The organism is Nitratidesulfovibrio termitidis HI1 (assembly GCF_000504305.1).
In the GTDB taxonomy this organism is placed as follows: domain Bacteria; phylum Desulfobacterota; class Desulfovibrionia; order Desulfovibrionales; family Desulfovibrionaceae; genus Cupidesulfovibrio; species Cupidesulfovibrio termitidis.
Map to the genome: position 1 here is coordinate 2336535 of NZ_KI632512.1, position 90585 is coordinate 2427119.

Genomic DNA, 90585 nt, shown 5'->3' on the forward strand with positions numbered 1-90585 from the left:
ACTTCCGGGCGCTGACGGAAAGGGGCGCGCTTGTGATCCGCCAGTTCCACAGCGAGCCGGGGCTGGTGGCGGGCCGCATGGGCATCACCCCCGCCGCGCTGCTGGCCCAGCCCATCCCTGCGCTGGTGGTGGGCCAGTTTCAGGAACGCTGCTACCCCCGCGCGCGGGTGGTGCCCAACCCCCTGCCCATCCACGACGCGGATCACCTGCCGCACGACCCGGCCCTGCACGGCCCATTGCGCCACGACGTGTTCCTGTCCCCCACCCGGCTGCACTCGGCCTGGGCCGACCGCTGGAACACCAAGGCCCGGCCAGAGGCCGAAGCCGCCGTGCGTGCCGCCTGCCTGCCGCGCGGAGCAAGCTGGCACCTGATGCACAAGACGCCGCTGGCCGCCACCCTTGCCGCCAAACGGCTGTCCCGCATCGTGGTGGATGACCTTGTCACGGGCAGTTGCCACCTGACCGGGCTGGAAGGTCTGGCGCAGGGCAAGCCGGTGCTGGCCCATCTGGATGGCCGTTGCCGCCGCGTGCTGACCCGCATGGCGGAAACCGATGCCTGCCCGTTCATCGACGTGCGGCTGGAGGATGCGTCCCACGTGCTGGGACACTTGCTTGACCATCCTGAAGACGCGCAAGAGGTGGGGCGCGCAGCGCGCGCGTGGATGGAGGCCCACTGGCAGCCGGAGCGCATTGCCGCCGCCTACGGCGCGGCCTACGCAGATATGGCGCGCGATCCCGTGGCCGCCGCCCGCGACTGGCGGCAGCCGGACCTTGCGCTGGACACCCCGGCGGAACGATTTTTTGCCGTGACCCTGCCGGATGTGGTGCATGCGGCACGGCGTCAGGCGGCGCGGGGTGACGGGGCTGCGCCCGTCGCTACTCCATCCGCCGCCGCGAAAGCTGCACCTGCTGCTGGGGGTCGGGCATGAGCGCGCGTCATCCCCTTGCGCCCGTGCAGCCCGATCTGGCGGACCTGGCCCCCCTGCCCGGTCTTGCCCACTTACCCGGTCTTGCCCATTTGCCAGATCCGGCCACCATGCCCGCCGAGCAGTGCGTGCTGGCCGTGACGGAATCGTGGCTGGGCCGCGCGGACAGCGCCGTACGCCGGGTGCTGGCCCACGGCCTGCCCTCATCCACCCTGTACGACTGGATCATGGGCTGCGGACAGGTGCGCCACCAGCGCCTGTGCGACCCGGCCCGGCGCGACGTGAACATCCCGCGCGCGGACTGGGACGTGGTGGCCGTCATTGCCGCGCGCGGCGGTTCGCGCGGGGTGCCCCGCAAGGCGCTGCGCACGGTGGGCGGCGTGCCGCTCATCGCGCGGGCCGTGACGGCCTGCCGGTCTGTGGCGTCCGTCACGCGGGTCATGGTCAACACCGACTGCCCGGACATCGCGGCAGCGGCCCGCGCCGCCGGGGCGGACGTGCCGTTCCTGCGTCCGGCGGAACTGGCCACGGACGAGGCATCGCCGCTGGACGCCTGGGTCTTCGCGCAGGTGTGGATGCTGCTGGTGGAGCGGCGCGTGCCCGACTTTCTGCTGTCCGTTTCCGCCACCCACCCCTGCCTGCATCCGGACGAAATGCAACGTGCCGTGGACAGGCTGGCGGCGGCCAACCGCCCCGCGCTCCAGACCGTGGCCCGGCTGCCCGCCGTATCGCTGGAATTCCTGACCCCGGATTTCCGCAACCTTCGGAATGTGGACGGCGGGCCGACCCCGGCGGAAGGTAGCGGGCCGGAAACCGATAGCCCGGACGGCGAACGGTTTCTGCAATGCGGGGCGTTTTCCATCACCTGCAACCGCCCGTACTACCATGTGCAGCCGTGGTTCCGGCAGCACATGACCGACATTCCCGCGCCCCCGGCGGACCCCATGGCCCACGTACTGTCCGCCCGACAGGGCGTGGACATCGACGAGCCGTGGGACCTCGCCACCTGCCGCCTGCTGCTGGACGGGGACGACCCGTTTCCGGCGTGCACCCCGGCGGACGTGGCCGCGCACGGCATCCCCGATGCGGGGAGCATGACGGCCCCTGCCGACCTTGCCTGCGTGGTGGTGCTGCCGCCCGAAGGGCCGGGCGGGCCAGATGAAACCGATCAATCGGATGAGATGAACACATCCGAAAGCGCCAAGGACACGGACGGCCCGTACCTGCACATCGCCGGTATTCCCGCGCCGTGCCGGGTGCTGGACGCGGTACGCACCGCGCTGCCCCATGCCCCGCTGGCCGTGTGCGGCGAAGGGGCCATGGCCCGCGCCGTGGCCCGCCGTTACGGGCTGGACCTGCTGCCCCTGCCGGAATCTCTCGCGCAACGTCGCGCCGCATGGCCGGTACCCCTGCTGGCCGCTGGCGACCTTGCAGTGGGCAGCGCGGTCTGGTCCCTTCTCTGGGCAGGCCGCACCACCGCCGCGCCCGAATGTTCCGGGCGGGACATCCTGTGCATCGACGGACGGGCCGCCCTGCTGGATGCGGACACTCTGCGCGACTTCGTCAGCTCGGCGCGGACCGCCCCTGCCCCCGCAAACGCCGGATGCGGCCTGCCCGCATGTTCCGTATCGCCCGCGCCCGTCCACCCCGCCCACCTCAAGCAGGTGGACGGCGCAGGCTCCGTGCTTTCCGCGCCGGGCGTTCCGGCCCGGCGGCAGGACCTGCCCGAAGTGCTGTGCCGCGACGGCGCGCTGACCCTGCTGCGCGCGGGGGGCAACGGTGCGGATGACGCCCCCGGCATGTCCGCCTCCACGGAATCCCCCGCTCTGGGCTATCAGCCCATCCCCATGGGCCGCGCCCAAGCCACCCTGGTGGCCTCGCACCTCGACGCCGCACGGGGCATGGCCCTGGCCACCCATGACGGGCACCCCGACATCACGCCCCAAGCCGCCACAGGAAACGCCTCGTGAACGCCGTATCCATCAACGCCGAACAGGGCGACCCGCGCCCCCGCTACCCCGACATCACCGACGCGCTGTTCTGGGACGCCTATTTCGCGTGGCGCGACGCCTCGCTGCTGTCGGTGGAACGCTTCCACGCCCTGTACCTGGCCCTGCGCCACATCACGGCCCCTGATGCGGTTGATGCGGCTGATGCGGTTGATGCGGCCAGTGTGCCCGGCGCCTTGCTGGAATGCGGCGTGTACCGGGGCGGCTCGGCCTGCTTCTGCGCCGCCGTGCTGGCCGCGCTGGGGCAAACGGACCGCGACCTTTTCTGGTGCGACACCTTCCGGGGATTCCCCGACGGGGTGGAAGAAGCCTCCATCACCGGCGAAACCCTGCAAGCCTTCCCCAAGGACGACGTGCTGCCCTTGGCCATGGCCAACTTTGCCCGCACCGGCTACCCGGCGCAGCGGCTGCACGTGCTGCGCGGCCCGGTGCAGACCACCATTCCCGGCGGCCCCCTGCCGGATGCCATCGCCCTGCTGCACCTGGATACCGACGACGCGGCCTCGGTACTCCACGAACTGACCCACCTCTACCCGCGCCTGTCGCCGGGCGGGGTGCTGTGCATCGACGACTACGGCCACTTTCCTGGCGTGGGCCGCGCCGTGGACGCCTATTTCGCGGACCTTGCCCGCGCCGGGGGCACCCCGCCGCTGCTGACCCGCACCGACTACACGGGCCGCATGGGCGTGAAGCCCCGCGCCTGAACGAGGCACCGGACTCGCCCCTGCCCCGACTGAACCAGACCTAATCAGACCGGACCAGACCGGCCCCTGACCCGCGCGCCGTCCGCTGCCGCACATAACCGCCCGCACCTGCAGGACACCACCCCGCATGACCAGCACGACAGACACCATCATGGCCGACACTTCCCATACCGCCGCCATACCAGACATGGCGGGCCTGTCCCGCTGCAATCCCCGGCTGGCCGCGTGGTTCGCCTGGTCGCACGACGATTGGCAGGGTGCGGACGCCGCCGGGGCTCACGTACATCTGGGCTGCGGCGGCGCGGTGCTGGACGGTTTCGTGAACCTGGACTTCCTGCCCCACGACGAACGGGTGCGCGAATGCCGCCTGCTGGACGTATGGCCCCGCCGCCTTGCCGGGCAGGTGGCCGCCTTCTATGCGGAAGACGTCATCGAACATTTCTATCTCACCGAGCAACTGTACATCCTGTGCTCCATGAACGTGCTGCTACGGCCCGGCGGCGTGGCCCGGCTGCTCACCCCGGACATCGGCCAGTTGTGGACCTACGGGCAGCGCTTCGACCCCGCCACACTGGTGGGCAGCGGCGACTATTTCGCCGACGTGATGCGCTGCCGCAACGGCATGGACGCCGTGAACACCGGCCTGCGCATGGGCGGCCACCGCTGGCTGCACGACTTCACCAGCCTGCGCCGGGCAGCGGCGGAATGCGGCTTTACCGCGCGGCGTACCCCCTGCGCCGCGTCGGACGACCCCAAGCTGAGCAACATCAACCTGCGCGACGAATCGGGCATTTCCTTCGCGGCGGAGATGCGCAAGACGCGCCCCCTGCGCCACCTGCTGGTGTGGCCGGAACACATCGCCAACGCCGTGCCCGTGGCGGGGGGCGATCCCGGCGCATCCCCGAATGTCGCGCTGCCCAGCTGCCTTGACGGCAGTGTGGACGCCATCCAGCCGGTGTTCCGCGCCGTCACAGGCGACCCCGGCATCACCTACCGCCTGCCCGACGTGGCCGTGCAACGCATCGCCATGGTCAACGTGCGTTCGGCCAACCTGTGCGAATTCCGCGAACACAACTTCGCCAAGGCCTACTTCCGGCTGGAGGAAAGCGGCGCCGTGTACGCCGACCGCACCCTGCATTCCGTGCCGCACATGAACGGCTTCACCCGCGCCGATGTGGAAACGGCCATGCGCGGCGAAGGGGTGCTGCGCTCCGTCCGCTTCGACCCTTCTGAGCGGGAGGGCGACCTGTTCACCGTGGGGCCGCTGGAGCTGTTCCTGTACGACGATGCACCGGAAGGTGGCGACGGCGGGGACGGTGGCAACGGGGACCGTGCGACGGGCGCGGGCGAGCGGCCCAAAGGCCGGAGCATGACGACGGTTGGAGCCAACGTGGCCGCCACGCAGGACGCCCCGACAAAGAGCGCCCCGTCCGGCAACATGACATCAGGCACCGCCGGTACCGGCACCCTGCCCCCGCACCTCGAAGACCACGTTATGGCCACCCCGTGCCGTCAGGGCGTCATCCATCATTTCGACTTCGACGGCCCGGTAGGCATGGCGTTGGCCATTTACGGCGAATGGGCGCAGGCGGAACTGGACGCGCTGGCCCCCTACGTGCCTGCGGGGGGCCGCGTGCTGGACGTGGGGTCCAACGTGGGCACCCACGCCGTGGCCTTTGCCCGCATGATCGGGGGGACCGGGCCAGTCGGGTCGGGCGGCCACGTCACCGCGCTGGAACCGCAGGCAGAGGTATTCGCCCTGCTGCAACGCACCGTGGCCGTGAACGGCCTTGCGGACGTGGTCACCCCGATACGGGCCGGGGCGGCGGGACGGGCGGGCTCGGCGCGGGTGCCGCGCATCGCCGCGCCGGAAGGGCAGAATCTGGGCGCAGTGCGCCTGCTGGATGCGGACACCGCACCGCAGGACACGACCCACCCCACGGACGAAGTTCCCCTGCTGACCATCGACGGGCTGGGCCTGCACCTGCCCGTGCCGGAAAGGCTGGGTACTGGCGGACGGCTGGACCTGATCAAAGTTGACGCCGAAGGGGACGAGGCCGCCATCCTGCGCGGCGCGGCAGACACCATCCGAACCTGCCGCCCGGTGCTGCATCTGGAATGCCCCGGCTTTTCGCGGGCCTGGCCCTGCGCACGGCAGGCGCTGGCCTGGGACTACGCGGTGTTCCACCTGCGCCTGCCCGCCTTCAACCCCGCCAATTTCCGAGGGGCCAGCCGCAACGTGTTCGGCGCGGCGGAAGAAGGCGCGCTGCTGTGCATCCCGCGCGAACGGCTGGAAGACGGCAGCCTGCCCGCGCCCTGCGGCACGGAAATCCGCGACCCTGCCCATCTTGCCCGCGCCCTGCTGGAAACCCGCGCCTACGGCCAGCCGGAAGAACGCGTCCCCGCCGCCGTGCGGCTGGACCTGGCCCTGTCCGATCTGCGCCGCAAGCGGGCGGAGGAACACTGCGTGGCGGCCAACGCCCGCTCCGGCCGCCAGCACGGGCGCATCACCACCCTGCGCACGGCAGCCAGCGCGGCGGAAGCCCTGCTGGCCGGGACGGCGGGGATGGAGGGCACAACGGCGACCGCCCCGGCAGCCCCGACAGTTTCGTCAGTCACGGAAGACGCCCGTGCCCGCCTGCTGGCCGCGCTGGACGCCACCGCTCCGGAACGCCCGGCCATCGACGAGCCGGACACCCGCGAGCCGTGGCCCGCCCCGCCCGACATTGCAGATGCAACCATCTGGACCGGACTGGCGGCGCGCCGGGCAACGCTTTCTGCGGTATCAGACAATACGCCGCAGCGCCCGGTCATCGACGTCATCGTGCCGGTGTACGCGGGAACGGACCAGACCCTGGCCTGTCTGCACTCCGTGCTTGCCGCCGACCCTGAACCGGCAGACGCCGCCGCGCCCCGCGCCCACGTGGTGGTCATCAACGACGCCAGCCCGGAACCGGGACTGGCGCAGGCCCTGCGCCGCCTTGCCGGGCTGGGGCTGGTGGAACTGGTGGAGCACCCGGCCAACCGGGGCTTCGTGGCCTCGGTCAACACGGGCATGGCCCTGCACCCGGAGCGCGACGTGGTGCTGCTGAATTCGGACACCGTGGTCTTTCCCGGCTGGTTGCCCCGCATGGCGGCACACCTGACCGCCCGGCCCGACGCGGGCAGCGTCACCCCGCTGTCCAACAACGCCACCATCTGCAGCTACCCGGTGACCGAGCGCGACAACCGCGCCGGGCTGGAACTGGACTCCGCCGCGCTGGACGCGCTGGCCGCCACGGTCAACGCCGGAGTAGCCGTGGACATTCCAACGGCGGTGGGCTTCTGCATGCTGATCCGCCGGTCCTGCCTGACGGAAACCGGTCCCTTTGACGAAGCCACCTTCGGCAGGGGCTACGGCGAGGAAAACGACTTCTGCATGCGCGCCGCCGCGCGGGGCTGGCAGCATCTGCTGGCCGCCGATGTCTTCGTGCGCCACGCGGGCGAGATGTCATTCGGAGATGATGCCGCACCGCTGAAGGAAGCAGCCTTTGCGACCATCCAGCGGATGTATCCCGACTATCTGCGCACCGTGGCCGCCCACTGCGCGGCGGACCCGGCCCGCCCGGCCCGCCGGGCGCTGGACCTTGCCCGGCTGCGCGGCGCGCTGGCGCGGCGCTTTCCCGCCACGGCGCACACGTCTGGCACAACTACGGCGCACACGCCTGGCACCGACACAGTCCGCCCGGTGCTGATGGTCACCCACAACTGGGGTGGCGGCACCGAACGCCACGTGCAGGACCTGTGCGACCGGCTGGCGGCGGAAGGCACGCCCGCGCTGGTGCTGCGCCCGCGCGGGAACGACGCGGGCTGCGTGTGGACCCTGAACCTGCCTGCCTCCGCGCATGGGTCTGCCCCTGCCTGCGGCGCTGGCCAGAACTGCGGCGCTGGCCCCCTGCACCTGCCCAATCTGGCCTTCGACCTGCCGCCCGACTTCGGCGCGCTGCTGGAAGTGCTGGCCGAACTGCGCGTGGCCCACATCCACGTGCACAACCTGGCCGGATATCCCCACGCCACGCCGGAACTGCTGCCGCTGATGGCCCGACTGCTGGAAATCCCCTGCGACGTCACCGCACACGACCTGTCCGCCCTGTGCCCGCGCATCACCTGCATCGGGCCGGACGGCTATCCCTGCCCCACGGCGCAGGGCGATGACGGCGGAAAGGCGCATGGCGCACCGTGGCGTTGCGGGGCCTGCATCGCTGCGGAAACGCCGCAACTGGGCAACACGGACATCGTGCGCTGGCACGCGGCATGGAGCACGCTGCTGGACGACGCGCGCGCCATCTTCACGCCCAGCGGCGACACGGCGCGGCGGCTGGCTGCCCATTTTCCCGCCTGTGCGGCGCGCATCACCGTGCGGCCCCATCCGGAAACATCGCCCCTGTCCCAAGCGGTCATGGCCCATACGGCCATGCCCCGACCCGAGATCACCGCCGCCCCTACCCCGCGCAAACCCGGCGAAGCGCTGCGGGTGGCGGTGATCGGAGCCATCGGCCCGCACAAGGGATCGCACGTGCTGGAAGCCTGCGCCCGCCACGCCCGCGAGGCCGGGCTGCCGCTGCACTTCACCGTGGTGGGCTACACCGACCGCGACGAGGTGCTGCACGATCTCGGGGTGACCATCACGGGCCGCTACGACGCGGACGAACTGCCGGGCCTGCTGGTCCCTGCAGGTGGGAACGGGACGGACGAAAACGGGGCGAGCGGCTACCACCAGGCCTTCCTGCCCGCCGTGTGGCCCGAAACATGGTCCTACACCCTGTCCGAGGCGGTGCTGGCCGGGCTGTATCCGGTAACCTTCGACCTGGGCGCGCCCGCCGAACGCATGGCCGCGTGGGACTACGGCCTGCGCCTGCCGGTGGATATGATGCGCGACCCGGCAGCCATCAACGCCGCCCTGCTGGCCTGCACGCCCGCAGCCCCGCCAGCAGGACTGGCGCACGCCATCCTGAGCGCCGGGGACTACCCCGTGCCGTTCCGGGCCAGTTACTACGGCCTTCCGGATGCGGAAAAATCCTGGGGGGATACCGTGGAGAGCGCGGCACCGCCCGCCCAGGAACGAACATGAGCCAGGAACAGGCATGAGCCAGACACAGGCATGAGCAAGGAGCAGCCATGAACCCGGACCAACACCTCCATGCCGCCACCCGCTCCGGCCATCCGCTGATCTCGGTGGTGGTGCCCAGCTACAACCATGGGCGGTACATCGGGGCCTGCCTCGATTCGCTGATGTTCCAGGACTACCCCAACTTGGAAGTCGTCATCACCGACGACGCCTCCACCGACGATTCCGTGGCGGTAATCCGGCGCTTTCTGCGTGACGTGGCCGGGGCCACCGCCTCGTACGCCTGCCATTACGACGCGAAGACGGACGCCATAGAGCGCACCGTGCACCCCCGCTACGCCCGCACGGGCCGCCGCATCGTGTTCCTGCGGGCCGAGGCCAACGGCGGCTCCACCGCCAACTACAACCGGGGCCTTGCCCAGTGCACGGGCGAGTACTGCACCTTTGTCCCGGCGGACGACATCTGCCACCCGCAGCTGTTCTCCACCCTGGCCCGCCCGCTGCGGGACGACGAGGCCGACTTTGCCTACGCCGACATGTTCGTGGTGGACGACGACCTGCGCATCCTGCGCGAATTCCGCCTGCCGGAGCATTCCTTCGACGCGTCGTTCCGCGACTGGTACCTGTGCGGCGTGGCCAAGCTGTACCGCCGCGCCCTGCACGACCGCTTCGGCCCCTTTGACGAAACCGCCGACGCCGACGACCACGAATGCTTCCTGCGCTTTGCCCTTGGCGGGGCACGCTTTGTCCATGTACCGCACACCCTGTATTCGGTGCGCAGCCACGAAGGGCGCGAAAACGGCCTGCACGCGCCGGGGCGCTTTGCCCGGCTGCTGGAGCATTCCAAACGGCTCACCCTGATGGCGCGCGAACGGGAACCCGCCGCGCCCGGCGCGTGGCGCGAGGAAATGGTGAGGGCGGGCGCCTCGGACGGCACACAGGTTGCCAGCGGTCCGCTCCCGGTGGCCGAGCGCGTGGTGCTTACCGTCGAGGAACGCAGCTTCTTCACGGAAGGAAACGGCGCGGCCACGCCGCCGCCCCTGTCAGACGACGAGGAGGCCCGCCGTGGGTGACCTGGCCCTGCCGCACATCCTGCCCCGCGTGCGCGATGCCCGGCGAGAGGCGCGCAAGTATGCAAACTTCCTGCTGGTCCTGCGCTCCCGCCGTGCCGGGGTCGCGCGCGTGGCGCACCACCCCTTCGACCTCACCGTGGACTGCGCAACCCTGTGCCAGTTGCACTGCCCGTACTGCGCCGTGGGCAACGCCACCATCCGCCGCAAACCCTCCCTGATGGACGCCGCCCTGCACGAACGGCTGGCCGCGGACGTGGCCCCGGACCTGTTCCTGGCCTGGTACTTCAGCGCCGGTGAACCGCTGCTGCACCCGCGCCTGCACGAACACCTGGCCCGCACCGCCGGGGAAGAAGCGTTCACCGTGGTTTCCACCAACCTCAGCGTCCCCCTGACCCCGGCCCGGCAGGAGGCCTTGCTGCGCTCCGGCCTCGGCATGCTCAGCGCATCCGTGGACGGGGCCAGCGCGGCGACCTATGCCCAATATCGGCGCGGGGGCGACTTTGGGCTGGTCATGGACAACCTGGCGGCACTGGCCCGGCGCAAACGGGAAATGGGGCTGCAATTTCCCCTGCTGGAATGGCGCTTTCTGCTGTTTGCCCACAACCAGCACGAGGTTGACGCGGCCCGCGCCATGGCCACGGACATGGGGCTGGATCTGCTGGAATTCTTTCCCGGTTATGCCCTGCCACCCGGCGACCCCGGCGAACAGGGGGTGCACCCCATGACCATCCCCATGCCGGGGCAGCCCATTTCCGGCCCGGCCTACGAGGCGGGCCTTGCCCGGCGGGAGACGCTGGTGCAGCGACTGGTGGCGGACGGCATGCCGCCCGCGCCCGCCCCTGTGGACACGGCGGTCGATACGGCGGAGGAGACTGCGGAAGGCAGTGGGGCAGAAGGACGCGGTGGAAAGGACAAGGCCCGCCGCCGTTGCGACTGGCTGTACTACAGCGGCATGATCTACCCGGACGGGGCGTTCGGTCCGTGCTGCGTGGCCACCGACGCCGACGACGACTTCACCCGGCTGGACGCGTACCCCGACTTTAGCGCGGCGTGGAACGCCCCGGCCTTTCTGCGCTCGCGCGCGGCCTTTGCGGCGGGCGATGCGGGAAATGGCGCGAAGGACCGCGCAGGCGAAAATCTTTCCGGCACCGGCGGCTCGGCAGGCACGGTGTGCGACCGCTGCCCCCTGCCGGTGGCGCAGGAACTGCAATTCGTGCAGAAGGTGCGCGGCATCCTGCGCAACGCCCCGGACTGGGTGGTGCGCATCCTGGCCGCAGCACCTGGCGAATTCTTCCTGCCCGCCGACCAGCGCAGGCTGCCCGTGGAACTGGCCGCCCTGCACCAGCCAGAGGCCCGCGCCCTGCCGCCCGACCCGGACGCGCTGGCCCGGCTGCGCGCGCTGGCGGCATCCCATCCCGACCCCGCACTGACCCGTTGCGCCGACATTCTGGAGCACGGTCATGCCTGACGCCCTGCGCTCCCCCGGCCTTCACCCCTTCCGCATGCCCCGCGCGCAGGAGATGCCCGCATGACACAGGATCGCAGCACCCGGAACGACAACACCGGAGACGCCCCCTGCTCCGCAGAACACCCCGGAGCAGCCCCGAGCGCATCACCGGGCGCAGCCCGACCCTTCCTTGCATGGCTGGCTGACCAGCGCACCCAGGACGGCATACTGCTGCTGGGCGATGCCCGCCCGTTCTTCCATGACGAGGCCGCCTACACCGCCCACCACGGCGAAGATCCCGCCCCGCTGGACGCGGGGCAGGGGCTGGCGGCCCTGCTGCGGGCCACGGGTGCGGACATGTCCGCCCCGGCGCTGGAGATAGGCTGCGGCTTCGGCTACCTGAGCCTTGGCCTTGCGGTGGACAATCCCTTTCCGCTGCTGCTGCTTACCGATACCTCACCGGGCTTCCTGCGCATTCTGGGTGATCGGCTGAACGCCCACGGCGTGGCGTGGCAGGCAGGCGACGACGCCCAGGCCACCCCCGGCATGCGCGCCCCCGGCATGTCTGCTCCTGACATGTCCGCTCCTGACATGTCCTGCACCCGCATACCGGTCCCCGACATGTCCGGCCCCGGCGCCGTCCGGCTGGGCATCCTTTCCGGCGACGCCATGCAGGAAATTCCCGACGCCAGTCTGTCGTGCATCGCCATGCGCGCCACCCTGCACCATGTGGCCGACGTGGACGCCTTTCTGGCCCAGGCGGCGCGGGTGCTGCGGCCCGGCGGTCACCTGGTGTTCGAGGAACCCTGCCGCGAGGCCCTGCTGCTGATGGGCGTGCTGGTGGCCCAGATGCCGGAGCTGGCCGCCGCGCGCGGGGTGGAAGTGACCCCGCGCCAGCTGGAACTGGTGGACCTGTTCCGGCGCATGGTGGAATTCTACTGCCGCCAGGACATCGACAAGAGCACGGCGGAAGACAAGCACCTGTTCCACCCCGTGGAAATCGCCGCGCGCTGCCGGGCGCACGGCTTCGACACCGCCGTCTACGCCAACACCACCCTGGCATCGCTGAAGTACCTGCACGGCGAATCGCCCCTGCCGCCCACCTTCTTCCACGACACCACCCGCGCCTACATCGGCGAGGTGTGCCGCATGCCGGAACTGGTCCCCCTGTTCGACGCCACCATCGCCGCATCGTGCGCCTACATCGACGCCTGCTCGCGCGGGGGGCGCGGCCCGCACTACATCAGCGTGTTCGACGCGCGGCGGGGGTAGGACCCTCCTTGCCCCCTCTCACTTGATGAACCGACATGGCATCGCGTTACGGGCCTCGCAAAAAACACTCGCCGGACGCGCCCGCACGGCATACGGCAAGCGTCTCCCACCAATGCCCACATCGCACAGCACGACATTTGCATATAAACGCTGCGTCATGTAACTTCTGTCAAACTCACAACGCCAAGAACCTGAAATATGACACTGCGTGATGTCTCCTCGACATTGCACAAGGGATAGGCAACACGCACCTGCGGCCAGGCCACGCCCTCAACGCCACGGAAACACCACAATTTCAGCATGTTAAATGGCGTCCCAACAAGCGCCGCGTTTCATCCGAACCATAAAGGGAAAACCATGGGAGATCTGATCCGCCATCTTGGGAAAGCACTTCTACAAGACAACAATAACAGCTTCTACAATATCGAACTCAACAAAGGAGACAAGGAGGATATCATACACATTCAAACACCATCGTTTCGTATGGAGCTCACCGAAGATGAGTTCAGGGAAATTGCCATATCCGTTATAGAAGCTGAAAGAAAATTACGCAGTTACAAAAATATATGAAAATAATCTTTCCGAATTTCCACTATGATCTACTCAAGCAGATGAGCTACATATTCGGCTCGCAACTTGGGTGGACTGTCGGGCTGATGGGAGCAAACGAGTTTGCTTTTTTCAACATTGAAAAAGCAATGTCCGACCCTGACGGCTTCGACAGAATATCGCAGCAGCACTGGATAGCAGATGCGTTGCATATGGAACTCTGTGACAGCAAAAAATCAGTTTCCGATGCGGACTTGATACTTGTCACTACGCCATTTCACTATAACGTCTGGACATCCTACGCAAAAAAGCACCACATAAACGCAAAGATCATATTTTATTGCGGGAACGGAGACACCGGAACACCTCCGCAGTATCACATGGATAATTTTTGGACTGCAAATTATCCGGCCTACTGTGCATCAAAATCACGCAATAAAATATACTGGCAGGGCATCTTCTGTGATGCATACCCAGACTACCAAACAATCCCTTCATCACCACATCACGAAGGATTTGCATCTTTTGTCAACAGAATACAAGAAATATACCCCGCATCGTATGATTTCATAAAGAAATCGCAATCCATATACAACGCGTGTGGCGGCGAAGAAAGCGTATTTTTCTACGGGCAACGCAATGCCCACGGCATGCTTAATATGGGCAAATACGGCAATGAAGATGAAGTCTACCAGAAAATGGCAAACTCCATCGCCGTCCTGCACATAAAGGACACGGACGCTCCGGGATTCACCATAATGCGAGCCCTCGCACTGGGAAAGCCGCTGATTGTAACACGAAAATTTATCGACAACACACAACTCTCCACTTTGCTCAACGAAAACACATGCATCATTGTCGACACACCGGAAGACATGTCCAAGGCAATGCTAAGCCTGGACAATGATATTTCCGCCCGCAATATCGGGGTACATGGAGCAGTTCACGTTCACAATCATTGCACCTGGAGCATATTCCAGAAACAATTCATTCCGTGGCTGAGCAACTTGAAATAGAAAACCGGACCACACCGTGAAAAACACCCTCGAGCATCTCCTTAAACGCATCGCAGACGCCCCTCCCTTCCGCGACAACACATTCCATACGTTCTCTCCCGTCATCACTACACTCCTTGACGCATTACCCGACGGAATCAACGTCCTGGAATGGGGACCCGGAAAGAATACCGAGCTGTTTCTTGCCTCTCCCAAAGTCCGGCAGGTTGCAAGCTACGAAAGCGACGGCGTATGGTTTGAAAAATACAAGGCGCAGTTCGCGCAACATGCAGACAGGCTCGACCTCAGCCTTGTGCCCTTCAACGTTCAGAAACCGGTCAGCCACGACATAGTGCACGACAATTACAACCCTCTTCACCCATACATGCTGGACCCCCTTGCCCGCTTTGGCGAAGGACACTTCGACATCGCCTTTGTTGACGGGGCCGGATACAGGACTGACTGCGCGGAAATAGCAAGACTTCTGGTCAAGAAAAACGGCTTCATCATCTGGCACGACATTCTTTCATGCCGGGAGAACAATCCAGAATTCCCCAGCGGCAGGACATATCAACAGGTTTTCTCAAGATTCCACAATTATCAGTACTATGACCGGCACAGAACCCTGCTGATCATAAACAACGACGACAAGGACGTACTCGCGCTGACAAGCGCCAAAAGACGTGCCCTCGAACAAACCTTCGCAGCTCTCATAGAGTCGGATATCAGGTACGTTGTACTGCGAAACTTTGGAGACATTCCCCTCCGCTGCTCCCTTGAAAACGACATAGACATACTCATCCATAAGGATGATTTCACGAGAGCGCATACCGCTTTTCTGCAACTTGGGTTCACGCACACCCAGGATGGAACATCTGGCACAGCCATGCTGTACGGCGCATCTCCTCACAATCACTATAAAATCGCCAGCCTTGATATACATATTGATGTGGTAAACGGCCTTTATTACACAAGCCCGAACAACAATGAGAAAGTGGCAATAAACCGCACCCTGCAAAACCTAATTTTTGAACGTAAAAGACTGACAAATGACATCTGGCACTATATTCCGCACCCAAACGACCTTTTTTTGCATATTTTTTGTCATGCAGTCTTTGACAAAGGTGAAATATCAGACGAATACGGCACCGCCCTCGAAGAACTTCTGGACATAGTGGACAGCTCAACGATTGCTCACGAATTGGAGTCTATCGTATTCAGCTTTTCCAAAGTAGCACTGGATACGATAAAGAAGAAAGCAACAAAAATGCTTCCTGAACTCTATTTACGCTTCAGCGAGTACTAAAATGCCAAGAAAGATAGTAATCAGTGGCAAGTATATCTCCGAGAAAGACTTTCAGCGCGTCTCCGGAGATACACCACTCTCGTTTGTAGTGCTCCCCAAGCTGGCAGAGATGTCGGAACATGACATCCAGAGGCTTCATACCGAAGCCCGCGACGCCGATCTTGTGATCATGGCCATGTTCGGCAGCAACCCTTCGCGCCTCGCCGAACTCAAACTTGACGCCATCAAGACTCCGAAGGCGTATTGGAGCTTCGACTCGCACCACCAGTGGCCAGCCGAGCGCAACATCCAGCATTTTTTTGACAAACTTTTCATCTCGCACTCGCCATATCGAAAATTCTTTCCGGCCCACATGACGGAGTGGCTGCCTTGCTGCTTTGTGCGGTTTGGAACTGACGAACTGATCCAGCTCATCCTTACCGCCAACAAAGCCAGGAATCTTGATATCGCATTTCCGCACAAGCCGTACAACATAGGCAACCGCAACGCCATTGCGCATGCCATCCACAGCACGCTCAAAAGCACGCGGTTGCGATACCATGTCGGGCCAGTAGATTCTGGTGATCCGTACATGAGACTTATCCAGAATGCCCATGTCGTGCTCAATGTCTCGCTGATAGACGACCTTAACATCAGAAACTTTGAAGCATGGGCACTCAACAGAATTCCCCTGGCAACCCCCACTCCCGACCATGGTCTTCTCGGAGAACTCGGAAACGCTGCGGTGTTTTTCCGTAGATCACTTGAAGACTTTGAAGAACGTCTTGGTGATGCATTGGATATCGCAAGGAGCCAAGACTTCAATACTGCTCCGCTCATTTTGAACGGGCATCTCCAGGTGCATCGCTATGTGCAAATGGTAAACACAGTACTCAACACAAACTATACCGTAAAACCCGTCACCATTCCTTCACTTGGCCCAGAAAAATTCCCTGAAATCACAGCGCCTGCCCCACGTCAAACTTCTTTCAATGCCCACGGAAGCAATATTGGCGTCATTGCACTTTCTCACGCTGAAATCTCGCCAACACCCTTCTTTTGCAATACACGCCTTCAGATAGAAGACAACATCGGCGAAGCAATACATATCCATTGGAGGAACATCAGGCTTGATTTCACCATGCGCGATTTCCTGAGCCTGAGCCAACAGTTCAAGACCGCCCTTGCGGCCCTTGGCCCCAAGCGCCCCCCCGCAACAGAAGGCCAGATCAGCCTTCCCGATGCCTATGCCCGCGAACTAGGCCCCCTTGCCCACGCCATTACCGGCGCCTCCATCGAGCATGTGCGCCTGAACGACCTGAAGGTCGTCGCCTGCACCCAAGACGGCCCCACACTTCGGTGGACAGCAAAGGACATTCCGCAATCCACGGCCTACGCCTACCTTGAAGGGGATACGCAAGCATACGTGGCGTATCACAACACGGCTAAAGATCTGCAGCATCACAACGCGCACAACTTCGAAACACTCTTTCATTCCATCCTGAAGAATGGCTACCCCTACAATGGAGAGTTCATCACGCTTCACGGGGATGAACCCTACATACGCGACGGGCAGCACCGCGCGTGCATCCTGCATCATGTTTATGGCAACATCCGTATCCCGATCTTGCGGTTGCACTTCAGGGATGGCGCCGCATGGCGCATGAAAATTTCCCCTGGCACTGCCATGCCGCAAGAAGACGCCGCCTCCGAAGCCAAGACTCTCGACGAACTGCTCTACGTACACGCGAAAACCGCCACCTCTCCCTGCTCCATTTTGATAGCCCAACCCGTGACTGACGAGATTCCCAAACTTGTGGGCGCACTGTTCAGAAAAAAAAGGGCAGCCATTCATGTGGCTACCACTGACAACACGCCCTTTCCCTTGCCCCGGCAAAACGCGCAAGTCCCTGTCGTTCACACTGTGACAGGTCAACTCGGCGATATCCTCGATCGGTGGAAAACACCACTCGACCTCCTGATCATTGAAGACACTTCCGGACTGACCGCGCCTGACATCAGGAAGTGCAAAACCCTGCTTACGCAAAACGGGATATGGGCCTTTGCGAATTCTGAAAACGACGCACTTTCTCCGTACAGAAAAAATGCCGTCACCCACAATGGCACGACCTTCTTTCACGGAACCAGTGACGCGCTCTGCCCTGAACCCCGGAAGGCCGCGCAACATGGCGCAGTCCCGGCAGATGCAGGCGCCGAAGCCCAATACCAACCCTGCGCCTCGAACCATGGCAAGATACTTATTGTCCGCGCCGATGCCATTGGCGACGGCATCATTTTCTCGTCAGCACTTTCCGCAATCCGCAACCGCTTTCCGGACTCGCAAATCGACCTGCTGTCAAAGAAGGGCTCTGCCGAACTATACGAGCACTGCCCTCATATCGACAGAGTCATCCCGTTTGAAGAAAAGGAAATCGCCAATAACCACACTGCGGCAAAGGCTCTCATTGAAAGGCTGCGGGCCACTCACTACGACCTCTCCATAAATTCCGTCTTTTCGCGCGACTACGTATCAGACCTGCTCGCAACGGAGTGCCTTGCAGGTTGCAGGATCGCGTTCCGTGGCGATATGTGCAATGTCCGCCACGAGTTCCACAATGCGTTCACCAGCGCCTACACGCATTTTATTGACACTACGGAAAGCGTCGAGCTTCACAGATACAACGACCTGCTGCGCGCACTGGGCGCAGATACCCGCGAGCCCCTGCATCCTCAGGTATGGCTGTCTCCGGATGATGAGGCAGCAGCAGAAAAACTGCTCCTGGCCGCCAAGAGCCGAAAGCTTATCGCCGTCTTTCCTGGAGCGCTCCACTATCACAAACGCTACCCCAGGCTCGGCGAGGCGCTTGAAGACTATGCGGACCATACTGCCGTCGTGCTTGGTGGTCCCGACGCCCTGCAGGGCCAGGACACCTTTTGTGCTGGCTTTCCCGGCCAAACCCTCAGGCTCGTTGGCAAGACCACCGTGCGCCAGATGATAGCGATCATCAGAAAATGCGCATTCTACGTAGGTTCGGACTCTTCTGGTGCGCATGCCGCCTGCGCAGCGAAAATTCCGAACATTGTGCTTCTCGGCGGCGGCCATTTTGGAAGATTTTTCCCTTACTCCAACCTTACATCTGTAGTTTCCGTTCCTCTTTCATGCTATCAATGCAACTGGAAGTGCCCTTACCCAAGCGCTTATTGCGTCTCTGGCATCTTGCCGGAAGTCTTGTCCTTCAGCATTGCGGAAACGCTTCGGACAAAAAGCGTGAAACCGCGCATTTTCATTCAAGGACATACGCTTTGGCCACAGGCCAAGGAGCAGCCTGCATGGCGAGGTGAGCAGGCGCAGATCAACTTTGCGGAAGTGATTCCCGTAACGAAGGCGCACCTGTCCACCCGTATGCGCCCGTGTACGCCCGTATGCGCAGATGACCCTTCCCGGTGACGCGTAACGGAGCAGCATCTGCACCCGCTGCCCCCGCTGCTCCCGCTGCTCCCACTGGTCCCACTGGTCCCGTTGTCGCCCTGCTTCCCTTCGGCAGTGCCCCGCAGCCGGCGTGACGCGGCGGCCCCGCAATGCGCGGGCAATCATTTCGGTGCTTGCGTGTGCAGCGCTCCTCCCCTGTACTGCGGCGGGAGAACTCTCATCCTGTGCGGATACAGTAACGATGCGCGTCAAATGCGCCCCGGGAACAGGGCTTGAAAGGAGAGATTCCGGGCACGTCGGCCTTTTGAGCCCGCGCCGCCAACAGAACGTCCACCCGTCAAACCCGGCAGTCGTCCTTCCACATGCTCGAACTTACTGGCGCGCCGTCCCCCTGCCGCACAGGCAGTCCGCAAAAAAGAAACCCGGGCACGACTGGTCGTACCCGGTTTTTTTCCGGCCATGCCGGACTGCCAGCGGCAGCGTGATACACGCGAGAACCCCGGCGCGCCGCCACGGATGCGCGCGGGGATCACCCCCTGTCGAACACCACCAGCGTTTCCTCGGTGTCGCGCAGCCAGTACAGGGGGTCAACCGGGGCCATGTACCCCTCCATGACCGACGAGGGGCAGAACAGCGGTTCCGCGCCCGCCTTGGGCGTGCGGTTCAACACCTGTGCAAGGGCCGAGGTAAGCGGTTTGAGGTAGCCGTGGCAACCGCCGTCGCCGGTCACGAGGCCCGCCAGTTCGGGCGCAAGCCACGACACGGCCATAAGCAGCAGGCGCGTATTGGTGGTGCGATTCCACTGCACCGGGTGCTCCACGTGCAGGGCCACGGGAGAATGGCAGAACGAACGGGGCACGCCGCACCGCGCCGCCCAGGCGGGCAGAAAGACGTCCCAGGCTGGCTGACCGATAACGAACCCGGTGCGCGGCACCCGCTCAAGGAACGACGCGGGGAAGAGATAGAAGTCAAAGCCCGGTTCCAGCAGAGTGCCAAGGGTGTCCTCTGCCCTGCGCACGTTGATGCGCGACCCGTAGACCAGTCGCTTCGCCGCCACGCCGCACAGGCGGTCCCAGTCCTGCGGCTCGCCGCGCAGCACGATGTCGGCGTTGATGATGCCGCACAGCGGTTCGCCGGTTTCGGCCAGCGCGTCCAGCAACGCATCAAGGTACTGGTAGTCCCTGCCGTATTCCGCGCGCGCCGTGTCTTCGCACAACCGGAATTCCACGCCCGGAAACAGCGGGGCCAACTGGTCGCGCTCTTGCGCGGTGTTCACCGAAAGCACCCGCAGCCCGCGCTGCAACCACGAATCCACTGCCATGCGGCTGGTTTCGACGCCTTTGGGGGGGATGCTGGTGGCCACTACCGGTCGGGGAGCGCCAGCCAGGCCGACTGCTCCTACTGGACCTGCCGGCCCGGTCTGGCCGGTCGGGCCGGTCTGGCTGGTCGGGCCGGTCGGGCCGCCTTCCCTGCCCGGCCGAAGCCTGCGGCGCAGCGCATGGTAATTGATCTGCGCGCAGCTGTCCGCCGGGGCACGGCGCACGGCCTGTCCGAACAACACGCAGGCGCGGGGCAGGTCGCCCTGCTGCATGTGGGCGAATGCCGACAGTTTCAGGGCTTCGGCGTGCTGGCCGTTTCGGCGCAGCACCTGTTCGAGCAGGGGCAGCGCCTTTTCGGGTGCGCCTTCCGCCAGCAGCAGGCGGGCAAGCTCCACCACCGGCAGCGCAAGGCCGGGCCGCTGCCTGCACAGCCGCTCCGCCGCGCGCAGGGCGGCAGACATGTCGCCCCGACGCAGCCTGTCCAGCACGGGCGCAAGCACCTCCTGCGCATGTTCGCGCAGAATCAGTTCGTCAGGGTCGCGGGCCACGTGGTCCGGGAAAATGAATCCCCGTCCCATCCCCCCGGCGGGGTCGAGCCCGGGCGCCATCCATGGGCGTTGTGGTATGGACATGTGCAGTTCCCGTGGCGCGTCAGGTTTGTGCGGAGCGCGCCAGAATGGCCTCGCAGGTACGGCGGCAGTTCTGCCCGTCGCGCAGGGTGAAGAAGGCGTCGGCACGGCGTTCATAAAGTTCTTGCCGCCGACCGCCATGCCGCATGGTGTCGTCCAGCCACGCCTCCAGTTCCCCGGTGGTGCGCACCACCGGACCCAGCCCGTGGGCCGCGCAGTCGAAATATCCCTTCTGCCAGACATGGGTGGCGTAGATATCGGGCTTCTCCGGAAACTGATAGTAGGCCACAGGCCTGCCCATATACCCGAATTCGAAGGCCAGGGACGAATAGTCGGTCACCGCCACCGCGCAACCGACCAGAAAGTCCTGCACCGACCCGAGCTCGGCCCAGTCCAGAAAGGTGAATGCGTCGGAGCGGGGGAACAGCGGCAGGAAGCGCACCAGTTCCGGGTGCGGCAGGAACAGCAACTTCCAGCCCCGGTCGCGGGCCATCCGGGCCAGCGACTGGCTGGACGTCACCGCGCTCCACGCCCGAAAGAAGTCGCTCTGCCGGAAATGCCGGGCCTCGCCGGGCCGCAGCCCGGAAGCGTGCGCCTCGTACACGTCGGGCCCGCCAAGGCGCAGGTGTTCCCGCCAGGTAGGGCAGAACAGCACGGTCCGGCCGGGCCTGCGCGTGGCGGCCTTGCGCAGCAGCGTATCGTGCCGGGGCAGGCCGGTAAGCGCCACCTCGCGCTCCGTGAGCTTGTACCTGCCCCCCAGCAGCGACGCATATTCCAGCCGGGCGCTGGCCACCATCAAATCCAGCCGGATCTGGTTCAGCCAGCGCGAAAGATCGTCCTTGATTACCCCGTGCTGCAGGAAGGCCAGCTTGTACGGGGGCAGGCCCGTCAGGTCACGCATGCCCATGGGGTCGGCCACGGGCGGATCCACATGCGAGGACACCAGCCATTCGGCGTTGGCCAGCGCGAGGAAATGCTCTCGGCTGTGATAGGGCAGCAGGGGAAACCCCTCGCGTTCCAGCCGGGTCCAGTCGGCGGACCGGCGGTCGAGCACGAAATGCACCGGCAGGTCCGGCCTGTGCTCCAGCACCCAGCGGCACAGGTGCTCGGCGTTGTCGTCCGCCTTGTGCACCCGGTCCATGAACACCCACCCGCCACGGTACCTGGCCGCGCCGGGTTCGGCTGCCATGGCCAGGATGGCCTGCTGCTGCCCACCCAATGCCGATATGGGCAGATAAAAACGTTCGCACACGGCGTCCCGGTCCAGGGTCTCCAGCAGGGCACCCCGGCAGAGTACACCGGGCCGCTCGCCGTCCACCTCGGGGCACACGGGCTGCCCTTGCGGCAGGTCCACCCAGAAGCGCTGCTCGCGCAGCAATGCACGCCCGCCCAGGTAGTGCACGCAGGTCCTGGCCCAGCGCATGTCCACCGGCTGGCCCTCGGCATTGTGCAGGGCATATGCGGGCGCGCCCTGCTCCATTGCCCCGTCGGCCTTCCCGGTATCCGCGTCATCGCCGTCACCGGGACCGCAGGTGGTCCAGTGCACGAGCTGGGCCTGCCCGCCGCCCGGAGCGAGGTCGGTCAGCACGAAAGGTGCGGAGGTGAATCCCGCCCCCTTGAACGCCCCCAGCATGGCAATGCGGGTGCGCAACTCCAGCGACGGCAGGCGTGAAAGCAGCACCTGCCGCGCATCCACGTTGCGGAACAGCAGGGCCATGAGGTCGAAGAAGGTCGTCCAGCCGTCCGCGTCCAGCACGCCCGCCACCCCGCCGTCCAGCAGGCGGACCATGTACCAGTGGCTTTCGTACAGCACCAAGTTCTGGACGAAGGCGGGCACCTCGCCAAGGACGCGCCGGTACTGCTGCACAATATCCAGGTAGCCGTACAGTATCTGCTCGCGATACTTGGCGGGAGATTGCCAGCCCCCCTCCACCAGCCCGCTGCCAGCGCCCCTCCTGCGATACAGGTAATGGGCCTCCTTCACGAAGGCCACGCGAAAATCGCGTGCGCGCAACAGCAGCAGGTTCAGGAAATGGGCGTCCTCGAAGGTGGGGCGGATGCGCTCGTCAAGGCTCAGGCCCGTGGCTCCCAGCACCTGACTACGGATGAAGCAGGAACTCAGCGAGAGTTGGATGCATTCCGGCTCCGCCATGAGATCGGCCACCCGCGTGGACTCGAACTTGTAAGCCAGCGGATGGGCATCGCCGATGCGGCCCGTGCCATCCTCGTACAGCCGGGTGTTGCACGCCACCACCGGGCCGTCGTAGCAGTTGGCCGTCAGGAAATTCCGCACCGTCTCGAAATAGTCGGGGGCGACCATGTCGTCGGCGTCAATGAACCCCACCCAGTCGCCGGTGGCGTGGGCAAGCCCGGCGTTGCGGGCGGACGCAGGACCGCCGTTCTCCTTGCGGACCACCACCACGCTGGAGGGATATCGCCGCGCCCAGCGCCCGGCCACAGCAGGTGTGTCGTCCGTGGAACCGTCGTCCACCAGCACGACCTGGATGTTAGCTGCGAAATCCAGCGTTTGCCGTTCAAGGCTGGTGAACATCTCGTCCAGCCACGGCGCCGCGTTGTACGCGGCGGTCACCACGCTGAACAGAAATCCCTTTTGCCCACTCTCGCGTGCTTCGGCCAGACGAAGTGCCGGGTCACCCCCGGCGGAGTCGGCAGCGCCCGCCGCACGCGCATCCGCACCGGGTGGCCTGACCGGAAAAATCGGGGACGCGGCGGAAGCAGGGGAAGTGGGAGGATCTGCCGGGGACGCGGCCTCGTCTCTTTCCCCGCGGCGCATGATCCGCACTATGTCCTGCGCGGCGCAGACCCCCACCGTATCGTGGTGCCAGCGCAAATAGAGGCATGCCGGATAGATGCCCCTCGCCGCCTGCTGCATGGAGCAACGCCCCTTGCGCAGCATGGCCAGGGTCTGGCGCACTTCGGCAATGCGCGCGTCGATGAGCGGCAGCAGCCTGTCCTCGCGCATGCGCCACAGGGACAGGCAATCGCGGTGCAGTTCCGGCAGGTCGCGCTCGCGCAGGCCATGCTCCGGAAACTCCGCTTCCGGCGAACCGGGCGCGGCCATGGGCGGCGCCATGCCCTCGGTGGCGCGCAACAGTTCCTGCAAATTTTCCACCCGACCGACCACCGCCGCAGGCAGGCCGCGCCAGTAGGACACATCGGCCCTGCGGATGTGGCGGTAGTGCACGACCATGTCGTCGTGGCGCGCGAACATGCGCACAGCGCCGCCGCCCCGCACCCGGAACATGCGCCCGAAGTCGGTCACCGAAAGATCGTGGCGGTGTTCTGCCGCGCATCCTTCGCGGAACAGCACGCCCACTGGCGGATCAAGCCGTGCCAGCCGGTGGCCGATCTCGATGTCCTCCGCGCCCCACAGTTCGCCCGTGAACGCCTCGTCGAACAGCCCCGCGTCGAACAGGGCCTGCCGGGGCGTGCTGACATTGCAGGTGTAATAGTGGCCGCCGCCATACAGGACGTCCTGCCGCAGGCTGCCATACTCGAACACGAGGTCGGAACGGGTAAGCGTGAACCCCCAGAGCCTGGAGCGAAACGCCCGGGGCAGCTCGAACCGGCCCAGGATGGAAATGCGCAGTTCGGGCAGTGCCAGATGGGTTTCCAGATGCCCGCGCAAGCCGTTTGGCTCCAGCATCGCATCGTCATTCAGAAAGAGGACATACTCCCCTCGCGCCGCCCGAATGCCCACATTGCGCGCACGGGCAGGCCCCCCCCGCGACGGCTGGCAGAATGTGCGCATGGAGAACGGTGCCACATGCGTCGCCAGAAATTCCGGGGTTCCGTCGGTGGAACCGTCGTCCACCACCAGCACCTCGAACCGGTCGCGCGGCAGGGTCTGCGCCGCCAGGCACTCCAGGCACTGACGCAGGATATCCAGCCTGTTGCAGGTGGGAATGACGACGGACAGCAGCGGGGCGAAATCCTTTCCCCCCTCCGCGCCCGGAAATGGGATGCGTGGTTCCGTGTCCATACTTCTCGCATCTGGCGGCGAGCAGGGCCGCCTCGGAAAACGGTTGCCGGGCTCCGCCCGCCCCCCCGTATGCCGTGTCTTCGCGCCGGGCCGCTTCCGCCCGCGCCCTTACGCCTGCAAACGCAACGGCCCGTTGCCGTTGCCGCCGTCCTTTTCCTCACGGCTGAACTGCACGGCGGTGCCGTAGCAGGAGAAGAACTTGGAGCCGTCGGGATGGAAGGCCACGTTCTCCTGGTAGCCCACGATGGCCTGGGCGCCCTTGTTCACGGCGCGGGCCGCCATGCCGAAGAACGTCTCGTCGGAATCGTAGCCACGGCAGGCCACCAAGCCCAGCACGCGGCCTATCCTGCGGTCCTCGACGCCATCGGTGGTGACCACGGGAAAGCGCCCGGAAAGGAACAGCTCACGCACCCGCTCGAGGTTTTCGGTTTGCGCGGCCTCGGCCTTGCGCGCCTTTTTGTCGTTGCCGCCAAGCAGAAACAGCATGGGGAAGCCTCCTTGCGTTGAATCCGGCGGAATGCCGCCACGCCGCCGGATGATGCAAGAGCCTTGCCGCGCGCGCATCATGCTGTATTTACATATAATAATCAAACAGAAAGCCGGGCGCGTCGAGAATACGACACCGCCCGGCACATTCCGCACCGCCATTGCGCGCCATCATTCCGGCGCACCGGCCCTGCGTGTCACGCGGCCCGCACACACCTGCCCGCGCCGCATCGCCCGCCATCCGCTGTCGGTTCCGCCCCGGCACCTTCCGAAAACCTTCCCGGCTGCGGCTACACCAGCGGCACCAGTCCCAGCGAGGCCCGGTACAGAAACCAGCCCAGCGCGGCCACGTACAGCACCAGCCCCACGATGACCAGCTTGAGCGACCACAGGAAATAGCGCGTCTTTCGGTTGCGCACGGCCAGCAGCCGCAGAAAGCTGGCCTCCACCGTGTCGCCGCGCAGGCTGGACATCCAGCGCACCCGCACCACGCCGTACAACGCCACGAACAGTCCGGCCAGGATGCACACCAGCCCGGCCATCAGGGTCAGCCCGCTGAACGGCCCGGCGGCCGCCAGCCGGTGCCCGGAGAACCCGGCCACGGAAATGGCCAGCGCCCCCACGCCAAAGACCATCTGGGTGCGCTGGGTGACGATGCCGAACTGCTGTTGCAGGCTTTTCCACACTTCTGCCTCGCTGCCCAGCACCTGAAGCAGAAAACGGTATTCCTCGCACAGGGCGCAGGTGTCGTCGCGCCAGGACGGTCCGACGCGTTCGTAGTCGTCGGGCTGGCTCACGCCCTGCCTGGCCTGTCCGGCCTCAGGGCCGCCCTCGCCGCCAGCGCGGTCCCCGGTCTCCGGCGGCAGGCCGCAGGTGGACCCATCCGCGGCGCCCCGCTTCCGTTCCGCAGCGCGCGGCGCAGGCTGTTCCGTCATTGTCGGCTCCTTCCGGATGGCTCCGTACCCGTTATCCGTATCTGTATCCGTATTCGTATTCGTATTCGTCAGAATATCTCCGGCGGGCCGCCTGCACAAGCGCGGCACGCCCGATACGCCGGGCATGCCGGACATGCCGGGTACACAGGCCCACCAGAGGCGCGAGACGAAACCGCGTGCAGCGCCGGGCAGCACGGTTGCAGTTCTTGACCTTGGCGGGGAAGTCCAGCATTAGTTGCACTCACGGTGGCGGCACTGCAAACCGTGCGGTCAAACAGCACCCCGTCCTCGCTGGCGGAGCGCCCGCGGACGTCGCTGCCCGGAATGCCGCACTGGTCCGTCTGCCCATTCCGGCCTGCCTGGCCAGTCTGAACAATCTGGGCAGTCTGGACAATCTGGTCTGGCTGGCCAGTCTGGACCGGCTGGCACGTGCGTCCCGTCCGTCCCGGTGTCCCGACCTTCCCCGCACCACAGCCTTTCGGCGGAACCTCCGCATGCATACCAACCCGTTCCCCCCGGCCCGGCCCCTGCGCCGCGTCGCCATTGTCCGGCTGCTCCGCCACGCGGCAAGCCGCGCCCCACTCCGCCGCCCGGCCCTTGCGTTGGTGACGCTGGGCCTTTTGCTGTTCCTGTCTCTGGGGCTGGCGCTGGACCTGTCGATGTCCCCCGCGACCGACGTCTTTCCGCCGCACGGCCCCGCGTCCGCCTGGGCCGCCCTGGCCCAGGCCCCCCAGCCCCCTCAGTCGCCGGACACCGCCACGTCCTCCACCGGCGCCGCCGGGTCGCTGGGCACGCAGGACGGCGCACGCAAGAACGTGCTGTACCTGAACTCGTATCACAACGGGTACGCCTGGTCCGACCACATCCAGGAGGGCATCCGCCAGACGCTGGCCGAAAGCCCGTACAGCATCGTGTTCCAGGTGGAATACATGGACTCCAAGAAGTTCCACTACCAGGACACGGTTTCCACCCTGTACGCCCTGTACCGCGACAAGTTCCGCAACAAGAAGTTCGACATCATCCTCGCCTCGGACAACGTGGCGGTGGATTTCCTGCTCCAGTTCGGCGAAGAACTGTTTCCCGGCGTGCCCATCGTGTTCTGCGGGCTCAACGACGTGCAGTCCGCCAACCTGCGCGCCACCGGACGCGAGATCACCGGGGTGCTGGAAAACTACGATGTGGTCTACAACATCGAACTGGCCCTGCGCCTCAACCCGCAGTTGCGGCGCATGGTGATCATCGGCGACGACTCGGTCACCGGCGCGGCCATCCGCAACCAGGTGCTGGCACAGCTGGGGCCGTTCAAGGACCGCCTGGTGGTCGAGGAATGGAGCGACTACAGCCTGGAGCAGATGCTGGACTGGGTGCGCGAGCAGGGGCCGGACACCTTCTTCTACTTCGTGCCCATCTACCGCGACATCGACGGCCAGTTCTACTCGGCGGAAGAACTGCTGGAAAAGGTACACGCCGCCTCGCGCGCGCCGCTGTACAGCAACTGGGCCTTCCTGCTGGGCCACGGCATCGTGGGCGGCAAGCTCATCTCCGGCGTGCGCCACGGCGAAATGGCCGCGCGCATGGCCCTGCAGGTGCTGAGCGGCATCCGCGCCTCGTCCATCCCCATCGTGGAGCAGGCCGACCAGGCCTTCATGTTCGACAACAACGAGTTGCAGCGGCTGTTCATCAGCCCCTCGCAACTGCCGCCCGACAGCGTCATCATCAACGAGCCCAGCCGGTTCTACGAACTGAACAAGCAGGTCTTCTGGACCATCATCATCAGCATGGTCATCCTGTCGGTGACCCTGGTGCTGCTGGTCATGAACATCCTGGAAAAGCGGCGGGTGGAAGGCAAGATCAAGGACCAGCTGTCGTTCCTGCGCTCGCTGATGGACACCATACCCATCCCCATCTACAGCAAGGACGCCGACGGCCGGGTGCGCGAGTGCAACGTGGCCTTCGAGCGGTTCTTCGGCGTGGACCGCGAGGCGCTGCTGGGTCGTTACGAATGGCAGGCCGGGCCGGAAGGCGTGGCCATGCTGCGTGACGCCTCCGACACCAACCTGATGCACGAGCCGGGCGTGGCCAGCTATGAAACCACCCTGCCCGGACCGGAAGGCTCGCCCCATTCCATCATCATGCACAAGGCCACCTACCGCAATTCCAGGGGAGCGGTGGCGGGGCTGGTGGGCGTTGTCTTCGACTACACCGACCGCAAGAAGGCCGAGGACCTGCTGCGCGCCGCCGAGGAAAAGTACCGCTCGCTGTTCGAAAGCTCGCCGCTCGGCATCTTCCGCGTCACCCCGGACGGCGACTACCTGGACGCCAACCCGGCCATGGCGCGCATGTCCGGGTACGCGTCACCGGCCCTGCTGCTGGCGTCGGGAGCGGGCACCTTTGTCCGGCTGCACGGCGCCCCGGACATGCCGGGGGCGGGCAGCGGACCGGGTTCCGGTCAGGACACGGTGATCTCGTTCGACTCCAGCGTGGACCGGCCCGGCGGGGGCACCGTGACCATGCACCTGACCATGCGCCCCCTGCGCGACGATGCGGGCAAGGTGCGCCACATCGAGGGCTACGCGGAAGACATCACCCAGCGCAAGGCCGCGGAACGGGCCCTTTCCGCCTCGCAGCGCATGCTGCAACTGGTGCTCGATAACATCCCCCAGTTCGTCTACTGGAAAGACCGCGACCTGAAATACATGGGCGCCAACAAGTCCTTCCTCGGCTTCGTGGGGCTGGACAACGCCGAGGCGCTGCTGGGCCGCACCGATGAAGAGGTGCTGCCTTCGGCCGAGGACGCCGCCCGCGTGCACGGCGACGACGAGGCCGTGGTGCGTTCCGGCCAGCCGCGCTACCAGACCAAGATCACCATCGCCTCGCCCGGCGGCGAGACGGTGTGGCTGGAAACCAACCGCGTGCCCCTGCTGAGCGACCGGGGGGGCCAGGCCGAAAACGACGGCGACGACGTGGTGGGCCTGCTGACCACCGCCGAGGACGTCACCCAGCGCATCCGGCTGGAACGCCAGCTGCTCCAGTCGCAGAAGATGGAGGCCATCGGCACGCTGGCGGGCGGCATCTCGCACGATTTCAACAACATCCTGACGTCGATCATCAATTCCATCGAGCTGGCCATCAGCGACATCGCGGCGGACTCGCTGACCTGCAACGACCTGATGCGCGCCCTGAAGGCCGCCCAGCGCGGCAGCCGCCTGGTCAAGCAGATCCTGACCTTCAGCCGCCCCTCGGTGGAAGGCTTCGTCATCACCGACATCAACGAGGTGCTCAACGAGGCGCTGGTGCTCATCAAGGCCTCGCTGCCCCGCAACATCGAGATCCGCAAGGCCATTCCGCCGCGCCCGTCCATTACCCGGGCGGACCCCACCCAGATCCACCAGGTGCTCATGAACCTGTGCACCAACTCGTTCCAGGCCCTGCGCGACACGGGCGGCGTGCTGGAGGTGAACCTGGAGCAGGAGATGCTGTCCGACGAGCGTGCCCTGGAACTGGGCATGGAACCGGGCTGCGCCCTGCGCCTGACCGTGGCCGACGACGGGCCCGGCATCCCGCCGGAAATCGTGGACAAGATCTTCGACCCGTTCTTCACCACCAAGGGCAAGACCGAAGGCACCGGCCTTGGCCTTGCCGTGGTGCACGGCATCATCAAGGGCCACCGGGGCGCGGTGCACGTTGCCAGCGTGCCGTGGCGGCGCACGGAATTCGAGATCCACCTGCCCATGCACGCGCAGGACGCCTGCCTCATCGACCCGGCCCTGCTGGCCCCGGAAACGGGCAGCGAGCGCATCCTGTTCGTGGAGGACGACGACGACCAGTTGCACACCATTCCCCGGGTGCTCGAAAGCCTGGGCTACACCGTGCGGCCCTTCAAGAACCCGCTGCTGGCGCTGGCCGCCGTGCGCGAACACCCCGCCGCGTTCGACCTGGTGATCACCGACTTCGACATGCCCGAGGCAAACGGCCTTGAGCTTGCCCGCAAAATGGGCGATATTGCGCCAAACATGCCGATAATCCTCGTTTCAGGCCGCGAGGTGGCGGCCGAAGGGGCGGCCGTCGCCGGAAACATCAAGGCCATGGTCCACAAGCCGTACAACCGGAACATCCTGGCCGACGCCATCCGCCGGGTGTTCGCCCGGCTGGGGAGCTAGCAAGCGTGCCCACCATCCTCGTCATCGACGACGACGTCCAGGTCTGCGAGACCATCGCCAGCCTGCTGGCCCGCCTGCACTACGCCTGCGAAACGGCCCACACCCTGGAGGAAGGGCTGCGCAAGCTGGAAACAGCAGACGTGGACGTGGTGTTCCTGGACGTGCGCCTGCCCGACGGCAACGGGCTGGACGCGCTGCCGCGCATCCGGCTTTCGCCGTCGCGGCCCGAGGTCATCATCCTGACCGGCGAGGGCGACCCCGACGGCGCGGAACTGGCCATCCAGGGCGGCGTATGGGACTACCTGGTCAAGCCATCGCCCATCAAGCAGACCACCCTCACCCTGCACCGCGCCCTGCAATACCGCGAGGAAAAGCTGTCGCGCGGCGATGCCGCCGCCGTGGCGCTGGACCTGGACGGCGTGGTGGGCACCAGCCCCTCCATGCGCCAGTGTTTCGACCTGGTGGCGCATGCCGCCTCGTCCGACGCCAACGTGCTGGTCACCGGCGAAACGGGCACCGGCAAGGAACTTTTCGCCCGCACCATCCACCGCAACAGCACCCGCCGCGCGGGCAGCTTCGTGGTGGTGGACTGCGCCGCGCTGACCGAAAGCCTGGTGGAATCCACCCTGTTCGGGCACCGCAAGGGGGCCTTCACCAGCGCCCTCACCGACCGCGACGGCCTGGTCAAGCTGGCCGACGGCGGCACCCTGTTTCTGGACGAAGTGGGCGAGATGCCCCTGTCCATCCAGCGTTCGTTCCTGCGCTTTCTGCAGGAACGCACCTTCCGCCCCGTGGGCGGCACCCAGGAAATCAAGAGCGACTTCCGGCTCATTTCCGCCACCAACCGCGACCTGGACGCCATGGTGGAGCGCGGCGACTTCCGCAAGGACCTGCTGTTCCGGCTGAAAACCGTGCATGTGGAACTGCCCCCGCTGCGCAGCCGCCCGGAAGACCTGAAGCCCCTGGCCATCTATCATGTGAACCGGCTGTGCGAGCAGTACGGGGTGCCCCACAAGGGCTTTTCCCCCGACTTCTTTCACCAGCTGGCCCAGTACGACTGGCCCGGCAACGTGCGCGAACTGTACAACGTGCTGGAGCGCTCGTTCGTCATTTCCGGGCTTGAAAGCGTGCTGTACGCGCTGCACCTGCCCCAGGACGTCCGCATCAAGATCACCCGCGCCGCCATCGCCCGCCCCGCCACGGGCGAAGGCGGCATAGGAAGCGAATCCGCCACCACACCCTCCGCCGCCGACGGCAACGGCGACGGTTCCGGCGGTGCTCAGGACATGGTGCCGCCGGCCAAACGCGCCGACGGCCTGCATGGACCGGATGCCGCCTTCACCAGCCCCTTGCCGCCGCTCAAGGGCTTCAAGCGTCTCATGGAGCGCAAGTACCTTGAAATCCTCATCGGGCAGGCCGGCGGAAACCTGCAGGAGATGCTGGACGTCTCCGGCCTGTCCCGCTCGCACTTCTATGCCCTGCTGAAAAAGAATAATATGTCACTGTAGACGGTGCGGGGTAACCTGCGGGAACATCCCCCCGGCAGGTGTCCTACCTTTCGGACGCGGCCCCCCTGCCATCTCCGCCATCCGTTTTTTCAGACACGGGACTTTATCCGCCCCAACGAACCGTTTGACCATTCAATCCGGCGGCGTTAGGCTTCAGCGCTGCCTTTCCACGGCCCCCGTCTTTCCAAGCGCCGCAACGCCTGCCGTCCGGATTTTCGGACCACATGCGGGCGTCAGTTTCATATGCTGAATCTATACCTCAACAATCCAAGGAGGATGCAGCCAACGCACCGACGTAACGGAACTGGCACACTTCTTGTTGTTGCGTAGGGGCCGCAGCCTGTCTGCCTGCCTTCACGGTGACGATGCCGGGTCCACAGGGTTCACGGGAACCCAGGGACCGGGCGCCACCCGGAAAGGCCACCCGAAAAGGCCACACGGACGGGCTTACGCCGCAACGCGACACCAACGGCCTGGCAACGGCAGCGATACCGCGCCACAAGGGCCGGCATGACGAGGCACGATACCGGGTTCATGCCCCTTACCGGGACATGCCCACCCCGCAGGTCATGCCAAGGACCGCGCCGCAAGGCACGGCTGACCTTTCACCCCCGCTTCAAGGTTAGCAATCCCAAGGAGAGATCAATGGCCAAGAAAATGAAGACCATGGACGGCAACACCGCTGCTGCGTACGTCGCCTACGCGCTCAGCGACACCGCCGCCATCTACCCCATCACCCCTTCGTCCAACATGGGTGAATCGGCGGACGAATGGGCCGCCCAGGGCAAGAAGAACCTTTTCGGGCAGACGGTGTCTGTCCGCCAGCTGCAGTCCGAAGCGGGCGCCGCGGGCGCCGTGCACGGCTCGCTGGCCGCCGGCGCGCTGACCGCCACCTTCACCGCCTCGCAGGGCCTCTTGCTGATGATCCCGAACATGTACAAGATCGCCGGTGAACTGCTTCCCGGCGTCTTTCATGTTTCGGCCCGCGCGCTTGCCTCGCACGCGCTGTCCATTTTCGGCGACCACCAGGACGTCATGGCCGCCCGCCAGACCGGTTTCGCCTTCCTGAACTCCAACTCGGTGCAGGAAGCCATGGACATGGCGCTCGTCGCCCACCTGGCCGCCATCGAGTCCAGCGTGCCGTTCTGTCACTTCTTCGACGGCTTCCGCACCTCGCACGAGTTGCAGAAGATCGAAGTCATCGACTACGACGACATGAAGAAGGCCGTGAACTGGGAGAAGGTGGAAGCCTTCCGCCAGAACGCCATGAACCCGGAACACCCGCACATCCGCGGCACCGCGCAGAACCCCGACATCTACTTCCAGGCGCGTGAAGCCTGCAACTCGTTCTACAACGCCGTGCCCGGCATCGTGTCGAACTACATGAAGAAGGTCGGCGAAATCACCGGCCGTTCCTACAAGCTGTTCGACTACGTGGGTCACCCCGAAGCCGAGCGCGTGATCATCGCCATGGGTTCCGCCTGTGAAACCATCGAAGAAGTGGTCAACTTCCTGAACGCCAAGGGCGAGCGCGTGGGCCTGATCAAGGTGCGCCTGTACCGTCCGTTCTCCATCGACCACATGCTGTCGGTGCTGCCCGCCACCGCCGACACCATCACCGTGCTCGACCGCACCAAGGAACCCGGCTCGCTGGGCGAACCGCTGTACCTTGACGTGTGTACCGCCTTCATGGAGCGCGGCGAAATGCCCAAGCTCCTCGCCGGTCGCTACGGCCTGGGTTCGAAGGAATTCACCCCGGCCATGGCCAAGGCCGTGTACGACAACATGAAGGTTGTCGGCCCCAAGAACCACTTCACCGTGGGCATCATCGACGACGTCACCGACACCTCGCTGGAAGTGATCGAAGGCGTTGACACCGTGCCCACCGGCACCGTGCAGTGCAAGTTCTTCGGCCTTGGCGCCGACGGCACCGTGGGCGCCAACAAGCAGGCCATCAAGATCATCGGCGACAACACCGGCATGTACGCCCAGGGCTACTTTGCCTACGACTCCAAGAAGTCGGGCGGCTTCACCGTGTCGCACCTGCGCTTCGGCAACAGCCCCATCCAGTCCACCTACCTGGTGAACAGCGCCGACTACATCGCCTGCCACAAGTCGGCCTACGTGCACCAGTACGACGTGCTCGACGGCATCAAGACCGGCGGCACCTTCGTGCTGAACTCGCACTGGAACAGCGTGGAAGACATGGAGAAGGAACTGCCCGCCTCCATGCTGCGCACCATCGCCCGCAAGAAGCTGAAGTTCTACAACGTGGACGCCGTGAAGGTGGCCACCGAAGTGGGCCTTGGCGGCCGCATCAACATGATCATGCAGACCGCGTTCTTCAAGCTGTCCAGCGTGATCCCCTTCGAGCAGGCCGTGGCCCTGCTGAAGGACTCCATCCACAAGGCATACGGCAAGAAGGGCGAGAAGATCGTGGCCATGAACGTGGCCGCCGTTGACAAGGCCATCGAGGCCGTCACCGAGATCAAGTACCCCGAATCGTGGGCCACCGCCGCCGACGCCGCTGCCGTCGCCAGCGCCGACCCCGACTTCATCACCAACGTGGTGCGTCCCATCCTGGCCCAGCAGGGCGACAAGCTGCCGGTTTCGGCCTTCGAACCCGACGGCCTGTTCCCGGTGGGCACCGCCGCCTTCGAAAAGCGCGGCGTGGCCATCAACGTGCCCGAATGGCTGTCCGAAAACTGCATCCAGTGCAACCAGTGCTCGTTCGTGTGCCCGCACGCGGCCATCCGCCCCATCCTGGCCTCCGATGAAGAACTGGCTGGCGCGCCCGCCTCGTTCGTGGCCATCGAAGCCAAGGGCAAGGAACTGAACGGCCTGAAGTACCGCATGCAGGTGTACGCCCAGGACTGCATGGGCTGCGGTTCGTGCGCCGACGTCTGCCCGGCCAAGAACAAGGCCCTGGTCATGAAGCCCATCGAAACCCAGATGGCCGACCAGGTTGCCAACCTTGCCTACGCCGACGCCAACGTCGCCATCAAGGACAGCCTGATGGCCCGCGACAGCCTGAAGGGCTCGCAGTTCCAGCAGCCGCTGATGGAATTCTCCGGCGCCTGCGCGGGCTGCGGTGAAACCCCGTACGTCAAGCTGCTTACCCAGATGTTCGGCGAACGCATGGTGGTGGCCAACGCCACCGGCTGCTCGTCCATCTGGGGCGCTTCCGCCCCCACCACGCCGTACACCACCAACAAGGACGGTCACGGCCCGGCCTGGGGCAACTCGCTGTTCGAAGACGCCGCCGAATTCGGCTTCGGCATGAGCATGGCCTACACCCAGCGCCGCGCCAAGCTGGCCGACGTGGTGGCCGAAGCCCTGACCCTGGACATCGACGCCGAACTGAAGGCCGCCCTTAAGGGCTGGCTGGACAACAAGGACGACGCCGACGGCTCCAAGAAGTTCGGCGAAGAAATCCTTGGCCTGCTCGGCGGCGCGGACGACCATCCGCTGCTGGACGAGCTGTGGCACATGAGCGACCTGTTCACCAAGAAGTCCGTGTGGATCTTCGGCGGTGACGGCTGGGCCTACGACATCGGCTACGGCGGCGTGGACCACGTGCTGGCCAGCGGCGAGGACATCAACATCCTGGTCATGGACACCGAAGTGTACTCCAACACCGGCGGCCAGGCCTCCAAGGCCACCCCGCTGGGCTCCATCGCCAAGTTCGCCGCCTCGGGCAAGAAGACCGGCAAGAAGGACCTTGGCCGCATGGCCATGACCTACGGCTACGTCTACGTCGCCTGCGTCTCCATGGGCGCCAACAAGCAGCAGGTGCTGAAGGCCTTCAAGGAAGCCGAAGCCTACAAGGGCCCCTCGCTGATCATCGCCTACGCCCCCTGCATCAACCAGGGCCTGCGCAAGGGCATGGGCAAGTCCATGGAGGAAGCCAAGATGGCCGTGGAATCCGGCTACTGGCCCCTGTACCGCTTCAACCCCGAACTTGCCGAAGAAGGCAAGAACCCGTTCGTGCTCGAATCGAAGGCGCCCAACGGCACCATGCAGGAATTCATGGCTGGTGAAACCCGCTACGCCGCCCTCGAAAAGATCGCTCCCGAAGAGTCCAAGCGCCTGCGCGCGGCCATCGAGAAGGAGTATAACGAACGCTTCCTGCTGCTGAAGCAGATCTCCGAAGCGCCCGCCGTTACCGCCCCCGCTGGCGAACCGGTGACCGTGGGAAACGGGGATAGCGGCTTCTGCGCCGTGACCGAAACGCCGGAACACGCCCGCCGCAAGGGCGGCGAAGCCTGCGACGACGGCCGGGCCGCTGAATAACCCTCACAGATAGACCGGTGCCGGAGGGGAGGTGCAAACCCCTCCGGCACTTACACACATTTCCCAATCCCGGCGGGTGCACTCCGGGGGCGGGTCACGCACAACATAAGAGGAGCGTCTTGATGTCATTGGAACTGCTTGCATTGGTGGCACTGTTGCCCATCCTTGTGGCCCTGGTGCTCATGGTCGGCATGCGCTGGCCGTCCACCCGCGCCATGCCCCTGGCCTGGCTTGTCTGCGTACTCGGCGCCATCGGCGCCTGGAATCTCCCCGTGGGCTACATCACGGCCCTGTCGCTGCAGGGCGTGGTCACGGCCATCGGCGTGCTGATCATCGTGTTCGGGGCCATCCTCATCCTGTACACCCTGAAATACTCGGGCGGCATGGAAACCATCCAGTACGGAATGCAGAACATCAGCCGTGACAAGCGCGTGCAGGCGATCATCATCGGCTACATGTTCGCGGCCTTCATCGAAGGCGCCGCCGGCTTCGGCACGCCCGCCGCGCTGGCCGCTCCGCTGCTGCTGTCCCTCGGCTTCCCGCCGCTGGCCGCCGCCGTCATCTGCCTTGTGTTCAACTCGTTCCCCGTTTCGTTCGGTGCGGTGGGCACGCCCATCCTCATCGGCCTGAAGTTCCTTGCCCCGCTGACCAAGGACGCCGTGGCCAGCGGCGTGGCCCTGAACTTCACCGACTTCGGCTCCTTCGCCAAGGTCATCGGCCAGTGGGCCACCGTGATGCACGGCCCCATGATCTTCATCCTGCCCATCTTCATGCTGGGCTTCCTTACCCGTTTCTACGGCCAGAAGAAGTCGTGGGCCGAAGGCTTTGCCGCCTGGCAGTTCTGCGTGTTCGCGGCTGTCGCCTTCATCGTGCCCTACCTGACCTTCGCCTGGCTGGTGGGCCCCGAATTCCCGTCGCTGATCGGCGGCCTGGTGGGCCTTGGCATCATCGTGGCCGGCGCCAAGAAGGGCTTCTGCGTGCCCAAGGACACCTGGGACTTCGGCCCCCAGTCCACCTGGGAAGCTGACTGGACCGGCTCCATCGCCACCAACACCAGCACCGAATTCAAGCCGCACATGAGCCAGTTCAAGGCGTGGCTGCCCTACGTCCTCATCGGCGTCATCCTCGTCATCACCCGCATCCCCGAACTGGGCCTGAAGGGCTTCCTGGCCGCCCAGAAGATCCCCTTCACCGACATTCTCGGCTACAAGGGCGTTTCCGGCTCCATCGACTACCTGTACCTGCCCGGCACCATTCCCTTCACCCTGGTGGCCCTGCTGACCATCGCGCTGCACGGCATGAGCGGCTCCGCCGCCAAGCAGGCCTGGACGGAATCCATCGCCAAGATGAAGGCCCCCACCATCGCCCTGATCTTCGCGGTGGCCCTGGTGTCCATCTTCCGCGGTTCCGGCGTGGCCGATGCGGCCCTGAACCCCAACAACTACCCCTCCATGCCGCTGGCCATGGCCAAGACCGTTGCCGCCTTTGCGGGTAACGCCTGGCCCATGCTCGCCTCTTACGTGGGCGGCCTTGGCGCGTTCATCACCGGTTCGAACACCGTTTCGGACCTTCTGTTCGCCGAATTCCAGTGGGGCGTTGCGCAGCAGCTGCACCTGCCCCGTCAGATCATCGTGGCGGCCCAGGTGGCCGGCGGCGCCATGGGCAACATGGTGTGCATCCACAACATCGTCGCCGTTTGCGCCGTTACCGGCCTGATCGGCCGCGAGGGTATGATCCTGAAGCGCACCTTCTGGCCCTTCGCCCTCTACGGCATCGTCGTGGGCATCGTGGCCAGCGTGCTCTCCTTCGGGGCCTACTCCAACCTGTTCTAGTTTCGAGGTGCAGGGGGGGCGGGGCGTCGCCCCGCCCCCCTTTTCAACAGAGGAGTGGCTGAACATACAGCCAGGAAAGAGCGGGGCCATCCGCTCCGTTACAGTTTCCGCCGCCTCGCCCTTTCCCGGTGACGGAGGCGGAGCAACGCTTGACCCGGAGGACCATCCTCATGCCCAGTGCAGCCCTGATCAAGGAATTCGAAGCCATCGTCGGCAAGGACAACGTGTTCACCAGCGAGGCTGACCGCCAGTCGTACTCCTACGATTCCGCCGTGCTCGAAGCCGTGGTGCCCGCCCTGGTGGTGCGCCCCACCAGCACCGAACAGCTCGGCAAGGTCGTTCGCCTGTGCAACGAGAACGGCAGCCCCATCACCGTTCGCGGCGCGGGCACCAACCTTTCGGGCGGCACCATCCCCGACCCGCGTGAAGGCATCGTCATCCTGACCAACAGCCTGAACCGCATCATCGAAATCAACGAAGAAGACCTGTACGCCGTGGTCGAGCCCGGCGTGGTCACCGCCAAGTTCGCGGCCGAAGTGGCCAAGCGCGGCCTCTTCTACCCTCCGGATCCGGGTTCGCAGGCCGTTTCCACCCTTGGCGGCAACGTGGCCGAAAACGCCGGTGGCCTGCGCGGCCTGAAGTACGGCGTGACCAAGGACTACGTGATGGGGATCGAATTTTTCGACGTCAACGGCGGCCTGGTGAAGACCGGCTCGCGCACCGTCAAGTGCGTGACCGGCTACAACCTTGCCGGCCTGATGGTGGCGTCCGAAGGCACCCTTGGCGTGTTCAGCAACATCGTGCTCAAGCTGGTGCCGCCGCCGCAGGCCTCCAAGGCCATGATGGCCGTGTTCGACGACGTCAACAAGGCGTCGGAAGCGGTTGCCGGCATCATCGCCGCCCATGTGGTGCCCTGCACCCTGGAATTCATGGACCAGGCCACCATCCGCTACGTTGACGACTTCACCAAGGCCGGTCTGCCGCGCGACGCCCAGGCCATCCTGCTCATCGAGGTGGACGGCCACCCCGGCCAGGTCGCCGACGATGCCGAGAAGGTGGAAAAGGTGCTGAACAAGGTCGGCGCCACCGAAATCAAGGTGGCCAAGGACGCCGCCGAAAAGTTCAAGCTGTGGGAAGCCCGCCGCAACGCGCTGCCCGCCCTTGCCCGCGCCAAGCCCACCACCGTGCTTGAGGACGCCACCGTGCCGCGTTCCAAGATTCCCGCCATGGTCAAGGCCATCAACGACATCGCGGCCAAGTACAACATCTCCATCGGCACCTTCGGCCACGCTGGCGACGGCAACCTGCACCCGACCATTCTGTGCGACCGCCGCGACAAGCACGAGTTCGAGCGCGTGGAGCAGGCCGTGGACGAAATCTTCGACGTGGCCCTTTCGCTGCACGGCACCCTGTCGGGCGAGCACGGCATCGGCATGGCCAAGTCCAAGTGGATGGAGAAGGAAACCTCCAAGGCCACCATCGAGTTCTCGCGCAACATGAAGCGCGCCATCGACCCCAAGTACATCCTGAATCCCGGCAAGATCATCGGAGCCTAACGCCATGGCAGACCTTACCAAACTCGCCAAGCTGCTTCAGGAGCTGGACGACCAGATGGTCGGCTGCATGAAGTGCGGCATGTGCCAGGCCGTCTGCCCCGTGTTTGCCGAGACCATGAAAGAGGCGGACGTGACGCGCGGCAAGATCGCGCTGCTCGAAAACCTGGCCAAGGAAATGATCCACGACGCGGCGGGCGTTCAGGAAAAGCTGAACAAGTGTCTGCTGTGCGGCTCGTGCGGGGCCAACTGCCCCTCGGGCGTCAAGGTCATGGACATCTTCCTGCGTGCCCGTGTCATCGTGAACACCTACATGGGGCTCTCGCCGGTCAAGAAGGCCATCCTGCGCGGCATGCTGACCAAGCCCGCCCTGTTCAACGCCCTGCTGGACATCGGTTCGAAGTTCCAGGGCATCTTCACCAGCAAGGTGGACGACCTGCTCGGCTCCTCCTGCTCCAAGGTACTGTCGCCCGTCATCGGCGACCGTCACTTCGTGGGGCTGGCCAAGACCTCGCTGCACAGCAAGATCAAGGCGCTGGACACCCCGGCGGGCAAGAGCGGCAAGCGCGTCGCCTTCTTCCCGGGCTGTCTCGGCGACAAGATGTTCGTCAGCGTGGCAGAAGCCTGCCTGAAGGTGTTCGAATACCACGGCGTTGGCGTGTACATGCCCGAAGGCCAGGCCTGCTGCGGCATCCCCGCCATCTCGTCGGGCGACCGCGTTGCCTACGACAAGCTGGTCAAGATCAACCTCGACCTGTTCTCCAAGGGCAACTTCGACTACCTGGTGACCCCGTGCGCCACCTGCACCGCCACCATCAAGGAAATCTGGCCCAAGCTCATGGAGGACTACCCGGCCCCCATGCGCGACCAGATCCGCGCCCTGCACGACAAGGTCATGGACGTGAACCAGTTCGTGGTGGACGTGCTGGGCGTTGCGCCCGAGGCCCCGGCCAAGGGCGGCGTGAAGGTGACCTTCCACGATTCCTGTCACATGAAGAAGTCGCTCGGCGTCACCTCGCAGCCGCGCGCCCTCATCGGCATGAACCCCAAGTACGAACTGGTGGAAATGGCCGAATGCGACCGCTGCTGCGGTTCGGGCGGCAGCTTCAACCTGTACCACTACGACCTGTCCAAGCAGATCGGCGAGCGCAAGCGCGACAACATCCTGGCCACCGGCGCCCAGGTGGTGTCCACCGGCTGCCCCGCATGCATGCTGCAGATAACCGACATGCTCTCGCAGCATGGGGCCAAGGTGGCGGTGAAGCACTCCATCGAACTGTACGCGGATTCGCTGCGCTAGAACGAACATCCGGGGTACGGCCTGCCGTGCCCCGGATCATCTGCTTGATGCGCGGGCGCGGCCTGGCCGTGCCCCGCGGATTATATAGTTATCGAACGGGCGCGCACGCCGCGCCGCGCTCTGGTATCATTCCCCGGCGGGGGGCCGAACGGCGGCCCCCCGTCAGAGGATTCCGGCCCCGCGGATGGTTCCGCGGGCCGTTTGGCTCACCGGGCCTGGCCCGGAAACACCGGCGGCCGTGCCGCCGATGTACGATCCACGGACGCCTCGCCGCGCCCGCCAGTGGCACGCAAGGAGATATGCATGGCCAACAATCTGTACATCACCGCGACGGAATCAAAGAGCGGCAAGTCCGCCGTGGTGCTCGGCATGATGCAGCTATTGCTGCGCGACATCCGCAAGGTCGCCTTCTTCCGCCCCATCATCAACCGACCGGTCACGGAAGCGGTGGACCACGACACCAACCTCATCCTGACCCACTTCAATCTCGACATCCCCGTGGCCGACACCTACGCCTATTCGCTGCAGGACGCCCGGGAGCTGATCAACAACGGTCAGCACGCCTCGCTGCTTGAAAACATCCTGAAGAAGTACAAGCAGCTGGAAGACAGCTACGACTTCGTGCTCTGCGAGGGCACCGATTTTCTGGGCAAGGATGCCGCCTTCGAGTTCGACCTGAACGCCGACATCGCCGCCAACCTCGGCTGCCCGGTGATGGTGGTGGCCAACGGCCAGCAGAAGACCGCCAACGAAATCATCGCCTCCACCCAGCTGACCATCGACCTGCTGGACGAAAAGGGCCTGGACATCGTGGCCGCCGTGATCAACCGCGCCTCGGTCTCCGACGCCGAGCGCGACGTGGTCATCAGCAGCCTGGAATGCAAGGTCAACTGCTCCAACCCCCTGGCCGTGTACGTGGTGCCCGAGGAACCCACCCTGGGCAAGCCCACCATGGGCGACGTGAAGAAGTGGCTGAACGCCCAGGTGCTGTACGGCCACGGCCGCATGGATACCCTGGTTGACGACTACGTCATCGCCGCCATGCAGATCGGCAACTTCCTCGACTACGTCACCCCCGGGTGCCTCGTGATCACCCCCGGCGACCGTTCGGACATCATCCTCACCGGCCTTGCCACCCGCCTTTCCGGCGCCTACCCCGACATTTCGGGCATGCTGCTGACCGGCGGCATCCAGCCCGCGCCCAACGTGCACCGCCTCATCGAAGGCTGGACCGGGGTGCCCATTCCCATCCTGTCGGTGAAGGACCACACCTACAAGACCATCCAGACCCTGAACGAACTCTACGGCAAGATCGAACCGGACAACGACCGCAAGATCGCCACCGCCCTCGGCCTGTTCGAGCGCAGCGTGGACAGCCAGGAACTGGGCCGCCGCCTGATCAACCGCAAGTCCAGCCGCATCACCCCCATGATGTTCGAGTTCAACCTTATCGAGCGCGCCAAGCAGAACCGCATGCGCATCGTGCTGCCCGAAGGGGTGGAGGAACGCGTCCTGCGCGCCGCCGACATCCTGGCCCGGCGCGAGGTTGCCGACATCATCCTGCTGGGCGACGCCGACAAGGTGGGCTCCAAGGTCAGCGAACTGGGGCTTGACCTGGACGGCGTGCAGATCATCCAGCCCAACCTGTCGCCCAAGTTCGAGGAATACGCCCAGGCCTACTTCGAACTGCGCAAGCACAAGGGCATCAGCATCGAACGCGCCCGCGACACCATGAACGACGTCACCTACTTCGGCACCATGATGGTGCACAAGGGCGACGCGGAAGGCATGGTCTCCGGCTCCATCAACACCACGGCGCACACCATCCGCCCGGCGTTCGAGTTCATCAAGACCAAGCCCGGCTTCTCCATCGTGTCCAGCGTGTTCCTGATGTGCCTGAAGGACCGCGTGCTGGCTTTCGGCGACTGCGCGGTGAACCCCAACCCCACGGCGGAGCAGCTGGCGGAAATCGCCATCAACGCGGCCCACACCGCGCGCATCTTCGGCATCGAGCCGCGCGTGGCCATGCTGTCGTACTCCACCGGCTCGTCCGGCAAGGGCGCCGACGTGGAAAAGGTCATCGAGGCCACCCGCATCGCCAAGGAACGCGCGCCGGAACTGCTGCTGGAAGGCCCGCTGCAGTACGACGCCGCCATCGACATGGACGTTGCGCGCACGAAGCTCCCCGGCAGCCAGGTGGCCGGCAGGGCCACGGTGTTCATCTTCCCCGACCTGAACACCGGCAACAACACTTACAAGGCCGTGCAGCGCGCCGCCGGGGCCGTGGCCATCGGCCCGGTGCTGCAGGGCCTGAACAAGCCCGTCAACGACCTGTCGCGCGGCTGCACGGTGCCCGACATCGTGAACACCGTGGCCATCACCGCCATTCAGGCGCAGGCCGAGAAGGGTCTTATCTAGGCTGACAGCCCTATCTTCCAGGGGCTGTTTCCAGATTAGGATTTTCGTTCGTTGGCAAGGAAAACGAGCCTGCCATGAGGGAGTATACTCTTCTCGTATTCGACCGAAATGGAAGGCGAAGTTTGACGCAGCCAACGGGCGAAAGGACAATCTGGGAATAGCCCCAGACACTGCAACCACGGCCGGGGGGCCGCCCACACTCCCCCCGGCACCCGCCCCTCCGGGCCGCCCACACGGCCCGGAGGGCCACACACCCGAAAGGAAAAGACCCGCATGAACGTACTCGTCATCAACTCCGGCAGCTCGTCCATCAAGTACCAGCTCATCGACATGACCACCGAGAAGTCCCTGTGCTCCGGTCTTGTCGAGCGCATCGGCGAAGGCATGGGCAAACTGACCCACAAGATCAAGCCCGACACGGACGCCGAGGAAAAGATCGTCCTCGAACAGGCGTTCGCCAATCATGTCGAAGGCATGAAGAAAGTCGTGGACCTGATCACCGATGCCGAGAAGGGCGTCATCGCCGACAAGAGCGAAATCTACGCCGTGGGTCACCGCGTGCTGCTTGGCGGCGAAGAAATCAAGCAGTCCGTCAGGATCGACGACTGGGCCAAGGGCATCATCCGCGACTACATTCCGCTGGGTCCGCTGCACAACCCCGCCAACCTCGCGGGCATCGAAGTGGCGGAAGAACTCTTCCCGCATGCGCCTTCCGTGGGCGTGTTCGACACCGAGTTCCACCAGACCATGCCCAAGAAGGCGTACCTGTACCCGCTGCCCTACGACCTGTACAAGACGCTGCGCATCCGCCGCTACGGCTTCCACGGCACGTCGCACCGCTACATCACCAAGAAGACCGCCGAGTTCCTGGGCAAGCCCCTGGACCAGCTGAACATCATCACCTGCCACCTCGGCAACGGGTGCTCCATGGCCGCCGTGAAGAACGGCAAGTGCGTGGACACCACCATGGGCATCACCCCGCTGGAAGGCCTGATGATGGGCACCCGCTGCGGCGACATCGACCCCGCCCTGGTCCCCTTCCTGATGGAAAAGAAGGGCTGGTCCGGCGCCGAGATCGACACCGTGATGAACAAGCAGAGCGGCCTGAAGGGCATCTGCGGCATGAACGACATGCGCGACATCCACACCGCCCGTGAAAATGGCGACGAGATGGCGGAACTTGCGTTCGAGATGTTCGTCTACCGCATCCGCAAGTACATCGGCTCGTTCGCCGTTGTGGTGGGCAAGCTGGACGCCATCGTGTTCACCGCCGGCATCGGCGAGAACGACGACCACCTGCGCGCCGCGGTGTGCAAGGACATGGACATCCTGGGCATCGACATCGACGAGGCGGTCAACGCCAAGCGTTCGGGCCAGGCGCGCCACATCGGCAAGCCCGGCCAGCGGGTGCCCGTGCTGGTGGTGCCCACCAACGAAGAACTGGAAATCGCCCAGACCACCGTTGCCGTGCTGAACGGCAAGAACTAGGCGAATACGGAACATTCCCCGTCGCGCTGGTCCGCAAGGACTGCGCGGCGGGGTTCCTCCGGGCCATGCCCGGAGTACCGGGGGTACCGCCAGCGGCCACGGGCCAAGGCATTCCCCCATCCCACAGACCCTCCCACGGCCTTACGTACAAACCGGACATACGCACATGGTGGGCATCTACATCGGATCTACGGCGGCTCGGGCAGGCAAGAACCTTGTCTGCATGGCGCTTGGTCTTGCGCTGCGGCAGACCGGACGCAACGTGGGCTTCATGAAGCCTCTGGGAACGTTGCCCCGGACCGTGGACGAACAGACCGGCGACGAGGACGCCCTGCTGGTGCAGGAGGTGCTGGGGCTTTCCGCCCCGCCCGAAGTGCTCACCCCCGTGATCATGCCCGGCAACATCCGGGCGGCGGCCCTGTCTGGCGGCAACGCGCTGGAGCGCGTGGCCTCCGCCTACGGGGCGCTTTCGCGCGGGCACGACACCATGCTGGTGGGCGGTGCCGGCGCGTTCCTGACCACCGGCAAGGCGCGCGGCGTGGACGGCCCCTCGGTCGTCCGGCGGCTCGATCTCAAGGTGCTGCTGGTGGAACGGTATGCCCACGGCATCGACTACGATGCCATCCTGTACGCAAAGGAACTGCTGGGAGACGCCCTTGCGGGCGTCCTGTGCAACGACGTGCCCGAAAGCTACCTGCGCGACGCCGAAGAAGTGCTTGTCCCGTTCCTGGCGGAACGGGGCGTGCCCGTACTCGGCATCGTGCCCAACGACCCGCTCCTCAACGCCATCAAGGTGTCGGAGCTGGCGCACCGCCTGGGCGGTCGCATGGTCTCGGGCACCGCGCGGGCCAGCCGCATTGTGGACGGATTCCTCATCGGCACCATGCAGGTGGAGAACTTCATGGCGCACTTTCGGCGGCACGCCAACTGCGCAACCATCGTGGGTGGAGACCGGACGGACCTGCAACTTGTCGCACTGGAGGGGCAGTGCCCTTGCCTGGTCCTGACCGGAAACATCCCCCCCGATGAGATCATACGCGCCAGGTCAGAGGCGCTGGGGGTCCCGGTGATCGTGGTCCGCGAGGACACCTACGCCGTGGCCCGCAAGATGGAAGAGATCCTGAACAGCCAGAAGCTGCGCGAACTGGTCAAGATACGCCGCGGGGCCGACCTCGTGGCGCATGCCCTGGACCTGGCGCGGCTGACGGCGCAACTTGGCATTCAGTAAAGGGAGAGTACTGATGAGTGCTGTAAATGACCTTGCCCGGCTCATGCGTGAGAAGGCCGAGGCGGTCGGCGCCACCGTGGTGGAACTGAAGGACCTGAAAGAGGCCTTCGCCTACGCCCTCGACGTCTGTGACAAGAAGGAAGCCTGCCAGTTGCTGGTTTCCGGCTGCGAGGAAAAACTTTCGGACAAGGCCGAGGCCCTGTGCGAAACCAAGCAGGACAAGGTTGTGGCTGCCCCCAACCTTTCCGAGGAAGAATACGCCGCCTTCTCGGCCCTGTGCGCCGAACGCGGCGTGAAGTGCATCCGCGAAGGCCTGCGCGGCCATCTCGCGGGCATCGACATCGGCGTGGCCCATGCCGACATGGCCATCGCCGAAACCGGCACCTGCGTCATCGACTCCACCAGCGAGGAACTGCGCCTGTCCTCGATGATCAGCGAAATCCACATGGCCATCCTGCCCAAATCGCGCATCAAGGCCACGGCCTTCGAAGGCGAGCAGGCACTCAACGCGCTGATCAACACCGGCACGCCGCGCTACACCGCGTTCATCACCGGGCCCAGCCGCACCGCCGACATCGAGCGCGTGCTGGCCATCGGCGTGCACGGACCGCTGGAACTGCACATCCTGATGCTGGAGGACTAGTCTGATGCAGACCGCCAAGACCCTGAAAGAATACCGCAAGGAACTGCGCGAATCCCTCGACAACGAGTTTCTGCGCGAGGCCATGGACAAGTTCGCCACGGCCTACCCCGTGGGCCGCGCCAATGCCTTCCGCGGGCTTGACGAAAAGGCCATGATCGCCGAAGTGGCCGCCGCAAAGGACGCCGCCGCCAAGAACATGGACGGGCTGTACGTCCAGTTCAAGGCAGAGGCCGAAAAGCGCGGCGTCAAGGTGCACATGGCGAAAGACGCCGCCGAGGCCAACGAGATCATCGCGCGCATCGCCAAGACCTCGAACTGCAAGAAGATCGTCAAGTCCAAGTCCATGACGGCGGAAGAAACGCTGCTCAACCACCGCCTGGAGGACGACGGCCTTGAAGTGATCGAGACCGACCTTGGCGAATGGATCATCCAGCTGCGCCACGAAGGGCCGACCCACATGGTCATGCCCGCCATCCACCTTTCGCGCTACCAGGTGGCCGACCTCTTCACCGAGGTGACCCAACAGAAGCAGGAAGTGGACATCCAGCGCCTGGTGAAGGTGGCCCGCCGCGAACTGCGCCAGCACTTCGTCACTGCCGACATGGGCATCTCGGGCGCCAACTTCGCCATTGCCGAATCGGGCACCATCGGCCTGGTCACCAACGAAGGCAACGCCCGCCTCGTCACCACGCTGCCCCGCGTGCACGTGGCCCTGTGCGGCCTGGACAAGCTGACCCCCAGCCTGAACGACGCCCTGAAGTCGCTGCGCGTGCTGCCCCGCAACGCCACCGGCCAGGCCATCACCTCGTACGTCACCTGGATCACCGGCGCCAACGAGTGCAAGGCTGCCGCCGACGAAAAGAAGGAAATGCACATCGTGTTCCTGGACAACGGCCGCCGCGCCCTGGCCCAGGACCCGCTGTTCTCGCAGGTGATGCGCTGCGTGCGCTGCGGCGCGTGCGCCAACGTGTGCCCGGTGTACCGTCTGGTGGGCGGCCACAAGATGGGCCACATCTACATCGGCGCCATCGGCCTCATCCTCACCTACTTCTTCCACGGCAAGGACAAGGCCCGCAACCTGGTGCAGAACTGCATCAACTGCGAATCGTGCAAGAGCATCTGCGCGGGCGGCATCGACCTGCCCCGCCTGATCAAGGAAATCCGCGCCCGCCTCAGCGAAGAGGACGGCGCACCCGTGGAAGCCACCCTGCTCGGCAAGGTGCTGAAGAACCGCAAGCTCTTCCACACCCTGCTGCGCTTCGGCAAGTACGCCCAGAAGCCGGTTACCGGCGGCACCCCGTACCTGCGCCACCTGCCGCAGATGTTCATGAAGGACCACGGGTTCCGCGCACTGCCCGCCATTGCGGACAAGGCCTTCCGCGACGAATGGGAAACCATCCGTCCGCGCGTGTCGGGCGCCAAGCTGCGCGTGGCCCTGTTCTCCGGCTGCGTGCAGGACTTCGTCTACCCCGAGCAGATGAAGGCCGCCGTCAAGGTGCTGGCCTCGCGCGGGGTGGAGATGGACTTCCCCATGGACCAGAGCTGCTGCGGCCTGCCCGTGCAGATGATGGCCGAACGCCAGGCCACCATCGACGTGGCGCGCCAGAACGTCATGGCGTTCGACGCGGCCAAGTACGACTACATCCTCACCCTGTGCGCCTCGTGCGCCTCGCACCTGAAGGAAGGCTACCCCAACATCCTGGCGGGGCAGGCCGACATGGCGGGCAAGGTGAAGCTGTTCTCCTCGAAGATCATCGACTTCAGCTCCTTCGTCCATGACGTGCTCGGCATGACCGCCGACGACTTCAAGGGCAAGGGCGAGAAGGTGGCCTACCACTCCTCGTGCCACCTGTGCCGTGGCCTTGGCGTGGTGGAACAGCCCCGCGCGCTCATTGCGTCTTCCGGCTCGGAATACTGCCCGGCGCAGGAAGAAGCGGTGTGCTGCGGCTTTGGCGGCACCTTCTCCATGAAGTTCCCGGAACTGTCCAAGGAACTGCTGGACAAGAAGCTGAACAACGCCGAAGCCACCGGCGCCACCCGCATGGTGGCCGACTGCCCCGGCTGCATCATGCAGATTCGCGGCGGCGCCGAAAAGCGCGGCAGCCGCATGAAGGTCGGCCATATCGCCGAACTTCTGGCCGAAAACCTGAAGTAAACGAGACTTCAGTCGATAGGTGATACACGGGGGGGCCGTTTCCGCTTTGGCGGGGACGGCCCTTTACGTTCCGGAAACCTTGGCACGGCCGGGCAAACCCTCTAACACCCTTTGCAAGAGTATCACACCCGTATACTATTGTTCCAAATCCGTATCCGGGAGCTGGTCCTCGGCAGGCACACCGACGACGGGCGACTCGCGCGAACATTCAAGGGGGATCGCATGTTCAGGAATTTCTCCATCGGCGCGCGCGTCATCGCGCTGCTCGTCTTCATGGTGCTGTTCGTCACCGGCGTGGTGGGCGCCTTCGTGGCCACCATAGACACGGTGAAGGAACATGGCGTCACCGAGACCCAGCAGGTAATGCTGGCAGAAGAGAAGGCCAAGCTGCAGGTGGCCACCCACTCCGTGGCCCTGGCGCTGGGCCAGTTGCTGGCCGACATACCCGATGATGCCGCCCGCATAGAGACGGTGCGCAAGGCCATCGACACCATCCGCTTCGAAAAGGACCAGTCCGGATACTACTTCGTATACCAGGGCACCGCCAACGTGGCCCTGCCCCCCAACAAGAGCGTGCAGGGCAAGGACCTGGCCGAAACCAGGGACAAGAACGGGGTGTACTTCGTGCGCGAACTGTCGCAGCGGGCGGCCTCCGGAGGGGGGTTCGTCGAGTACATCTTTCCCAAGCCGGGCAAGGGCGATCAGCCCAAGCTGGCCTATTCCGAAATGATTCCCGGCACCAAATTCTGGATCGGCACCGGGGTGTACATCGACAACATCGACGAGGCCAAGGCCGCCATCAACAGCACCCTGGACGGCCTGGCCCGCAAGGCCCTGACCTGGCAGCTTTCGGTCATGGCGGCGATCCTGCTTCTGGTCGTCATACCGGTGTGTATCATGCTCATCGCGTCCATCGTGCGACCGTTGCGTGAAGCCACGGCGGCGGCCCAGGCCGTGGCCGAGGGCAACCTGGAAGTGCGCATAGAGGCCAAGGGGCGCGACGAGGTTTCCGCCCTGCAGGCCGCGCTGAACACCATGGTCACCACGCTCAAGAACAACATTGCCGACATCACCGAAAAGCAGCGCGAGGCGGGCCGCCAGGCCGACGCCGCGCGCGACTCGGCCCAGCAGGCCGAGGAAGCCATGGCCAAGGCCGCCGTGGCCACCAAGGAAGGCATTCTTTCCGCCGCCGAACGGCTGGACGGCGTGGTACGCGCCATCGACCACGCGGCGGACGACATCTCGCGCCGGTCCGAGGAAATCAGCCGGGGCACCGACACCCAGATGGCCCGCATCAACGAAACGGCCACGGCCATGGAAGAAATGAACGCCACGGTGCTGGAAGTGGCGCGCAACGCGGGCCGCGCGGCGGACCAGACCGAGGCCTCGCGCACCAAGGCCGACGAAGGCTCGGGCATGGTCGGCCAGACCGTGAAGGCCATGCTGGACCTGAAAAACCTGGCCAGCAACCTCAAGGACAACATGCACCGCCTGGGGCAGCAGTCCGAAGCCATCGGCCACGTGATGAACGTGATCAACGACATCGCCGACCAGACCAACCTGCTGGCGCTGAACGCCGCCATCGAGGCGGCCCGAGCGGGCGACGCCGGGCGCGGATTCGCCGTGGTGGCCGACGAAGTGCGCAAGCTGGCGGAAAAGACCATGGGCGCCACCAAGGAAGTGGGCGATTCCATCAAGGCCATTCAGGACCTGGCCCGCACCAACGTCACCGGCATGGACGACGCGGTCAGCGCCATTGACGGCGCGGCGCGTCTTTCCGGAAGTTCCGGCGAGTTGTTGCAGGAAATCGTGACCATGGCCCACGACGCCGCCGGGCAGGTGCAGGCCATTGCCACGGCGGCAGAGGAACAGTCCGCCGCCAGCGAACAGATCGCCCGCTCGGTGGAGGAAATCGACCGCATCGCCCGCGAAAACGGCACGCTGGTCAACGCCACCAACACCGACCTGCGCAATCTGGCCGACCAGGCCGCCGAACTGCGCCGCCTGATCGAAGGCATGAAGAAGGAAGCCGCGTAAGGCGCGCGGCGCACTCCACGCCCCATGCAGTACATCACGGGCCGGAAGGGAGACCTTCCGGCCCGTTCGCGTTGCCGCGCGCGTCTGACATGGCTGGGCATCGCCAGCGCCGCCTGTTCCTCTGGCCCGGCTTACTCGGCGGGCACGGCTGGCACAGTCAATGTCCCTCCCGGCGGTGATGCCCCGGCGGAATGTGTTCTTCGGTCCGGGGGACTGACAACGCGCCATCGGCAATGCTATGCTGGCGCAGTCCCACGCATGCATCCGCAGCCGTGCCCCCGGCCCGGCGTCATGCCCCGCTGGCGGTGCCCCAGGCCGACCGCCGCACAGGCTCCGAAGCAATCCCCGGAGTTCCCATGCCCGACAGCGCCACCAGGCCGGAACAACCTGCCCCCCCTTCCTCCGCCACACCTGCTCCCGGCCTGCCGCCGTCCGGCCAGCCGCCTTCGGGGAATCCGCCCGTTTCGTGGCGGCCCGTGCAGCCCGCCGACCTTGCCGGACTGTTGCACGTCTACGGCGACCCCACCCGGCCGGTGCGCCCCGGCGATGCCGTGGGCCGGGTATTGGACGGCTCGGCCTTTGCCGCCCTGAGTGATACCCGCGCTCCCCTTGGCATCGACCTGATCACCGGCGAGTTGATGGCTCGCGAACTGGGAGTACTGGAACGCGTGCCACGCGCATCCGCCACCGACACGGCGGACCCCGACGGACCACACACCCTCATCCTGCGCCCGCTGGTCACCGTCAGCCCAGACGGACTCGCCGTCCTGGCCGACGTGCACCCCACTGACCACCGCAACCGCCCCCTTGGCGCCGACGTCTACGCGGCGGCGGTCCAGCGGCTTGGGGTCGTCGCCGCCACGGACAACGGCCTGCTGGCGGGCCCCGCGCTGGACGACGCCCTTCGCGATGCCGCGCACATGGGGCCGCGCATGGGCGTGGTGCTGGCGCGCGGCATGCCGCCGGTGCACGGTGAAGACGCCCGCCTCGAATTCCAGGCCAATACCGGCGCGGCTTGCGTGCTGCGGCAGGACGAAGGACGCATCGACTGTTCCGACCGCTGGCCCCACTTCACCGTGGAAACGGGCGACCCCGTGGTGCGGGTGCATCCGCCCACCCCCGGCATGCCCGGCATGGACGTGTTCGGCGCCCCCGTGCCGCAACGCCACGGCACGCCGCTGGAACTGCTGCCCGGCCCCGGCATGCGGCGGTTGGAGGAGGTGGGCGGCGCGGTGCTGTTCATCGCCACCGCCCCCGGCCTGGTGGACGTGGCCAACGGCACGGTGACCGTCTCGCCGCTCAGGATCATCGACGGCGACGTGGATCTTTCCACCGGCGACGTCACCGTGCCCGTGGGCTCTGCCGTGGTGCGGGGCACCGTGCGCAGCGGCGTGACCCTGACCGTGGAGCGCCACGTACTGGTGGAGGACACGGTGGAGAACGCCCGCGTGCGCTGCGGAGGCGACCTGATGGTGCGCGGCGGCATCGTCATGGGCCGGGCCGGGCGCGAAGCCGTGGGCAACGTGGCCGGTGCGCCGGGCGGCGGGCAGGCCGGGCAGCATGAGAAAGACGCGCAGCCGCCCCCGCCGGGCATGCGCGCAGCCGCGCTGTCGGTATCCGCCCCGGTGTCCGCTCAGGTGTCGGCCCAAGTGTCGGCCCAGGTGTCGGCCGCGTCTGGCGCGCACGCCGCAGCGGGCGCAGGGGCATCCGCGCCCACCTCCGCCGCATCCGTACCCATCGCCGCCGCATCCGTACCCATCGCCGCCGCATCCGGGGCGGCAGCCACGCAGCCAGCGGGCGCGCCCCTGCCCACGGACCCGGACGCAGGCATCGAAGCGGGCGGCAACGTGGTGGCCGCGCACGCGGCCTTCGCGCTGGTTACGGCGAGGGGCGACGTGGTGATCCCCTCCGGGGTCACGGGTTCGCGCATCACGGCGGGCGGGCGGTTTCTGGCTCCGGGGCGCGGGGTGGTCATCGGCAGTGCCATCCGCACGGGCGGCGGCATCGACGTGGGCGAGGCCGGGTCCGTGGCCGAGGTGCCCACCCGGCTGATGGTCCAACCGGATACCGGGCAACTCAACGGCCTGCTGCGTGAACGCGACACCATCGCCGAGCGCATGGCCCGCATTTCCGCCGAACTGCCCCCCGGCCCGGACATGGCCGTGCTGCTGCAAACCCCGGAGGAAGATCGCACCCTGGTCGAAGCGCTGCTGCGCATACGCCGCGAACTGGACGAGCGCCAGCGGAGCCTGGGTCAGGACATCGCGCTGGCCCGCAAACGCCACAACGCGGAACTGGCCGCCAGCCCCGTCATCATCCGCCGCCGCACCCACGGCGGGGTGCGGGTGCAGTTCGGCGGGCGCGGGCACGACGCCATACCCGCCGAGACGGGCGTGCAGTACGTATGGCGGGCCGCCGCGCGCCGGGTGGCGATAGAGCCCGCCCCGGCCGTGCCCACGGAGTTGCTGTTTCCGCCACGCCCCGTGAACGGCGCGCTGCCCGGCCCGCTGCGGTCTGGCGAAACGGCGCGGCCTGGCGGAACGGCGCCGGACGCAGCGTCATCTGGCGGGCCACCCCCTGGCGGGGCCGCGCCCGCATGACCGGGCCGTGCCGCACAACCGCCGCGCAGGCAGCACTCCCGCAAGTTCCCGCCCCCACACGGAGCACCGCATGACAGAACGCATCCTGTTCGTGGACGACGAACCCAACATCCTCGACACCTTCCGCCGCAACCTGCGCCGCGCCTTCGATGTGGCCACGGCGGAAGGCCCGGAACAGGGCCTGCAGTCACTGGAGGGCAAAGGCCCGTTCGCGGTGGTGGTGTCCGACCTGCGCATGCCGGGCATGGACGGCATCACCTTTCTGGAGCACGTGCGCCAGCGCGCCCCCGACGCGGTGCGCATCATCCTTTCCGGACACGGCGACTTCGCCACGGCCGTGGCCGCGGTGAACCGGGGGGCGGTGTTCCGCTTTCTGACCAAACCCTGCCCGCCGGAAGAACTGGTGGGCGTGCTGCGCGATGCCATGCGCCAGCACCGGCTGGTGGTGGCCGAACGCGAACTGCTGCGCGGCACCTTGCGCGGCAGCGTGCAGGTGCTGACCGACGTGCTGGCGCTGGTGAACCCCGAGGCCTTCGGCCGCAGCGAGCGCATCCGCGACCTGGTGGTGAAGGTGGGCGCACGGCTGGACGCCAAACCCCTGTGGCAACTGGAACTGGCCGCCATGCTCTGCCAGCTGGGCTGCGTGGCCCTGCCGCCGGACACCCTGCGCAAGCGTCTGGCCGGAGAGACCCTGAACGCCGAGGAACAACAGATATGGGGCATGCATCCGGAAATCGCCGCCGGTCTGCTGGCCCACATCCCCCGGCTGGGCGAGGTGGCGGCCATGATCGGCGCGCAGCAGATGCCGCCGGACCCGGACGTGCCGTTGGGCGCGCGCATATTGCGGGCGGCGCTGGACTACGATGTGGAGCTGCGGCGCGGCCATGCCCCCTTGCAGGCCGTGGCCGCCCTGCGGGCCATGCCGGAACGCTATGACCCCACCGTGCTGGACGCGCTGGCCGCCGGGCTGGCCGCCGCATCGGACGTGCCCATGCGCGAGGTGCCGGTGGCGGCGTTGCGCCCCGGCATGGTGCTGGCGCGCGACCTGGTCGACACCGGGGGCGCCCCGCTGCTGCTGGCCGGGCAGCGGGTAAGCGATGCCTCCATTACCCGACTGCGCAACCTGGCCGACATCCTGAACGCGGACGGCAACGCGTGGGTGGTGGATGGCGTGCGCAAGGGGCCGGGGGCGTAGGCGCTGTTGCCGGGTTGTCCTTCACCCGTGACCGGCAGCTCACCGACATAGCCCCCACAAAACGCGAAGCGTGCCCATAGGGCACGCGCGAACCTTTGGCGGCCACTCACCCCCGCATCACGAGCGCCATGCCGCCCACAGGCGGCGCACGGTGCTGCGCAGCAACGTGCCGGGGCGGAAGCTCATGGGCTTGAGCACGCCGGGCGCCTTGAACCGGCTGGCATCGAAGGTGTCCGGCCCCTCGCGCACCAGTTCGATTTCAGCGGGCCATGCGCCGGGTGCGCCCCGCCGCATCAGTTCGGCCCACAGGGGCACCTGCTCCGCTGTCAGGCCCAGCAGCCCGCAAATCACCGCATCCAGCGCCACACCGGACGCAGAGGCCCCCACCAGCCCCAGAAGGTACGGCTTGCCCGACCCCGGCCCGGTCACGTGCATGGCCTCCACTCCGTCCAGCAGGGCCGCCGTGGGCGGCAGCGCCGCCGCCACCTCCACCAGCGCCCCTTCGAAGCGGTGGTCGCGGTCACCGTGGCGGGTGTGCACAAAGGCCTTGCGCACGCCGGGCACGCAGCCGAACAGGTTCTTTACCGCCAGGGTGACGCGCATCTGGCTGTGCGCCTTCAGGCGCGGCACGCTGAGCACGCCGTCCGCCTGCAACGCGCAGCGGGCCACGCCGATGGACCCGCCGAACGACAGGGGCACCTGCACCGCGTCATCAAGGGGGGTGACGGACAGGCCGAGGGGACGCAGTACCTCGGTAAGGCCGATGGCCTCGGCCACGCCGCGCGCCGTGCCGAAGCCCGGCGAATCGGCCACGGTGATGCGGCATCCGCTGTCCAGCAGCCATGCGCAGGCCGCACGCACCACCTGCGGATGGGTGCAGCTGAGCGCCGGGGCGGCGCGCAGCAGGTTGGGCTTTACCAGCACGTGGCCGTGCGGCGGGGCCCAGCCGCTGGCGTCCAGCGCCTCTGCCACCACGCGCCCGATGCGTTGCGGGTCGTAGTCGGGGCAGCGCAGCAGGGCCACGGGGATGGGCCGGGCGGCATTGGTCGAAGATGCACCAGAGCCCATTGCATCTGGCGGGGTGTATGCGCCGCCACAGGCTGCGCCTGCGATTTCAACGGTTGCGCCAGCCCCATCCATGCGCCGGGACGCAGGCAGGGGCACGGGCAGGCCGGATTGCCCCGATGGGCCGGGATTGCGGGACTGGCCGGGCTGGTCGGGCTGGCCCTGATGCGGGAACGCGTGGGTCACCGGGCCTCCCCGTCCGTGGCAAAGGTGGCGATCTGGTCGATGATCATGCGGGCGTGGGTCTTTTCCTGCGTGGCCAGATCCAGGAAGGCGCGCTCCGCAAGGCCGCCCAGCCCGCTGCCGCGCCGCGCCTCGTCGGCAAGGGTGCGGTACAGGTCGTAGGCGTTCATTTCCACTTCCAGCGCCAGTTCCGCGATGTCCAGGCAGTCGCCGCTGGCGGCGTCGCGCAGCCACGGTTCCAGATCGGCCACGGCCATGCCGCCTTCCAGCACGCGCCCTTCCAGGGCGCCGAACAGCGCGTCGAAGGACGGCAGCGGGCCGCGCGTGGCGTCGGCGTGGGCATCGGCCTCCCAACTCTGCGCAAGGTGGTGATAGACCACCTTGGCATGAGCCAGTTCCACGCCGATCAGCCGGTCCATCAGCGCGCACACGGCGGGCTGCGGCCCGACGTCGCGCACGCGGGTGTACAGCAGGTGGGCGGCCTTTTCCATGTCCAGCGCGCGGCGCAGCAGTTCCACCATGCTGCGCACCCCGGCGAACACCTGAATGCGCGGGCTGTCGGCCACGGACTGACCTGTCCAGGCGTTCATGCCGCCCGTCAGGCTCAGGATGCGGCCAACTGGTGCGCCGCCCCCTTCGGAACGCGGCGCGGCAAACCTGCCGCTTTCCGCCGCCATTACCGCAGCTGCGGCGGAACGCCCCCCGCTGCGGCAGTAGAAAACGTGGTCCTGCGCCGGGTCCAGCGTGGCCAGCAGGCCCGCCAGTTCGCCCACGGGCGCCAGCCGCGCGCCGGGGATGTGCTCCTGCCGGTATTCCTCGGGCTGGCGCACGTCCACCAGCACGTAGCTGCCCTCTGGCCGGGCGGCCATGTAGTCACGCAGGGCTTGCGGAGAAATGGACTCGATGGGGACGCGGGGTGATGGGCTCATGGTGCCTCCTGCGGGTGGATGCGACGGGACAGCGCGGGCCGGGGGCATGCGGACGGGACAGCTCAAAGGCACGTAACGGCAACGCACGCCGACTCGCTGGCGCCATTCTACCCGACACAGCCGTACCTGCAAGGGCATCGTGCACCCCGCACGGCCTCGTCCTGTTCCCTGCCACCCTTTCGCCACTTTCAACCCACTTTCATGTTGACAGCTTCGGCCACCGGGGCTACACACCTCTTCTCGCGTGTCGGGATGTAGCGCAGCCTGGGAGCGCACCTGAATGGGGTTCAGGGGGTCGGAGGTTCAAATCCTCTCATCCCGACCAGCTTAGACACGCAAAGGCCGTCGATCGAAAGATCGGCGGCCTTCTTCGTTTGGCGCGCAAACCGTGGCAACGCGCCTACAGCCCGTACTGGGTGCGGATCAGTTCGTACACGCCCTTGGCGCGCAGCGTGGCCACCGGCGCGAGGAAGGTGGCGGTAACCGTGCCGGGCGCGCGACCAATCTGGATGTTGCCGGTGATGGTGGCGCGGTTCATCACTTCCGGCACGGTGCAGCCCAGGAAGGTTGCCGCGCGGTCCAGCGCGCAGGCCGTGGCGTCGTTGAGGGTGGGGCCGGTGCCCACGAAGGAGATGGGCGCGGATTCTTCCAACTGCACGCCCCATGCGTCCGCCTGCTGCCGGGCCTGGCGCTTTTCGTCCTCGTTCAGGGGGCGGGACAGCAGGGGCAGGTCGTCGTGCACCGGCAGGATGATGGGGCCGCCGCAGGTCACGCCCTTCAGCACCGAGACCTGCATGGTGATGACCCCGGCCACGTCGGCGGTGTGCCCCGCGATTTCGCCGTCGCCCTGCATGGCGTGCATGTCGCCCACGTACACCCCGCCGCCGGGCACCCGCACCGGCGTGATCAGCACGGCCCCGGCGCGCACGCGGTTGATGTCCATGTGCCCGTCGGTGACGTCGGACAGTTGCTCCTGCGTGATGGCGTATTCATGCGGCGCGCCCACGAGGAACGAGCCGAAGTCGCGCGCGTTGTGCGAATCGGGAATCTGCCGGGTGGGCATGACGCCAAGCTGCCCCACGAAGGGGATCATGCGGCTGACCACGCCGGGGATGTCGCTGGGGGCCAGGGCCACCACCGGGTTCTGAATGGAGTTGTCCGGCGTGCACATGAAGTCGCGGGCGCTGGCGGCCACCCGTTCGGCGGCGGCCTTGTTCAGGGTGACGCCCAGCGTGCCCTGATCATTGAAGGCGATGGTGTAGCCGTTGGTAAAGGCAAACGGCGCGGCGGGCGCCCCGCACGCCGCGCAGCGGATGCAGTCCGGCCCGCAGCCTTCCACGCAGGTGTTTTCGTACAGCGCGCCGCACTGCGGACATTTGCCCGCCACGTAGGGGTCGCCCAGGCAGCGGTCCGCGAACATGCTGTCGTTGCCGGACGCCGTGACCCGCGAGGTGACCTGGATGGACAGAATGCGGATGGCGATGGAATCGCCCGGCTCCGCGCCCTGCACGTGCACCGGCTGCGTCACCTCGTGCCCGCCCCGGATGGCGGGGGTAAGCATGGGCCCCCAGCAGCCGGGAGCGGTGTTGGCGACGATGATGCCGCCATCCTGCACCGGCCCCAGCATGGGGACATCCGGGCCGAGGATGCCGTTGGTGAAGGTATTGACGAAGACTGTCCTGTTCGCCACGAGCGTGCTCCTTGTGTAGAGGTGGAGGTATCGCAGAGGAACTGGACAGAGCCTAAGCACGTTGCAGTGCGAATGACCAGTGCCGGAAATGGGAGTGGCGCTTGCGGGGGGATGGGGCGTGGGCAAAGGCGGAGGTACTGGCTGGTGGATGCTTTTTCGGCACTGTCGGCCCCGCGCAGGGGCAGGACATCATCGATGTGTGGAACGGCCCCGAGTACCGGGCATTCCGCGACAGGGTGACGGCCAAAGGCTACCCGTTCTGCACCAACTGCAACGTGTACCCCTGCGACGACATAGAAACCACTACCTTCGAAACCGACTGCTACGGCGAACCCGTGCCGTGCGGCGACTGTCCGTGGTGTCTGGGGTTATTGCAATGCATGGGGCAGGAGGCGGGGGAGTAACCCTCCAATTCCCGCTACGCCATCCACACATTTTCTAAAAATAGGGACATCGCAAGGAAGCCAGACAGGGCCTAATACCTAATGCTGTACACGCTGTGAATTGACCGCTTCGCTGTTTGAAGTGAAACTTTCTAAAAATGAAGCACATTAAGAAGCATATCCATTACAACATATAATAATTTATATTCCCATCGCGTTCCAATATAAAAACTTTGAACGCCCAGTAAACACGATCCATCTTCACAACAAGGTTTCGGAAAACATGTTCGCCGCGCCACACCCCATAATTCTCATAAACAACAGAAAATTCTTTAGCAAGCAAAATTCCCCACTCATACAAATCATACTCATGCAGCCCTAAACGTGCAAAACTAACAGATGCATCTTTAACTTCCTTTACACCATCCAAATGTCCCAAAAAAAAGCCTAGTTTCTCAAGAAATTCTGACGTGCGATTGAACAGTACAGAGTAAAATACTTCAAAATCTCTTGTTTCATGAAAACGCAATCGTGCGGCATAAATATCGTGCGCAGCACGTACCAATGCCTGACGCGCGGCTGAAGCATAGTCCCCCCCTATGGCGGGGTTTAACCGCGCACTGATTCGCGCACTAAAATAGCCCTCCCACGCAGAATACATGGAACTCAGCATACCGTCATATAGGTTCCCAAAAACTACTCCCGTTTTAAATCTCGGAAACATTGAACAAACCATTCCCCTTGCGGCAATCCGCGCAAGCAGAAAGACCAAAGTATAAAGCGACACAAGTCGGCGCTCGCTCCCCCCTCCTACAAGCTCCCGGGCTACATCTGCGTGTGCAAAGATCGAAATTCTAAGCGTCTCATCATTAATTTCTGACACTATGTACGCATGCGGCCTGCCCTCGTACTCCGTAAAAAACGTAATCGCGCCAAGTGATGAAATATCATACGCGCTGAAAAACGCCGAAACCACCTCACCCACTGCCCTTACAATCTCCCCTCGCTCTTCTTCGGCGACACCTTCAAACAAAAAAATACACTCAAATTCACCAGCAACACCAGGCTCTACACGTTCACAACTCTGGCCTTCAGCATGTCCCGCCCGCGAAGCTAATGTCGATTCAACAGCACTAATAACCTGCTCATCGATTACGCTTGACGACCTCTTTCCTATATAACCCCTCATCAATGACAATCCATCACTCTCATATGAGCTAACAAAGAACGATTCACTACATTTAGCAGCTAACTCATTAAAAATACCACCAATGCCCAACGGCACTTCATCAGAATATCCGACAAGCAGCTTGCGAGGAGAAAGCGGCGTCATTACGCATTTTAATGACTCTGAGTTTTCATACAGCAACGGAGACGGATCACTCCGTTCATCTTTCAAGCAAATAGCCACACAATCCGGCAGGATATATACATCTTTTAAAGACTCAAGAACAACCCAGTGCAACCTTCGCAACCCCTTGGCCCTAACTTGTGGGGCTAAACTCATCCCCAGTACACGTTTATGGGCACCCTCAGCAGCTTCAGCGGCTTTATCCTCCAAGCAATCGGACATTTTTTCAAACTGCACAGAAATATCCGCCATCAACGCAGGCCTCTTCTCAAAAAAAAATTCCATCACAATCCGCCCTAGCAGATCATCAGGGAAAGGCGGCAGATCAACCTCTTTTCTCTTTATGAACTCAGCTATTTCATTTTTCAATATTTCTTTAGGTGACCCATCCTCATTGACAAGAAACGCTTCAAGAACACCATCACGACAAATTTCTTTCGTCGCAATACTAACCAGTGACACCACAGCCCTCGCCATAACAGATCTAAAATGATCTACACGAACTGATAAATGAGCTACATACTCAGCAGCATCATCGACATCGGCACATTGACCGTCACCACAACAAGAAATACGTTTAAATATTGACAACAGTCTGTTTTCATAGCCTGTTATTAAATCATCCAGAGATCCTTTTTTATTTTCAGAATAAAAGTGCAATCTACTCGCCACACCTCTAATAGCCTTTAGCCTTACTGGGTAGTGTTTATGATACGAATAGACGTGCTGCTTACGACATGAAGAGACTGCCTCAAACTTTCTAAGCAGCATTCTTGGAATATAATGTTGTTCATTTCCACTCATGTCTTCAATTATCCCCCTCAAAAACACACCGCTTGTACACACACTCCAAAATTGGAGCGATTATAGCGCCCCCCCCTCAACACACCTGCCTCTTCCTTCGCGCGCACTCTATTTCCTCGACAAGGTCGGCCATGTCGAAGGGTTTGGCCACGTAGCCGTCCATACCGACGGCCAGAAAGCGTTCCCGGTCGCCCGCCATGGCGGCGGCGGTCACGGCCAGAATGGGCACATTGCGCTTGTCCGCAAAGCGGGGTGACGTGCGGATGGTGCTGGCGGCGGTAATGCCGTCGGTATTGGGCATGTGGATGTCCATCAGCACCACGTCCACCTCTTCGGCGGCCAGCCGGGCCAGCGCGTCGTCGCCGTCCACGGCCAGTGTCACGCGGTACCCGGCCTTTTGCAGCAGCCGCTGACCCACCAGCCGGGTGGTGGCGTCGTCTTCCGCCAGCAGCACGCGCACCGGCGTGCCATTCTGCGGCGGGGGCGGACAGTGGACCACTTCCGGCGGCACTTCGCACCGCGCCACCGCGCGGAAGGGCAGGGTCACGTAGAACGCGGTGCCGCGCCCTTCCTCGCTGTCCACGCAGATGGTGCCGCCCAGCAGCGCCACCAGCCGCCGCACGATGGACAGCCCCAACCCCGCCCCCTGATGCCGCCGCACGTACGAATTGTCGCCCTGGGTAAACGGGTCGAAGATGCTGTGCAGTTGGGCGTCGGGTATGCCCTTGCCGGTGTCCTCCACCATGAACAGGATGCCCGCCACACCTCCGCCCGCATCCGTACCATCTGTGCCATCCGTGCCATCCGCGCCATCCGCGCCATCCGGCCCGCCGCCGTTCGCGCCACCAGCCAGACCCGCGCCCGCGCCATTTCCGCTTGCGCCGTTCCTGCCCGCCATGCCCGCACCGGCCTCACCGGAGCCCGCGCCGCCAGCCCGGACAGACCGGGGAAAAGGGCGCGAGAGGGGCGACAGGCTCAGCCGCACCCCGCCCCGTTCGGTGAACTTCAGCGCGTTGCCCACAAGGTTGAACAGTATCTGGCGGGCCTTGCCCTCGTCGCCCAGCACGGTCTGCGACAGGCCGGGGGCAAGCTCCACGTCCAGCGAAAGGCCGCGCGTGCCCAGTTCGAACTGGAACAGTTCGCGCACGGCCTCACCCAGCCGCGCCACGTCAAAGGGCTCGCTGGCCACGGGCATGCGGCCTGCCTCCACGCGCGACAGGTCCAGCAGATCCGTCAGCAGGTGCGCCAGCCGTTGCGCCGAGCGAATGGCCAGATTCACGTACCCCGCGTGTTCCGGGTCGGCCAGGTCTGCCTTCAGCAGTTGCAGCGCGCCCAGAATGCCGTTGAGCGGCGTGCGTATCTCGTGGCTCATGTTGGCCAGGAACAGGCTTTTGGTCTCGCTGGCGCTGTTGGCCTGGCGGTTGGCCTCGATCAGTTCGCGCTCGGCGCGCTTGCGCTCGGTGATGTCCTTGATGGTGCCATACACGCGGCGCCGCTCGGCGTCGTACTTGGCGCGCGACTGGATGTCGGCCACCACCCCGTCCGAGGGACGGCGAATCCTGAATTCGATGACGTATTCCACGCCACGGGTGGTCAGTTCATGCAGTGCCGCGTCCAGCGCGGGGCGATATTCCGGCAGGGGGATGGCCTTCACGGCCTCGAAGTTGTCGCAGCCGTCCGGTATGCCGTAGATGCGCCGCGCACCTTCAGAGGTGACCAGTTCGCCGGTGCGCAGGTCCACCTCCCAGTTGCCGATGCCCGCCACCAGCTCGGCCCGGCGCAGGCGCGCCTCGCTTTCGCGCAGGCGTTCGCTCTTGGCGTGCAGCCGCTCCAGCATGCGCTGATTGCGGCTCTGCAGAAACGACACCAGCAGCGAGACCACCGGCATGGTCAGCATAAAGACCAGCAGGCGGCTGACGCTGGATTCCGAATAGGCGAACGTGGCGAACCCGGTGGACCAGGTCAGCAGCACGTACACGAAGGACAGGCTCACGCTGGCAAGCCCCGATGCGTGCCCGCCCAGGTACGCCGCCAGCACGATGGACACCACCAGCAACAGTACCGGGTTGTGCACCTGCACGCCCTGGCGCGACAGGAAAAACAGCGCCACCGCCATGACCACCGTCAGCAGCGGCCCGGCCAGCACCAGAACTGTCTTGCTGGGTCTCACGCTTTCCCCCGTGGCCGGGTGCGCTGGCGGCGCGCATCGCGGTCTGGCTGATGTTCGCGTGCTGTCGGGCCCGGACACACTCCCCCGGACGACTCACCCTATCGACTCGCCCTATCGACTCGCCCGGTCGCACTCTCCCAAACGCACTCTCACGGACGCACGCCCCCGGCCCCTGCGGCAATGGCGCGGGCTGATGTCGCAGCCCCCACCCGACGCCGGACGGCAACATTCGCCCTGTGCACCATCCACACGGAACAGGCACGGCAGTACGCTGTGGCAATGCCTGCGCAATACCCCGGAGCGGCCCGCACGGCAACAAGTCTAGAAAAATTTTAACACGCCGACAGAATGAAGAGACGCATCGACAAGAACGGGCACGAACCGGCAAGAGCGGTAGGCACGGCAAGAACGGCAGGAGCACAACGAACGGCCTGGGGTTCGTAGCGGCGGCACAGGGGTGCGGTGGGGCGCGACGCCATGATCGGATGGCGGGACGCGGTGGCGGGGCAGATGCAGAAAGGAGAATGCGCGCTACGGGGCGCGGGCGAGCCGGATCAGCTGAAGCGGGCGGCAACCTGCTTGCCCATGCTCAGCACGCAGTAGGCAATGCAGCTTACCGATTCCGCATCAAGGCGCGGGCTGTCCTGCAAGGCGCAGGCAGAGACATGGTGGTCGGCGCAGGACTGGCTGCGGCGTGTCATCAGCAGTGAAGGCACGCCGTTTCTGACAAGGCTTTCGTGCAGGGTGGCGCGGTCCGCATCGTTCTCCATGGTGCCCGCGTCGACCAGCGCGAAATCGAAACGATGCGTATCCAGCGCGGGCAGGGCATCTTGCACCCTGCGCACCACGAAGGCTTCCGCGCCGCGCTTGCGCAGCTCCCACTCGCACATGAACGCCGACATGGGATTGCGATCCACCACAAGAACAAAAACGCCCGTCAGCATACCCCCCCCAAGGGATGGTGCCACGGGCCGCGCAGACGCACTGCTCTCCGATGCAGGCAACCCGGCTGTCTCTGCACGAGATCCGTGGCTTTCCGTCCCCGCTTCACAGCGGGTTTGGCTTTCATTTGTTATGTAGGAGTGACCCACCCTAAAGGATGTGTCAATGTGCCACGCCAAGCACACGAAGTCGCACATCCAGCTTTTACATAATTATTTCATTGCATTCACAACGCACCCACAATCCCCTTCCGCAGCCCTACCTGCAAAATACGGGTTTCACCTAGTCGCGAATATCGACAGGGCAATACTCTTTGGGGCAGCGCTGCCGCCGCAACCATCGGGCGGTACGAACACAGGGATACGAAATGGCGTACCGGAGCACTGGCGGCACATTGTCGCACGGCCCTTGCCTGCGCCTGCGCATTGGGGCATGCCCGCCTGTGGGGCTGGCCGGACTTCGCCACCACGGCGTACGGTCACCACGCCGCCATCGCGCCGCCCGTCTTCCACCGCCCCGGAGGCAGCATGTTTCCACTTCGCATTGCCGCTGCATACTGGTGCGCACTGTGTGCCGCCGCCATCGCCAATGGCGCCCTGCGCGAGGCGTGGTTGGGGCCCCGCCTGGGCGCCGCCGCAGCGCACGTGCTCAGCACGCTGCTGCTCTGCGCGGCGGTGGGGCTGGCCGCCCTGCTCTACGCACGGCGTCAGGGCTCCGCGTGGGGCGGGCGGGGCATGTGGGCCAGCGGCCTGTTCTGGGCGGGCCTGACCGTGGCCTTCGAATTCCTGTTCGGGCATTACATGGCCGGGCGTCCGTGGCAATGGCTGCTGGCGGATTACGACATCACGGCGGGGCGGGTCTGGGTGCTGGTGCCGGTGGCGTTGGCGCTGGGACCGCGCCTGGCCTGGGGGTGGATGCGCGGCAGGGGATGACGCGGCGCCAGTGGAGTGTGCCGGGGAAGAAGGTCGTCGTCCGCCGCATGCGCCGGGGGCCACCCGCCGGGGACCACCCGCCGGGGGCGCTGGCGGTCCCCCGAGACATGGCAGTTGCCATTGTTTCCCCGAATTTCGCCATGTTCCCTTGCAGTCCCGGCTGACGTCCCCAGGGCGCTCTCCGGAAAGCGCGCAGCGAACCATTTCCCCCACGACCGCGAGGCGTCAATTTGGCATTGCTGTGCATGTTCACCCGATTTCCTGTCGGTTGCTGGCGGGTTGGCTGTTCCAGTTTGTCGGCCGGGTCCGGGGTGAACAACCTACCAAGGCACTACAGCCCACGCGGTACGATCATCACGGAGGACGGATGGAAGCCATCGACAGGGTGTTGTGTGAATTTGGCGCCCGCATGGGCATGGACGGCCTTGCCTTCGACGGGGACGGCATCTGCGTGCTGCGCTTCGACGAGGTGACGGTGAACCTCGAACTGGAGCGGGACAAGGGCGCGGAAGGGCAGCTTCATGCCTTCAGCGTGGTCGCGGAACTGCCGCAGGACGAGGCGCGGGCGACGGCGGTGTGTCGCCATACCCTGGAGCAGAACGTGGGGCTCATGCTGGCGGGCGCGGGGTCCGTGGGGTTGCGCCAACCGCATGGGCTGGTGCTTGCCAACAGCGTTGGCGCTGCCGGCCTGGATGTCAACGGACTGGAAGCGTTTCTGGAGCGCCAGGTGGTGGTGGCCGAGGGCATGCGCGAAGCCGCCGGGTCTATCGCCGGTGAGGCCGGGGACGCTTCCCCCATGCAGATTCCGGGTACGGCGCTGCGTATCTGATTGCCCTCCGCACGGCGGCGGCACGCTTGTTGTAGAAGTCCGGCCATCGCCTAAAGCGGTGGCGTCGGGGCGCGTGTGCGGATACGGTGTTCGCCGCGTCGGAAACTGCCCGGCACAATTCGAAGGAGAAGACGCATGGTCGGTGACTTGCAGGTTCTCGGAAGGATGCACGCCTCGCTGGAGGCCATCGGCACCGATCACGTGGGGGCGCAGGGCGGCGACGTGGTGGCCGCCACGCACGGGGCGTTCGGACGCGCGGTGAACTGGCTGCGTTCGGCCTTCGGCGGGGGGGCGGCCCGCGCGAACCAGGGCGCAGTCGGCAACCTGGTGGCCCAGATGCGTGCGGCGCACGTGAGCGATGCCGCGCTGGACGTGGCCCAGCGGCTGCTTTCCGCGCAGGCCGCGCCAGGCAGGCCGCTTTCGGGCAGAGCGGCGGCCCAGGTGCTGGATACCGTCATCAAGTGGACCAGCGAGGAGCAGGCGCAGTCGGCCAACCTCGACATCAATATCGCCGGCTTGCAGGATCACCTGGCCAGCGAGTTCGACACCATCTTCGAGCAACGGTACGCCCGTTTCGGCATGAAGGACGTGGCCCCCACGGCGGAAGACCGTGGCGTCATCATGGATGCCCTTCGCACGAAGTGCCGCCAGTGGGGCGAACGGCACGCCATGCGCGCTCCCGGCCTTGCCGAGGCCCGTGAAATGATGGACGAGGCCTGCCGCGTGCGCGGGCTGGCGCGGCTGGACGCTTCCCTTGCCGCCCGGCTGGAAGCCGGGGCCAGCCGTCTGGTCATCGACCTGGGCGGCATAGAGTACATCAGCTCTGCGGGCCTGCGCGGCATTCTCGGCCTGCTCAAGGCCTGCAAGTCGGGCGGGGTGGGACTGGCCTTCTGCGGCATCGGCGAGATGGTGGGCGAGGTGTTTCGCATCTCCGGCTTCACGGGAATGCTGTCCATCCACGCGACGGCGGACGACGCCGTGGCCGCCCTGGCCTAGGCGCGGAGGCACGCATGGCCACGCTTTCGGTACCGGCCAGCATCGAGCAACTGGGGGCCGTCAACGAGTTCATCGCCGGACAGATGCCCGAGGGGGTGGCCGCGCTGCTGCCGCAGGTGGAACTGGCGGCGGAGGAACTGCTGGTCAACGTGTTCAGCTACGCCTACCCCGGTGAACCGGGAAAGGCCGAGGTAAGCTGCCGCATGGTGCATCTGGACGGCATTCCGTTCTTCTGCCTGGCCGTGCGCGACTGGGGCGCGCCCTTCGACCCGTTCAGCGAGGCGCCGGAGCCGGACACCGCGCTGGGGGTGGAAGACAGGCCCATCGGCGGGCTGGGCGTGCACCTCATCAAGTCCATGGTGCGGCACTACAGCTACCATGACGCATCCAACTGCATCGAACTCTACTTCGCCCTGCCCGAATGACGCGGGGGGTGAAGGGGCCGTCGCCTGCGGGGCCGGACGTGCGCCCGCCCTTGCGGCGGCCCAGCTGCTGGCGGCCACCCCGGTGACGGCGGCGGACCCGGCTGCGTCCACCGCGCCGGGCATCCTGCTGGAGGAAGTGACCACCTCCGAACGCGCCGCCGTGCGCCTCACCCCGCTGCGCGCCCGGCCTGGCCCGGCAGGGCCAGCCATATCGCCCGGCAGCCCCGTCACCAATTCCGCCACCGGCCAGGGCACCGTGCAGGATGCCGGAACAGGCGCTGCAGCAGCCCCCGCACCGTCCCCCCAGGTAACGCCCCAGGTATCACCCCAAGTATCATCCATGATGCCCCCCATGGAGCCCGCCATCCCGCCCGGCATGCCGGGTGTGTCACGGGCCGCTAGTCCGGTCGATGCGCTTCCGGCCGATGCGCCCTCGCAGGCGGTGCAGGCCATGCCGAACGGCACGGGCAGGTTCTCCACGGACGGGACCGCTTCCGGCGCGGATGCGGACACCGCCACGGCGGACCTTGCGGCCGCACGGTCCGTGTCGCGCTCCGTCGCATCTCTGCCCCCCGCGGGGCGCCTCCCTTCGGAAAACCTGCTGGACCGCATGGACGTCTATGCCCTGTCGCCGGATGCGGCCAAGCTGGCCCTGCCCCGCATGGTTCCGCCGGTGATGGTGGAGCGGGTGCGCACGGGCAGACTGCCCATGCCCGCCTGGGACGGGATCATCGCGCGGGCCAGCCGCCTGAGCGGGCTGGAGGAGCGGCTCATCGCCGCCGTGGTCCGGGCGGAATCGGGGTTCGACGTGGGGGCCGTGTCCCCCAAGGGGGCGCGGGGGCCCATGCAGATCATGCCCGCCACCGGCCAGGAACTGGGGCTGGCGGATCCCTTCGATCCGCAGGCCAACGTGGAGGCGGGCAGCCGCTATCTGCGCCAGCAACTGGACCGGTTCGGCTCGCTGGAACTGGCCCTTGCCGCCTACAACGCGGGCCCCGGCAACGTGGAACGCTTCCAGGGGGTGCCGCCGTTTGCGGAAACCAGGGCGTTCGTCAGCAGGGTGCTGTCCGGATTGCAGTAAGCGCGCAGATCCCGTTCGTGCCCGGCAGCTTGCCTTCCTAAAAAAAAGGAGGCGAGCCGACTGCCGGGCCACGGCAACCGCATCGAACGGGGTAAACAGCCTGGCGAAATACGCCGCCTAGACCGCGCGGGCCTTTTCGTACGCGGGGTAAAGGCGGCTTTCCTCGCGCTGGATGCGCATCTTCAGGGCGATGATGATGCGCCCAAGCTCGCGCGCGAAGTCTAGCCCGCCCGCATCCGCCGCGCCCGCACTGCCGTCGTACCGGGCAAAGAACGCCAGCAGGCTTCCGGTGATGGACTGCATTTCCGAGGCAAAGTCGTCCGCCACGTTGCCAAGGTCGCCCTTTCCGGCGGTCTGGCGCAACGCGGGGTAGAGCATGGTGTCTTCCTTGCGCAGATGGCGCGCCAGCAATTCCTTGCAGGTGAACAGGCAGCGACGGCCTTCCGCCGTGCCCAGGCCCAGGCGGCGGGCTTCTTCCAGGGTGTCCAGCAGGCGCTGGTGGTCGTCCTTGAGGTCGCGGATGAACTGCGCGGTGGTGATGGAAGCCATGGTGCGTCTCCTTGCGGATGCGGGTTCGGGCTGATGTGGACGATGCGGCCACGTGCCGCCCGCCCGGACCCTATATAGACACCACCCCAAACACCTTCCGTGAGCGCGGTCACATCCGGACACGGCTTTTTGCGGAAGAGCAGAAGGGCCGGGAGCGGTTTCCCGCAGCCCGGCCCTTGTCCGAATATTCCGTGGATATGCGCTGTCGGTGCGTCCCGCCCGCGCGGCGGCAAACCCTCGCCTGCGCGCGCATAACACCGCGCCGCCCTGACCGCACTGACCGCACTGACCGACCCGTTCCCACCCGGCCAGCACAGATGCGTCCGCGCGGCGTCAGGCAAAAACCAACCCCGCACCAGCCCGCGTCAGCCCCCGTCATCCCATATCAGCCCACATCAGCCAACCCGGACCCGAATCAGGGCTTGGCGGGAATGCCCAGCGTTTTCAGGGCGTCGGTGATGGGGATGAACTGGTTTGCCCCCATCATCTCGCCGGATCTGCTCAGATAGGTCAACACCGTTATGCCCACTACATGCCCATTGCCGTCCACGAGCGGCCCACCGCTGTTACCTCCGAAAATCGTGGCGTCACTGTGCAGCAGCCTGCCTGCAGGCGACATGCGGTAGCCACTGACGATACCCCGCGTGATGGTCCCTTGCAGAAACTCCCGGCCCGGAGCGCCCACGGGAAACACCTCTGCCCCGGTGGGCACGTCCGCCGTCTGTATGTACAGCGGTCGCAACCCCTCCATGTCAGCCTTCAGCAGGGCCACGTCGCGGCGCTTGTCGCGCGCCACCACCCGGGTCACCACAGATGCCCCGCTCTGGAAGCGCACCCGCGCCCGTTCTGATTCTTCCACCACGTGGTAGTTGGTCAGTATGTAGCCGTCGTCGGTAATGACGAAGCCCGAGCCGTGGCTGTCGCCCATCCGTACCAGCACGGCGGAATGGCGCACGCTGTCCAGCGGCACGCGGGGCGTGTCCGGCCCGGCCACCTGCACGCGCACGTCGGTCAGCATGGGCCGGGCCTCCTGCGCCTGCGTCAGTTGTGGCGCCACATACGCCGAACCTGCGGGCTGGGTGACCAGCTTGCGGAACTCCTCGTCCGCCAGCAACCCCCGCGCGGCATGGGCAAAGGCCATGCGCAGCACCTCGGCGCCGCCACCCTCCATGGCCGAGTCCAGCTTGCCGTAGCCGGTGGTGGTGCGCCGCAGCACCACCTGGCGGTCCACCGGAGAAAACACCTCCCAGTCCACCACCATGTTGGCCTCGCCCTTGCTGGGAACCGGGTTGCCCCAATCGTGCATGGGAAAGCAGATGTTCTTGCGGATTTCCGAAATATTGCCGCCCACCCACAGGTTGGCCCGCGACTTCTCGGGGTCGTCGAACAGGGCGCGCGTGTCGCCCACCACCTTGAACCCGCTGCCGTCGGCCTCTTCCAGGAACACTTCGGCCAGTTCGTCGCGTGTCAGTTCGGCGCGCTCACCCAGGGCGGCGGTGGCCACACGCGGAATGCACAAGCCGTCATAGGCAACCGTACCGTACACCTCGCCCCGGCGCATCTTGAGGGTAAGCCTGTATATCGTGATGGGCTGGACCTTGGCATCCATCGCCAAGGGGCGCAGGTCGGGCTCCGGCACGGGGTCCACCCGCACCTTCTTCATGCAGGCAACAAGCGGCAGACAGGAAAGCAGGAGCAGGCAGGCGAGGATGCTGCGACAACGCATGAGGGGCCTCCGCTGGGGGGAAATGGGTTGCGCATTGCACCACACTTCGCGCCCCCATTCAAGACGCCCGATACAGACTGTCCCGCAAAACATGTGCACAGCCGCACACGCGCACCAGAATTTGTCCCGTCAATACCCATGTTTATACTTGCACACCGGACCCGATTCCGTGCTAGGCTTGCCGGGAACCGTCACCACTCTGCAACATGCGAGGGTCACCATGAAATTTCTCCGCCAGTTCGGCATCACAACCCGGCTTGTCGTCCTCTCGCTGCTGGCATTCGTCTTCATAGGCGCCGCAGGCACGGCAGGATGGATGGGAGCCCGCATCATCCAGGAAAACCTGAAGGACGTCTCCAACATCCGTCTGCCAAGCCTGAACTACCTGATACAGGCCGACCGGGACCTGCAACAGTTGCTGGTGGCCGAACGTTCGCTGCTGTTCGCCGACCCTGCGGACAAGAAGCTCATCGACCGCCTGAAAAAGGAATACGAAGACAACCTGCGGCAGTCTGACGAACGCTGGAACAAATACAAGAACCTGCCCCTGGACGAGGCCGCCAAACCGCTCATTCCGCAATACGACAGCGCCCGCGCCACCTGGATGCCCCTTTCGCGCGCGGTGGTGGACGCCGCGCTTTCCGGCGACCCCGCCGCACACCAGAAGGCCGCCGCAAACTCGCTGGGCGACGTGGGCGTGAAGTTCGAGGCCATGCGCGAGGTCATCAACCAACTGACCGAGATCATCGAGCAGGCGGCCAAGGCGGACAATGCCGAGGCCGACGCCAGTTACCAGAACACCATGTACCGCCTGGAAGGGGCCACCATATTGGCGCTGCTGGTGTTGGCCGGGTTCGCCACCGCCATCACCCGCTCGGTCACCGTGCCGCTGAAGCGGACCGTGAGCTTTTCCGAGGCGGTATCCAGGGGCGCGCTGGACGAAAGCCTTGCCGTGGACGCCCGCGACGAGGTGGGCGTGCTGGCCGAATGCCTGTGCCGCATGGTGGCCGCACTGAAGGACAAGATTGGCGAGGCCGACGCCCGCTCTGCGGAGGCCCGCGCCGAATCGGAACGGGCCAGGCAGGCCTCTGCCGAAGCGGAAGCCGCCAAACACCGGGCCGAATCCGCCAAGCGCGAGGGCCAGTTGCAGGCCGCCGACACCCTGACCGGCGTCACCGGCGTGATCGGCTCCGCCTCCGAGGAACTGGCCGCGCAGATCGAGCAGGCCAGCCGGGGCGCGGAACACCAGATGCAACGCGTGGCCGAAACCGCCACGGCCATGGAGGAAATGAACGCCACGGTGCTCGAGGTGGCCCGCAGCGCCGGTGATGCCGCCGGAGCCGCAGAAAGCGCCCGCGACAAGGCCTTGAGCGGCCAGGACGTGGTGCGCCAGGTGGTGGCGGGCATCGGGCAGGTGCAGCAGACCGCCGACCAGCTCAAGGCCGACATGGCCGAACTGGGCCGCCAGGCCGAGGACATCGGCCGGGTGATGACCGTAATCAACGACATTGCCGACCAGACCAACCTGCTGGCGCTGAACGCCGCCATCGAAGCGGCCCGTGCCGGTGACGCGGGACGCGGTTTCGCCGTGGTTGCCGACGAGGTGCGCAAGCTGGCCGAAAAGACCATGCTGGCCACCAAGGAAGTGGGTCAGGCCATTGCGGGCATTCAGGGCGGCACCCGCCGCAACGTCGGCCATGTGGACGACACGGTGCAACACGTGCAGGAGGTGACCCGCCTGGCCACCGAATCCGGCGAGTCGCTGGGGGTCATCGTGGACCTGGCGGCCTCGGTGTCCGACCAGGTGCGGTCCATCGCCACGGCCAGCGAGGAACAGTCCGCCGCCAGCGAGGAAATCAACCGGTCCATCGAGGACATCAGCCGGGTTTCCGCCGAGTCGGCCGAGGTGATGCGCCAGTCCGCCGCCGCCGTGGCCGAGATGGCCCAGCAATCGCACGTGTTGCAGGAGCTTATCCGCAAGATGCGCGAAGACGGGTAGGGGCCGACCAGCCACCCGCACCCCACCGAAACGGGGCAGGAATACACGACATCCCCGCGTCCCGCCACGGCATCTGCCATGGCGGGACGCATCATTTTCCCCGGCATGCGGGGATGCGGCGCTACTGCCCGGCGGTTTCGCGCTCCCACGCGGCCATGCATTCGGCCAGCCGCGCAAATCCTTCGCCCCCGGCGGGGCGGCGGCGCACGTCCAGCACGTCGTGCAGCTTGCGCACCTGGCGCACCATCTGCTCCAGCCGTTCGTCCTCGTCCACCAGCAGCCAGATGCGGCTTACCTGGCCGCCGTTCACCGGCGTGCACAGGATGGCCTCGACGTTGAAGGCCCGCCGGGCGAACAGCCCGCACACGTGCGACATGACGCCGGGGTGGTTGTTCACGGTCAGGCGCAGGGCCACCAGCGGGCGGGGGTCCGGGGCCAATGCGGTGGGACAGGCGGAGGTGGCCTGCGCGCCGATGGCATCGGACATCGTGTTGCTGGCGGACCGGGAGGCATGGGGGGAGCGTGCGGCATCAGGCGTGGACATGGCGGCCTCCGGTGGCGGCGGCATGGGTTGCGCAATCGTCGTCATCTTCCGACAGGGTGGGCAGGGCGTCGTCCGGTTCCGGTTCGCCGCCGATCATTTGCAGGTTGTCCGCGCCGGGGGGCACCATGGGGTACACGTTGGCCCCGGCGGGCACGGTGACCCGGATCAGGCACGGTCCGGGCGCGCGCAGGGCGTCAGCCAGGTCGCGCAGGGGGTGTTCGCTGGCGTCCAGATCCACGGCAGGCACGCCGAACCCTTCGGCGATGCGCGCAAAGTCCACCTTGCGCCGATACGCGCTGGCCACCAGCCGCCCCTCGTAGAACAGTTCCTGCTGCTGGCGCACCAGGCCCAGGGCGTTGTTGTCGGCCAGCAGGATCTTGACGTTCACCCCTTCCTCGGCGGCGGTGGCCAACTCCTGGATATTCATCTGCAGGCTGCCGTCCCCGGTGAAGCACAGCACCGTGGCCTCGGGCCGTGCCAGCGCCGCGCCGATGGCGGCGGGCAAACCGAACCCCATGGTGCCAAGGCCGCCGGAGGTCAGCCAGCGGCGCGGGCCGCGCAGGGGGTAGGCCTGGGCGGTGCGCATCTGGTGCTGGCCCACGTCGGTGGCCACTATGGCGTCGTGGTCCACGGCATCGGCGGCGCAGCGGATCAGTCCGTACGGCGTGCGCGGGTCGTCCGCGCCGGGCATGACGAAGGGATGGCGGCGGCGGCATTCCTCCACCCGGGTCAGCCATGCCTCGCGCCCGGCCTCCGCGCGGGGGCGCAGCAGGGGCAGCAGTTCGGCCAGGGCCAGACCCACGTCGCCGGTGATGCCGCAATGCACCGGCAAGATCTTGTCCAGTTCGCTCTCGTCGATGTCGATGTGGATGATGGTGGCCTGGGGACAGAAACGCTCCGCCTTGCCCACGGCCCGGTCGTCGAAGCGGGCCCCCGCCACCAGCAACACGTCGCATTCGGCCAGCAGCAGGTTGGTATGCCGCGCCGCGTGCATGCCCAGCATGCCGAGGGACAGGGGATGACCGGCGGGCATGGCGCCCAGGGCCATCAGGGTCATCACCGTGGGCAGTCCGGCCCGCTCGGCCAGTTGCACGGCCATGTCCGACGCGCCGGACGCCACCACTCCGCCGCCCAGGTACAGCATGGGCTGCCGGGCCGCATTCAGCAGCGTGGCGGCACGGGAGATGGCGGAAGGGTCGGGCGCGGGGGGCGGCGCGGGCCGACCCGGCTGCGGCGGATTGTCGAACACGGCCTGATCCACCGGGGCCATCTGGACGTTCTTGGGAATGTCCACCAGCACCGGGCCGGGGCGGCCCGACGCGGCGATGCGGAAGGCGGCGGGGATCACCTCGGCCAGTTCCTCCACCGAGCGCACCAGGAAGTTGTGCTTGGTGACGGGGATGGACATGCCGTAGATGTCCACCTCCTGAAAGGCATCGCTGCCCACCAGACTCAGCGGCACCTGCCCGGTGATGCACACCACGGGCACGGAATCGAGCTTGGCGTCCGCTATGGCCGTCAGGGTGTTGGTGGCCCCTGGGCCGGACGTGGCGAAGAACACGGCGGGCCGCCCGGTGACACGGGCCATGCCCTGGGCCATGAAGCCCGCGCCCTGCTCGTGCCGGGCCAGCACGTGGCGGATGGAACCGGCCCGGCCAAGGGCGTCGTACAGGGGCAGGTTGGCCCCGCCGGGAATGCCTGCGATGACGTCGATGCCCTGCCGTTCCAGCAGGCGGATGACCAGGTCCGCGCCGTTGGGCGGGCGTTTTCGGGGGGTGGGCGCGGCACCGGATGCGGCGCCGGGTGCGGTACGGGACAGGGTGTGGGCTGGCATGTGCGCTCCTTCTGGTATCCGGTCGGAGCCGGGAGAGGGTGCGCCATTTCCGCCGCGTCGCGGAAAAACGACAACCCCCGCCGGCTCGCGCCGACGGGGGTTGGACTGTTCTCTGCTGCTGAGACCTGCCCCGGCTACGGCGCGACGCGACGTACTACGCGTACGACGACCGCTACGAATACCGGGGCCAGTAGGCCGGTGGCGTTCGGGAGTGCGGTGGCTGCGGTGCGGCGCATGGGGGCTATCGTCCTTGCGTTGGAGATGCGAAGAAAACCTGGAAGACCATGGGTACAGAACTGTATGCCGCAGTCCGCGCGACGGGTCAAGCAGGCAAATACAGATTGACCACACGAACAATGCATGCCGGAACAGCCTTCACATGAAGGCATGACGGCGCGCCCGGGCGGCGGCAACGGGATGTCGCCACCCGGCCTTCTGCCCCTGCCCCCGCGCGTGTTCCCGGCCCGCACGGCTTGACGCCGGTGGCGAAACAGGCTAGTCAACCGTCCGCCGCACGCGACGGGCCTTTCATGCCCGCGCGGCCCTGCGGCGCCAGCCTTGCAACCATCCGCCCTTGTAGCTCAGTCGGTAGAGTGCGTCCTTGGTAAGGACGAGGTCAGCAGTTCAATCCTGCTCAAGGGCTCCATTTCGGGCCGCCGGGAAACCGGCGGCCCGGCTTCGTTTCCGCGCCCGTGCGCACCCCATCCGCGCCTGCCCCATCCCGCGGCCATCCCCTTCACATCCCGCCCCGGCATCAACCGGCACGGGCCGTTAGCGTTGGGGCATGATAACCTGCGCCAGCCGCGCCTTCGGTGGGGGCCGCACCATTGCCCGCGCGGGCGACACGTCATATCATATATCTATACGGTGGCCCTCGCGCGTCCCCATCCTCTCCGCTTGGCCCGGCCCGTTCCCGATTCGGGCCGCACCACCTGCCGACCCGTGCATGCTCCCTCCTCCTCCAGCCGTCATCCGCCGGCATTCGCGCCGGCAACACGGACAAGGTCGGCAGCCGTCACGCGCGCTGCCGCATTTCGCGGCGCCGGGCCTTCAGCACGGAGGGAGACGTCATGAAAGACCCCATCGATGACCGCAGGGAACATTTCCGCATCAATCTGACCGCCGACGAGTACGACTACCCGTGCCGCATCCGCTACGGCGAGCACGAGTACAAGGCACGGCTGCTGGACGTGAGCACCGGGGGCGCGCGCCTGCTGGTGTACGGCGGCGGCGCGGACCTGGGCGGCGCGGGCAGGGGCATGTACCTGCACGCCACCATGAACGAGCCGGGGCACCTGCAGAACATCCCCTACCACACCCGCTGGTACCGGGGGAACGAAATGGGCGTGGAGTTCGAACCGCCCCTGAACGCGGACCGCGAAGAATTGCGGCGCGCCATGGCCCACTGCCGCTGAGGACGTATCGGCAACGCCGCCCGGCGGCCATGCAGCAAACGCGTGCGCACGGCGGCCCACCAGCCGGACCGCACGCACATACCACGAAGCCCGCCACGGACTTGCCACGCGCGACGGCCCTGCCGCTCCCTTGGGGAACGGCAGGGCCGTGATGTTCCAGCGCGTGCCTGCACAACCCCACCCGCGGGTGGGTTGTCACGCGCTCGCGCAAGAATGGAAGGGAAACCCCGCGCATTGCCGGACCTTGCCCGGCAGCGCGAAACCTTGGGTGGCTACAGCCCCCACTTCTCCACGGCTACCGGGGTATAGGCGCGCATGGCGGACACCAGCTGGGCCGGGTCCGCATTGGCCATGACCATGGCCCTGTGCCCCTGAGGCAGAAAGCGCTCTTCGATCATGTGGTCGATCATGCCGAAGAACGGCCCGTAGAAACCGCCCACATCCAGCAGGCCGATGGGCCGCGCGGGCGGATACAGCTGCCCTTCCACCCATATCTCGAACAGTTCCTCCAGTGTGCCGATGCCGCCGGGCATGGCCACGAAGCCCTCGGCCAGCTGGGCCATGCGGGCCTTGCGACTGCGCATGTCGGGCACCACGTCGTGGCTGGTCAGGCCTTCATGCAACTGCCCGCGTTCCACCAGCTTCTCGGTGATCACGCCGTGCACCTCGCCCCCGGCGCGCAGGGCTGCGTCAGCCACAACACCCATGAGGCCCTTGGTGGTGCCGCCGTAAACCAGGCGGATGGACTGTGCCGCCAGGGTCTGTCCCAGCGCGACGGCTGCCTTCAGATAGTCGTCGCCCCTTCCGAAATTGGAGCCGCAATACACGGCGATGCTGCGCATGGCGAATGCCCTCGTTTGTGGCGTTGTCGCGGCGATGCCGTGATGGTCGTTGCGGTGAGGTTCCTGCCGGGCGGCGCACCCGCGTCCACCCGCAAGGGCGGTTACCTACTCCCCTGCGGCGCGGGGTGCAAGGGCGGATAGGGCGGTTGCGCTGGAACGTTTTCCTCCCGCTCAACGCAGCAGGGGGTACGATCCGCCCGAAAGCGTGGCCGCGCCAGCCCCCAGAAAACAACACGGGACCGGATGTGACATCCGGCCCCGTACATGTTCTTCGTGCCAAGGCAGAAACAGGTGTGATCCCACGCGCTGACGCGACGGGATTTTCGTTCTCCGGCTATGCTGAAGGCTCAAAGCTGCAAACCAAGATTTTTTTCCGCTGGCAAGGAAAACGAGGCCGCCATGAGGGAATATGCCTCAACCGTTAGGCGAGCTTGCGAGCCTTACGATTGAGGACCGCAGCGCGCTCTTGGGTATTTGACCGAGCCTCAGCCGTTAGGTGAGCGAAGCGAACCTTACGGATAAGGACAGCAACGCAATGGCGGCCGAAGTTTGACCTCTCTGCGCACGATGCCCGTAAGGCTCGCATACTCGCCTAACGGGCACGCTTCGCGCCCTTCGGGTCGGTAGCCAGCGGGGAAAAGGGCGGTTTGCAGTCAGCCCCCTAGCCGCAGCAACTGCTCGAACTCCCGCACCCGCTGCAACCACCGCCACCGCCGCCAAGCTGCACTTCGGAGGTCACGGCAAAGCCCATGGAGCCAAGGTCGATGTTGATGGCGCCGGACTGTTCCAGCAGCGCACCGTTGACGCAGAAGGTGTAGCCGCCGGGCTCGAACACCTTGTCTTCTTCGCCGGGCTCGTCCAGGGCCAGGGCCAGACGCGGGCCGCTGCAACCGCCGGGGGCTAGGTAGACGCGGATGGGGCTGCGCTCCTTGTCGGAGAAATAGGCATCAAGTTCCGTGCGGGCACGGTCGGTAAGCGTGATCATAAATTCCACTAACTCCTTGGTGTTGCTATAGATAAAACGGATACCAATAATTATAGGCATCAATTTTCGCACTGGCAAGACGCGCCCCCCGCATCGGGCCGGGCGGGGAGCCTTTTGCTGCACGAGAACCAGCGAATACGAGTAATGCTATTGCCTGCCCCGCCGCGCTGCGCTAGGAATCCGAAACATGTACCCTCACCCGGTCGCGCCCGATGCGCTGGCCGGGCATCCGGGTCAACGACATCGTGGGCAACCGCCTCACGGAGCAGCGATGGATTCCCCCGCCGTCAATTTCACCATCCCCACGTTCAATCGCCTGGAATTGACGAAGCGCTGCATCTTTTCCCTGAAACGGCATGTGCACGTCCCGTCACGGCTCACGGTGGTGGACAACTGCTCCACGGACGGCACGCGCGAATTCCTGGTGAAGCTGCACGAACACGGCGTCATCGACCACCTTTTTCTGCTGCGCAAGAACATGGGGGTATCCTGCGCGTCCAACTTCGGGTTCGATGTGTGCCCGACGCCGCTGTACATGAAGCTGGACAACGACATCGAGGTGACCGACCCGCGGTGGATTCTCGACATCCTCGACCTGTGGTCGGCGGACCCGGAGGTGGCCTTTCTGGGGCCACGGCTGGGCGCACCGCAAGCAACCCTGTACGACGTCACCCTGCGCAGCGGGCGAACCGTCACCGTCACCCGGCGCAGTCTGACGGGCTCGGCCACGGCCATCGCGCGCGACGTATTCAACATCCTTGGCTACTGGAACGAGGATTACGGCCTGTACGGCGAGGAAGACGCCGACTACTCGCACCGGGCCAAGCTGGCCCGCTTCCTGCTGGTCTGCTACCCGTCGGAGGGCCGGATGCTGGACCTCGGCACGCCGCCCAGCACCCGGGCGGACTACAACAGCTACAAGCGCGCCCAGCGCCGCAAGAACCTCGTGCCGCGCACGGGCATCAACAGGTTCGCGCTGTACTGCTACCTGTACGAACACGGCATCCTTGAACTGTACTGTCCCCGGCGGTACCTGCCCGTCATCCACGGGTACGACGTGGAATTTTCCATCAATCCGGACTTCATGCTGCGCAAGAAGGTGGTCACCGCCTGCGCCCGCGCCATCGGCGCCCTGCCCGACGCCATGTTCGCCAGCGCCATGGGCAGCGGCGACTTCGTGGCCACGCTGCTGGCCACGGCGGCGGAAGTGCGCCAGCGCCATCAGCCGCAGGCCAGGCCTGATCTGGCCTGATCTGGCCTGATCTGATCTGGCCCGATCTGATCTGGCCCGATCTGGCCTGCCCTGGCCTGCAAGCGCAGCCTCGCCCGGCATGGCGTGGCCTGCCCCCCCCCTGTGCGCCCCTTGCCCCACCACCACTGGCCGCAGCTGCGCCCCTATCCTGCCTGCCCCCGGCGTTCCGCCGCCACCTCGGCATGGCGGAAGCAACTGGTCAGATGATCGTTGACCAGCCCCGTGGCCTGCAGGTGGGCGTAGATGACCGTGGACCCCACGAACTTGAAGCCCAGCCGCTTCAACTCCTTCGACACCGTGTCCGACAGCGGCGTGGTGGCGGGCACCTGCCCCAGTTCGCGCCACTGGTTGCACACCGGGCGGCCGTCCACGAAATTCCAGATGAACGCATCGAAGCTGCCGTGGCGAGCCTGCACGTCCAGAAACAGCCGGGCGTTGTGCACGGCGGCCTCCACCTTCAGGCGGTTGCGCACGATGGCGGCATCGCCCAGCAGCCGCTCCACGTCGGCCTGGGTATACCGGGCCACCACGGCGGGGTCGAAGTCGGCGAACAGGCGGCGGTAGCCCGCGCGCTTGCGCAGGATGGTCAGCCACGAAAGCCCGGCCTGCGCCGCCTCCAGCACCAGGAATTCGAAGTGGATGCGGTCGTCGCGCACGGGCACGCCCCACTCGGTGTCGTGGTAGGCGATTTCCTCCGGCGCGCGCGCCCACGGGCAACGGAGGACGCCGGCTTGCAGTTCCGGCATGCCTCCGCTCATCGGGTCATCTCCAGCACCAGTTCCAGATAGGCCGGGTTGCCGTGGGTCAGCACATGCTGCGGCGCGGGCGTGCGGAACCACACCCGCCCCGGACCGCCGCCCGTGCCCGGCTCGAACAGGGTGGCCTCGACCACGTAGTTGCGGCGCTGGTCGAGGCGCGCGGCGTCGAAGTCCATGCGAAACGGCGCGGGCACCCGCACTGGCGCGGGCACTTCCACGCGGGCCAGTTCCACGCCGTCACCCCCGTCGGTCACGTCCAGCAGCCGCACCTCACCCTGCACCGAAAGCGGCAGCAGGATGCGCTCACGAAAGGTTATGGTGCCCGTCACCATGGCCAGCGCACCGGGCCGGTACAGTTGCAGCTTCTGGCTGCACCCGGCCACCAGCGCCGCCAGCACCAGCAGCGCCACCAGCGCCGAAAACCCGCGTGCGCCAAGCGGATTGCGCCGGGTCATGATCTTGCCGTCGTCGTTCATGCATCCTCCCCGATGACTGTTGAATGTTCCATTCCACCACCTCCCTGCCATACCCGCGCGCCCAAGGCCAGCATTGCGCGCTGCACCGGCCCCTTGCCCATTGACTTTGCCACGCCGAATCCTTACTGCTGCATCCGTCGCGAGTCCCATCCACTCCGTTCCGCCGGGCACCCCCGGCGGCAGCACGCGGCCACACCCCGCCCGGCATCGCCGGTCACCCCCATGCACACCCCCGCACCGCCTTGCCTGCTTCGCGCCCCCGGCCTGAACGACCGGGTCTTCGCGCATGCCGCACCGCCGGGGCATTTCCCCGGCTAACCGCTGCTCCACAAATTTCCGGGCATCTTGCCCGCCCCCGCGAATGCGCCTAGAATGCGCAACGCGGCGCACCTTCCGCACAACCCCCAGGAGACCACCATGTACCGCAATACCAAGAACGTTCCCTTCTACATCTTCGGCAAGGGTTCCTTCGCCCAACTGGGCGACCTTGTGGACGAGCGCCGCGCCGCCGTGGCCGGTCCCGCCGTGTTCTTCGTGGACCATTTCTTCCGGGGGCGCGAGTTGGAAGGCCGCCTGCCCAAGAAGGACGGCGACCTCGTTCTGTTCGTGGACACCACCAACGAACCCACCACCGAGCAGATCGACGACTTTGCCGCCGCCGTGCGCGCCCATGACAACCGCCTGCCCTGCACCGTCGTGGCCATTGGCGGCGGGGCCACCCTGGACGTGGGCAAGGCCGCGGCCAACATGCTCACCAACCCCGGCCAGGCCGCGGACTACCAGGGCTGGGATCTCGTCAAGAACCCCGCCCCGCACAAGATCGGCGTGCCCACCCTGTCCGGCACCGGCGCGGAATGCTCGCGCACCTGCGTGCTGCTGAACGCCAAGCGCGGCATCAAGCTGGGCATGAACAGCGACCTGACCATGTACGACCAGCTGCTGCTGGACCCGGAACTGACCCGCACCGTGCCGCGCGACCAGTACTTCTACACCGGCATGGATACCTACATGCACTGCATCGAATCGCTGCGGGGCAGCTACCGCAACGTCATCGTCGATGCCCTGGCCCAGAAGGCCGTGCACATGTGCGAAGACATCTTTCTTTCCAACGACATGATGGCCGAAGAGAACCTGGAAAAGATGATGATCGCCTCGTACCTCGGCGGCATGAGCGCCGGGAACGTGGGCGTCATCCATCCCATCTCCGCCGGTCTCTCCGTGGTGCTGCACACCCACCACGGTATCGCCAACTGCCACGCCCTCAGCGTGCTGGGCGAATTCTATCCCGAAGACTACCCCAACTACGTGAAGATGATCGAACGCCAGGGCGTCAACCTGCCCAAGGGCCTGTGCGCCAACCTCTCCGATGACCAGATGAAGGCCCTGGTGGCCTCGTCCGTGGTGCACGAAAAGCCGCTCACCAACGCCCTTGGCCCCGACTTCCGCAAGATCCTCACCGACGAGAAGGTCATCTCGCTGTTCAAGGCGATGTAAGGCCAGCCTCATAATTCAGGAAGATGAAGAGCAACCGGGGGAAGGAACCTTTTGAAAAAGGTTCCTTCCCCCGGACCCCCATCCTCCCAAACTTTTCAATGTGGGGGGCAACCACTCCGGCAGAGCAACGAGGGATAATCCTCCTTGTTTTGCTCGCCCATTGCGCCCGCCTTGCCCATATCCTGTTTGCAGCGCACGAAGTGCGCTGCAAACAGGCATAAGGGGTCAAGGGGGCGCGGCCCCCTTGCGGGGCGTGGGGCGGAGCCCCACACACTCTTGATACTGCGTTGCAGGAGCATGGACAGATGGATATCAAGGTGAATTTCAGCGGCCGCGCCCTCTACTACACGGAGGACGAGATTGCCGTGGTGGCCGAGGCCATGCGCACGGCCGAGACCCTGACCCAGGGCCGGTACATGCAGGAGTTCCAAAACAAGTTTGCGGACTACCTGGGTGTGGAGCACTGCTTTGCGGTGATGAACGGGGTGTCGGCGCTGGAACTGTCGGCGCAGCTGTGCCGGTTCAAGCCGGGCGACGAGGTGGTCATTCCGTCGCACACGTTCACGGCGTCGGCGTATCCGTTCCTGAAGAAGGGCGCGAAGCCGGTGTGGGCGGACATAGACCTGAAGACCCGCGTGGTGACGGCGGAAAGCATCGAAAAGGTGCTCACCCCGCGCACGAAGGCCATCGTGGTGGTGCATTTGTACGGCTATGTGGCGGACATGCCCGCCATCATGGAGCTGGCGCGTTCGCGCGGCATCCTGGTGGTGGAAGACACGGCCCAGTCCATCGGGGCGGACGTGGACGGCAAGATGTCCGGCAGCTTCGGCGACTTTGCCATCTACTCGTTCCACTCGCACAAGAACCTGACCACGCTGGGCGAAGGCGGCATGCTGGTGGTGCAGGACCCGGAACTGGCCAGGCTGGTGCCCGCGCTGCGCCACAACGGGCACTGCGGCTTCGACTTCGAGCGGCCCGACTACTGGGTGCCTGCCATGGGCAACGTGGACATGCCCATGATCGACGGCGAGATGCTGTGGCCCAACAACTACTGCATCGGCGAGATCGAGTGCGCGCTGGGCATCAAGCAGTTGGAGCGCATCGACCGTATCAACGCCGAAAAACGCCAGCGCGCCGTGCGTTTCATCGACGCGCTGGCCGACTATCCGGAGCTGGAGTTCCACCGGGTGGACACCACCCGGCACAACTACCACCTGCTGGCCGCGCGCATGACCAACGGCAACCGCGACGCATTCATCCGCACCATGTTCAACGACAAGGGCGTGAAGTGCGTGGTGCAGTACTACCCGCTGAACCGCTATCCGTTCTACCAGCGCCTGGGCTACGGCGCGGCGGATTGCCCCAACGCCGACACGTTCTTCGACAACATGATCTCCTTCCCGTTCCAGCACTGGCTGACCGAGGCGGAATTCGACTACATGCTCGCCGCCACCAAAGACGTGCTCGACGGGCTGCGCAGGGGTTAGCGGCAACATGACCGCCCCCCGGCGCTGCATCGTCATTCCCGCCATCAAGAAAAACGCGGTCATCCCCGACCAGCTGGTGAAACGGCTGGCCGGGGTGACCCTGATCCAGCGCGCCATCGACACGGCCCGGTCCGTGGCCGATGCGGCGGACATCGTGGTGGTCACCGACAGCCAGGAAATCGCCCTGGTCTGCGAGCGCAACGGCGTGCGCCACCATTACAACGCCAGCCTGCGCTTCACCTCGCTGGACATCGTGCGCGAACTGCGCGGCGTGCTGGAGGAACTGGCCGCCACCTACCCGTATCTGGTCATCTACCGGGCCAGCTGCCCGCTGCTGACCGGCCACGACATCGACGACGCCTTCGACCGCTTCCGGAACGAGGGCGCGGACGTGCTGGTGACGGTGAAAAGCATCCGCCAGCGGGTGTGGGAAAAGCGCGACGGCAGCCTGGACGCCATTCTGGCGGATGAGGGGCCGGAAGACCGCGCAGACGAAAGGGCGGAAGACGGGCCGGATGACAGGCCGGATGACAGGTCAGACAAGGGCGCGCCCCAGCCGGGGCACCCCTCCGGCGATCGATCTTCCGGCAACCGCGAAGTCTATGTGGAAAGCAAGGCGCTGGTCATGCTGCGCGCATCCGCCCTGGCCCCCGGCGCGACCCCGCGCGTGATGCCCTATTTCCTCAATGACCGGGCCATCGAAATCAACAGCTACCAGGACTGGTGGCTGTGCGAAAAGCTGCTGGAGCGGCGGCACATCGTGTTCGTGGTGGCCGGGTATCCTGCCATCGGCATGGGGCACGTGTTCCGCGCCCTGATGCTGGCCCACGAGATTTCCGACCACAAGATCACCTTTCTGTGCACCCGCGACAGCGAGCTGGCGGTGAAGAACATCGCCGCGCGCGACTACCGCACCCTCATCCAGCGGACGGATGATCTCGCAAACGACGTACTGCGTCTTGCGCCGGACCTGGTGGTCAACGACATCCTGGACACCGGCGCAAACTACATGCTGCGCCTGAAGGCCGCCGGGGTGCGCACCGTGAACTTCGAGGACGAAGGCCCCGGCGCGGCCCACGCAGACCTTGTGGTCAACGCCCTGTACGAGGAAAAGCACGAAGACCCGCGCCTGCTATACGGCCACCGCTATTTCTGCCTGCGCGACGAATTCATCGCCGGTGAACGCAACCCGTTCCGTCCGCAGCCGCAGCGGGTGCTGGTCACCTTCGGCGGCACCGATCATTCCGATTTCACCCGGCGCACTCTGGACGTCATCGAGCCGCTGTGCCGCAAGCGGGGCGTTGCCATCAGCATCGTGGCCGGGCCGGGCTACGCCCACCGCGAGGCCATGCAGGCCCACGTGGATGCCCTGGGCTCGCCGCTGGTGGAATTCACCCACGCCACCAACGTCATGTCGCGCAAGATGGAAGGGGCGGACATCGCCATCTGCTCCGCCGGGCGCACCGTGTACGAACTGGCGCACATGCGCGTGCCCGCCATCGTCATGGCCCACCACGAGCGCGAGGCGCGCCACACCTTTGCCCGCGCCCGCAACGGCTTCGCCTACCTCGGCGTCATGCATCCCTTCCGCGAAGGGGCGCTGCGCCGGGCCTTCACGCGCATGCTGGACGAAGGGTTTCGCCGCACCCTGCACCAGCGCATGCAGCGGCTGGACTTCACCCGCAACAAGGCCGGGGTGGTGGCGCGCATCGGTGCGCTGCTGGCCCCCGCGCAGGGCGGCGTTGCGCCGCGCAGGCCGTCGTACCTCGATGAACTGCCCTTCGGCCCGGACTTCGACCTGCGCAGCGCGCTCATCGAACAATCCGCCAGCGTGGAAGGGGCCGTGGCATCCAACGGGGGCACCAACGGGACCGCCAGTGGAGCGTCCCCCGCTGTTCCCCTTGCCACCGACGCCCCGCTTTCGGGTGCGCACGTGACGCCCGCGGCCCCTACCACATCACACAGATCCGACACGCCGCGCGGCCCGCACGGAGATTCAGCATGAGAACCGTCGCCCTCATCCAGGCCCGCCTGGGGTCCACCCGCCTGCCCTGCAAGACCATGCTTTCGCTGCACGGCCTGCCCGTCATCGACTGGGTGGTGCGCCGCACCCGCAAGGCGCAGCTCATCGACGAGGTGGTCGTGGCCACCTCCGACCGGCCCGAAAACGACGTGCTGGAATACCACCTGTCGCGGCAGGGCGTGGCCGTGTTTCGCGGGCCGGAAGACGACGTGCTGGAACGCTTTCGCCTGGCCGGGGCCGCCCACCACGCGGAGCAGGTGGTGCGCATCTGCGCCGACAACCCGCTGATCTGGGGCCCAGCCATCGACGACCTGATCCGCTTCTGGCGCAGCGAGAACGCCGCCGGGGCCTGCGACTACGCGTACAACCACATTCCGCGTGGCAACAGCTACCCCGATGGCCTCGGCGCGGAAACCCTGTCCTACGCGCTGCTGGCCGACATAGCGGCCAGGGCCACCCTGCCTGCCCACCGCGAGCACTGCCTGTCGTACATCTGGGACAACCCCGGCCAGTACCGCATCCGCACCTTCGACCCGGCCAACCCCGCCCTGCGCCGCCCGGACCTTAAGCTGGACATGGATACCCCCGAAGACTACCGCGCCCTCGCCCTGCTGGACATCCATCCCGACATCACCCCCGAGGCAATCGTGGCCCTTTTTCCGCCCAAGGGGTAAGCCTCAAGAATGCAGGGGCGCTGCCCCTGCACCCCGCAAGGGGGCACACGCGTTGCGATCGCTATCCATAATGTTCGCGCTGCGCGCTCACATAACGGCTACCGTCCCCTTGACCCCTTTTTGTAGGGTATTCATTGCACAGACCTTCCCCGTGCCCCCCACCCCAATAAAGAGTTTTGGGGGGAGGGGTCCGGGGAGGGAGACCCTTTCCAAAGGGTCCCCTCCCCGGTTACTCTGCCTCCCACAAGTTTCTTTCCCACCACCAGTCATTTCACAAGGAGCACGACCATGCGCCTGACCGAAATATTCAGCACCAAGCCTGTGTGCGCACGCAGCGCGGGCATCCAGCGTCCGTACATCATTGCCGAGGCAGGCGTGAACCACGAGGGCAGCATGGACATTGCCAAGCGTCTGGTGGACGAGGCCTGCGCGGGCGGCGCGCACGCCATCAAGTTCCAGACGTACAAGGCGGCCACGCTGGCGTCCAAGGATTCCCCGGCCTACTGGGACACCACCAAGGAGCCGACCAAAAGCCAGTTCGAGCTGTTCACCCGGCACGACAAGTTCTGGAAGGGCGAGTTCGAGGCGCTGAAGAAGCACTGCGACAGCGCGGGCATCGAATTCATGTCCACGCCGTTCGACGTGGAATCGGCGAAGTTCCTGAACGACATGATGGACGTGTACAAGATCTCGTCGTCGGACATCACCAACAAGCCGTTCATCGAATTCCTGTGCGGGTTCGGCAAGCCCATCATCCTGTCCACGGGTGCGGCGCACCTGCACGAGATCGCCGAGGCGGTGGAGTGGATCGAGGCCAAGGGCAACCCGCTGGCCCTGCTGCACTGCGTGCTGAACTACCCCACGGACGACGTGAACGCCGCGCTGGGCATGATTCCGGCGCTGCGCCAGCACTTTCCGCAGCACATCATCGGCTATTCGGACCACACCCTGCCCCGCGACATGAAGGTGCTGGAAGTGGCCACCCTGCTGGGCGCGCGCATCCTCGAAAAGCACTTCACCCACGACAAGACCCTGCCCGGCAACGACCACTACCACGCCATGGACAAGGACGATCTGGCGCGCTTCAACGCCTCGCTCGACCGCATCCTGCCCATGGTTGGGCCGTTCACCATCTCTGCGCTGGAATCCGAAGCCCCCGCCCGCCGCAACGCCCGGCGCAGCCTGGTGGCGGCGCGGCCCATCGCAGCGGGCGCGGTGATCACCCGCGACGACCTGACCTGGAAGCGCCCGGCCCACGGCGTGAGCCCGCGCGAGATCGACGCGGTGCTCGGCAAGCGCGCCCGCGCCGACATCGCGGAAGATACCGTGCTCCAGTGGAGCCATCTGGAATAACCGGCAGGCGGCCGGTTGGCGCGCCGGACACCACCCGGCGCGCTACGGGCGCACGACCGATGCGCAACCGGAGCCCTGCCGAACACTGACCAGACGCCTTCCGCGCACCGCACACTACACCTGACCGCCCGGCGGGCCATCATCCGGCCCATCTCGCCGCACCCGCCGGGCCTTCACGAAACACCGCGCCCCGCGCGCAGCCCCACATGACCCAACGCCGCACCCTTGTCCTTGCCGTCGCCCCCGACGATGCCACCCCCGACACCCACCTGATGGCCGGGCCGTGGTGCTTCCACGGGCGCGAGGACGCCTTTCCCGACTGGGATACCCGCTTCACCTTCGGCCCCGACCCGTACGCCACTGGCGACGAGGTGGCCGCCGCCATCGACGAGGCCAACAGCTACGCCATCTCGCGCATCCCCGACCTTGGTCTGCGCCTTGGCGCGCACCACGGCGCCGACCTGCCGCGCGATTTCTGGGACCTGACCCTGTACCCGTGGCTGACCCTGTGCTGCCAGATGCTGCACGAGCGCCAGCGCCGCGTGCAGGACATGATCCGCCTGTGGGGCAACGAGGAACTGGACGTCCCCCTGCTGCCGGGCGACTGCGCCTTTTCCTTCGAGGACAGCCACCAGTTCATCCTTGCGGGCGCTCAGGACCAGCTGTTCAACTGGTGGGTCTTCTCGCGCATCCTTGAACCGCAGTTGCCCGCCGCCTGGCGGGCCATCCATGCCGAGCCGGTCACCCGCCACGCCGGAGCCCCCGCCGAAGGCGGCCTGCGCGGCCTTGCACGGCGGCTGCTGTACGCGCTGCCGTTTCCGCGCATCAAGGGCTTTTCCACCCTGCAATCGCTGGTGTTTTCCATGGCCCTGCTGGGGCCGCGCACCTGCGAGGACCGCACCATCCCGCTGGCCCAGCTCAAGGGGCGCATGCCGGTGTGGCGCTTCGAGCCGGACGACATCATCCTGCCGTCCATCCCCCGCGCCCTGTGCCAGCAGCGCCTGCCCCGCACCGTGCGGCAGCGCCGCCCGCGCACCCGCGTTGTCAGCGTGGGGTCGTACCACGACGATGCCTACCGCATGCGCGTGGCCCTGGACCGCGCCGCCGGGGCGCGGCTGGTGTTCATCCAGCACGGCGGCAATTACGGCCACATCCGCGAATCCGCCGTGGTGCCCTATTACGAATACCGCCAGCATGCCTTTGTCACCTGGGGCTGGACCAGCCACGCGCCCTTCCGGGGCAACTACGTGCCCCTGCCGCACGGCCAGTTGGACCGCATCAGGGACAGCCATGTCGACCGCACCGGCGCGCTGGTATTCGTCGGCGCGGAAATGAGCCTGCTCTCGTACCGGCTGGATTCGCGGCCACAGCCCCTGCAATGGCTGTCGTACCGCCAGGACAAGGCGCGCTTTCTCACCGCCCTGCCCGACCATGTGCGCGCATCCACCCTGTACCGCCCCTATTTCCAGACCATGAGCGGCCTGGACGACGGTCCGTGGGTGCTGCGCCGCTTTGCCGACGTGCGCCGCTGCGAAGGGAGCCTGGACGAGCACATGCTGGGCTGCCGCCTGCTGGTGCTGGACCATCACGGCACCACCCTGGAGCTGGCCATGGCCTCCAACACGCCCACGGTGCTGTTCTGGAACGCCGAACACTGGCGCGTGGGACGCGAAACCGCCGCCGCCCTAGCCGAACTGGCCGCCGTGGGCATCCACCACGCCACGCCCGATGCCGCCGCCGCGCACATCTGCCGCATCTGGCCCGACGTGCAAGGCTGGTGGCAAAGCGACGCCGTGCAGCAAGCCCGCCGCAACTGGTGCGCCCAGTACGCCATGACCACCTCCGGCAGCATCAACGGCATCTGGCTGGACGCGCTGCGCGGGTTGTAGGTAACAGGCTGAAAGGCAAATGACTTCGCGGGGGAGGGAACCTTTTAAAAAAGGTTCCCTCCCCCGCACCCCCACCCTCCCAAACTTTTCAATTGGGTGGGAAACGTGGCCCGCGAAGGAGCCTGAAATGGGTGGATTCATCACCAAGGCGCTGCGCAAGGTGCGCGAAGAGGGGCTGACCCCGCGCGACATCGTGTCCTATGGCTGCATGGCCGTGCACCGCAGCGCATCCTGCCTGTGGGGTACGGTGCGCATGCGGCTGAAGGCCGCGCTGTTCGGCGTGCGGCTGGGCGGCGGGTGCGAGTGCTGCGGCACCATCATCCTGCAACGCTGGCCGGGCAGCCGCATCGAACTGGGGCGCGGGGTGGGCATCATTTCCTCGTCCCGGCGGTGCACATCCGCCACCATCCACGCGCCCACCCGGCTGCGCACCTTTGCGGGCAGCGCCGCCATCCTGATCGGCGACGGCGTGACCATGAACGGCACGGCCATCACCGCCCGCTCGCGCACCATCCGCATCGGCAAGGGAACCATGATCGGCCCCAACTGCGTGATCACCGATTCCGACTTCCACGCCCAATGGCCGCCGGAAACGCGCCTGACCACCCCGGCCTGCGAACGTGACCGCGACGTGACCATCGGCGACGACGTCTGGCTGGGCATGCGCTGCATCGTCCTGAAGGGCGTGACCATCGGCGACGGGGCCATCGTGGCCGCTGGCAGCGTGGTCACCCGCGACGTGCCCCCCGCCACCCTCGTGGCGGGCACGCCCGCCCGCGTGGTACGGCAATTGCCGTAATACTTTCCGGGGGAAGGAGAGCTTTGAAAAGCTCCCCTTCCCCCGTACCCCCATCCCCGCAAACTTTTCAATTGTGGGGGTGACATGGACTACAATAACGCCACTGACTTCCATCCCCCCAAATAAA

The 90585-nt window shown here is 65.8% G+C and carries 59 protein-coding genes, 2 tRNA genes and 1 riboswitch (1 of these 62 cut by a window edge); of the genes, 43 read left to right on the forward strand and 18 right to left on the reverse strand.

Annotated elements, in window-relative coordinates; translation table 11 throughout:
• From DESTE_RS09600 to DESTE_RS09645, 11 genes are all read left to right on the forward strand, one after another.
• A protein-coding gene (locus DESTE_RS09600; protein WP_035067241.1) for a glycosyltransferase crosses the window boundary here: on the forward strand, window positions 1-929 show its 3' portion. 250 nt of this gene lie to the left of the window's left edge; the window shows 929 of its 1179 coding nt (coding positions 251-1179); the start codon falls outside the window, past its left edge; it ends in the stop codon at window positions 927-929.
• Entirely contained in the window at window positions 926-2896 is a 1971-nt protein-coding gene (locus DESTE_RS17210) for a cytidylyltransferase domain-containing protein (protein ID WP_051384408.1), read from the forward strand. The genes DESTE_RS09600 and DESTE_RS17210 overlap by 4 nt, the downstream gene beginning before the upstream one ends.
• Entirely contained in the window at window positions 2893-3639 is a 747-nt protein-coding gene (locus DESTE_RS09610) for a TylF/MycF/NovP-related O-methyltransferase (RefSeq protein WP_035067243.1), read from the forward strand. The genes DESTE_RS17210 and DESTE_RS09610 overlap by 4 nt, the downstream gene beginning before the upstream one ends.
• A 127-nt stretch (window positions 3640-3766) precedes the next feature.
• Window positions 3767-8749 (forward strand): FkbM family methyltransferase, encoded by a 4983-nt coding sequence (locus DESTE_RS09615; RefSeq protein WP_035067244.1) that lies wholly within the window; start codon window positions 3767-3769, stop codon window positions 8747-8749.
• A gap of 47 nt (window positions 8750-8796) precedes the next feature.
• Window positions 8797-9819, forward strand: a complete 1023-nt coding sequence (locus tag DESTE_RS09620) for a glycosyltransferase family 2 protein (RefSeq protein ID WP_035067245.1) — start codon at window positions 8797-8799, stop codon at window positions 9817-9819.
• Window positions 9812-11287 carry a radical SAM protein gene (locus DESTE_RS09625; RefSeq protein WP_035067246.1) on the forward strand — a complete coding sequence of 492 codons (1476 nt, stop codon included), beginning with the start codon at window positions 9812-9814 and terminating at the stop codon, window positions 11285-11287. The genes DESTE_RS09620 and DESTE_RS09625 overlap by 8 nt, the downstream gene beginning before the upstream one ends.
• 60 nt (window positions 11288-11347) lie before the next feature.
• On the forward strand, window positions 11348-12538 hold the full coding sequence (locus DESTE_RS09630) for a class I SAM-dependent methyltransferase (RefSeq protein WP_035067248.1): 1191 nt from the start codon (window positions 11348-11350) through the stop codon (window positions 12536-12538).
• A gap of 357 nt (window positions 12539-12895) precedes the next feature.
• Window positions 12896-13108 (forward strand): hypothetical protein, encoded by a 213-nt coding sequence (locus DESTE_RS17975; RefSeq protein WP_156925313.1) that lies wholly within the window; start codon window positions 12896-12898, stop codon window positions 13106-13108.
• A 41-nt stretch (window positions 13109-13149) separates the two neighbouring features.
• Complete coding sequence (locus tag DESTE_RS17980) at window positions 13150-14103, forward strand: glycosyltransferase (RefSeq protein ID WP_156925314.1); 954 nt, start codon at window positions 13150-13152, stop codon at window positions 14101-14103.
• Window positions 14104-14119: 16 nt separating this feature from the next.
• Window positions 14120-15388, forward strand: coding sequence for a nucleotidyltransferase family protein (locus DESTE_RS09640; RefSeq protein WP_035067252.1), 1269 nt, complete (start codon window positions 14120-14122; stop codon window positions 15386-15388).
• Between the two features lies 1 nt (window position 15389).
• Window positions 15390-18815: a glycosyltransferase family 9 protein gene (locus DESTE_RS09645; RefSeq protein WP_035067254.1), complete on the forward strand. Its 3426-nt coding sequence runs from the start codon at window positions 15390-15392 to the stop codon at window positions 18813-18815.
• Between the two features lie 511 nt (window positions 18816-19326).
• On the opposite strand, the gene DESTE_RS18555 is transcribed toward DESTE_RS09645, so the two are convergent.
• From DESTE_RS18555 to DESTE_RS09665, 4 genes are all read right to left on the reverse strand, one after another.
• On the reverse strand, window positions 19327-20748 hold the full coding sequence (locus DESTE_RS18555) for a tetratricopeptide repeat protein (RefSeq protein WP_198015351.1): 1422 nt from the start codon (window positions 20746-20748) through the stop codon (window positions 19327-19329).
• 19 nt (window positions 20749-20767) lie between these two features.
• Entirely contained in the window at window positions 20768-24748 is a 3981-nt protein-coding gene (locus DESTE_RS17215; RefSeq protein ID WP_051384409.1) for a glycosyltransferase, read from the reverse strand.
• Between the two features lie 108 nt (window positions 24749-24856).
• Window positions 24857-25234 (reverse strand): hypothetical protein, encoded by a 378-nt coding sequence (locus DESTE_RS09660; protein ID WP_035067259.1) that lies wholly within the window; start codon window positions 25232-25234, stop codon window positions 24857-24859.
• A gap of 290 nt (window positions 25235-25524) precedes the next feature.
• Window positions 25525-26169 carry a cytochrome b/b6 domain-containing protein gene (locus DESTE_RS09665; RefSeq protein WP_035067261.1) on the reverse strand — a complete coding sequence of 215 codons (645 nt, stop codon included), beginning with the start codon at window positions 26167-26169 and terminating at the stop codon, window positions 25525-25527.
• 494 nt (window positions 26170-26663) lie between these two features.
• Between DESTE_RS09665 and DESTE_RS09670 the strand changes: the two genes are divergently transcribed.
• From DESTE_RS09670 to DESTE_RS09735, 14 genes are all read left to right on the forward strand, one after another.
• Window positions 26664-30329, forward strand: coding sequence for a hybrid sensor histidine kinase/response regulator (locus DESTE_RS09670; RefSeq protein WP_245590796.1), 3666 nt, complete (start codon window positions 26664-26666; stop codon window positions 30327-30329).
• Window positions 30330-30334: 5 nt separating this feature from the next.
• Complete coding sequence (locus DESTE_RS09675) at window positions 30335-31837, forward strand: sigma-54-dependent transcriptional regulator (RefSeq protein WP_035067263.1); 1503 nt, start codon at window positions 30335-30337, stop codon at window positions 31835-31837.
• A gap of 645 nt (window positions 31838-32482) precedes the next feature.
• The gene (gene nifJ, locus DESTE_RS09680; RefSeq protein ID WP_035067264.1) at window positions 32483-36130 is read left to right on the forward strand and encodes a pyruvate:ferredoxin (flavodoxin) oxidoreductase; all 3648 of its coding nucleotides are present in this window, start codon (window positions 32483-32485) and stop codon (window positions 36128-36130) included.
• 122 nt (window positions 36131-36252) lie between these two features.
• Window positions 36253-37962 (forward strand): L-lactate permease, encoded by a 1710-nt coding sequence (locus DESTE_RS09685; protein WP_035067265.1) that lies wholly within the window; start codon window positions 36253-36255, stop codon window positions 37960-37962.
• Between the two features lie 170 nt (window positions 37963-38132).
• The gene (locus tag DESTE_RS09690; protein WP_035067266.1) at window positions 38133-39518 is read left to right on the forward strand and encodes an FAD-binding oxidoreductase; all 1386 of its coding nucleotides are present in this window, start codon (window positions 38133-38135) and stop codon (window positions 39516-39518) included.
• 4 nt (window positions 39519-39522) lie between these two features.
• Window positions 39523-40815 carry a (Fe-S)-binding protein gene (locus tag DESTE_RS09695; RefSeq protein WP_035067268.1) on the forward strand — a complete coding sequence of 431 codons (1293 nt, stop codon included), beginning with the start codon at window positions 39523-39525 and terminating at the stop codon, window positions 40813-40815.
• A gap of 303 nt (window positions 40816-41118) precedes the next feature.
• Window positions 41119-43233 carry a phosphate acetyltransferase gene (pta, locus tag DESTE_RS09700; RefSeq protein WP_035067270.1) on the forward strand — a complete coding sequence of 705 codons (2115 nt, stop codon included), beginning with the start codon at window positions 41119-41121 and terminating at the stop codon, window positions 43231-43233.
• Window positions 43234-43506: 273 nt separating this feature from the next.
• On the forward strand, window positions 43507-44721 hold the full coding sequence (locus DESTE_RS09705) for an acetate kinase (protein ID WP_035067272.1): 1215 nt from the start codon (window positions 43507-43509) through the stop codon (window positions 44719-44721).
• A gap of 166 nt (window positions 44722-44887) precedes the next feature.
• The gene (locus tag DESTE_RS09710; protein ID WP_035067274.1) at window positions 44888-45949 is read left to right on the forward strand and encodes a phosphotransacetylase family protein; all 1062 of its coding nucleotides are present in this window, start codon (window positions 44888-44890) and stop codon (window positions 45947-45949) included.
• 13 nt (window positions 45950-45962) lie between these two features.
• Window positions 45963-46592, forward strand: a complete 630-nt coding sequence (locus DESTE_RS09715) for a LutC/YkgG family protein (RefSeq protein WP_035067276.1) — start codon at window positions 45963-45965, stop codon at window positions 46590-46592.
• A gap of 4 nt (window positions 46593-46596) precedes the next feature.
• A complete protein-coding gene (ldhH, locus tag DESTE_RS09720; protein WP_035067277.1) occupies window positions 46597-48747 on the forward strand; it encodes an L-lactate dehydrogenase (quinone) large subunit LdhH in 2151 nt (716 codons plus the stop codon).
• Window positions 48748-48969: 222 nt separating this feature from the next.
• The gene (locus DESTE_RS09725; RefSeq protein ID WP_035067278.1) at window positions 48970-50784 is read left to right on the forward strand and encodes a methyl-accepting chemotaxis protein; all 1815 of its coding nucleotides are present in this window, start codon (window positions 48970-48972) and stop codon (window positions 50782-50784) included.
• Window positions 50785-51140: 356 nt separating this feature from the next.
• Window positions 51141-53384 carry a FapA family protein gene (locus DESTE_RS09730; protein ID WP_035067279.1) on the forward strand — a complete coding sequence of 748 codons (2244 nt, stop codon included), beginning with the start codon at window positions 51141-51143 and terminating at the stop codon, window positions 53382-53384.
• 70 nt (window positions 53385-53454) lie between these two features.
• Window positions 53455-54579, forward strand: a complete 1125-nt coding sequence (locus DESTE_RS09735; RefSeq protein ID WP_084559421.1) for a response regulator — start codon at window positions 53455-53457, stop codon at window positions 54577-54579.
• Between the two features lie 117 nt (window positions 54580-54696).
• On the opposite strand, the gene DESTE_RS09740 is transcribed toward DESTE_RS09735, so the two are convergent.
• Both DESTE_RS09740 and DESTE_RS09745 read right to left on the reverse strand, forming a co-directional pair.
• Window positions 54697-55830, reverse strand: coding sequence for a DUF362 domain-containing protein (locus DESTE_RS09740; protein ID WP_245590797.1), 1134 nt, complete (start codon window positions 55828-55830; stop codon window positions 54697-54699).
• The gene (locus DESTE_RS09745) at window positions 55827-56756 is read right to left on the reverse strand and encodes a rhodanese-like domain-containing protein (RefSeq protein WP_035067280.1); all 930 of its coding nucleotides are present in this window, start codon (window positions 56754-56756) and stop codon (window positions 55827-55829) included. The genes DESTE_RS09740 and DESTE_RS09745 overlap by 4 nt, the downstream gene beginning before the upstream one ends.
• A gap of 248 nt (window positions 56757-57004) precedes the next feature.
• Between DESTE_RS09745 and DESTE_RS09750 the strand changes: the two genes are divergently transcribed.
• Window positions 57005-57081, forward strand: a tRNA-Pro gene (locus tag DESTE_RS09750).
• 75 nt (window positions 57082-57156) lie between these two features.
• On the opposite strand, the gene DESTE_RS09755 is transcribed toward DESTE_RS09750, so the two are convergent.
• The gene (locus DESTE_RS09755; RefSeq protein WP_035067281.1) at window positions 57157-58446 is read right to left on the reverse strand and encodes an acetamidase/formamidase family protein; all 1290 of its coding nucleotides are present in this window, start codon (window positions 58444-58446) and stop codon (window positions 57157-57159) included.
• 101 nt (window positions 58447-58547) lie between these two features.
• On the opposite strand from DESTE_RS09755, the gene DESTE_RS09760 reads away from it, so the two are divergent.
• On the forward strand, window positions 58548-58850 hold the full coding sequence (locus DESTE_RS09760; RefSeq protein WP_035067282.1) for an SPASM domain-containing protein: 303 nt from the start codon (window positions 58548-58550) through the stop codon (window positions 58848-58850).
• 163 nt (window positions 58851-59013) lie between these two features.
• Here the strand turns inward: DESTE_RS09760 and DESTE_RS17630 are convergent, their stop codons facing one another.
• From DESTE_RS17630 to DESTE_RS09770, 3 genes are all read right to left on the reverse strand, one after another.
• Window positions 59014-60984 carry a DUF4238 domain-containing protein gene (locus tag DESTE_RS17630; protein ID WP_156925317.1) on the reverse strand — a complete coding sequence of 657 codons (1971 nt, stop codon included), beginning with the start codon at window positions 60982-60984 and terminating at the stop codon, window positions 59014-59016.
• A 76-nt stretch (window positions 60985-61060) separates the two neighbouring features.
• The gene (locus DESTE_RS09765) at window positions 61061-63154 is read right to left on the reverse strand and encodes a hybrid sensor histidine kinase/response regulator (RefSeq protein WP_051384410.1); all 2094 of its coding nucleotides are present in this window, start codon (window positions 63152-63154) and stop codon (window positions 61061-61063) included.
• A gap of 554 nt (window positions 63155-63708) precedes the next feature.
• A complete protein-coding gene (locus DESTE_RS09770) occupies window positions 63709-64056 on the reverse strand; it encodes a hypothetical protein (RefSeq protein WP_156925318.1) in 348 nt (115 codons plus the stop codon).
• Between the two features lie 94 nt (window positions 64057-64150).
• A riboswitch (cyclic di-GMP riboswitch) is annotated at window positions 64151-64227 on the reverse strand.
• Window positions 64228-64623: 396 nt separating this feature from the next.
• Here DESTE_RS09770 and DESTE_RS09775 point away from each other — a divergent pair.
• The 5 genes from DESTE_RS09775 (at window position 64624) to DESTE_RS18425 (ending at window position 68359) form a co-directional block, all read left to right on the forward strand.
• On the forward strand, window positions 64624-65028 hold the full coding sequence (locus DESTE_RS09775) for a hypothetical protein (RefSeq protein WP_035067286.1): 405 nt from the start codon (window positions 64624-64626) through the stop codon (window positions 65026-65028).
• Between the two features lie 367 nt (window positions 65029-65395).
• Window positions 65396-65857, forward strand: a complete 462-nt coding sequence (locus DESTE_RS09780) for a type III secretion system chaperone (RefSeq protein ID WP_051384411.1) — start codon at window positions 65396-65398, stop codon at window positions 65855-65857.
• A gap of 135 nt (window positions 65858-65992) precedes the next feature.
• A complete protein-coding gene (locus DESTE_RS18420; RefSeq protein WP_245590798.1) occupies window positions 65993-66853 on the forward strand; it encodes an STAS domain-containing protein in 861 nt (286 codons plus the stop codon).
• Between the two features lie 14 nt (window positions 66854-66867).
• The gene (locus tag DESTE_RS09790) at window positions 66868-67278 is read left to right on the forward strand and encodes an ATP-binding protein (protein ID WP_035067288.1); all 411 of its coding nucleotides are present in this window, start codon (window positions 66868-66870) and stop codon (window positions 67276-67278) included.
• The gene (locus tag DESTE_RS18425; RefSeq protein ID WP_245590799.1) at window positions 67232-68359 is read left to right on the forward strand and encodes a transglycosylase SLT domain-containing protein; all 1128 of its coding nucleotides are present in this window, start codon (window positions 67232-67234) and stop codon (window positions 68357-68359) included. Before DESTE_RS09790 ends, DESTE_RS18425 begins: the two co-directional genes overlap by 47 nt.
• A gap of 117 nt (window positions 68360-68476) precedes the next feature.
• On the opposite strand, the gene DESTE_RS09800 is transcribed toward DESTE_RS18425, so the two are convergent.
• Window positions 68477-68908, reverse strand: a complete 432-nt coding sequence (locus DESTE_RS09800) for a hemerythrin domain-containing protein (protein WP_035067290.1) — start codon at window positions 68906-68908, stop codon at window positions 68477-68479.
• 415 nt (window positions 68909-69323) lie between these two features.
• Window positions 69324-70634, reverse strand: a complete 1311-nt coding sequence (locus tag DESTE_RS17220; RefSeq protein WP_051384412.1) for a S1C family serine protease — start codon at window positions 70632-70634, stop codon at window positions 69324-69326.
• A 220-nt stretch (window positions 70635-70854) separates the two neighbouring features.
• On the opposite strand from DESTE_RS17220, the gene DESTE_RS09810 reads away from it, so the two are divergent.
• On the forward strand, window positions 70855-72633 hold the full coding sequence (locus tag DESTE_RS09810) for a methyl-accepting chemotaxis protein (protein ID WP_035067292.1): 1779 nt from the start codon (window positions 70855-70857) through the stop codon (window positions 72631-72633).
• A 121-nt stretch (window positions 72634-72754) separates the two neighbouring features.
• Here the strand turns inward: DESTE_RS09810 and ilvN are convergent, their stop codons facing one another.
• The gene (ilvN, locus tag DESTE_RS18560; protein WP_051384621.1) at window positions 72755-73120 is read right to left on the reverse strand and encodes an acetolactate synthase small subunit; all 366 of its coding nucleotides are present in this window, start codon (window positions 73118-73120) and stop codon (window positions 72755-72757) included.
• A 43-nt stretch (window positions 73121-73163) separates the two neighbouring features.
• Window positions 73164-75011: an acetolactate synthase large subunit gene (gene ilvB / locus DESTE_RS09820; protein WP_051384413.1), complete on the reverse strand. Its 1848-nt coding sequence runs from the start codon at window positions 75009-75011 to the stop codon at window positions 73164-73166.
• A gap of 570 nt (window positions 75012-75581) precedes the next feature.
• Here ilvB and DESTE_RS09825 point away from each other — a divergent pair.
• Window positions 75582-75657 (forward strand) — tRNA-Thr (locus tag DESTE_RS09825).
• A 424-nt stretch (window positions 75658-76081) separates the two neighbouring features.
• On the forward strand, window positions 76082-76426 hold the full coding sequence (locus DESTE_RS17225; RefSeq protein ID WP_051384414.1) for a PilZ domain-containing protein: 345 nt from the start codon (window positions 76082-76084) through the stop codon (window positions 76424-76426).
• A gap of 272 nt (window positions 76427-76698) precedes the next feature.
• On the opposite strand, the gene DESTE_RS09835 is transcribed toward DESTE_RS17225, so the two are convergent.
• A complete protein-coding gene (locus DESTE_RS09835; RefSeq protein WP_035067295.1) occupies window positions 76699-77268 on the reverse strand; it encodes an LOG family protein in 570 nt (189 codons plus the stop codon).
• A 661-nt stretch (window positions 77269-77929) separates the two neighbouring features.
• Complete coding sequence (locus DESTE_RS09840) at window positions 77930-78253, reverse strand: IscA/HesB family protein (RefSeq protein WP_012613004.1); 324 nt, start codon at window positions 78251-78253, stop codon at window positions 77930-77932.
• 271 nt (window positions 78254-78524) lie between these two features.
• Between DESTE_RS09840 and DESTE_RS17230 the strand changes: the two genes are divergently transcribed.
• Window positions 78525-79505 (forward strand): glycosyltransferase, encoded by a 981-nt coding sequence (locus DESTE_RS17230; RefSeq protein WP_245590800.1) that lies wholly within the window; start codon window positions 78525-78527, stop codon window positions 79503-79505.
• Window positions 79506-79648: 143 nt separating this feature from the next.
• On the opposite strand, the gene DESTE_RS09850 is transcribed toward DESTE_RS17230, so the two are convergent.
• A complete protein-coding gene (locus DESTE_RS09850) occupies window positions 79649-80251 on the reverse strand; it encodes a DNA-3-methyladenine glycosylase I (protein ID WP_035070112.1) in 603 nt (200 codons plus the stop codon).
• Window positions 80252-80259: 8 nt separating this feature from the next.
• The gene (locus DESTE_RS09855) at window positions 80260-80739 is read right to left on the reverse strand and encodes a YbaY family lipoprotein (RefSeq protein WP_035067297.1); all 480 of its coding nucleotides are present in this window, start codon (window positions 80737-80739) and stop codon (window positions 80260-80262) included.
• A gap of 417 nt (window positions 80740-81156) precedes the next feature.
• Here DESTE_RS09855 and DESTE_RS09860 point away from each other — a divergent pair, with 417 nt between their 5' ends.
• The 7 genes from DESTE_RS09860 to DESTE_RS09890 all read left to right on the forward strand — a co-directional run bounded on the left by DESTE_RS09860 (window position 81157) and on the right by DESTE_RS09890 (window position 90458).
• A complete protein-coding gene (locus tag DESTE_RS09860) occupies window positions 81157-82233 on the forward strand; it encodes an iron-containing alcohol dehydrogenase family protein (RefSeq protein WP_035067299.1) in 1077 nt (358 codons plus the stop codon).
• Between the two features lie 305 nt (window positions 82234-82538).
• Window positions 82539-83720 (forward strand): DegT/DnrJ/EryC1/StrS family aminotransferase, encoded by a 1182-nt coding sequence (locus DESTE_RS09865; protein WP_035067301.1) that lies wholly within the window; start codon window positions 82539-82541, stop codon window positions 83718-83720.
• 7 nt (window positions 83721-83727) lie between these two features.
• Window positions 83728-85725: a cytidylyltransferase domain-containing protein gene (locus DESTE_RS09870; protein WP_035067303.1), complete on the forward strand. Its 1998-nt coding sequence runs from the start codon at window positions 83728-83730 to the stop codon at window positions 85723-85725.
• Entirely contained in the window at window positions 85722-86417 is a 696-nt protein-coding gene (locus DESTE_RS09875) for a cytidylyltransferase domain-containing protein (protein ID WP_035067305.1), read from the forward strand. The genes DESTE_RS09870 and DESTE_RS09875 overlap by 4 nt, the downstream gene beginning before the upstream one ends.
• 288 nt (window positions 86418-86705) lie before the next feature.
• Window positions 86706-87770, forward strand: coding sequence for an N-acetylneuraminate synthase family protein (locus tag DESTE_RS09880; protein ID WP_035067307.1), 1065 nt, complete (start codon window positions 86706-86708; stop codon window positions 87768-87770).
• Between the two features lie 206 nt (window positions 87771-87976).
• Complete coding sequence (locus DESTE_RS09885; protein WP_035067309.1) at window positions 87977-89659, forward strand: LIC12162 family transferase; 1683 nt, start codon at window positions 87977-87979, stop codon at window positions 89657-89659.
• Between the two features lie 127 nt (window positions 89660-89786).
• The gene (locus DESTE_RS09890; RefSeq protein ID WP_035067311.1) at window positions 89787-90458 is read left to right on the forward strand and encodes an acyltransferase; all 672 of its coding nucleotides are present in this window, start codon (window positions 89787-89789) and stop codon (window positions 90456-90458) included.
• Window positions 90459-90585 lie beyond the last annotated feature (127 nt).

What these genes read in the sequence shown, in the direction of transcription:
- DESTE_RS18425 (WP_245590799.1), top strand. Translation starts at nt 67,232, where the DNA reads ATGACGCATCCAACTGCATCGAACTCTACTTCGCCCTGCCCGAATGAC.
- DESTE_RS18420 (WP_245590798.1), top strand. Translation starts at nt 65,993, where the DNA reads ATGGTCGGTGACTTGCAGGTTCTCGGAAGGATGCACGCCTCGCTGGAG.
- DESTE_RS17225 (WP_051384414.1), top strand. Translation starts at nt 76,082, where the DNA reads ATGAAAGACCCCATCGATGACCGCAGGGAACATTTCCGCATCAATCTG.
- DESTE_RS09705 (WP_035067272.1), top strand. Translation starts at nt 43,507, where the DNA reads ATGAACGTACTCGTCATCAACTCCGGCAGCTCGTCCATCAAGTACCAG.
- pta (WP_035067270.1), top strand. Translation starts at nt 41,119, where the DNA reads ATGGCCAACAATCTGTACATCACCGCGACGGAATCAAAGAGCGGCAAG.
- DESTE_RS09695 (WP_035067268.1), top strand. Translation starts at nt 39,523, where the DNA reads ATGGCAGACCTTACCAAACTCGCCAAGCTGCTTCAGGAGCTGGACGAC.
- DESTE_RS09745 (WP_035067280.1), bottom strand. Translation starts at nt 56,756, where the DNA reads ATGAGCCCATCACCCCGCGTCCCCATCGAGTCCATTTCTCCGCAAGCC.
- DESTE_RS17975 (WP_156925313.1), top strand. Translation starts at nt 12,896, where the DNA reads ATGGGAGATCTGATCCGCCATCTTGGGAAAGCACTTCTACAAGACAAC.
- DESTE_RS17980 (WP_156925314.1), top strand. Translation starts at nt 13,150, where the DNA reads ATGAGCTACATATTCGGCTCGCAACTTGGGTGGACTGTCGGGCTGATG.
- DESTE_RS09615 (WP_035067244.1), top strand. Translation starts at nt 3,767, where the DNA reads ATGACCAGCACGACAGACACCATCATGGCCGACACTTCCCATACCGCC.
- DESTE_RS09665 (WP_035067261.1), bottom strand. Translation starts at nt 26,169, where the DNA reads ATGACGGAACAGCCTGCGCCGCGCGCTGCGGAACGGAAGCGGGGCGCC.
- DESTE_RS09645 (WP_035067254.1), top strand. Translation starts at nt 15,390, where the DNA reads ATGCCAAGAAAGATAGTAATCAGTGGCAAGTATATCTCCGAGAAAGAC.
- DESTE_RS09800 (WP_035067290.1), bottom strand. Translation starts at nt 68,908, where the DNA reads ATGGCTTCCATCACCACCGCGCAGTTCATCCGCGACCTCAAGGACGAC.
- ilvN (WP_051384621.1), bottom strand. Translation starts at nt 73,120, where the DNA reads ATGTCCGATGCCATCGGCGCGCAGGCCACCTCCGCCTGTCCCACCGCA.
- DESTE_RS18555 (WP_198015351.1), bottom strand. Translation starts at nt 20,748, where the DNA reads ATGTCCATACCACAACGCCCATGGATGGCGCCCGGGCTCGACCCCGCC.
- DESTE_RS09730 (WP_035067279.1), top strand. Translation starts at nt 51,141, where the DNA reads ATGCCCGACAGCGCCACCAGGCCGGAACAACCTGCCCCCCCTTCCTCC.
- nifJ (WP_035067264.1), top strand. Translation starts at nt 32,483, where the DNA reads ATGGCCAAGAAAATGAAGACCATGGACGGCAACACCGCTGCTGCGTAC.
- DESTE_RS09710 (WP_035067274.1), top strand. Translation starts at nt 44,888, where the DNA reads ATGGTGGGCATCTACATCGGATCTACGGCGGCTCGGGCAGGCAAGAAC.
- DESTE_RS09660 (WP_035067259.1), bottom strand. Translation starts at nt 25,234, where the DNA reads ATGCTGTTTCTGCTTGGCGGCAACGACAAAAAGGCGCGCAAGGCCGAG.
- DESTE_RS17215 (WP_051384409.1), bottom strand. Translation starts at nt 24,748, where the DNA reads ATGGACACGGAACCACGCATCCCATTTCCGGGCGCGGAGGGGGGAAAG.
- DESTE_RS17210 (WP_051384408.1), top strand. Translation starts at nt 926, where the DNA reads ATGAGCGCGCGTCATCCCCTTGCGCCCGTGCAGCCCGATCTGGCGGAC.
- DESTE_RS09870 (WP_035067303.1), top strand. Translation starts at nt 83,728, where the DNA reads ATGACCGCCCCCCGGCGCTGCATCGTCATTCCCGCCATCAAGAAAAAC.
- DESTE_RS09860 (WP_035067299.1), top strand. Translation starts at nt 81,157, where the DNA reads ATGTACCGCAATACCAAGAACGTTCCCTTCTACATCTTCGGCAAGGGT.
- DESTE_RS09775 (WP_035067286.1), top strand. Translation starts at nt 64,624, where the DNA reads ATGTTTCCACTTCGCATTGCCGCTGCATACTGGTGCGCACTGTGTGCC.
- DESTE_RS09670 (WP_245590796.1), top strand. Translation starts at nt 26,664, where the DNA reads ATGCATACCAACCCGTTCCCCCCGGCCCGGCCCCTGCGCCGCGTCGCC.
- ldhH (WP_035067277.1), top strand. Translation starts at nt 46,597, where the DNA reads ATGCAGACCGCCAAGACCCTGAAAGAATACCGCAAGGAACTGCGCGAA.
- DESTE_RS09770 (WP_156925318.1), bottom strand. Translation starts at nt 64,056, where the DNA reads ATGTCGGCGTTCATGTGCGAGTGGGAGCTGCGCAAGCGCGGCGCGGAA.
- DESTE_RS09850 (WP_035070112.1), bottom strand. Translation starts at nt 80,251, where the DNA reads ATGCCGGAACTGCAAGCCGGCGTCCTCCGTTGCCCGTGGGCGCGCGCG.
- DESTE_RS09810 (WP_035067292.1), top strand. Translation starts at nt 70,855, where the DNA reads ATGAAATTTCTCCGCCAGTTCGGCATCACAACCCGGCTTGTCGTCCTC.
- DESTE_RS09835 (WP_035067295.1), bottom strand. Translation starts at nt 77,268, where the DNA reads ATGCGCAGCATCGCCGTGTATTGCGGCTCCAATTTCGGAAGGGGCGAC.
- DESTE_RS17230 (WP_245590800.1), top strand. Translation starts at nt 78,525, where the DNA reads ATGGATTCCCCCGCCGTCAATTTCACCATCCCCACGTTCAATCGCCTG.
- DESTE_RS09855 (WP_035067297.1), bottom strand. Translation starts at nt 80,739, where the DNA reads ATGAACGACGACGGCAAGATCATGACCCGGCGCAATCCGCTTGGCGCA.
- DESTE_RS09790 (WP_035067288.1), top strand. Translation starts at nt 66,868, where the DNA reads ATGGCCACGCTTTCGGTACCGGCCAGCATCGAGCAACTGGGGGCCGTC.
- DESTE_RS09875 (WP_035067305.1), top strand. Translation starts at nt 85,722, where the DNA reads ATGAGAACCGTCGCCCTCATCCAGGCCCGCCTGGGGTCCACCCGCCTG.
- DESTE_RS17630 (WP_156925317.1), bottom strand. Translation starts at nt 60,984, where the DNA reads ATGAGTGGAAATGAACAACATTATATTCCAAGAATGCTGCTTAGAAAG.
- DESTE_RS17220 (WP_051384412.1), bottom strand. Translation starts at nt 70,634, where the DNA reads ATGCGTTGTCGCAGCATCCTCGCCTGCCTGCTCCTGCTTTCCTGTCTG.
- DESTE_RS09690 (WP_035067266.1), top strand. Translation starts at nt 38,133, where the DNA reads ATGCCCAGTGCAGCCCTGATCAAGGAATTCGAAGCCATCGTCGGCAAG.
- DESTE_RS09630 (WP_035067248.1), top strand. Translation starts at nt 11,348, where the DNA reads ATGACACAGGATCGCAGCACCCGGAACGACAACACCGGAGACGCCCCC.
- DESTE_RS09890 (WP_035067311.1), top strand. Translation starts at nt 89,787, where the DNA reads ATGGGTGGATTCATCACCAAGGCGCTGCGCAAGGTGCGCGAAGAGGGG.
- DESTE_RS09840 (WP_012613004.1), bottom strand. Translation starts at nt 78,253, where the DNA reads ATGATCACGCTTACCGACCGTGCCCGCACGGAACTTGATGCCTATTTC.
- DESTE_RS09715 (WP_035067276.1), top strand. Translation starts at nt 45,963, where the DNA reads ATGAGTGCTGTAAATGACCTTGCCCGGCTCATGCGTGAGAAGGCCGAG.
- DESTE_RS09885 (WP_035067309.1), top strand. Translation starts at nt 87,977, where the DNA reads ATGACCCAACGCCGCACCCTTGTCCTTGCCGTCGCCCCCGACGATGCC.
- DESTE_RS09880 (WP_035067307.1), top strand. Translation starts at nt 86,706, where the DNA reads ATGCGCCTGACCGAAATATTCAGCACCAAGCCTGTGTGCGCACGCAGC.
- DESTE_RS09725 (WP_035067278.1), top strand. Translation starts at nt 48,970, where the DNA reads ATGTTCAGGAATTTCTCCATCGGCGCGCGCGTCATCGCGCTGCTCGTC.
- ilvB (WP_051384413.1), bottom strand. Translation starts at nt 75,011, where the DNA reads ATGCCAGCCCACACCCTGTCCCGTACCGCACCCGGCGCCGCATCCGGT.
- DESTE_RS09865 (WP_035067301.1), top strand. Translation starts at nt 82,539, where the DNA reads ATGGATATCAAGGTGAATTTCAGCGGCCGCGCCCTCTACTACACGGAG.
- DESTE_RS09620 (WP_035067245.1), top strand. Translation starts at nt 8,797, where the DNA reads ATGAACCCGGACCAACACCTCCATGCCGCCACCCGCTCCGGCCATCCG.
- DESTE_RS09735 (WP_084559421.1), top strand. Translation starts at nt 53,455, where the DNA reads ATGACAGAACGCATCCTGTTCGTGGACGACGAACCCAACATCCTCGAC.
- DESTE_RS09685 (WP_035067265.1), top strand. Translation starts at nt 36,253, where the DNA reads ATGTCATTGGAACTGCTTGCATTGGTGGCACTGTTGCCCATCCTTGTG.
- DESTE_RS09780 (WP_051384411.1), top strand. Translation starts at nt 65,396, where the DNA reads ATGGAAGCCATCGACAGGGTGTTGTGTGAATTTGGCGCCCGCATGGGC.